Annotated in this window: 105 protein-coding genes and 1 riboswitch (2 of these 106 running past the window's edge); of the genes, 52 read left to right on the forward strand and 53 right to left on the reverse strand. The window is 64.3% G+C overall.

The annotated features are described in order from the left end of the window. The 4 genes in view from cobJ to cobG are tightly spaced (each overlapping or abutting the next) and all read right to left on the reverse strand, a layout consistent with a single transcriptional unit that may run on beyond the window. On the reverse strand, positions 1 to 1,470 hold the 5' portion of the coding sequence (cobJ, locus tag FQ705_RS14175; RefSeq protein ID WP_144141937.1) for a precorrin-3B C(17)-methyltransferase. It extends 243 nt beyond the left edge of the window; only the first 1,470 of its 1,713 coding nucleotides appear in the window; the start codon lies at positions 1,468 to 1,470; the stop codon falls past the left edge of the window. Then, complete coding sequence (locus tag FQ705_RS14180; protein ID WP_144141939.1) at positions 1,458 to 2,189, reverse strand: precorrin-2 C(20)-methyltransferase; 732 nt, start codon at positions 2,187 to 2,189, stop codon at positions 1,458 to 1,460. The genes cobJ and FQ705_RS14180 overlap by 13 nt, the downstream gene beginning before the upstream one ends. Beyond that, positions 2,190 to 2,816, reverse strand: coding sequence for a precorrin-8X methylmutase (locus FQ705_RS14185; RefSeq protein ID WP_144141942.1), 627 nt, complete (start codon positions 2,814 to 2,816; stop codon positions 2,190 to 2,192). It abuts the gene before it with no gap. Further along, positions 2,809 to 4,176, reverse strand: a complete 1,368-nt coding sequence (gene cobG / locus FQ705_RS14190) for a precorrin-3B synthase (RefSeq protein ID WP_313955672.1) — start codon at positions 4,174 to 4,176, stop codon at positions 2,809 to 2,811. The genes FQ705_RS14185 and cobG overlap by 8 nt, the downstream gene beginning before the upstream one ends. Before the next feature lie 82 nt (positions 4,177 to 4,258). Beyond that, a riboswitch (cobalamin riboswitch) is annotated at positions 4,259 to 4,438 on the reverse strand. An 84-nt stretch (positions 4,439 to 4,522) separates the two neighbouring features. Between cobG and cbiE the strand changes: the two genes are divergently transcribed. The 3 genes from cbiE to cobM are packed head-to-tail and all read left to right on the forward strand — an operon-like array spanning position 4,523 to position 7,273. Then, on the forward strand, positions 4,523 to 5,755 hold the full coding sequence (cbiE, locus tag FQ705_RS14195) for a precorrin-6y C5,15-methyltransferase (decarboxylating) subunit CbiE (RefSeq protein WP_144141946.1): 1,233 nt from the start codon (positions 4,523 to 4,525) through the stop codon (positions 5,753 to 5,755). A 13-nt stretch (positions 5,756 to 5,768) separates the two neighbouring features. Beyond that, positions 5,769 to 6,503, forward strand: a complete 735-nt coding sequence (locus tag FQ705_RS14200; RefSeq protein WP_144141948.1) for a cobalt-precorrin-6A reductase — start codon at positions 5,769 to 5,771, stop codon at positions 6,501 to 6,503. A 44-nt stretch (positions 6,504 to 6,547) separates the two neighbouring features. Further along, positions 6,548 to 7,273 carry a precorrin-4 C(11)-methyltransferase gene (gene cobM / locus FQ705_RS14205; RefSeq protein ID WP_144141949.1) on the forward strand — a complete coding sequence of 242 codons (726 nt, stop codon included), beginning with the start codon at positions 6,548 to 6,550 and terminating at the stop codon, positions 7,271 to 7,273. A 55-nt stretch (positions 7,274 to 7,328) separates the two neighbouring features. Here cobM and FQ705_RS14210 read toward each other — a convergent pair whose 3' ends face one another. Together FQ705_RS14210 and FQ705_RS14215 are read right to left on the reverse strand one after the other, a co-directional pair. Further along, positions 7,329 to 8,915, reverse strand: coding sequence for a phospholipase D family protein (locus tag FQ705_RS14210; protein WP_144142414.1), 1,587 nt, complete (start codon positions 8,913 to 8,915; stop codon positions 7,329 to 7,331). Between the two features lie 69 nt (positions 8,916 to 8,984). Then, the gene (locus FQ705_RS14215; protein ID WP_144141951.1) at positions 8,985 to 10,478 is read right to left on the reverse strand and encodes an MDR family MFS transporter; all 1,494 of its coding nucleotides are present in this window, start codon (positions 10,476 to 10,478) and stop codon (positions 8,985 to 8,987) included. A 216-nt stretch (positions 10,479 to 10,694) separates the two neighbouring features. Between FQ705_RS14215 and FQ705_RS14220 the strand changes: the two genes are divergently transcribed. The 4 genes from FQ705_RS14220 to FQ705_RS14235 all read left to right on the forward strand — a co-directional run bounded on the left by FQ705_RS14220 (position 10,695) and on the right by FQ705_RS14235 (position 14,025). Beyond that, on the forward strand, positions 10,695 to 10,955 hold the full coding sequence (locus FQ705_RS14220) for a DUF1488 domain-containing protein (protein ID WP_144141953.1): 261 nt from the start codon (positions 10,695 to 10,697) through the stop codon (positions 10,953 to 10,955). A 287-nt stretch (positions 10,956 to 11,242) separates the two neighbouring features. Next, on the forward strand, positions 11,243 to 11,878 hold the full coding sequence (locus FQ705_RS14225) for a carbonic anhydrase (RefSeq protein WP_144141955.1): 636 nt from the start codon (positions 11,243 to 11,245) through the stop codon (positions 11,876 to 11,878). 209 nt (positions 11,879 to 12,087) lie between these two features. Next, a complete protein-coding gene (locus FQ705_RS14230) occupies positions 12,088 to 12,807 on the forward strand; it encodes a carbonic anhydrase (protein ID WP_144141956.1) in 720 nt (239 codons plus the stop codon). 102 nt (positions 12,808 to 12,909) lie between these two features. Continuing rightward, positions 12,910 to 14,025 carry an alkene reductase gene (locus FQ705_RS14235; RefSeq protein WP_144141958.1) on the forward strand — a complete coding sequence of 372 codons (1,116 nt, stop codon included), beginning with the start codon at positions 12,910 to 12,912 and terminating at the stop codon, positions 14,023 to 14,025. 37 nt (positions 14,026 to 14,062) lie between these two features. Here FQ705_RS14235 and FQ705_RS14240 read toward each other — a convergent pair whose 3' ends face one another. Next, complete coding sequence (locus FQ705_RS14240) at positions 14,063 to 14,644, reverse strand: alpha-ketoglutarate-dependent dioxygenase AlkB family protein (RefSeq protein ID WP_144142415.1); 582 nt, start codon at positions 14,642 to 14,644, stop codon at positions 14,063 to 14,065. Positions 14,645 to 14,953: 309 nt separating this feature from the next. On the opposite strand from FQ705_RS14240, the gene FQ705_RS14245 reads away from it, so the two are divergent. Beyond that, a complete protein-coding gene (locus tag FQ705_RS14245) occupies positions 14,954 to 15,670 on the forward strand; it encodes a transposase (protein ID WP_144141960.1) in 717 nt (238 codons plus the stop codon). 42 nt (positions 15,671 to 15,712) lie between these two features. On the opposite strand, the gene FQ705_RS14250 is transcribed toward FQ705_RS14245, so the two are convergent. Beyond that, positions 15,713 to 16,234: a hypothetical protein gene (locus FQ705_RS14250; protein ID WP_144141962.1), complete on the reverse strand. Its 522-nt coding sequence runs from the start codon at positions 16,232 to 16,234 to the stop codon at positions 15,713 to 15,715. Positions 16,235 to 16,472: 238 nt separating this feature from the next. Between FQ705_RS14250 and FQ705_RS14255 the strand changes: the two genes are divergently transcribed. Both FQ705_RS14255 and FQ705_RS14260 read left to right on the forward strand, forming a co-directional pair. Further along, complete coding sequence (locus FQ705_RS14255) at positions 16,473 to 17,411, forward strand: LysR family transcriptional regulator (RefSeq protein ID WP_144141964.1); 939 nt, start codon at positions 16,473 to 16,475, stop codon at positions 17,409 to 17,411. Positions 17,412 to 17,461: 50 nt separating this feature from the next. Further along, the gene (locus FQ705_RS14260) at positions 17,462 to 17,875 is read left to right on the forward strand and encodes a hypothetical protein (protein WP_144141966.1); all 414 of its coding nucleotides are present in this window, start codon (positions 17,462 to 17,464) and stop codon (positions 17,873 to 17,875) included. 69 nt (positions 17,876 to 17,944) lie between these two features. Here FQ705_RS14260 and FQ705_RS14265 read toward each other — a convergent pair whose 3' ends face one another. Then, complete coding sequence (locus tag FQ705_RS14265; protein WP_260854484.1) at positions 17,945 to 20,260, reverse strand: PA14 domain-containing protein; 2,316 nt, start codon at positions 20,258 to 20,260, stop codon at positions 17,945 to 17,947. 247 nt (positions 20,261 to 20,507) lie between these two features. Between FQ705_RS14265 and FQ705_RS14270 the strand changes: the two genes are divergently transcribed. Together FQ705_RS14270 and FQ705_RS14275 are read left to right on the forward strand one after the other, a co-directional pair. After that, entirely contained in the window at positions 20,508 to 20,885 is a 378-nt protein-coding gene (locus FQ705_RS14270; RefSeq protein ID WP_186307851.1) for a hypothetical protein, read from the forward strand. Between the two features lie 106 nt (positions 20,886 to 20,991). Continuing rightward, the gene (locus FQ705_RS14275; RefSeq protein ID WP_186307852.1) at positions 20,992 to 21,912 is read left to right on the forward strand and encodes a hypothetical protein; all 921 of its coding nucleotides are present in this window, start codon (positions 20,992 to 20,994) and stop codon (positions 21,910 to 21,912) included. A 24-nt stretch (positions 21,913 to 21,936) separates the two neighbouring features. On the opposite strand, the gene surE is transcribed toward FQ705_RS14275, so the two are convergent. The 3 genes from surE to FQ705_RS14290 all read right to left on the reverse strand — a co-directional run bounded on the left by surE (position 21,937) and on the right by FQ705_RS14290 (position 23,898). Further along, entirely contained in the window at positions 21,937 to 22,716 is a 780-nt protein-coding gene (gene surE / locus FQ705_RS14280) for a 5'/3'-nucleotidase SurE (protein WP_144141971.1), read from the reverse strand. A gap of 73 nt (positions 22,717 to 22,789) precedes the next feature. Next, entirely contained in the window at positions 22,790 to 23,530 is a 741-nt protein-coding gene (locus FQ705_RS14285) for an LrgB family protein (protein WP_144141973.1), read from the reverse strand. Continuing rightward, a complete protein-coding gene (locus FQ705_RS14290) occupies positions 23,527 to 23,898 on the reverse strand; it encodes a CidA/LrgA family protein (protein WP_144141974.1) in 372 nt (123 codons plus the stop codon). Before FQ705_RS14290 ends, FQ705_RS14285 begins: the two co-directional genes overlap by 4 nt. A gap of 130 nt (positions 23,899 to 24,028) precedes the next feature. Between FQ705_RS14290 and FQ705_RS14295 the strand changes: the two genes are divergently transcribed. Beyond that, positions 24,029 to 25,192 (forward strand): epoxide hydrolase family protein, encoded by a 1,164-nt coding sequence (locus tag FQ705_RS14295; protein ID WP_144141976.1) that lies wholly within the window; start codon positions 24,029 to 24,031, stop codon positions 25,190 to 25,192. 352 nt (positions 25,193 to 25,544) lie between these two features. Then, positions 25,545 to 26,519: a hypothetical protein gene (locus FQ705_RS14300; RefSeq protein ID WP_144141978.1), complete on the forward strand. Its 975-nt coding sequence runs from the start codon at positions 25,545 to 25,547 to the stop codon at positions 26,517 to 26,519. Positions 26,520 to 26,539: 20 nt separating this feature from the next. Here FQ705_RS14300 and FQ705_RS14305 read toward each other — a convergent pair whose 3' ends face one another. Further along, positions 26,540 to 27,622: a TIGR03118 family protein gene (locus FQ705_RS14305; RefSeq protein WP_144141980.1), complete on the reverse strand. Its 1,083-nt coding sequence runs from the start codon at positions 27,620 to 27,622 to the stop codon at positions 26,540 to 26,542. Positions 27,623 to 27,708: 86 nt separating this feature from the next. After that, a complete protein-coding gene (locus tag FQ705_RS14310) occupies positions 27,709 to 28,482 on the reverse strand; it encodes a YkgJ family cysteine cluster protein (protein WP_144141982.1) in 774 nt (257 codons plus the stop codon). Between the two features lie 309 nt (positions 28,483 to 28,791). Between FQ705_RS14310 and FQ705_RS14315 the strand changes: the two genes are divergently transcribed. Continuing rightward, positions 28,792 to 29,784 (forward strand): aldo/keto reductase, encoded by a 993-nt coding sequence (locus tag FQ705_RS14315; protein WP_144141984.1) that lies wholly within the window; start codon positions 28,792 to 28,794, stop codon positions 29,782 to 29,784. A 46-nt stretch (positions 29,785 to 29,830) separates the two neighbouring features. On the opposite strand, the gene FQ705_RS14320 is transcribed toward FQ705_RS14315, so the two are convergent. The 3 genes from FQ705_RS14320 to FQ705_RS14330 all read right to left on the reverse strand — a co-directional run bounded on the left by FQ705_RS14320 (position 29,831) and on the right by FQ705_RS14330 (position 32,458). Continuing rightward, positions 29,831 to 30,478 (reverse strand): glutathione S-transferase family protein, encoded by a 648-nt coding sequence (locus FQ705_RS14320; RefSeq protein ID WP_144141985.1) that lies wholly within the window; start codon positions 30,476 to 30,478, stop codon positions 29,831 to 29,833. Positions 30,479 to 30,511: 33 nt separating this feature from the next. Continuing rightward, positions 30,512 to 31,630 (reverse strand): alkene reductase, encoded by a 1,119-nt coding sequence (locus tag FQ705_RS14325; RefSeq protein ID WP_144141988.1) that lies wholly within the window; start codon positions 31,628 to 31,630, stop codon positions 30,512 to 30,514. An 81-nt stretch (positions 31,631 to 31,711) separates the two neighbouring features. Further along, positions 31,712 to 32,458 carry an SDR family NAD(P)-dependent oxidoreductase gene (locus FQ705_RS14330; RefSeq protein WP_144141990.1) on the reverse strand — a complete coding sequence of 249 codons (747 nt, stop codon included), beginning with the start codon at positions 32,456 to 32,458 and terminating at the stop codon, positions 31,712 to 31,714. 324 nt (positions 32,459 to 32,782) lie between these two features. On the opposite strand from FQ705_RS14330, the gene FQ705_RS14335 reads away from it, so the two are divergent. The 4 genes from FQ705_RS14335 to FQ705_RS14350 all read left to right on the forward strand — a co-directional run bounded on the left by FQ705_RS14335 (position 32,783) and on the right by FQ705_RS14350 (position 36,503). After that, positions 32,783 to 33,724 (forward strand): metallophosphoesterase family protein, encoded by a 942-nt coding sequence (locus FQ705_RS14335; protein WP_144141992.1) that lies wholly within the window; start codon positions 32,783 to 32,785, stop codon positions 33,722 to 33,724. A 35-nt stretch (positions 33,725 to 33,759) separates the two neighbouring features. After that, positions 33,760 to 34,104 (forward strand): cupredoxin family copper-binding protein, encoded by a 345-nt coding sequence (locus FQ705_RS14340; protein WP_144141994.1) that lies wholly within the window; start codon positions 33,760 to 33,762, stop codon positions 34,102 to 34,104. Positions 34,105 to 34,546: 442 nt separating this feature from the next. Then, positions 34,547 to 35,368: a hypothetical protein gene (locus FQ705_RS14345; protein ID WP_144141996.1), complete on the forward strand. Its 822-nt coding sequence runs from the start codon at positions 34,547 to 34,549 to the stop codon at positions 35,366 to 35,368. Positions 35,369 to 35,396: 28 nt separating this feature from the next. Then, positions 35,397 to 36,503 carry a GGDEF domain-containing protein gene (locus FQ705_RS14350; RefSeq protein ID WP_260854487.1) on the forward strand — a complete coding sequence of 369 codons (1,107 nt, stop codon included), beginning with the start codon at positions 35,397 to 35,399 and terminating at the stop codon, positions 36,501 to 36,503. Here FQ705_RS14350 and FQ705_RS14355 read toward each other — a convergent pair. Continuing rightward, on the reverse strand, positions 36,498 to 36,695 hold the full coding sequence (locus tag FQ705_RS14355) for a DUF1289 domain-containing protein (protein WP_144142000.1): 198 nt from the start codon (positions 36,693 to 36,695) through the stop codon (positions 36,498 to 36,500). The genes FQ705_RS14350 and FQ705_RS14355 overlap by 6 nt on opposite strands. A 114-nt stretch (positions 36,696 to 36,809) precedes the next feature. On the opposite strand from FQ705_RS14355, the gene FQ705_RS14360 reads away from it, so the two are divergent. Further along, on the forward strand, positions 36,810 to 37,724 hold the full coding sequence (locus tag FQ705_RS14360; RefSeq protein ID WP_260854488.1) for a phytochelatin synthase family protein: 915 nt from the start codon (positions 36,810 to 36,812) through the stop codon (positions 37,722 to 37,724). Positions 37,725 to 37,733: 9 nt separating this feature from the next. On the opposite strand, the gene FQ705_RS14365 is transcribed toward FQ705_RS14360, so the two are convergent. From FQ705_RS14365 to FQ705_RS14380, 4 genes are all read right to left on the reverse strand, one after another. Further along, positions 37,734 to 38,405 carry a glutathione S-transferase family protein gene (locus tag FQ705_RS14365; protein WP_144142002.1) on the reverse strand — a complete coding sequence of 224 codons (672 nt, stop codon included), beginning with the start codon at positions 38,403 to 38,405 and terminating at the stop codon, positions 37,734 to 37,736. Between the two features lie 100 nt (positions 38,406 to 38,505). Next, on the reverse strand, positions 38,506 to 40,119 hold the full coding sequence (gene glgA, locus FQ705_RS14370) for a glycogen synthase GlgA (protein WP_144142004.1): 1,614 nt from the start codon (positions 40,117 to 40,119) through the stop codon (positions 38,506 to 38,508). 282 nt (positions 40,120 to 40,401) lie between these two features. Continuing rightward, positions 40,402 to 41,871 (reverse strand): sodium:solute symporter, encoded by a 1,470-nt coding sequence (locus tag FQ705_RS14375; RefSeq protein ID WP_144142006.1) that lies wholly within the window; start codon positions 41,869 to 41,871, stop codon positions 40,402 to 40,404. Then, positions 41,868 to 42,083 carry a DUF3311 domain-containing protein gene (locus FQ705_RS14380; RefSeq protein ID WP_144142008.1) on the reverse strand — a complete coding sequence of 72 codons (216 nt, stop codon included), beginning with the start codon at positions 42,081 to 42,083 and terminating at the stop codon, positions 41,868 to 41,870. Before FQ705_RS14380 ends, FQ705_RS14375 begins: the two co-directional genes overlap by 4 nt. Positions 42,084 to 42,380: 297 nt before the next feature. Between FQ705_RS14380 and FQ705_RS14385 the strand changes: the two genes are divergently transcribed. Continuing rightward, positions 42,381 to 43,055, forward strand: coding sequence for a MarC family protein (locus FQ705_RS14385; RefSeq protein ID WP_144142010.1), 675 nt, complete (start codon positions 42,381 to 42,383; stop codon positions 43,053 to 43,055). A gap of 40 nt (positions 43,056 to 43,095) precedes the next feature. Beyond that, positions 43,096 to 43,929, forward strand: a complete 834-nt coding sequence (locus tag FQ705_RS14390; RefSeq protein ID WP_144142012.1) for a class II glutamine amidotransferase — start codon at positions 43,096 to 43,098, stop codon at positions 43,927 to 43,929. A 34-nt stretch (positions 43,930 to 43,963) separates the two neighbouring features. Here the strand turns inward: FQ705_RS14390 and FQ705_RS14395 are convergent, their stop codons facing one another. Both FQ705_RS14395 and FQ705_RS14400 read right to left on the reverse strand, forming a co-directional pair. Further along, positions 43,964 to 45,709, reverse strand: coding sequence for a cobaltochelatase CobT-related protein (locus FQ705_RS14395; RefSeq protein WP_144142419.1), 1,746 nt, complete (start codon positions 45,707 to 45,709; stop codon positions 43,964 to 43,966). An 11-nt stretch (positions 45,710 to 45,720) separates the two neighbouring features. After that, a complete protein-coding gene (locus tag FQ705_RS14400) occupies positions 45,721 to 46,944 on the reverse strand; it encodes an AAA family ATPase (protein ID WP_144142014.1) in 1,224 nt (407 codons plus the stop codon). Positions 46,945 to 47,387: 443 nt separating this feature from the next. Between FQ705_RS14400 and FQ705_RS14405 the strand changes: the two genes are divergently transcribed. From FQ705_RS14405 to FQ705_RS14420, 4 genes are all read left to right on the forward strand, one after another. Continuing rightward, the gene (locus FQ705_RS14405; RefSeq protein ID WP_144142421.1) at positions 47,388 to 48,473 is read left to right on the forward strand and encodes a porin; all 1,086 of its coding nucleotides are present in this window, start codon (positions 47,388 to 47,390) and stop codon (positions 48,471 to 48,473) included. Between the two features lie 176 nt (positions 48,474 to 48,649). Then, positions 48,650 to 49,099, forward strand: coding sequence for a sugar dehydrogenase complex small subunit (locus FQ705_RS14410; protein ID WP_144142423.1), 450 nt, complete (start codon positions 48,650 to 48,652; stop codon positions 49,097 to 49,099). Positions 49,100 to 49,101: 2 nt separating this feature from the next. Continuing rightward, the gene (locus FQ705_RS14415) at positions 49,102 to 50,724 is read left to right on the forward strand and encodes a GMC family oxidoreductase (protein WP_144142016.1); all 1,623 of its coding nucleotides are present in this window, start codon (positions 49,102 to 49,104) and stop codon (positions 50,722 to 50,724) included. 26 nt (positions 50,725 to 50,750) lie between these two features. Next, positions 50,751 to 52,007: a c-type cytochrome gene (locus FQ705_RS14420; protein ID WP_409934716.1), complete on the forward strand. Its 1,257-nt coding sequence runs from the start codon at positions 50,751 to 50,753 to the stop codon at positions 52,005 to 52,007. 21 nt (positions 52,008 to 52,028) lie between these two features. Here the strand turns inward: FQ705_RS14420 and FQ705_RS14425 are convergent, their stop codons facing one another. Continuing rightward, complete coding sequence (locus tag FQ705_RS14425; protein WP_144142020.1) at positions 52,029 to 54,386, reverse strand: FdhF/YdeP family oxidoreductase; 2,358 nt, start codon at positions 54,384 to 54,386, stop codon at positions 52,029 to 52,031. Next, positions 54,383 to 54,628 (reverse strand): hypothetical protein, encoded by a 246-nt coding sequence (locus tag FQ705_RS14430; protein ID WP_144142022.1) that lies wholly within the window; start codon positions 54,626 to 54,628, stop codon positions 54,383 to 54,385. The genes FQ705_RS14425 and FQ705_RS14430 overlap by 4 nt, the downstream gene beginning before the upstream one ends. A 229-nt stretch (positions 54,629 to 54,857) precedes the next feature. Here FQ705_RS14430 and FQ705_RS14435 point away from each other — a divergent pair, with 229 nt between their 5' ends. Next, positions 54,858 to 55,103, forward strand: a complete 246-nt coding sequence (locus FQ705_RS14435) for a DUF6723 family protein (RefSeq protein WP_144142024.1) — start codon at positions 54,858 to 54,860, stop codon at positions 55,101 to 55,103. A gap of 37 nt (positions 55,104 to 55,140) precedes the next feature. On the opposite strand, the gene FQ705_RS14440 is transcribed toward FQ705_RS14435, so the two are convergent. After that, positions 55,141 to 55,377, reverse strand: a complete 237-nt coding sequence (locus FQ705_RS14440) for a hypothetical protein (protein WP_144142025.1) — start codon at positions 55,375 to 55,377, stop codon at positions 55,141 to 55,143. 154 nt (positions 55,378 to 55,531) lie between these two features. Between FQ705_RS14440 and FQ705_RS14445 the strand changes: the two genes are divergently transcribed. The 3 genes from FQ705_RS14445 to tkt all read left to right on the forward strand — a co-directional run bounded on the left by FQ705_RS14445 (position 55,532) and on the right by tkt (position 58,975). Next, entirely contained in the window at positions 55,532 to 55,825 is a 294-nt protein-coding gene (locus tag FQ705_RS14445; RefSeq protein ID WP_144142027.1) for a hypothetical protein, read from the forward strand. A 242-nt stretch (positions 55,826 to 56,067) separates the two neighbouring features. After that, positions 56,068 to 56,616: a cupin gene (locus FQ705_RS14450; protein ID WP_144142029.1), complete on the forward strand. Its 549-nt coding sequence runs from the start codon at positions 56,068 to 56,070 to the stop codon at positions 56,614 to 56,616. 277 nt (positions 56,617 to 56,893) lie between these two features. Continuing rightward, positions 56,894 to 58,975 (forward strand): transketolase, encoded by a 2,082-nt coding sequence (tkt, locus tag FQ705_RS14455; protein WP_144142031.1) that lies wholly within the window; start codon positions 56,894 to 56,896, stop codon positions 58,973 to 58,975. A gap of 96 nt (positions 58,976 to 59,071) precedes the next feature. On the opposite strand, the gene FQ705_RS14460 is transcribed toward tkt, so the two are convergent. From FQ705_RS14460 to FQ705_RS14475, 4 genes are all read right to left on the reverse strand, one after another. Next, positions 59,072 to 60,157, reverse strand: a complete 1,086-nt coding sequence (locus tag FQ705_RS14460; RefSeq protein WP_144142032.1) for a hypothetical protein — start codon at positions 60,155 to 60,157, stop codon at positions 59,072 to 59,074. 330 nt (positions 60,158 to 60,487) lie between these two features. Further along, positions 60,488 to 62,818, reverse strand: a complete 2,331-nt coding sequence (locus FQ705_RS14465; protein WP_144142034.1) for a PAS domain S-box protein — start codon at positions 62,816 to 62,818, stop codon at positions 60,488 to 60,490. Positions 62,819 to 62,822: 4 nt separating this feature from the next. Next, the gene (locus tag FQ705_RS14470) at positions 62,823 to 63,629 is read right to left on the reverse strand and encodes an alpha/beta fold hydrolase (protein ID WP_144142036.1); all 807 of its coding nucleotides are present in this window, start codon (positions 63,627 to 63,629) and stop codon (positions 62,823 to 62,825) included. 288 nt (positions 63,630 to 63,917) lie between these two features. Then, positions 63,918 to 64,820: a YihY/virulence factor BrkB family protein gene (locus tag FQ705_RS14475; RefSeq protein WP_144142038.1), complete on the reverse strand. Its 903-nt coding sequence runs from the start codon at positions 64,818 to 64,820 to the stop codon at positions 63,918 to 63,920. Between the two features lie 154 nt (positions 64,821 to 64,974). Here FQ705_RS14475 and FQ705_RS14480 point away from each other — a divergent pair, with 154 nt between their 5' ends. From FQ705_RS14480 to FQ705_RS14505, 6 genes are all read left to right on the forward strand, one after another. Next, positions 64,975 to 66,165, forward strand: coding sequence for a ligase-associated DNA damage response exonuclease (locus tag FQ705_RS14480; RefSeq protein ID WP_144142039.1), 1,191 nt, complete (start codon positions 64,975 to 64,977; stop codon positions 66,163 to 66,165). Further along, positions 66,162 to 67,847 carry an ATP-dependent DNA ligase gene (locus FQ705_RS14485; RefSeq protein WP_144142041.1) on the forward strand — a complete coding sequence of 562 codons (1,686 nt, stop codon included), beginning with the start codon at positions 66,162 to 66,164 and terminating at the stop codon, positions 67,845 to 67,847. The genes FQ705_RS14480 and FQ705_RS14485 overlap by 4 nt, the downstream gene beginning before the upstream one ends. Positions 67,848 to 68,252: 405 nt before the next feature. Beyond that, positions 68,253 to 68,711: a response regulator gene (locus tag FQ705_RS14490; RefSeq protein WP_144142043.1), complete on the forward strand. Its 459-nt coding sequence runs from the start codon at positions 68,253 to 68,255 to the stop codon at positions 68,709 to 68,711. 283 nt (positions 68,712 to 68,994) lie between these two features. Beyond that, complete coding sequence (gene glgX, locus FQ705_RS14495) at positions 68,995 to 71,208, forward strand: glycogen debranching protein GlgX (RefSeq protein WP_144142045.1); 2,214 nt, start codon at positions 68,995 to 68,997, stop codon at positions 71,206 to 71,208. A 114-nt stretch (positions 71,209 to 71,322) separates the two neighbouring features. Continuing rightward, positions 71,323 to 71,502, forward strand: a complete 180-nt coding sequence (locus tag FQ705_RS14500) for a DUF2934 domain-containing protein (protein WP_144142047.1) — start codon at positions 71,323 to 71,325, stop codon at positions 71,500 to 71,502. Between the two features lie 44 nt (positions 71,503 to 71,546). Then, a complete protein-coding gene (locus FQ705_RS14505; RefSeq protein ID WP_144142049.1) occupies positions 71,547 to 73,583 on the forward strand; it encodes an AI-2E family transporter in 2,037 nt (678 codons plus the stop codon). Here the strand turns inward: FQ705_RS14505 and FQ705_RS14510 are convergent. From FQ705_RS14510 to FQ705_RS14535, 6 genes are all read right to left on the reverse strand, one after another. Next, positions 73,580 to 75,193, reverse strand: a complete 1,614-nt coding sequence (locus tag FQ705_RS14510) for an efflux transporter outer membrane subunit (RefSeq protein ID WP_144142051.1) — start codon at positions 75,191 to 75,193, stop codon at positions 73,580 to 73,582. The two genes, FQ705_RS14505 and FQ705_RS14510, sit on opposite strands and share 4 nt — an antisense overlap. A 1-nt stretch (position 75,194) precedes the next feature. Then, the gene (locus FQ705_RS14515; protein ID WP_144142053.1) at positions 75,195 to 76,784 is read right to left on the reverse strand and encodes a DHA2 family efflux MFS transporter permease subunit; all 1,590 of its coding nucleotides are present in this window, start codon (positions 76,782 to 76,784) and stop codon (positions 75,195 to 75,197) included. A 73-nt stretch (positions 76,785 to 76,857) separates the two neighbouring features. Next, the gene (locus tag FQ705_RS14520; protein ID WP_260854491.1) at positions 76,858 to 77,151 is read right to left on the reverse strand and encodes a DUF4148 domain-containing protein; all 294 of its coding nucleotides are present in this window, start codon (positions 77,149 to 77,151) and stop codon (positions 76,858 to 76,860) included. 99 nt (positions 77,152 to 77,250) lie between these two features. Next, the gene (locus FQ705_RS14525) at positions 77,251 to 78,489 is read right to left on the reverse strand and encodes an HlyD family secretion protein (RefSeq protein WP_144142057.1); all 1,239 of its coding nucleotides are present in this window, start codon (positions 78,487 to 78,489) and stop codon (positions 77,251 to 77,253) included. 125 nt (positions 78,490 to 78,614) lie between these two features. Next, positions 78,615 to 78,797, reverse strand: a complete 183-nt coding sequence (locus FQ705_RS14530; protein ID WP_144142059.1) for a hypothetical protein — start codon at positions 78,795 to 78,797, stop codon at positions 78,615 to 78,617. Between the two features lie 57 nt (positions 78,798 to 78,854). After that, positions 78,855 to 80,405 carry an FAD-dependent oxidoreductase gene (locus tag FQ705_RS14535; protein ID WP_144142061.1) on the reverse strand — a complete coding sequence of 517 codons (1,551 nt, stop codon included), beginning with the start codon at positions 80,403 to 80,405 and terminating at the stop codon, positions 78,855 to 78,857. A 279-nt stretch (positions 80,406 to 80,684) separates the two neighbouring features. Here FQ705_RS14535 and FQ705_RS14540 point away from each other — a divergent pair, with 279 nt between their 5' ends. From FQ705_RS14540 to FQ705_RS14555, 4 genes are all read left to right on the forward strand, one after another. Further along, positions 80,685 to 82,853 carry a hybrid sensor histidine kinase/response regulator gene (locus FQ705_RS14540; RefSeq protein ID WP_144142063.1) on the forward strand — a complete coding sequence of 723 codons (2,169 nt, stop codon included), beginning with the start codon at positions 80,685 to 80,687 and terminating at the stop codon, positions 82,851 to 82,853. Positions 82,854 to 82,978: 125 nt separating this feature from the next. Continuing rightward, positions 82,979 to 83,263 (forward strand): hypothetical protein, encoded by a 285-nt coding sequence (locus tag FQ705_RS14545; protein WP_144142065.1) that lies wholly within the window; start codon positions 82,979 to 82,981, stop codon positions 83,261 to 83,263. A gap of 200 nt (positions 83,264 to 83,463) precedes the next feature. After that, entirely contained in the window at positions 83,464 to 87,702 is a 4,239-nt protein-coding gene (locus FQ705_RS14550) for a CheR family methyltransferase (protein WP_260854493.1), read from the forward strand. A gap of 151 nt (positions 87,703 to 87,853) precedes the next feature. Beyond that, the gene (locus tag FQ705_RS14555) at positions 87,854 to 88,876 is read left to right on the forward strand and encodes an alpha/beta hydrolase (protein WP_144142067.1); all 1,023 of its coding nucleotides are present in this window, start codon (positions 87,854 to 87,856) and stop codon (positions 88,874 to 88,876) included. A 16-nt stretch (positions 88,877 to 88,892) separates the two neighbouring features. On the opposite strand, the gene FQ705_RS14560 is transcribed toward FQ705_RS14555, so the two are convergent. Further along, a complete protein-coding gene (locus FQ705_RS14560) occupies positions 88,893 to 89,312 on the reverse strand; it encodes a secondary thiamine-phosphate synthase enzyme YjbQ (RefSeq protein WP_144142069.1) in 420 nt (139 codons plus the stop codon). 28 nt (positions 89,313 to 89,340) lie between these two features. Further along, a complete protein-coding gene (locus tag FQ705_RS14565; RefSeq protein WP_144142071.1) occupies positions 89,341 to 89,670 on the reverse strand; it encodes a thioredoxin family protein in 330 nt (109 codons plus the stop codon). A 260-nt stretch (positions 89,671 to 89,930) separates the two neighbouring features. Between FQ705_RS14565 and FQ705_RS14570 the strand changes: the two genes are divergently transcribed. The 5 genes from FQ705_RS14570 to FQ705_RS14590 all read left to right on the forward strand — a co-directional run bounded on the left by FQ705_RS14570 (position 89,931) and on the right by FQ705_RS14590 (position 94,278). Next, positions 89,931 to 90,182: a DUF2628 domain-containing protein gene (locus FQ705_RS14570; RefSeq protein ID WP_260854495.1), complete on the forward strand. Its 252-nt coding sequence runs from the start codon at positions 89,931 to 89,933 to the stop codon at positions 90,180 to 90,182. 94 nt (positions 90,183 to 90,276) lie between these two features. Next, positions 90,277 to 90,786, forward strand: a complete 510-nt coding sequence (locus tag FQ705_RS14575; protein ID WP_409934707.1) for a hypothetical protein — start codon at positions 90,277 to 90,279, stop codon at positions 90,784 to 90,786. A 203-nt stretch (positions 90,787 to 90,989) separates the two neighbouring features. Continuing rightward, positions 90,990 to 92,312, forward strand: a complete 1,323-nt coding sequence (locus FQ705_RS14580) for a sugar efflux transporter (RefSeq protein WP_144142074.1) — start codon at positions 90,990 to 90,992, stop codon at positions 92,310 to 92,312. A 126-nt stretch (positions 92,313 to 92,438) separates the two neighbouring features. Then, on the forward strand, positions 92,439 to 93,557 hold the full coding sequence (gnd, locus tag FQ705_RS14585) for a phosphogluconate dehydrogenase (NAD(+)-dependent, decarboxylating) (RefSeq protein WP_144142076.1): 1,119 nt from the start codon (positions 92,439 to 92,441) through the stop codon (positions 93,555 to 93,557). A 16-nt stretch (positions 93,558 to 93,573) separates the two neighbouring features. Then, a complete protein-coding gene (locus FQ705_RS14590) occupies positions 93,574 to 94,278 on the forward strand; it encodes an HAD family hydrolase (protein ID WP_144142078.1) in 705 nt (234 codons plus the stop codon). Between the two features lie 87 nt (positions 94,279 to 94,365). Here FQ705_RS14590 and FQ705_RS14595 read toward each other — a convergent pair whose 3' ends face one another. Then, positions 94,366 to 94,908 (reverse strand): ankyrin repeat domain-containing protein, encoded by a 543-nt coding sequence (locus FQ705_RS14595; RefSeq protein WP_144142080.1) that lies wholly within the window; start codon positions 94,906 to 94,908, stop codon positions 94,366 to 94,368. A gap of 93 nt (positions 94,909 to 95,001) precedes the next feature. After that, entirely contained in the window at positions 95,002 to 95,127 is a 126-nt protein-coding gene (locus tag FQ705_RS34535) for a hypothetical protein (protein ID WP_260854496.1), read from the reverse strand. Positions 95,128 to 95,528: 401 nt separating this feature from the next. Between FQ705_RS34535 and FQ705_RS14600 the strand changes: the two genes are divergently transcribed. Next, positions 95,529 to 97,922, forward strand: coding sequence for a phosphoketolase (locus FQ705_RS14600; protein WP_144142082.1), 2,394 nt, complete (start codon positions 95,529 to 95,531; stop codon positions 97,920 to 97,922). A 12-nt stretch (positions 97,923 to 97,934) separates the two neighbouring features. Continuing rightward, the gene (locus tag FQ705_RS14605) at positions 97,935 to 99,092 is read left to right on the forward strand and encodes an acetate/propionate family kinase (protein WP_144142083.1); all 1,158 of its coding nucleotides are present in this window, start codon (positions 97,935 to 97,937) and stop codon (positions 99,090 to 99,092) included. Here FQ705_RS14605 and FQ705_RS14610 read toward each other — a convergent pair. Continuing rightward, complete coding sequence (locus FQ705_RS14610) at positions 99,089 to 99,367, reverse strand: BON domain-containing protein (RefSeq protein ID WP_144142085.1); 279 nt, start codon at positions 99,365 to 99,367, stop codon at positions 99,089 to 99,091. The two genes, FQ705_RS14605 and FQ705_RS14610, sit on opposite strands and share 4 nt — an antisense overlap. Before the next feature lie 188 nt (positions 99,368 to 99,555). On the opposite strand from FQ705_RS14610, the gene FQ705_RS14615 reads away from it, so the two are divergent. Both FQ705_RS14615 and FQ705_RS14620 read left to right on the forward strand, forming a co-directional pair. Then, positions 99,556 to 100,188 carry a LysE family translocator gene (locus FQ705_RS14615; protein ID WP_144142087.1) on the forward strand — a complete coding sequence of 211 codons (633 nt, stop codon included), beginning with the start codon at positions 99,556 to 99,558 and terminating at the stop codon, positions 100,186 to 100,188. Positions 100,189 to 100,209: 21 nt separating this feature from the next. Then, a complete protein-coding gene (locus FQ705_RS14620) occupies positions 100,210 to 100,605 on the forward strand; it encodes a PaaI family thioesterase (RefSeq protein WP_144142089.1) in 396 nt (131 codons plus the stop codon). A 63-nt stretch (positions 100,606 to 100,668) separates the two neighbouring features. Here the strand turns inward: FQ705_RS14620 and FQ705_RS14625 are convergent, their stop codons facing one another. The 3 genes from FQ705_RS14625 to FQ705_RS14635 are packed head-to-tail and all read right to left on the reverse strand — an operon-like array spanning position 100,669 to position 102,426. After that, positions 100,669 to 101,214 (reverse strand): GNAT family N-acetyltransferase, encoded by a 546-nt coding sequence (locus FQ705_RS14625; protein WP_144142091.1) that lies wholly within the window; start codon positions 101,212 to 101,214, stop codon positions 100,669 to 100,671. A gap of 6 nt (positions 101,215 to 101,220) precedes the next feature. Further along, positions 101,221 to 101,793 (reverse strand): helix-turn-helix domain-containing protein, encoded by a 573-nt coding sequence (locus FQ705_RS14630; RefSeq protein WP_144142093.1) that lies wholly within the window; start codon positions 101,791 to 101,793, stop codon positions 101,221 to 101,223. Positions 101,794 to 101,853: 60 nt separating this feature from the next. Then, the gene (locus FQ705_RS14635; RefSeq protein ID WP_144142095.1) at positions 101,854 to 102,426 is read right to left on the reverse strand and encodes a lipocalin family protein; all 573 of its coding nucleotides are present in this window, start codon (positions 102,424 to 102,426) and stop codon (positions 101,854 to 101,856) included. Between the two features lie 238 nt (positions 102,427 to 102,664). On the opposite strand from FQ705_RS14635, the gene FQ705_RS14640 reads away from it, so the two are divergent. Continuing rightward, positions 102,665 to 103,372 (forward strand): YceH family protein, encoded by a 708-nt coding sequence (locus tag FQ705_RS14640; RefSeq protein WP_144142097.1) that lies wholly within the window; start codon positions 102,665 to 102,667, stop codon positions 103,370 to 103,372. A 16-nt stretch (positions 103,373 to 103,388) separates the two neighbouring features. Here the strand turns inward: FQ705_RS14640 and FQ705_RS14645 are convergent, their stop codons facing one another. The 8 genes from FQ705_RS14645 to FQ705_RS14680 form a co-directional block, all read right to left on the reverse strand. Then, the gene (locus tag FQ705_RS14645) at positions 103,389 to 104,249 is read right to left on the reverse strand and encodes a MipA/OmpV family protein (RefSeq protein WP_144142099.1); all 861 of its coding nucleotides are present in this window, start codon (positions 104,247 to 104,249) and stop codon (positions 103,389 to 103,391) included. After that, positions 104,246 to 105,082, reverse strand: coding sequence for an alpha/beta hydrolase (locus FQ705_RS14650; RefSeq protein WP_144142427.1), 837 nt, complete (start codon positions 105,080 to 105,082; stop codon positions 104,246 to 104,248). The genes FQ705_RS14645 and FQ705_RS14650 overlap by 4 nt, the downstream gene beginning before the upstream one ends. A 54-nt stretch (positions 105,083 to 105,136) precedes the next feature. Next, positions 105,137 to 105,907 (reverse strand): DUF4118 domain-containing protein, encoded by a 771-nt coding sequence (locus FQ705_RS14655; RefSeq protein ID WP_144142101.1) that lies wholly within the window; start codon positions 105,905 to 105,907, stop codon positions 105,137 to 105,139. A gap of 224 nt (positions 105,908 to 106,131) precedes the next feature. After that, a complete protein-coding gene (locus FQ705_RS14660; protein ID WP_144142103.1) occupies positions 106,132 to 106,635 on the reverse strand; it encodes an SLATT domain-containing protein in 504 nt (167 codons plus the stop codon). Positions 106,636 to 106,824: 189 nt separating this feature from the next. Further along, positions 106,825 to 107,730: an ABC transporter permease gene (locus FQ705_RS14665; RefSeq protein WP_144142105.1), complete on the reverse strand. Its 906-nt coding sequence runs from the start codon at positions 107,728 to 107,730 to the stop codon at positions 106,825 to 106,827. A gap of 2 nt (positions 107,731 to 107,732) precedes the next feature. Then, complete coding sequence (locus FQ705_RS14670; protein ID WP_144142107.1) at positions 107,733 to 108,647, reverse strand: ABC transporter permease; 915 nt, start codon at positions 108,645 to 108,647, stop codon at positions 107,733 to 107,735. A 98-nt stretch (positions 108,648 to 108,745) separates the two neighbouring features. After that, the gene (locus FQ705_RS14675; protein WP_144142109.1) at positions 108,746 to 110,041 is read right to left on the reverse strand and encodes a PotD/PotF family extracellular solute-binding protein; all 1,296 of its coding nucleotides are present in this window, start codon (positions 110,039 to 110,041) and stop codon (positions 108,746 to 108,748) included. 45 nt (positions 110,042 to 110,086) lie between these two features. Then, complete coding sequence (locus FQ705_RS14680) at positions 110,087 to 111,145, reverse strand: ABC transporter ATP-binding protein (protein WP_144142111.1); 1,059 nt, start codon at positions 111,143 to 111,145, stop codon at positions 110,087 to 110,089. A 329-nt stretch (positions 111,146 to 111,474) separates the two neighbouring features. Between FQ705_RS14680 and FQ705_RS14685 the strand changes: the two genes are divergently transcribed. Next, positions 111,475 to 112,440 (forward strand): polysaccharide deacetylase family protein, encoded by a 966-nt coding sequence (locus FQ705_RS14685; protein WP_144142112.1) that lies wholly within the window; start codon positions 111,475 to 111,477, stop codon positions 112,438 to 112,440. Continuing rightward, a protein-coding gene (locus FQ705_RS14690; protein WP_144142114.1) for a GntR family transcriptional regulator crosses the window boundary here: on the forward strand, positions 112,437 to 113,159 show its 5' portion. It continues 12 nt past the right edge of the window; the window shows 723 of its 735 coding nt (coding positions 1–723); the start codon lies at positions 112,437 to 112,439; its stop codon lies off the right edge, out of view. The genes FQ705_RS14685 and FQ705_RS14690 overlap by 4 nt, the downstream gene beginning before the upstream one ends.

Here is a 113,159-nt window from a genome sequence, read left to right on the forward strand (position 1 = left end):
CGAAATCGGGTTGTAGAAAGCCATCACCAGGTCTGCTTCCGCGGCATGGCGCAGGCGTTTTTCGATGATCGTCCACGGCTTCAGGTTGTCGGATAGCGACAGCATGCAGAAGTCGTGGCCCAGCGGCGCGCCGGCTTGCGCAGCGGTGGCCATGGCCGCCGAGACGCCCGGTACGATCACCAGTTCCACGGCGGCCCACGCGGGGTCTTGCGCGTCTTCCAGCGCCTCGAGCACGGCGGCGGCCATCGCGAACACGCCAGGATCGCCGGACGACACCATCACCACCGAGCGTCCCGTACTCGCCAGTTCGAACGCATGCCGTGCGCGTTGCAGTTCCTCGCGATTGTCCGTGCCGTGCACGCGCTGATCCGCGCGCAATGGGCCGGCCATTTTCACGTAGGTTTCGTAGCCGAGAATGTCGGTGGCGTCGGTCAGCGCCTTGCGCGCTGCGGGCACCATCAACTCGGCGCTGCCGGGGCCCAGCCCGATCACGGTCAGGCGCCCGCGCGCACGGCCGATCGTGTCCGCATCCACGGCGAGCGGTGTCAAGGCGAGGGCGACGCCCGCGTGGGCGTCGTCGTGCAGCGTCTCGTACGGGATGCGCAGTGCGGCATGTAGCAAACCGGCTGGCGGAGCACCATCTTCTGCAACGGTCTGTGCAAAGCGCAGCGGTACGTTCAGGCTCGCAGCGGCTTGCGCGAGCGCCGCGTCCGCCATTCGTCCGGACGAAGCAAGCAAGGCCGCCAACGAAAGCGTGGCGAGACCGTGTCGATCCAATGCGGCCTGCACGTGGGCGGCGATCGTAGCGCCGTCGTCTGTATCCGTCACCGCGGCCACCACGCTACGGGGATGAATCACCAACTCATCTTCACGGCCATTCCATGCGCGCGGCGTCACGCGAATCGCCAGACGCGCGGATGCCGAGCGCGGCAACTGTGCGTCGTCGAGCCAGGGCGCTTGACCTTCGACGCGCGTGCTCTCGCCGCTCAGCAGATCGGACACGAAGCGCTTGCCCTGGCCGATATCCGCGAGCGCATAGCCCTCGGGCGGATTCAGCACGCAAGTGCCGAAGCGCAACTCGCCGCTGGTGGTGATCGCGGGCGATACGCCGAGCGCCGCCGCCATCTCGCGCGCCATCACGTTGACACCGGCCAGTCCGCCGAGTAACGGCACGACTGCGCTGCCGTCTTCGGCGACCGCCAGCACGGGCGGCTCGACGCCTTTGTTGGCCAACAGCGGCGCGAGGCAACGGATCACGATACCGGCCGCGCACAAGGCGACGATCGGCGTGCCGCTCGCATACAGTTCGCGCAGATGCGTGCTCAGGTCGGTGTACGCAACGTCGGCCTCCACGCGTCCACGCAGCGCATGCACCTGACTCGCCGCGTAGAGCAGCTGGATGCGCCGCGCGGTGTCCAGCGCGCCCGCACCGAGAATCACGATGGCGGGCGTCGTCGTCATCCTTGCCATTTTTCCCCCGGCACGACCAGCAGCGAGAAATAGGGCGACGCCATCGGATCGACGTCGGCGAGCGGCACGATGCGTTGATTGCCCATCGTCGCGCGCTCGACGTACAACGCGCGATCCGCGAGACCGAGTTCGCCGAGCACGCGCCGCACCTTGTCGAAGTTGCGGCCGAGTTTCATCACGACGGCGGCGTCGGCATCCGCGAGACGGCGGCGCAAATCTTCTTCCGGCAGCACGCCGGAGAGCACCGACAGACTCTGATTGCGATACACCAGCGGCGAGCCGAGCACGGCCGCGCCACCCAGCATGGAGCACACGCCGGGCACGACTTCGCTCTCGTAGCGAGCCGCGAGCCGGTCGTGCAGATACATGTACGAGCCGTAGAAGAACGGATCGCCTTCGCAGATCACGGCGACGTCGCGGCCTTCTTCGAGATGGGCAGCCACGACTTCCGCCGCCGTGTCGTAAAAGTCGGCGATGATCGCTTCATACGACAACGGCGGTTCCAGCGCCTCCGTGGTCACGGGATACACGAGCGGCAAGTGCCGCTGCGCGTCGTGCAGATGCGCTTCGATAATACTGAACGCGTTGCCTTTCTTACCCTTCGCGACGAAGTACGCGACCACGTGTGCCGCCTTCAGCAGACGCAACGCTTTCAGCGTGATGAGTTCCGGATCGCCGGGGCCGACGCCAAGCCCGAACAACCGTCCTTGCTGCGCCATTTATTCGATCTCCGTTGCGAGCGCATTGACGGCGGCGGCCGCCATCGCGCTGCCGCCGCGACGGCCGTTCACCACCACGTAAGGCACGCCGCGGCTATTGTCTGCGAGCATCGCTTTCGATTCGGCCGCGCCGACAAAGCCCACTGGAAAGCCGAGTATCAAGGCGGGCTTCGGCGCGCCGGCGTCGAGCATATCGAGCAGATGGAAGAGGGCCGTCGGTGCATTGCCGATCACGACGACGCTGCCCGCCAGTTGCGCACGCCACAATTCAAGTGCCGCAGCCGAGCGCGTATTGCCGAGTTCGCGAGCCAGCGTCGGCACGTCGGGATGGGTGAGCGTGCAGATCACTTCGTTGGCGGCGGGCAGCCGCGCGCGCGTGATGCCTTGCGCGACCATGCCGGCGTCGCACAGAATCGGCGCGCCTTGCGCGAGTGCCGTGCGTCCTGCCGCGCCCGCAGCGGCGGAAAACTGCAGATCGTCGACCACGTCGACCATGCCGCACGCGTGGATCACGCGCACCGCGAGTTTTTCGAGGTCGGCGGGGATGCGCGACAAGTCGGCCTCCGCACGGATCGTCGCGAAGGATTGGCGGTAGATCTCTTGACCGTCGCGAATGTAATCAAGCATCGTTGTTACTCCGGGGCAGGCGCGCGAGCATTTCGGCAGCCTGACCGATCGTCAGTTGGTGCGCGACGCATTGGCCGAAACCGGGCTGGCCATCGCGTCGATAAAGGTCGTAGGTGCCGGGCGCCGAGGCCAGTAGCGTATAGGGCGCGCAATGGGCGGCGGCGCACGAGCGTGAGCAGCCGCTCAGATGAACGTCGACATCGGCGGGCAGGCGGGTCGCCAGTTCGAGCGCGTCGGCCTTGGTGTCGGCGAGGCCCTTGGCGCAGCCTTGCGAACCGGTGCAGGCGATCAGGCGGGTGATGGCCTCAGCGGGATCGCAGGCGAGGCCTGCCGTGTTCAATCCTTCGAGCACGGCGGGCACGGCCTCGTCGGGGATGTCGGGGAGCAGTACGCTTTGCCACGGTGTCAAATGCAGGGTGCCGTTGCCGGATCGCCGCGCAAGCGTGGCGAGGTCGCGCAAGGTAGTGGCGTCGAGGCGGCCGAGGGGCGGCTGGCCACCCACGTACTGCGTGCCGGCGATATGCTGCGCGTGTGCGCCGAGTCGAAGGCGGGCGTCGGCGTGCGTGCCGCGCTGCCAGTCGGCCAGCGATGCGTCTCGCGCGAGCGGGAAATCGACGTAGGTTTGGGCGTGCTGCAGCAGCGCGTCGGCGGAATAGTCGGCCAACAGGTGGCGCATGCGTGTGGCGTCGGCGGCGGCGAGATCGAGGAACGTGTACAGGATCGCGCGCACGAGTGCAGTGACCTGCGCGGGCAGCACGGCAGCCAGCGCGCCCGTCGACGGACCTCCCGCCAATCCGGACACGAACCGCATGCCGTCACGATCCGATGACGCCGCCAGCCAGACATCATGCGGATGATCGAGCCGCGCGAGACGTTCGCCGCCGTCCAGCAACAACGCGAATTTCGGCGACAGCGCAGCGAAACGCGCATCGCTTTGCAATAACGTCAGCAACTCCGCACACAGGGGCCGTGTATCGAACAGCGCGGACGAGTCGCGACCGGCCACGGGACTGATCATGACGTTGCGCACGTCGTCTGCTGCGAGCGTTGGCGTTTCCGGTCCAAGCCCCACATCGACCAGGGCCTGGATCAGCGCCGTCTCATGCCCGGCGCGAATGCCGCGTAGCTGCAGATTGGCGCGGTTGGTCAACTCGATCACCCCTGCCGCGTATCGCTCGCTCGCGTAGGCGACCGTCGAAGCTTGCGCCGCGCTCAGTTCGCCGCCCGCCAGCTTGATCCGGCAGATGCCGCCGTCGCGCGCGGCGACGATGCGCAGCAGCCCCGGACATGCCGAGGGCCGCGGCGCCGCGGCCGCATGGGGCAAAACGATGGAAGGTAAAGCTTGAGTCAAGACGGACACCGGTTGAGCGTCGCGCGACGGCCCGAGCAAGCCGCAAGGCGGCCTTTGCTGCGGCATCGGTACACCCCGCCCGATGTTGGCTGGCACGAACAGTCTTGCCGGCAGGTCTCCTGGCTGGCAGGTCATGGTCCGTCGCGGCCTTCCCGGTCGAACCAGTGGCGCGCAGCGCGGGCGGACTCGCTGCATACAGTTGCGGGGGCAGCCACAGTCGCACTGTGTTCCCTCTTCGGCCCCGAAGGGCACCGGCGGCTGTATTATGCCTTTTTTCGAACAGCACAACGAGGCTGGACGCTTTGACCGGCGTGGCACAGCGCATGATTTGAAGACACAAAATAAGGATGGATGCATGCCGGCGTGGTTGACCGTGGTGGGCATAGGCGACGATGGCTTCGCCGGTTTGGGACGGCCCGCGCGACGTGCCTTGCTGGAGGCGTCGGTGATCTACGGCGGCGAGCGTCATCTGGCGAGGCTGCCCCCGCGTCTCGCCGCGCGCCGTGCGGCCTGGCCACGGCCGTTCGATCTCGCGCCTCTGCTGACCGAACGCGGCAGCAAGGTGTGCGTGCTTGCAAGCGGCGACCCGATGCTGTTCGGCGTCGGCGCGACGCTTGCGCGGCAGTTGCCGGCCGGCGAGATGCTGGTGCTGCCGGCGCCGTCGTCGGTGTCGCTGGCTGCCGCGCGGCTGGGCTGGCCGGTGCAGGATATCGCCACGGTGTCGCTGGTCGGCCGGCCGTTGCCGACGCTCAACGCGCATTTGCACGACGGCGCGCGTCTGTTCGTGCTGAGCGCGGACGGGCGTACGCCCGCGGCGCTCGCGGAGTTGCTGAACGCGCGCGGTTTCGGCGCGACCCGCATGACCGTGCTGGAGCATCTCGGCGGCGAACGGGAGCGGCGCATCGACGGCCGCGCGGATCAATGGGCGGCAGGCGAGGTGGCGGCCCTGAATCTGATCGCGCTGGCGTGCCGCGCAACGGCGGGCGCGCCACGTTTGCCGCTCACCTGCGGCCTGCCCGACGACGCCTTCCGCCACGACGGCCAGTTGACCAAGCGCGACGTGCGCGCCATCACACTCGCGCGCCTTGCGCCGACACCCGGCGAGTTGTTGTGGGACGTGGGCGCGGGCAGCGGGTCGATCGGCATCGAATGGATGCGCGCGCATCCGACTTGCCGCGCGATTGCGATCGAAGGGCACGGCGAGCGGCAACGTTTCATCGAACACAATCGCGATGCGTTGGGCGTGCCGGGTCTGCAACTGGTGGCCGGTCGCGCGCCGGACGCGCTCGACGGATTGCCGACGCCGGATGCCGTCTTCATCGGCGGCGGCGTGACGGTGCCGGGTGTCCTGCAGGCTTGCTGGGCGAGTCTGCGCGAAGGCGGACGGCTGGTCGCCAACGCGGTCACTTTGCAAGGCGAAACGGCGCTGACCGCCTGGCGCGCCGAGCATGGCGGCACGCTGACCCGTATCGCGCTCGCCGATGCGCAACCGCTCGGCGCTTTCGATACGTGGCGCCAGGCGTTGCCGATCACGATGCTGGAGGCGACGAAAGCGACGCCTGCAATTTCGCGCATCGACGCAATTTGAACGGAGCGACACGATGACCCGTCTCCTGCTGCTAGGCGGTACCGGCGACGCCTTGCAGATCGCACGCCACCTCGGTCCGCGCGACGTGTACAGTCTCGCGGGCCTCGGCAAGCTGCCGGACGATCTGCCGTGCTCGGTGCGCGTGGGTGGCTTCGGCGGCAGCGAAGGCCTGGCGCGTTTCATCGCGGATGAAAAAATCAGCCTCGTGGTCGACGCGACCCACCCGTACGCCGCGCGGATCAGCGCAAACGCGGCGGCGGCCTGCCGCCTCGCGCACGTGCCCTGCTGGGCACTGCGCCGTCCGGCCTGGCAGGCGCAAGCCGGCGATGACTGGCGCACGGTCGGCGACTGGCACGCACTCGTCGCGGCACTCGCGCCATTCAGAAAACCGCTTTTCACGCTCGGGCGCGAACCGCTCGACCATCTCGACGAGATTCCGCCGCATCAGTTCTGGACCGTGCGCTGTCTCGACGCGCAAGCGGACACGGCGCGCGCGCGCATTCTCGCGGCGCGCGGTCCGTTCACGCCCGACGGCGAGCGCGCGCTGTTCGCGTTGCAAGCCTTCGATGTCGTGGTCAGCAAGAACAGCGGCGGCGGCGCGACCGAAGCCAAACTCGAGGTGGCGCGTGAGCGGGGTTTGCCGGTCGTCATGTTGCGTCGGCCGGTGCTGGCGGCGGTGGATCGTGAATTCGAACGCGTCGCCGGGTTGCTCGACGCGTTGCGAGCATCGGGCGACGTGTCGGCGTGAAGCGCGCACACCCGGTGCCGTGCAAGTGAATCATGGAGTAATGGATGACGGTGTATTTTATCGGCGCGGGTCCTGGCGACCCGGAACTTATCACGGTGAAAGGGCAGCGCCTCGTGCGAACCTGCCCGGTGATTCTGTACGCGGGCTCGCTCGTGCCGGCCGCGGTACTGGAAGGTCACGCAGCGCAACAGGTGGTCAATACGGCGGAGCTCGATCTCGACCGGATCGTCGCCTTATTGAAGGCCGCGCATGACAAGGGTCAGCACGTCGCGCGCGTGCATTCCGGCGACCCCTCCTTGTACGGCGCGATCGGCGAACAGATTCGCCGCTTGCGCGAGCTGGAGATTCCCTACGAGATCGTGCCGGGCGTGACGGCCACGGCTGCCTGCGCGGCGGCACTCGGCTGCGAACTCACGCTGCCTGATATCTCGCAGACGCTGATCCTCACGCGCTATGCGACCAAAACCACCATGCCCGCCGGCGAGCAACTCGCCGATCTGGCGCGGCATCGCGCGACCATGGCGATTCACCTCGGCGTGCGGCATCTGGCGCGGATCGTCGATGAATTGCGTCCGCATTACGGCGGCGACTGCCCGATCGCGGTGATCTATCGCGCGAGCTGGCCGGACGAGGAGAAGATCACCGGGACCCTGGACGATATCGTCGACAAGGTGCAGTCGACTGCAATCGAACGCACCGCATTGATCCTGGTGGGCCAGGTGCTGGCCGCCGAAGGTTTCGCGGACTCGACGCTCTACGCGAAAGACTGACGCCGATTCAACGAGTCGGTGTTGCCGCATGATGAGCGCGGCGGTCGCCTTCTTTCTAGAGAAACGACTCGATCGGCAGGATCGACATGAACCAGACGCCTAGTCTTCCTAACCAGCTCGAGTTGGGTTCGGTGTCGTAGCGGGTTTGCTTGCCGTCGTCATCTTCGAGCCAGTACACCTTGCCCTGGTCGTCGAGACGCACTGTGTAGGCCACTTGCGGCACCACCGTATGGAAGATCGTGGTGATCTTGCCGGCAAGCACGGGACTGTCGATCACGAAGCCCAGTTCGGTGTTCAGATTGGCCGAACGCGGATCGAAATTGAACGAGCCGACGAACACGCGCTGCGCATCGACCGCGAAGGTCTTCGCATGCAGGCTCGAGCCCGAACTGCCGAACGAGCCCTTGGACTCGTCCTTTTTACCCGGCGCGCCGGGCAGGCGTCGCAACTCGTAGAGCTGCACGCCGCCCTTGAGCAAGGCGACGCGGCGCCTGGCATAACCGGAGTGGACGGCGGCGACATCGGTGGATTCGAGTGCGTTCGTCAGCACCCGCACCGCGACGCCCTTTGACGCCAGCTGCGTGAAATACTGCACCCCCGCCTGGGTCGGCACGAAATACGGTGAGACCAGATCGAGTTCTTCGGCCGGTTCGCCGAGAATGTCGTGCATCTGCTGCAGGACGCGGGTTTTGCTGGCCGCCTGGTTCAGGCCTTTCGCGGGATCGTCGCTGATCATGCGCGCCTTCGCCCATTCCAGCGGCAGTGTGCCGGTCTGCAGTTGTTCGGCGATGGGCAACTCGCGCACGGCATCGATATAGGCGATGCCCGCCGGTTCCAGCTCCAGCTGCTGAGCCCGGCTTGCAAGCGCCTGCAAACGGTCGGCATTCGCGCTCGGCAGGATCCGGTCGACGGGGTACGCCGAGTCGCTCGACCAGTAGCGGTCGAAGTCGCGCGCGACGTCGCTCGCCGCCGGGCCGACGGCCAGCACGTCGAGGTCGGAGAAAACCACGCCGTCGGTTGCGCCGAAGTACTCGTCGCCGATATTGCGGCCGCCGACGATCGTCGCGCTGCTATCGGCGGTGATGGATTTGTTGTGCATGCGCCGGTTGGCGCGGGAGAAGTCCGTCAGAAAGCCGAGCGACTTCGGCTTGCGTACCACGAACGGGTTGAACAGACGCACCTCGAAGTTCGGATGCGCACCGAGCGCCGCGAGCGTGGCGTCGAGCGACGGGGCGACACCGTTGTCGTCGAGCAGCAGACGCACGCGCACGCCACGGTCGGCGGCCTCGCGCAGCTGTTCGAGCAGCAGCGTGCCGGTCAGGTCGTCGTGCCAGATGTAGTATTGAACGTCGAGGGTGCGCTGCGCCGCGCGCGCGAGGATCATGCGCGAAGCAAACGCGGACTGCGGATTCGCCAGCGGATAGATGCCGGAGAGTCCCGGATGCGCGGCGACTTCGGGAGCGATCGCATGGCCGATCTGGGTGCTTTGCGCCTCGGTGGTGTCGAGCGCCGACGATTGCGTGCGACCGGCGAGCGAAGGCAGGGCGCAGCCGGCCAGCGCGTTCGCGCAGATCAGCAGGCAGGCGGTGGTGCGCAGCCAGCGGCGCGGCAGGCGGAGCGTGAGGCCGGCGAGCAGTTGCATCATGTGGTCGGGCTTCCATGGCGGGTACGGTGGACCCATTGCCGGCGGCGCGTTAGCCGCCGGCCGCGTTCAGTCTTCGAGCGGCGCGAGCGCTTCGAGCGGCATCTTCTTGTCCGCGCCGATGTGAATCGCCGGCACGAACGTCAGCAACGCGACGACGAAGATCGCGATCACGAAGATCGCGACGAACGTGAGGTGCAACGATTGATGCAGCACCATGCGGATCATGTCACTGTTGCCGAGACTCGCCGTCTGATTCTGCAGGAGCGCTCTCAGCTGATCCGACGTGACGACGGCCACGCCTTTGGCATGACTCAGCCCGAAGTTGAGCACCGCGCCGAACAGCGTCGCGCCGAGCGTGCTGCCGAGATTGCGCGAAAACAGGTTCGACGCGGTGGCGCTGCCGCGCTCGTCCATTTTGACGATCTCCTGGATCAGCACGAGGCAACTCACGCTCGAGGTGCCCATGCCGAAGCCCATGATGAGCGAGCCGAAGGCGGCCACCAGCGGCGAGCCGCCCGGCGACAGAAACAGCAACAGCACCGCGCCCAGTGGAATGAACGCGCTGCCGCCGATCAGAATGCGCCGCAAGCCGATGCGATGAAACGATTTGGCCGCGAGCGTGGCGCCCGCCGGCCAGCCGACCATCATCATCGTCAGTGCGAGACCGGCGACCACCGGTGAGCGATTCAGCACGCCTTGCACATACATCGGCAAGAAGGTGGTGGCGCCCATCAGGATCATGCCGGACAGCAGGGTCGAACCGTTCGACGCCGCGATCGGGCGACGGCTCCACAGCGCGAAGGAGATCATCGGCTCGGCGGCGCGGCGCTCCTGCATCACGAACAACACGACGCACAGCAGGAAAGCGGCGCCCGCCATCGCGGCGCGCGCGAGTTCGTCGTCGCCGGCGTAGGTCAGCGCCATCATCAGCGCGGCAATGGCGGCCATGAAGAGCGCCGCGCCCGCGAAGTCGATCGACGGACGCGCATGCCGCTCCGATTCGCGCAGAAACGCGATGAAGCCCGCCGCCGACGCGAGGCCGATCGGCACGTTCATCCAGAAGATCCACGCCCACGAGAGGTTGTGAATGATGAAGCCGCCGACCATCGGACCCACCACCGCCGAAATCGCCCACACGCTGGCCAGATAACCCTGCACCTTGCCGCGTTCGCGCGCGGGATAGAGATCGGCGACGATGGTCAGCGTGACCGGCTGGATCGCGCCCGCGCCGACGCCCTGGATCAGCCGGAACACGATCATCGCGGGCATCGACCAGGCGAAACCGGCGAGCACCGAACCGATCAGGAAGATGGCGATGCCGGCCAGCATGATCGGCTTGCGGCCATACAGATCGGCGAGCTTGCCGAACACCACGGTCATGGCGGTCTGAGTGAGCAGAAACGACGAGAATACCCAGCTATACAGATGCAGATCGCCGAGTTGGGCGACGATCTGCGGCATGGCGGTCGATACGATGGTGGCTTCGATGGCGACCATCGCCATGGACGCCATCACGGCGGCAATGACAAGAGGACGCGACGATTGAGGGCTGCGGGACATGGGGCGGGCGTTAGGATTAGGATGTAAGGCACGTCGGGCGGCGAGCCACGAAACCTGCGCGCCGCGACGTATCAGAACGGCCGTACGAGGGCGGCCGGGGTCGAGTATGCACCTTCGCGCCAATCCGCGCTGGCGCGCGCTCGCGGGCTCAGGCCGCATTTTCCTGGCACAGTGTTTGCGCGCTCCACGCTTTCTTTCGACAAATGGAGGGTCATTATGAGGATCGAATTCACCGGACGCCGTGAAGTGGTGGCAGCGGCGCGCGTCGCCTTCGAAGCCAATGTCGATGGAGCCGACGTCTGGTGCAGCGTGTCGCTGGATGCGCTCAACGACCATTTCGGCAACGACGGTCCCTCTGCTCGCAATCTGGTGGGCACCTTCGAAGCAAATCGTACGCGGATTGAAAATGCTACCCGGCGCGTGCTCGAGAAAAACGGCGGCAAGTCGGTGGAACTCGAGACCGGCGATTTCAACTGAGGCCCGAGCGGTCTTTCGGGCAAGCCGGCGGAAGTTCGGCGCGGCGCATGGAGCGGTTGCTGCCGGCCTCTCGACATCGAAGCCCGCATTCCACGGAATGCGGGCTTTTTTGCGCGGCGATGGCATGGCCGTTCCAGCGGCCGCGCGAGCCGGCCCGGCAGCCGAACGTGACGCACGGGTCGATTCCAGACGCTTGCGGTATAGTCCCGGCAATCGACAGCAGGGCCGCCGCAGCTTGGCGCCGCAGGCACTGCCAACGCATTTTTCGAGTTCGCTGGAGAACAATCGTGCAAGAAATCATCGAAGGGTTGATCCGCTTTCAACGTGACGTCTTTCCGCAGCAAAGTGCGTTGTTCAAGCGTCTTTCCGTTGCGCAAAGTCCCAACACGCTGTTCGTGACCTGCTCGGACAGTCGCGTCGTGCCCGAATTGCTGACGCAAACGGAGCCGGGTGCGCTATTCGTGATCCGCAATGCGGGCAACATCGTGCCGTCTTATGGCCCGGCGCCGGGCGGGGTGTCGGCCACGGTCGAATACGCGGTGGCGGTGCTGGGAATCCGCGATATCGTGATTTGCGGCCACTCGAATTGCGGCGCGATGACGGCGATCTCGACGTGCATGAACCTCGATCATCTGCCGGCGGTGGCGGGTTGGCTGCGTCACGCGGATGCGGCCAAGGCGATCAATGCCTCGCGCACTTACGAGTCGGATGCGCACCGTCTGGACGCGCTCGTCAGAGACAACGTGATCGCGCAGCTTGCCAATATCCGCACGCATCCTTCGGTAGCGGTGGGGCTCGCGAACAAGACCCTGCAGTTGCACGGCTGGATCTTCGAGATCGAAAGCGGCGAGATGCTCGCGCTCGACGGCCGCACTGGCGAGTTCTTGCCGCTCGTGGACAATCCGAATATCTACGCCGTGTAGTGTCGTCTACCGGTTTCGGGCGCGGACATAAAACCCCGTCGGCCCGACTTGACGCCACCTATACTGCGTTAGCGCCTCGCGTCGGCGGCGCAGGCCTTCCTCGCAAAACGCGGTGTGGCTCGATGTGAGGCAATGAATTCGTGGCGGCGCGGTGACCTGCTGCGCCACGAGTCGCGTCCGACGCCGTAGCAGCACGTTGGAGACCTGCCATGTGCGAGCGTCATGTGTCTTCCCCCACGCGGCGCAGTTGGCTGCTGGCCGGTGCTTCGTCGATAACGCTCGCAGCTTTGGCGCGGCGCGATGCCGTGGCGGCCGAGCCGCCGAGCGGCAACGCGCCAAACTCGATCCCTCCACAACAAGCGCTCGAGCGGCTGATGCAGGGCAATGCGCGTTACGCCGCGAACGCTCCTTCCAACAAAGATTTTTCCGCCGGTCGCGCGGCCCGCGTCGACGCGCAATATCCCTTCGCGGCGATCGTCGGCTGTGCGGATTCGCGGGTCGCGCCGGAGCTCGCTTTCGATCAGGGGCCGGGCGATCTGTTCGTGGTGCGCGTGGCCGGCAATTTCGTCAACGAGGACATGCTCGCGAGCCTCGAATACGGCGTCGAATTTCTCGGCGTGCCACTCATCATGGTGCTCGGGCACACGCATTGTGGGGCGGTCACCGCGACCGTCAAGGTGATTCAGGACGGCGCGCAGTTGCCGGGCCATCTGCCCGAGCTGGTCCGTTCGCTCAAACCCGCCGTGCAAATGGCGAAACTCAATCCCGGTGCGGATCTCGTTGAGCAGGCAACGATAGAAAACGTGAAGATGAACACTCACCGCTTGCTGGTCTCCAAACCGCTCATCGGGCAATACGTGAAACGCGGCAAGGTGAACGTGGTCGGCGGCCTCTACGACCTGGCGACGGGCAAGGTCACGCTCGTCTGACGAAAGCCCCTCGCCGACGGCGCAGCAGGGCCCGTATCTTGCTGCGCTGCATCGACGTGCCCCGATTTCGCCAGCGCGTCAAACCATCTCCGAAGGGAAGCCATGTCAATAGAATCCGCACACGTCGATCCTTATCTGTTCGAACCCGTTCAGCTCGGGCCGCTGACCTTGCCCAATCGCGTCGTGATGGCGCCGCTCACCCGCAGCCGCGCGAAAGAGGCCGACGTGCCGAGCGAACTGGCCATCGAGTACTACGCGCAGCGCGCCTCGGCCGGCCTCATCATTGCCGAGGCTACGCAGATTTCGCCGCAAGGCAAGGGTTACGTCTTCACGCCGGGGATTTACGATGCGGCGCAGGTGCAGGCCTGGCAACCGATCACCGCCGCCGTGCACAAGAAGGGCGGTCACCTGTTCCTGCAACTGTGGCATGTGGGCCGGATCTCGCATCCTTCCTTGCAACCGGGTCATGCGCTGCCGGTCGCGCCGTCGGCGATCAAGCCCGAGGGACAGGCCTACACCGACGAAGGCTTCGTGCCGCTCGTCACACCGCGCGCGCTCGAAACGGCGGAAATGGCCGGCATCGTCGAGCAATATCGGGTGGCGGCGCAGAACGCGCAAGCCGCCGGCTTCGACGGCGTGGAAATTCATGCGGCCAACGGCTATCTGCTCGATCAGTTCTTGCGCGATAAAACCAACCGTCGCACCGACCAGTATGGCGGCTCGATCGAGAATCGCGCGCGTCTGCTGCTGGAAGTGGCCGATGCCGTGACGGACGTGTGGGGCGGCGAGCGGGTCGGCGTGCGCATCTCGCCACTCAGCAGCTTCGGCGACATCGCCGACAGTAACCCTGAGCCGCTTTTCACGCACGTGGTCAAGCAGCTCAATCGACGCAAGCTCGTGTACCTGCATGTAATCGAAGGCGACACCGGCGGCCCGCGCGAAGTGCCGGGTGGTTTCGATCTGCAGGTGCTGCGCCAGGCGTTCGACGGGCTCTTCATGGCCAACAACGGCTACGACATGCCGCTTGCGCAGAGCACGCTGAAGGCGAAACGCGCGGACCTGATCGCGTTCGGCCGGCCGTTCATCTCCAATCCGGATCTGGTCGAGCGGCTCAGAATCGGTGCGCCGCTCAACGAGCCCGACAAGAACACGATGTACGGCGGTGGCGCGCAGGGGTATATCGACTACCCGACGTTGGAGCAGGAAGACAAGCGCTGAATCCCTCGCTGACCGGGTTGTTCAACGCGCCGTCAGATCAGTCGCTGAAGCAGCGGAATGCGAGGCTAATACGCGGCCCGCTCACCTCGGACGATTTCGGTATGCCGTGCTCGTGGGTGAATTGCGAGGCGTAGCTCATCACGAGACAACTGCCCGGCTCCAGTTCGACATGCACGATCCGGCCGGCGCCGCTTTTCGGCCGGATCGACATGCGACGGCTGGCGCCGAGCGAGACGATGGCGATCGGTTGGGCGGGCAGTAGCCGTTCGGTTTTGTCGCTGTGCAGGGCGACGCTGTCACTGCCGTCGCGATAGAGATTGAGGCCGACACGATTGAACGGCGCGCCGACCAGCGCGCGCACCGCCTCGAACGCCGCGCCCAGCGGCGCGGGCAAATCGGTGGCCTCGCGCGCGAAGGTGGCCAGCAATCTCGGCACCGCGACTTCGCGGTCGTACATCATGCGCTGCTGGCTAAGCCAGCCGGTGTCGCGCAGAGTGGCTTCGAACCATAGCTGCGCCTTTTCAGCCGGGATCGACTCGGGCAGATAACGAATTCCGCCTTCCCGGTCATGGACCAGAGAGGCGGGTTCAGGCGCGAACAGAGCTTGCTGGACTGACATGGTGCTGAGACGAAGTAAATCGGGCAGATCGGGAGGATCATTATACTGTGTTTTTATACAGTATTTTGACTGGCCCGACCGTTTCGATCCGGCCCCCAACACCGACGATCCGGATCGCTTGAGCCAGTCATAAAAAAGAGGTGGCTGCGCGCGGCAAATCACCGAAAAGAGGCCATAAAAAAGGCCTGTTCGCGATGCGACCGCGCGCACGCGCCCGATAGAATTTCTTCCCATACCCGCGTTACGCAGCGTCACGCGCCCGACCTTGGTCGGATCGCTCTCTCCCATAGCATTTCCGGTTAATTCAGCATGACACGGCTTGCACGGCATTACGTTCCAGAACAACCGCAGCACGTTATCTTGCAAGGGCTCACGGGGCCCGCATTCCTGGATGAAGGGGACTACCTTTACTTCCTCGCCTGTCTGGCGGACGCCGCGCGCGTCGCCGATCTGGCCGTCCACGCCTGGGTGCTCATGCCGGACGCGATACAGTTTCTCGTCACGCCTTCCTACGAGTCGAGCGTGGCCATGGCGATGCAGGGAGTCGGCCGTCGCTATATCGAGACCTTCAACCGGCGCCATGGACGCCGCGGCACGATGTGGCGCGGCGGCTATTGCGCAACGGTGATCGAGCCCGAACGGTATTTCCTGCTCGCGAGCCAGGTCATCGATCACGCGCCGGTTCGCGGGCGCCTCGTCGCCGAGCCGGGAAGCTATCCCTGGTCGAGCTATACGCACCATATCGGGCGGCGCGTCGACAGCTTCATCAAGGACCATCCCCTGTATGGGGCGCTGGGTAACACGCCGCTCGAGCGCCAGCAGGCTTATCGCGATCTGGGCGAACAGCTCCTTGACGAAAGGGAGGTCGACAACCTGATGCAGTCGACGCTCAAGGGCTGGGTGTTAGGCAGCGCCGCGTATTGCGAGTGGGCGGCCCGGACAGCCAACCGGCGGTTGATGCCGCTGCTGTTGCGCGACCGCCCATCCAGCGTTCGCACGACACCCGCGCTCGCACACGTGGGTTGACCAAAAGATAAACCGGCAAGCAAACGCTCTGTTTCGATCCTCTCAAGGCTCACGCAAAGGTCCATAGGTGCGCGCCACACCGGGTTGGGCGCGCAGCAGCAGATAGAAAGCCGCGACATGGGTAATCATCAACAGGGGCACATAGAGGATCGGAATCGCGTAAGCAGCACCCAACTCTCCCGCGCGCGCCGGTAGACCGGCCTCGATAGCGCGGTAGTAGTCGAGGACGAGGTCGGTCGCGCCCACCACATTGAAGGCTACGACGAATAGCCTGAAGAGCGATGGTGTCCGTGCCGTGATCAGTGCCAGCATCGCCAGAATTCCCGTGGCGAAGTCGCCGTAGGCGGCGGGTACGGCGAAGCTGGCAGGCAGATGAGGCCCGACGACGCCCGGCAGAATGAAGACCAGCCCGAAGAAACGGAAGCTGTGCAAGGTGGCGATGGCGCGTTGCGCATCGAACGGGGCCATCGATTTGAGTTTGGGCCAGAGGTAGGCTCGCAGGCAAAGCAGCCAGGCAACATATCCCAGGCTGAGGTGCAGGAGGAAGATGAGTTCCGGTGGCATGTTGCCTCCTGTCAGCGGTTGTCTTCAGCGTTGAAAGTGAGGCTGGCGATTAGCCGGCGGATCATCGCGCGATCGTGCTTCCGCACGTCATCGGGTGCATGGTTCATCAGAGGCTGGCTCCATGGTTTCGGCTGCCTGCTCACGGCTTGCGAGCTGACATCGGCGCGACGCTTCGTGCGCAGATGCAGGTGTACCATGGCCTCTCGCGATCGACTATTCACCACAATGTTGACGGGCTATGAAGCAGAACTTCACAGTCAGACAGGGCGCGCTCGATGGCGTGGAGGTATTCCTGAGCGTGGCCCGGCATCGCAGCTTTCGTCGTGCTGCAGCAGAACTCGGGGTGACGCCGTCGGCCGTCAGCCAGACGGTGCGTGTGCTCGAAGCGCGCATCGGCACGGCGCTCTTCATCCGCACCACGCGCAGTGTCGGCCTGACCGAAGCCGGCGAGCGGTTTCTTTCGCACGCGAAACCAGCCTTCGATGAGCTGGTCGCCGCCAGCGAAGTTGCACGCGGATTCGGTCAGCGGCCTACCGGCTTGTTGCGTCTCTCGGTGCCGCGTGCGGTGGTGCCAATCCTGCTGGAACCCCTGATCGCATCATTCTGCGAGGCGTATCCCGAGGTCGAAGTCGAGATCGCCGCGAGCAAGGAACTGGTCGATCTCGCCAAGGAAGGGTTCGATGCCGGTATCCGGCTCGGTCAGTTCGTCGACGTCGACATGGTCGCCATACCGTTGACGCCGCCGCTGCGTCTCGTCGTCGTCGGCAGCCCTGGGTACTTCGCCGTGCGCAGCCGGCCTGGACACACGGACGATCTGCGCCAGCACGCATGCCTGAGATGGCGGCGATCCAGCGGCGCGCTCGCGCTATGGTCGTTCAACGACGGCGGCCAGGCGATCGAGATCGCCGTGTCCGGCCCGCTCATCGCCAACGATTTTCCCACCATGCTCGGCGCGGCAATCGAAGGCATGGGCCTCGCCCAGCTACCTGAGCCAATGACCGCTGAAGGCGTGAGAGCGAAACGGCTGGTGCAGGTACTGGAACCGTTCGCGCCGGTGATACCCGGCGTGTTTCTCTACTATCCTGGCCGCCGGCAGATCATGCCGAAGTTGCGCGCCTTCATCGATCACGTGAAGAGCCGCACGGCGGGTCACGGCAAAGTCCCGGGTACGGGATGAATTGGCGAGCGCCGCTGTACAACCTCTTGACACTCAGTCGCGACTGACCAATGAAATCACCCTACAGTTTGCCTCGCCCAACTCCGGCAAGACGCCTCGCATTGGGGTTCGTGTTCCTGTGGTTTTCAATCGGCGGGGTTTGCCATTTCGTCTATACGGCCTCGTTTGTCGGCATCGTGCCGCCCTCGATTCCGCAGGCTCTCGCCGCGGTCTATATCAGCGGTTTCTTCGAACTGCTCGGCGCGCTGGGACTCATCCCACGACATACCCGGCGCTACGCGGGCTGGGGGCTCGCCGCGCTCACGGTCGCGGTCACGCCGGCAAATGTCTTCATGTGGCAGCATCCCGAGCGGTTTCCTTCGATTCCACTATGGCTGCTGTTCGTGCGTCTGCCGTTTCAGGCCGTGTTGATCCTGTGCATTCTCTGGAGCACGCATGGCAGGGGGCGAAGCATGCGGTCGTGACGGCACCGATGCGTCCCGACCGCGCCCGTCCTCGCGTTATCAACGCAAGGACGGGCCAGATCGATCCGCCTAGTTCGAACTCACGAGCGAATCGGAAGGCACGATCCGCAGCGCCCCCGGATTGCTCGCAGCCGGGCTCGACCACAGCAGATGCATGCTGGCCGGGCCCGTACCGTGCACATACTCGACCTTGATTTTGGCGCGTTGCTTCGCGGTGAGCCAGGTCTTGCCGGTCACGGTGGATTGCGCCGAAGTCTTCTTGTCGATCACCTTCACGCCGTCGATCCACAGGCGCGCCACGTTGTCGCTGTCGATCGAGAACGTGTAGAGGCCCGTTTGCGTTGCCTCCACCGCGCCGGTCCAGCGCACGCCGTAGCCGGTCGCGTTGATGCCCGCGGAGGCATCAGGCGAATCGGTGCCTTGCTCGGTGTTCAGATCGAAGTCGATCAGCGGCGTGACCGAGGTCTTGACGGGCGCGCTCCTGAAAGTCGGATCGTTGTAGTAACCGACTTGCAGCACCGGCAGCTTCACGTTGAACCCGCCGGTCAGCGCTTGAGTCTCCGAGGTCTGCCACGGATGGCCGTCCGGATAGATCGTCCCCTGGAAGGGCGTGGCCGGTTCGACGGTGGCAGGTGCGCCCGGCACCTGTCCCCAGTGGAAGCGCGTATTGGTGCGCCCGATCATCAACTCCCACACGATGAAGCCCGTGCTCCCGCCATAGTTCGACACGATGCCGGGCATGGTTTGTCCCGTGGTGCCGGGGAAACCGCGCTGCAGCGTTTCGGAATTCAAGGCGCTGACGCTGCTGCCGTTTACCGGACCCGTGTACGGATTGCCATACGGGTGGAGCGCGTAGAAGTCCGAGAAGTACGTGCCTTCATCCTCCTGCACTTGCGGTGCGTTGATCGGCTGCGTCGCGCCCGCGTCGAGGATCGCGATACGCGCGTCGTTCATGAGCACGGCGCGGGTTTCCTGCAGGGCGCCGTTGCCGCTGCAACCGGGCTCGTTCATCGTCTCCCAGAAAATGATGCGCGGGTCGTTGCGATGCGGTGCGACGAAGTCCGTGATGTAGCTCGCCAGGCTCGTCTTGTACGTGATGCTCGCATTGGACGACGTCGGCTGGAAATACGCTTGCTCGACCGGCGTGCCCGGCGACTGCACCCAGCGGCTGTTATGCACGCCCCAGATCGGCGCGCCTTGCGGGCCGTATTGCGGCGTCGGGTTCCAGCAGTCGTCGTAGAAGATCGGCGAGACCTTGATGCCGTGACGCGCGGCGATCTTCAGCAGGTTCTCGAACTTGCTGAGGAAGGCGACGCGATCGTTGGCCCACACGAGGTAATGCAGATACACGGCGATGGTATTCATGCCGTAGGTCTGCGCGTAGGTCAGTTCGCGGTTGACGATCTCGGGGTCGTAGTTCTCCCAGAAGTCGATCGCGTTCACCGCGTTGGAAGGCGTATAGACCGCGCCGACCACCTTGGAGAAATCGTAGCTCGGCGACGTCACCTTCGGATAGGTGTGAATCGTGATGTTGCTGAAACTTGCCCCGACTCCAAAACGCCGCAGCCCGAAGCTGCCCGACTGGAACACGGCGGGCAGGGCGTTGGTGGCGTCGTTCACGCTGATGACGCGCTGCTGGTCGAGGTCGACGGTGATCGCGGTGCCGCTCGTGGTCACTTTCAGATGGTGCGTGCTGCCGCCGACCACCGTGCTGACCGGATACGAAATGAAATTGGTCCAGTTGTTGTTCTCACGACCCACCACCACCGAATGCGTACCGGTATCGAGGCCGATGAAATAACCCGTCAGGCTGTCGGGGCCGCCGGCGGTCGGGTTCGTGGTGCGCACCACGAAGCCCGCATTGGCGGCGCCGTTGCCGACCGGCGCGCTGACCGTCACGTCCGCTTCGTACGACGCCGTGGCATAGGTGCTGGCGAGCGCCACGGTTTTGTCACCGGCACCGGTGCCGTTGGTGGCCGGCGCGGGAATCGTGATGGTCGAGGGTGAAGTGCCGGGTTGCCAGCCTTGCGTGGAACCGGGAGCAAGGTAGTTCGTGAAATCGCCAAAAGCGAGCGACGTGGTGGAGACCGGTGCGGGTGGTGGCGGTGGCGTGTAGGGCGGCAGATTGAGTGTGGGGTCCGCGATCACCAGGGGCGGGGTGGTCGTCTTCATCCCCACGGGGATGGTTTTCGCCGCCTTGAACTCGCTCTCGACGTCGGCCGCGTCGGCCTGCGCCGCGGCGGAAGCGGCGGATGCCGCCGAAGCCGCGGAAGAATCGGCGGCGGCGACCTGCTTGTCCGCCGACGCACTCAGATTGGGTGAACCGTCATTGCCGCCGCAAGCGCCCAGCATGGCGAGCGCCGCCAGCACATAGTAATTGCGCACACATATCTCCTGATGTCCCCGCTTAGTAGATGGTCATAATTATTATTAACTCTGCATAAGGCGCATATACAAAGAGCATTGACCTTATGAATGCGGAAATCGATATGAATAATATTATTAGTTTGGCGACGTAGTATCGGGACTTACCCGCAAATCGTCAGAGGAGAAATACGGCGATGGTTTCACCCGGCGGCGGCTATGACCCGGCGTCCGATTGGCTGCGACACGCGCAACGCTAGTCGGCTACATGGCGTGGGATGAAGCGATCGGCGCGTTGTCGCTGTTCGGCGTCGCGTTGATCGTCGCCGGTTCCATTGCGGTTGCGATGCTCGGCAAGCAGGGCGAAGGGCCGCAAGCGAAACGACGTGACGGAGCGGAAGAAATGATCCGATGTCGCGACATCATTGTTTCGGATGCCAAACAATTGTCGGATGATATGAAGGAGGCCGCCAGGCGTTTTCGGACAACATCGCGTGCAGTATCGGACGATTCGGCGCCTGAGGACAGTAGGGGTGGAATGGAACGCATCCACATCGCTCACACTTTCGTAGGTGATTGGATCGGGCGGGAGTTCTCGCCTGTTAACCCTCCGATGAATTTTGGCAGGGAGACACGTTTTGCATAGCGAACCCAGAAAGATTGTTCTCACGGGCCTCGTTGTCAGCGCCGTTGCGATTGGGGCCTATGTTTCGCAGACCGGCAGACCCTGGTTATCCGCCGACGACACCGGCTTGACGCGCGATGACGATACCTCCGGCCACGCGCGCGGCGACACCATCACCGGGGCCGTGACCGTCGGCCCGGTCGTCACTCGACATGCGTCGGCCGGCCCGGTTTCGGGCACTTCGCAGGCCGTGCGCGATGGCTCGCAGCGCAACGATCTCGCGGCGGCTCAGGTACAACTGGAGGCTGCCCGGGCCTCACGTCAGAACGACGAACGCGCTCTCGCGTTGCGCCGGGACGCTCAGGCGCGAGCGGATCGCGCACAGCAGACGGCGGACCGTGAACAAGCGGCGTCGACCGAGATGCGTGCGCCGGAAACGGCTTCGATCCCGAACCCGAACCCGACGTCGACGAAGGGCGGCCGATATGGCGAACGGCGCGGTGCTCGCCATGAACGTTCGGGCCGGGCGTCCAGCTACGCGCACGACCAGCGCACATTCGACACCTGGGTGGCGGGATTCGCCGGCAACGACGCCGTGAGCAGCGGTACGGCGCGCGGCGGCGCGCCGATCGCGGCCCTGACCGCTGTGCCGCCATCAGCGCCGAAGGTGGGTCGGACCAAGGCCGGTGGGCCGGGTTTGCCGCCGCTACTGCCGGACCCGGCGCGCGCGGTGCAGGCGGCTCAATCAGCCCAAGCGACGCCACCGATGCAAGCCGCGCCGCTGACTTCGTCGGCCGCACCGACCCACAGCGCGCCATCGAGTCAGCAGGCCGAGTTGACTGCGCAAACCACGACGCCAGTCACGGTGATGCAGGCCGCACCTTCCGACGTTCCGCAGACCAGGGTCGACGGCGGCCCGAAGACCCGTGCTCAGGTTCAGGCGGAAATCATCCGCGCGCGCGGCGACGGCAGCCTCCCTGCGTTCGGCAATCCGAACCCCGCCGGACCGGGCGGTGCGCCCAGCCTTACCATCGTCCCCGGTCCGTAACGCGGCGAAAGCGGGCCCGCGTGGCTATTTCAGCGATTCAGCGAGCCGCGCGAAAGTCGGCTCGTCCGTGCGATCGAATGCAAGTGGCGTGACCGAGACACGGCCGGAGGCCACCACCGCGGTTTCACTATCAGGATCGTCGACGCGCGCACCACGCTGAAAACGCAGCCAGTGATAAGCAATGCCGCGCGGATCGACCTGTGGCAAAACGTCGATATCTTCGACGAGTCCAACGCCTTGGCGAGTCGCAGTGAGCGGACCGGCCAGCGCCGCATCCACGTCGGGAAAATTGATGTTCAGGCAAGTCGGCGCGCTGTGCGCGATCGCCAGCAACTGTCGGATCACGCCGGGCGCGAGCGCGCGCGCGGTGTCCCAGCGCACGTTGTCGCGGTCGCTGAAGGTCTGGCTCAGCGCGAAGGAAGGCAAGCCGAGCAGGAGGCCTGTCATCGCGGCGCCGACCGTGCCGGAAAACATCGTTTCCACGCCGAGATTGCCGCCGCGGTTGATGCCCGACAGAATCAGCGTGGGCGGCACTTCGCGCATCAGATGACGTACACCCATCACGACGCAATCGCCGGGCGTGCCCGCCACGCCGAACCGCCGCTCGCCCTGACGACTGAGGCGCAATGGCGAATGCAGGCTGATCGAATGCGACGTGCCGCTCTGATCGTGTTCGGGCGCGACCACCCAGACTTCATGCGCGAGCTCGGCGGCGACCGCTTCGAGCACGGCCAGACCGGGTGCATCGATACCGTCGTCGTTGGTCAGCAAAACTCGCGGCACTTTGGATTCATCGGCAGACATCGCAATACGCTCCTCTTGGTGGGTTGGGGAAAACCGATCGGGTCGGCGTGAGCCCGGCAGCCGTCACGCGACATCAGCCGCCCAGCCAGCGAGCCGCGAGCGGCATCAGAACGGGCACGACGAAGGCCGTGAACACGCCGTTCAAGCCCATGCCGAGTCCGGCGAAGGCGCCCATTTCCTCGCTGACCTGAAACGCGCGGGCCGTGCCGATGCCGTGCGAGGCGACCCCGAGCGCGAACCCGCGCACCTCCGGCTCGACGATGCGCAAGGCGTTGAGAATGGCACGTGCGAACACCGCGCCGAACACGCCGGTGGAAATCACCAGCACAGCGGTCAACGACGGAATGCCGCCGATCTCCGAGGCGACCGCCATCGCGATCGGCGTGGTAGCGGATTTGGGGGCGAGCGAAGCCAGCGTCTGATGCGAGGCGCCGAACAGCGCCGCCACGCCGACGGCGGAGACGATCGCCGTCAATGACCCGGCCACCAGTCCGCCGATCAGCGGCAAGGCAGAACGGCGCAATTTCGGCCATTGCCGGTAAAGCGGCAGCGCCAGCGCCACGGTCGCGGGACCGAGCAGAAAGTGGACGAATTGCGCGCCTTCGAAATACGTCGCGTAAGGGGTGCCGGTAAGTTCGAGCAGCGTCACGAGCAGCGCGACGGCGATCAGCACCGGATTGACGAGCGGATTGAAGCGCGCCTTCGCATAGAGCGTCTGCGCAATCAGATAGGCGACCAGCGTGATGGTCAGTCCGAGCAGGGGGCTCGCGGCAAGATAGACCCAGATCGCGCCGAGCCGCGGCATGGCGGTCATGGCGTGGCCCCGGTCGCGGCCGGATCGTGCCGCTGGCGGCGCAGCAAAGCACGCGTGACCAGCGCGGCCACCGCGATGGCCAGCGTCGTGCTCACCGCGATCGACACGATCACGGCTACGGCGTCGCCGCGAATCCGGCTCGCCGACACCATGATTCCGACGCCGGCCGGCACGAACAGCAAGGACAGATGGCGCAGCAATTCGAGCGCGGTTGGCTCGATCGCGTCGGCGGTCTGTGGACGTAGCATGAGGAAGCCGAACAACAGCAGCATGCCGATCACGGGTCCTGGCACCGGCAAGTGGAAGACGTACGAGACGCCTTCCCCGAGACATTGGAAAACGAGCAGGGTAGCGAGTGCGCCGAGCATGACGGTCTCCGGAACGTGAAACGGAAAATGCGTCATTGTGTACCATGCGCATAGCTTCGTGCTCTCACGCTGACAGCGCCGGCGGCGCGCCCCTCGCCCCTCATCTCTCATCCCGGAAGAACGAGTCGCCATGCACATCGAACCGTTTCAGATTGCCGTCGCCGACCACGAGATCGACGATCTGCGCCGACGCGTCCGGGCAACGCGATGGGCGCCCGCCACCGCCGCGCCACCCTGGCAGCAGGGTGCCGACACCGGCTGGCTGCGCGAGCTGGCGGATTATTGGGCCACGCATTTCGATTGGCGCGAAGCCGAACGCCGCCTGAACCGGATGCCCCAGTTCATGACGGACGTGCAGGGCCAACGCGTGCATTTCGTGCATCGGCGTGGCGTGGGTCTTGCACCGTATCCGCTGGTGATCACGCATGGCTGGCCGGGGTCGTTCTTCGAGTTTCATACTTTGCTCGACCACCTCTGCGACCCGGTTGCATTCGGCGCCGATCCCGCTGACGCGTTCGACGTCGTCGTGCCCTCGCTGCCGGGTTTCGGGTTTTCGCCGGCGGCCGCGCAGGGCGGCACGTCGGCGTTTCAGGTGGCGGATCTGTGGGTGTCGCTCATGCAGGGACTCGGCTACGAGCGTTTCGGGGCGCAGGGCGGCGATCTGGGGGCGGGTGTGTCGGTGGCGCTGGCCGCGCGGCATGCCAGGGTGGTCGACGGCATTCATCTCAACTTCTTGCCGGGATCGTATGAGCCCGCGCTCGGCGCGGCGCAGAAGCCGCTTACGGCCGCCGAGGAAAACTTCCTGCGCGAGAAGAACGAGTGGGCCGCGCTCGAAGGCGGCTACGCCCACATGCATAGCACCAAACCGCAAACGCTCGCGGCGTCGCTCAACGATTCACCGGTGGGACTGGCTGCGTGGATCGGTGAAAAATTCCGTGCGTGGAGCGATTGCGATGGCGACGTCGAGCGGGTGTTTTCCAAAGACGAGTTGCTAACCAATATCTCGCTCTACTGGTACACGCAGAGCATGGGGTCGGCAATTCAGATGTATTGGGAAAACCGCTTGCAGCCGATGCGCTTTGCGCGTGAACCGCGGGTCATGCCGCCGGTGGGCTACGCGCATTTTCCGAAGGAACTGAGTCATCCGCCGCGCAGTTGGCTCGAACGAAGCTTCGATGTCGTGCAGTGGACCGACATGCCGAGCGGCGGACATTTCGCGGCCATGGAGAAGCCTGAATTGCTGGCTACGGAAATTCGCAAGTTCTTCCGGCCTCTGCGCAAAACGGGGCGGTAACTTGTTCGCGCGCCATCACTCAGGCATCTGCAATTATTGCGCAAAGCCCGCGGGCCTTTCGAACTTCCACTTCGTTCGCGTTACGTCTCGCTGAGTTTTGGCGGAAAGGCAATGCTCGGACGTGAAACGATAGGTGATCGCTGATATCCGCGCCCCGGTTCATCCGACTCCATCGTCGCAGATCAGCTCACCCGGCTCGGGCGTGACGCCATGAGGGCGCGAGCCGCGGACCGACTGCGCATTCTCGCGCGGGCTTGTGGTTTGTCCCACGAAATCTCTGTGGATCGACCTCCGGACAGTAACGGCAGCGCTAGTCAAAGCGAACCGTCGCTCACGCGTGGTGAGGAGCAATGTGAATCTCTTTCCTTGCACTCTTGTTTATGTCGATGTCGATGCGAAGCCGGGGCCCAATGCGACCAGTCGCGACCCGCTTTCGTACGTGAGCCAGGCGATCTGCCTGAATAACAGCTTGCGACGCGTGGGTATGCCGACCTTGACCATCATGACCAACGCGCCGGCCGTCGTGGCCCAGCGGCTCGCCGGCATACGGCCGGAACACCGGCCCGCCGTGAGGACGCTCACGGCGACCATCGAATTGCCGAAGAACACGCCGTTCTATGCGGCGCATTTCAAACTGGACCTGATGGACCAGGTTGCCGAAAGCTTGCCCGCCGACACCATGCTGTTGCTGCTCGACGCGGATATGGTGGCGTTCCTTCCGCTGGAGCGCGATCTGATCGAGCGATGCGCGCAGGCGGGCCTTGGCGCCTTCGATATTTCGGATCAGGTTTTTCCGGCATACGGCAGCGAACGGGTGGTGGCGGATCTCGAGATCGTCGCGGACCAGCGGCTCAGAAATCCGCGCTGGTATGGGGGTGAATTTCTGCTCGCGACACCGGCTTCGTTGCGCCGCCTCGTGCCGCGCGCGCGCGCCAGTTACGCCCGCTATCTGAGCGAAAGCGCGCATCTCAAACATCACGGCGACGAAGCGTTCATCTCCGCCGCGCTCAACGCGCTGGTCGACGACGGGCAGACGCTGATCGAAGTCGGCGCGTATCAGGCCGTCGGCCGTCATTGGGTCGGCAACAATTATCGGGACCTGCGGTGGTTCCGCTGTTGCTCGTTCGTCCATCTGCCGGGCAGCAAGGCCTTGCTCGAAAAAGAAGCGCGTTTCTCCGACTTCGTGCCGGACCGTTTCTGGCGCCGCATGCGCGTAGCGCATCTGCGCGGGCGGGTGCGGCACGCCGTCAAGCGGATCGCCCGCATGCTCAGCGTGGAAAGACTCGCGACACTCTCCGCGTGTGCGCTACGCAGTGTGAAGAGCTAGCGGCGCGCCGGCGGCATCGGTCACATTTTTACGTCGACGCGTCCATAGACGCCGTCTGTTTCCTGATTCGGCCCAGCGGCAAAAAACAGCGTGTTGACCGGCTGGTTGCTGAGCCCGTTGCCGAACGCGATGCCCCACAAGCCACGCTGCACGAACGTGTTGCCCGCCGGCAGATTGATCGCGCCGAGCGGCTGGCCGCTCACCGAATCGAACGCGTTGATCGTGCCGTCGCCGAAGTTGCCGATCAGCACGTCGCCGCTGAAGCGGCCGAAATTGGCCGGTGCCTGGGTGATGCCCCACGGCGCATTCAGCACCCCCGCCGAAGCGAAGCGCTGCAACAGATTGCCCGCCGTATCGAAGACGTCGACGAAACCGAGCCCGGCGCCGTCGACATTGTCGTGCGCGGCCGCGTCCTGTTTGGCGTAGGTGACGAAGAGTTTCGTGCCGATCGCCTGGATGCCGAACGGCGCGAATCCCGCTGGAATCGACGCGTCCTGGAATGTTCCTGCCGCGGACATTTTCGCAAAATTTTTGTCGAACACGTCGATGCGGTTGTTATGAAAGTCGGTGGCGTAGAGAAAATTGGCACCGCCGTTGCTGGCGAGTGCCAGGCCTTTATAGACCGCACCCGCGCTACCGTTGTCGACCATGACGAAGGCGTTGGTGGGCCCGACCGTGGGCGCCCACGCGGTGATCGTGCCGCCTTCGCCGGCGAAGACGAACGCGCCGACGCCGGACTTTGGACCTTGTGTCACGACGAAATCGGTCGTGCCGTTGAACACGATGCCGGTCGGATTCGCGGGTCCGTTGATTCCGTTCGGAATGCTGACAACCAGTGATTGCGGTACACCGTTGCCGTCGTAGAGCGTCGCCACCGAGGTGGCGTTATCCGCGACCCAGACGAATCCCTTCGGATTGAACGCCACACCCCACGCATTTTTCAGGTTAGGGTCCGTATGCGGCGCCGGGACCGCGCCGTCGGACACCAGGGTGGTCGAGGTGAACGAGGGCAGGCTGATCGTATTCGAGCCACCGCACGCGACGAGACTCACCAGGGCCGGGACGCCCACGATGGCGCCCAATACCGTAAGCAGAGACTTCATGACCGCACCTCACTGACATGACAAAAGGCCATTGCGGTGATTGAACGTGCGGTGTGGCGGCTTTATTCCTTCGCTTGAGAAGTTTTTCAGGCGGCGGCCGGAAAAAAGCCGAGATAGCGGAAGCTGCCGGTCGTCTCAGGCTGATCGGGTTCGCTGCTTGCCTCGACCGAGCGCAGGGCGTCCAGCGTCGTCGCGCGATTCGATACGAAGGTCCATTGCGCTGCGCCGCTCCCGACTGTCCGCGGGTTCGCTCGCACCTGCTGAATGGCCGCGAGAAGGGCGCCGCTGTCGGGCGTGTGCATGACGAAACCCTCGTTTGCGAGCGCGGCCCGGTTCAAGCCGAGTGCCTCGCAAAGTTGCATGCGCAGCACAGCCTCGTCCTGATTCGCGCGACGTGATTCGCCGATCAGGCGGCGCGTCGTGTCATCGACCAGCACGCCCTGTCTTTGCAGCGGTTTGCCCTGCCATGCTTCCGGCGGGCATTCCTTGTTGGCCGTGGCCAGCGTAACGAAAGGATTGATCTCGGCGGGATAAATCCGGCATACCCGCGGCCTGTCTTCATAAATGCCGCATCGCATATCGGCGCCCAGATTCGGGCAGGGCCCCGTGAATGCGCCGGCGAGCGTGATCGAAATGCGCACGGGCAAGGTGCCGCTCATGGCGGGCGACGAGCGCACTTTTCTGTATTCGGCAAGTTCGTCGCCGGGCGCGGGGTCGACCGGCCAGGGAATCGCCTCGCACAGCAGTTCCATCTTCGCGCCGCGGGCAAGCCAGTCGCTCGCTTCGGCCAGCGTGAGCGGCAGGCGCAAATCGTGGCAACACTTGCCACAGGCGGTGCATTCGAAATCGATGTCGTTCACCCAAACTCCCTCAAAAGAATCAGCGTGGCGCTTAGTCGGGAGAAGGGCCAGAGTCTGACAACCAATCTGAAAAAATAATCGTCCGGGTGCTACTGACCCGCACAAACAGTCGACATGTCCGGGCGCTTACGTCACCGTGCAAGCGTATGTTCGGCGTGGCGCGAAGAATTCGTCGGCGCACAATATAAACCAGGAATCGCACTACGTCATCGAGGTATCGCGATGCCTTCGTTCATGAAAGCTTTCGTTTGGATAACGACAGGATGAACCGGCGGTCGCCGTGACCTTGCCGATATTCAAGGACAATCAATGGCATTTTCATCGAACGACGATACACCACGCGATAACAGGCGTCGCTTTCTGCGCACGACAGGGCGTGCGGCGATCGGCCTGCCGCTGTCATTCGTGTTGCCGCGCCTGACTGCCGCTCAGGTGCAAAGCCACGCTCCGGCGCAGATCGAGTCGACGCCCTTGCCGAAAATGGCCCGGCGCGCGATTCCCTCCACCGGCGAACGGCTGCCCGTGGTTGGCTGCGGCACCTGGCGTACCTTCGATGTCGGCGACGATCCCGCCGGCCGCGCCCAACTCGCAGAGGTGTTGCGCATCCTGTTCGAAGCGGGCGGCGCCGTGATCGATTCATCGCCGATGTACGGCTCGTCGGAAGCGGTGGCCGGGGCCTTGCTCACGCAACTCGATGCACACGGCAAGGCTTTCGTCGCTACCAAGGTGTGGACCGAAGGGCGCGAGGCCGGCATCGCACAAATGGAGGAATCGATGCGGCGCTTCCAGCAATCGCGCGTCGATCTGATGCAGGTGCATAACCTGCTCGACTGGCGCACGCAACTTGCCACGCTGCGCGACTGGAAAGCGCGCGGGCGGATTCGCTATACCGGCATTACGCACTACACGTCGAGCGCATTCGGTGAGGTCGCTTCGGTGATGCGCAGTGAAAAACCCGATTTCGTCCAGATCAACTACGCCGCCGACGACCGCACGGCCGAAAAGCATATCTTGCCGCTCGCCGCAGAGTTGGAGATAGGCGTCGTGATCAATCAGCCGTTTGGCGGCGGCGGTCTGCTCGCGCGCGTGACCAACACGCCGTTGCCAGCGTGGGCCGCGGAAATCGACTGCACGAGCTGGGCGCAGGTTCTCCTCAAATTCGTCCTCGCGCAACCGGCGGTAACGGTCGTGATTCCCGGTACGGGACGTCCGCAATACATGGCGGACAATGTTCGCGCGGGCTCAGGGCCGTTGCCCGATAAAGCCATGCGCGCGCGAATCGTCGCAGCGGTAAGCGGCTGACGATTCGCGCGCGGCGGAGTGCCGTGCCACCTCGGCGATGCCTCGGTTACGCAGTCGCGCTTGCCCGCGTCGACACGGCGTCATACCAGCGCTTGAGCGATTGCAACTCGACGGGTACTTGCAGATCGATCGCTTTCGCGGCGAAGTCGATCGTTACCAGCGCGGTGATGTCGGCCACCGAGAAACGATCGCCCGCGACAAACGCAGCCTCCTTCAGGCGCTCGTCCAGATCGGCCATGAAGTTGACGGCACGTTCCCGACTGCGTTCGACCAGCGCGGGAATCTGCGCGTAATCGTGCGGCCCGGCGATTGCGCGATCCTTCAAACCCGGCGCGCGATTGCGGATTGCTTCCATCACCGCAGCGAAACCTTCCTGTTCCATGCGCCGGTCCCACATCGCGATCAGCGCCTTGTCTTTTGGCGTGACACCGAGCAGCGGCGTGTCCGGAAAGCGCTCTTCGACATAACGCTGGATCGCCGGCACTTCGCCGATCGAGGTGCCGTCTTCGATCACGAGCGTCGGTACGACGCGGCGGGGATTGATCGCGCGATAGGCTTCGCCATGCTGCTCGCCCTTGCCGAGATCGACGGCGACGAGCGGAACCGCCACGCCTTTTTCAGCGAGAAAAATCCGTACGCGTCGTGAATTCGGCGACGAAGCGCCGTGGTACAGCTTCAATGTGTCGGCAGTCATGTCCTGATTCCTTTGAATGATATTGAGGGCGCGTCAAGCGACGGCACGTTCAGCTAAAGACGGAAAGTCGATATAGCCGCGCTCGTCACCGCCCCAGAAAGCGTCGCGGTTGTAATGGGCCAGCGCTTGTCCGAGCCGGAAGCGTTCGGGCAAGTCGGGATTCGACGAAAACCAGCGGCCGAAGGCCACGAGGTCCGCATCGCCACGCTGCAGGATCTGCTCGGCACCGTCGCGATCGAAACCACCCGCGGCGATGATCGGCCCGGTAAAGACCTTGCGCAAAAACGCGGATGCAACCGGTGCCTGACCTTCCGCCAGCGTTTCCGTACCCATCACACGAGGTTCGATCACGTGCAGATAGGCGAGGCCATACTCGTTCAGACAATGCGCGAAATAACCGAAAGTGGCTTCGGGATCGCTGTCCGAAATAGCGCCCCAGCGCCCGCTCGGCGAAACCCGCACGCCGACACGCTCGGCGCCCCACACGGAGGCGAACGCCTCGACTGCTTCCAAAGAGAAACGCGCGCGCTTTTCGCGCGTGCCGCCGTAGGCATCCGTGCGCTTGTTGGTGCCGTCCTGAAGAAAAGTGTCGGCGAGATAGCCGTTGGCGTTATGCAGTTCCACACCGTCGAAACCGGCATCCTTGGCGCGCGCCGCCGCTTCGTGCAGCGAGCGGATCAACGCGGGAATCTCGTCGAGTTCGAGCGCGCGATGCGGTGAGTTCGGCACCCAGCCATTCTGCGTGAACACCGTGGTTTCATACGGCACCACCGACGGTGCGACCGGCGCGTTACCCCAACTCAGATCGACATGCGACTGGCGGCCGTCGTGGGCGATCTGCATGAAGATGTGCGCACCGCGCGCGTGGACTGCATCGGTGATCTTGCGCCATGCCGCGACGTGCTCGTCCGTATAGATGCCGGGCGCGCCGAGATAGCCGCGGCTGTCGTAAGACGGATGCGCGCTTTCGGTAATCAGCAGTCCGCCGTTCGAAGCCCGCTGACGGTAGTACTCGACCATCATCGCGCTGGGACTGTCGTCGGCTTCGGAGCGCAGCCGCGTCATGGGGGCGAGTACGACCCGATGGTCGAGGGTCAGCGGACCCAGGCGAGCCGGCGACAGCAGTTTCAAGGATTCGTTAGATGCGTTCATGATCGACAGTGCCTTTTCCTGTTTTCAGATGTCCAGGGCGACGCCCAGGCGAATGCGATCGCCTGGGCGTCGAACCGCCGGTTAACCCGCGGTCTTGCCGCCGTCGACGGTCCAGATCTGGCCCGTCACGAACGACGCCGCGTCCGATGCGATGAACACGATGGCGCGCGCCACTTCGTCAGGTTTGCCGACACGGCCGAGCGGCACGCCGGCTGCCAGCGCGGCCTTGTTCTCCGGCGTGCCGGTAAAGCGGTCGAGCATGCCGGTGTCGGTCGGGCCGGGCGCCACGGCGTTCACGCGCACGCCGCTCGACGCGACTTCGAGTGCCGCCGACCTGGTCATGCCTTCCACGGCATGCTTGCTGCCGGCGTACACGGAGGCGTAGGCCGCGCCTTCATGGCCGTAGGTCGACGACACGTTCACCACGCTGCCGCTCTTCTGCGCGGTCATCACACGCAGTTCGTGCTTCATGCTCAGCAACGTGCCGAGTACGTTGGTGTCGAACGTCGCGCTGTAGCTTTCGACGGTCTGGCTGGTGATCGGGCCGGGCTGGCCTTCGGTGCCGGCGTTGTTCACCGCGATGTCGACGCGGCCAAAGCGCGCCACGGTCTGATCGACCAGATTGGCCACTTCTTCGTCGCGGCGTACGTCGGCCTGGATGAAGTGAGCGTCCGCGCCGAGTTCGCGCAGTTGCTTTTCGAGGGCCCGGCCTTCGGCTTCGCGGCGTCCCGAGACGACGAGACGGGCGCCGGTTTCAGCGAAGGCGAAAGCCGTTGCGCGGCCGATGCCGGTCAGTGCGCCGGTGATCAGAATAACGGGATGGCTCATTTTCAACTCCTGCTCGGATATGTGTTTGCGGTATGGGGCCAAGCCGCTCGCGGCGTCTTCAGTATCTTGCGAGTTGCTTCAAATCGCTGCCTTGAATGCAATTTAGTGGCTTATCGAGCAGAGTAAAAAGACTTAATAAGCTGGTGGGCATGCTTCATGGGCATGGAGGAAGGGCGTGAGCGAGGCGCAAATGGCATGGCAGGAAGGGATTTGCGCCGGCGCAGGAATAAAACGGGCCAAGCGCCGGTTATGCCTCGTGAACGGAGTCGCCAAACCGCCGGATGACCCTGCGGTCCAGGTGCGACTCCTCATCGTGAGGTCAACATGTCATCCGCTCATTCATTCGACGCGTCGCGGCGCGGCGCACTCAAATGTCTTGCGTTCGGTGGCGTCGGTACGGTGTTCATGCTGGCGGGAGGCATTCTCACGCCGATGGAACTCGCGCTCGCCGCCGATGCAAAGTCGGTTCCGGTAAAAGGCACGCCGCTCTTTCTGCAGATCAGCGACTCGCACATCGGCTTCAACAAGGAAGCCAATCCGGACGTGGCGGGCACGCTGAAACAGACGATCGACTTCGTCAATGCGATGCCGGTCAAGCCTGCGCTCACCCTCCACACGGGCGACATCACGCATCTGTCGAAAGCCTCGGAGTTCGACCTCGCGGCCCAGTTGTTGGCCGGACTCGACATCACGGAACTGCATACCGTGCCCGGCGAACACGACGTGACGGACGGCCCGGGCACGGAGTACTTCAGCCGCTTCGGCAAAGCATCGGATAACAAGGGCTATTACAGCTTCGATCACCAGGGCGTGCATTTCGTCGCGCTCGTCAACGTCATGCATTTCAAGCCGAACGGTCTGGGCGGCCTGGGCGACGAGCAACTCGCCTGGCTGGACAACGACCTGAAAGGCCGCTCCTCGAGCACGCCGATCGTGGTGTTCGCGCACATGCCGATGTGGACGATCTACGAACCGTGGGGCTGGGGCACCGGCGACGCCGGCCAGGCCATGAGCTATCTGCAGCGCTTCGGCTCCGTGACGGTGCTCAACGGCCACATCCATCAGATCGTCTCGAAGGTGGAAGGCAACATCACCTTTCACACCGCGCGCTCGACGGCCTACCCCCAGCCGACGGCAGGCAATGGCAGCGGCCCCGGGCCCTTGAAGGTCGCAAGCGACGAGCTGCCCAGGATGCTCGGCGTGACGAGCATCAAGATCGCGCAGCATCCACTCAGGGCGACGCTGGCCGATACCACGCTGGTTTGAACGTCGTCATTTTTTATTTTCGCAGGAGATCAGTTATGCAAAGCAATCGCATTCGCCGCGTGGTGTTCTTCGTGCTCGGCAGGTCGGTGTTGTTCGCGGCCTCGGCTGGGCTGAACCTGACGCATGCCGAGACGTCCGGTGCCGTGATCATCAAGGATTTCATGTTCTCGCCGATGGCGCTCACCATCCGCGCGGGCTCGACGGTTACCTGGAAGAACATGGATGGCGAGCCGCATACGGTGGTCAACGACGCCGGCATGTTCCGCTCGGCCGCACTCGATCAGAACGACACCTATCAGTACAAGTTCGACAAGCCGGGTGTTTACAAGGTCTTTTGCGGCATTCATCCGAACATGAAGGAGACCATCACGGTGCAGTAGGCGAATCGGGCGGGGGTTCTGTCGCCGGCGCAACTTCTCCATGTGCGGCGGCGGCGGTTGCGCCATTTCATGAAGGGCGTTTCAAGCGCTGCCGCACGACGCAGCAGTGCCTCATCAATAGGCCTGTTTGTTGCGTACTGGAAGACTGCTGTTTCGTCGCCTTGCGCACGTCATCGTCTCCTGTGCCTGTCGTGGCGGGGCGAGCCGTCCCGCCGTCGCGCTGGCGCGGCTGGTTCGGGCTTGAATCTTTTACCTGTCGGCGCGGGCACGGAAACGCGCGATGCGGGCATCGTTTAAAGCATTTAAAGCAAAGCATCCTGATGTTGTCGTCCGCCGGATGACGGGGTTACATTGTGCGAGTAACGCTTGCATCGATCGGGTCGAAATCGTGTGATCAAAGTCCGGCGTGGCGTCGGACAGAAGGATTCCGGAGCGTGTTGCGATGTTCAACGATACCGATGTGCCTCATTCCATAGCAGAGAGCCCAGGCAGCGGCTTCGGGACAGGTTTCGAAGCAGGGCTCGACGACCAGGCGCCGCAGGCGGTTGCCGCACCGCCGCGCTTCGGACGTCTCGCGCTGTGCGTAGCGGCGGCGAGCGCGCTAGCGCTCGGTGTGGTGGGCACGGTGGCGTACGGCATCTGGTTCAATCACGATCAGCAGGCTTACGCCGAGGCCATGACGGGCGCCCGGCAAGCGCTGGGCGTGGCGGGTGCATCGGCAGCGGTGACTGCGGTCGCGGCTGTCGCAACCGTCCCGGCGAAGGTGGCCGTGCCGGTCGCGGTGGTCGCGCCGCAGGCCGTTAGCCCTGGCTTCACCGCCTCCTCGCCGCGTGCTGCCGCGTTCTCGCAATCCTCTCCATCCTCCCGGTCCTCGGCAATCCTGACGGCCGCGCCCGCAACGCTGACGTCGTCCGGTGAGGAAGGCGCGAAGCAGGCCGTCTGGGCCGGCGAGGTCAAACGTGCTGCGCCGGATGCAGCGTCGGCTGGCAACCCGCCATCCAGTGTCGCCGATGCAGCACCGGCCGCGCCCGCGGGCGCTACGCTCCCGGCCCATTCGACCCGCCAGCAACAACTCGCCGCGAACCGCCAGAGCAAGGACTGGCGAAGCGCGCAACAGGAGCGTCGCGCGAGCGCCGCCAACGCACGCCATAAGGGCAGCCTGTTTGCCCGCATGAGCCAGTTCTTCCGACGCGTCAACTACCGGCAACACGACGGCGGCAGTGGCAATGGGAGCCAGCAGCAAGACGTCTACTCCCATCCTTGAGCGGCGGCCCGCACGGCGCGCTCCACGCATGCGTGCGAAAACTCCACGCTTTACTGCCGGCCCGGCGACGGTGGCCGTCGCCTCACTCGTCTGCCTTCTGATCAGCCTGCTGTACCTCGCCTTGCAGGTCCGCACGGTATTTTCCGATCAGTTGAAGCAGGAATACACGGGGCTCGTGCTCGAAGCCATCGAACGCGCCGCGAGCGCGCGCGATCAGGTCGACGTCTGGCAGCACACGGCAAGCGACGCCGGAACACGCGACACCGCAACGCGCAACGCCGGCTACCAGCAGGCGCGCGTCGAACTCGCGCAACGGATCGCTTCGTTGACGGCATTGGTCAATGCCAGTCCGTTTGCCGCGCCGCGCATCGCGCCGTCTGCCTCGAATAGCGACGCCGATCTGAATCAGACCGACAGGTTGCTCGGCAGCGCCTCACGCTATTGGCGCGCGCAACGCGACGCCGCCAGCGCCGACGTGCGCGTGCGCATCACGCATGTCGCGCGCACGCTGATCGCGATCGCGGCGCTGCTTTTCTGCATGCTGTTCACCGCGCTGGGCATGTACGCCAGGCGCAATCGCCTGCTCGCGGGGCAGTCGCACGAGTTCGAGCGCGCGGCCCTGCACGATCCGATGACCGGTCTGGCAAACCGTCGCAAGCTATTCGCCAGTCTCGAAGACGCGGCGCGTCAAAGGCACGACGCCGCTGCGGCGCACAAGCTCGCCGTGCTGTACGTCGATCTGGATGGGTTCAAGCAGGTGAACGACTCGCTCGGGCACCGTGTCGGTGACGAGTTTCTGGTCTCGGTGTCGCGGCGCTTTCGCGAATCGGTGCGCAAGGGCGATCTCGTCGCACGGATCGGTGGCGACGAATTCGCGGTGCTGGTGCGCGAGTTTGCCAATGCCGAGGAGTTGGCCGAGATCGCTCGCCGTCTGATTGCGTGCGTGGTTCATGTCGACGAGCAGATGAGCCTCGGCCTGGTGCGTGCGAGCATCGGCATCGCGAGCTTTCCGGATCTCGTCGACGATTGCCGCCGTCTGGTCGCCGCAGCCGACGACGCGATGTATCAGGTCAAACGCAGCGGCAAGAACGGCTATGCCTTCGTGACCGGGTCACGCCGACCGGCCGCGCTATGACGCGGCCGTGTCGGCCACGCTGGCAGGCAGCGTCGCGCTGCGTTGCGCAAGTCCGTCGATGATCTGTTGACGACGCTCGTCGCTCGCGGCTTTCCATTCGCGAATCTCGTCGCGGGTGCGCAAACAGCCGACGCAGAAGCCTGAATTGCCGTCGATGCGGCAGATGTCGATGCAGGGGGATTGAATAGGCATGCCGGGATTGTAGCGTGCCGGTGTGCTGTGTCACGCGCAAGGCGGCGTCGCGACGCCGCGCACGCGCCGCTTTGATTCGTGTTAAAAATTCCACGCGCGCCACGGCAAGAGTTTGTGTCGGCGAGCGCCATCGTCCGGGCCCATTCGCAGCGGAAGGTTTCAATGTCCAATTATTCGTCGATGCACGTCGTCGCTGTCCCGAGCCGTTCACGGTGGGCCGTTGCGCTTTGCTCGGTTCTGCTGGCTGGGCTGGCTGCCTGTGCGCCGGTGGCCCCGGCGGTGAACCCGGCCGCCGCTCAGCCGGCCAGCGCCGGCCTGGCGAGCACCGCCGCGCCGCAGCTTGCCGCGCCCGGTCCCGCCGCGCGCGCCGCCGACGGGCCGTTGGCGGTGCCCCCCAATCTTCTGCCGCTGACGCGGCCTGCCGGCCAGAAGCGTCTGACGATGGCGGCCTCCAGCCAGTCGTACTGGCCGCTTTCGCAATATTTCGAAACTCAGCGCAATCAGGCGTATTGCTCGGTAGCGACCTCGGTGATGGCGCTCAACGCGCTGGGCATCCGCCGGCCCGAGTCGAGTCTGTATCCCGACTTCCCGTTTTACTCGCAGGAGGATTTTTTCCGCTCGATCGATCCGCAGGTGGCGAATGCCGCGCAGGTTTCGCGCGAAGGCATGACGCTCGACCAGCTTGACGCTGCGCTGAAGGCCTTTCCCATCGACGTGCGGAAGTACCATGCCGCCGACCTGACGCTCGGCCAGTTCCGCGATCTGATCCGCCAGACCACGGCGCACGGCGACCGCTTCGCGCTGTTGAATTTCCGGCGCGTCGAGATTGGCGAGGAGGGCGGCGGTCACTGGTCGCCGCTGGCAGCCTATGACAGCGCCAGCGACAGCGCCTTGCTGATGGACGTGGCGCGCTACAAATATCCGGCCGTCTGGGTGCCGGTTGCGCAGCTCTACGCGGCCGCGCTGGCGGTCGATAACGTGAGCGGACTGTCGCGCGGCGTCGTGATTATCAGCAGGCGGTCGAACTGACGCGGGCGCTCAATCGTCGGCGTTGCGCCATTCGGTGAGTCCTTCACGCGCATTCAATTCGATGAACGACGGGCGGGCCCGCAAGCGGCGCACGTAATCCGCGAGATGCGGCCAGTCCCTCATCACGGGGCGCGGCATGTTGCGGCTCCAGCGCATCGTCACCACCGCGAGCAGGTCGACGGTGCTGAGCTTGCCGCCGATCAGATAGTCGCTGCCCGCGTGCGCGAGCCGTGCGTCGAGCAGGTCCCACGCCGCTTCGAGGCGGCGTCTTGCGAGCGCACGTACCCATTCGGCGCCGATGGGATCACCGTCCACATCCGCGTAAAACCAGTCGCGCATGGCGGGCAACACCGTGTTGGCGAGGTAGACCATCATCTCGAACCAGGCGGCGCGTTCCGGCGAACCTGCTTCGGGCGCGAGCGCGAGCTCGGGATGGCGTTCGGCCAGCAGCATCATCAGTGCGGTCGATTCGTGGCGCGGCGTGCCGTCGACGATCAGTGTCGGCACGCGGCCCGATGGATTGAGGCGCAAATACTCGGGATCGTGTTGCGCACCGGCGTCGATATCGATGAGCCGTGCCTCGAATGCCACGTCCATTTCGAGCAGCATCCAGTGCACGGCCATGCTGGCCGCGCCCGGCGAGTAGTAGAGAAGGTAGGGCTGTGAATCGCTCGGCGTCATCGCTGAAAGGCCTGAGTGGAAAGACCCCGGGGGAGTCGGGCGCTCAGTCTAACCCTGAACGCGGCGCCCACTCCACTCCTTCAGCAGCGCTTCGTTACGGCTAGGCGCTGCGCGCCATCTCGCCGGTCCCCGTGTTGAAGCCGTCCTCTGTCCGAGTCCTGCGCGCCGTGCCGGTGGCCGTTGCCGCTGCGCGGGCCCGCACCGTCGTCTTGCGAATACGCGTGTCGGGAAGTGCCGGACGCGCGTCGACGAGATCCGCATACAGCGCGAGATAGTTCGCGGTGGACGCGTCCCAGCCGAAGTCGCGGCTCATCGCATTGCGCTGCAAGGCGTGCCATGACGATGGCTGCACGAAGGCGTCGAGCGCACGGCCGAGCGCGAGCAGCACGTCGTCGTGGGTTTCGCCGTCGAACAGGAAGCCCGTGGCGTTGTCGTTGTCTTCGCCACGCGGATCGAGCGGCGCGTAATCGACGATCGTGTCGGCGAGGCCGCCCACGCGCGAGGCTACCGGAATCGTGCCGTAGCGCATCGCGTAGAGCTGGGTCAGTCCGCAGGGTTCGAAGCGGCTGCCGTGCAACAGCATGTCCGCGCCCGCGTGCAGCATGTGCGCGCGACGTTCGTCGTAGCCGATCTGCACGCCGACGCGGCCCGGCCAGCGAGCGGCGAGGTCCTGCAACGCCAGTTCGAGATCGCGCTCGCCCTGGCCGAGAATCGCGAACTGCAGACGCGGATGCTGTTCCAGCAGCGCCGGCAAGGCGCTCACCACGACGTCGGCCAGTTTCTGCCCGGTAAGACGGCTACCGATCGCCACCAGCGGTGCGAACGGATCGCGCGTCAGGCCGAAAGCCTGTTGCAGTTCACGCTTGCAGGCCTGCTTGCCGGCCGTGTCGTCGATGGAAAACGGGCGGGCGATATGCTTGTCGGTGGCCGGATTCCAGGCCTCGGTATCGATACCGTTGACGATGCCGGACAGCTTGCCGGCCTGCGCCTGCAACACGCCTTCCATGCCGTGGCCGAAATGCGGCGTGAGAATTTCGCGCGCGTAGCGCTGGCTCACGGTCGTCACGCGGTCCGAATGGACGATGCCGGCTTTCATCATGCTGATCGAGCCGTAAAACTCGACGCTGCGTTCATCGGACAGCGCGGGCGTCAGCAACTCCGGCGGCACGCCGATCCAGCCGCCCATGGCGAGCGGATGATTGCCCTGGAAGGCGAGGTTGTGAATCGTGAAGACGCTCTTCGCCGCGACGCCCGCCAGACGCATGTACAGCGGCGTCAGACCTGCATGCCAATCGTGCGCGTGCACGATGTCGGGGCGCCGCACATTGCGAACGCCGCGCGCGATGCGGGCCGCCGCCGCGGCGAGCGAGGCGAAGCGCGTGAGGTTGTCGAGGTAGTCGCGTCCCTGCGGATCGCGGTACAGGCCCTCGCGGGCAAACAGGTGATCCATCTGCAGCAGCAGCACCGGCACGCCCGTATCGGGCATCTGCGCGCGCAGCAGTCTGGCGTCGCCGCCGGGCAAGCCGGTCATGCGCGCCACGGCTGTGACGTCGACGGCGCGTTCGAGCGCCTCGGGGTAAGCGGGCATCAGGATCGAGACATCGACGCCGGCATCGCGCAAGGCGGCGGCGTAGGCACTGACCATGTCGCCGAGGCCGCCGGATTTGGCGAGCGGCAAGGCTTCGGAAGCGACAAGAAGAACGTTGAGCGACAAAGTGGCCCCCAGGGACGGGTTTTTTGCACTTGCACAGTGCGGTGAGGTTCGCTAGCGCGTAGATTGAGCAAGGGGTGTGCCCGAGGCTGGGCGACCGATCGATGTCGTGGCGGAAGGTTTGTGCTGCAGTGCGGGCGGAGAGTTCTCCCGCGCGCCTGGCCCGCTGGCAGGAGCGCGTTTTTTCATTCGTGTGTAGATTTGACGCTGCCCGTGCGGCACGACAGCAATGAAAAAGGGCTGGCGCTTGCGCGGCCAGCCCTTGGGTCCAACGGGATGCAATGCCTAGTGCACGGCTTGCGTCTGTTCAACCGGGTGCGGCTGCGTCACCGCACTGACGGCGACGAACACGATCACGTTCACCGCCAGCGCGAGGAAGCCGATGTTGACGTCCTTCAGCGCGTCGGGCAGGAACGGCATCAACTGGCCGATGCTCAGCTTCAGGGTGGTCGTGATCGTCACGACGGCCACGCCGGCCAGAATCCCGCAAAACGCGCCCTGTTTGGTCGCGCGATTATGCGCGAACAGGCTGCAGATCACCGCCGGGAACAACTGGGTCACGAAGCTATAACCCATCAGCAGCAGGGCCACGATGGTCTCGCCGCCATGCAGCGTGAAACCGACCGCCACCAGCGCCACCACCGGCACCAGCAGGCGCGCAAGGTTCTTCACCGTAGTGTCCGAGGCGTTGCGGTTCACCACGCCGCGATACACGTCGTTGGCGAGCAGCGTCGAGGCGGAGGTGAGGATCATCGAACCCGGCACCAGCGCGGTCAGAATGCCGGCCGCGCCGATCACGCCGACGAACCACGGGTCGAAGGTCTGCAGCGACAGGCGGAACAAGGACAGGTCGATGTCGCCGCCCTTCAGGCCCGGCACCTTCAGCGTCGCCGCGAAGCCGACGAAGAACACGAACAGCAGAATCAGCTGGTAAAGCGGCAGCACCATCGCATTGCGGCGGAAAATGCGCTCGTCCCTGGCCGTGAAAATCGAGCCGAAGGTGTGCGGCCACATGAAGAAGCCGAGCGCGGTGAGCAGTACGGTCGACTGGAACCAGGTGACGCTCGAGCCCTTGGCCGCGAAGGTCAGGAAGCCGGGGCGTGCCGCGTCGATCGCGCGGAACATGTCGCTGAAGCCGCCGTAATAGTGCAGCGGCAGATAGATGCCGAGGAACAGCACGATCGCGAGGATCAGCATGTCCTTCACCACCGAATTCCACGCCGAGCCGCGCACGCCGGAGACGATCACGTAGGCGGTGACCACCGCGGCGCCGATCCAGACAGCCGCCGTCGACGAAATCGCGCCGTAAGACGCGGTCGCGACGATGATGCCGAGCCCCTTGAGTTGCAGCACGAGGTACGGAATCAGCGCGGCCACGCCGACCAGCGCGACCAGGGTGCCGAGCGCCGGGCTCTCGTACTTGCGCGAGAAGAAGTGCGGTTGCGACACCAGCCGGTGAGCTTTCGCATAACGCCAGATGGGTGGCAGCATCCAGTACGACAGGATGTAGGCGAGCGTGCCGTACGCCAGGATGTAATAGACGGGCGCGCCTTTGCCATACGCGAAGCCGCTGCCGCCGAGGAAGGTGAAGGTCGTGTAGATTTCACCGGCCATCAGCAGGAACACGAAGGCGGTGCCGAAGCTGCGGCCGCCCACAGTCCATTGCTCGAGGCTCATGTCGTGGCCGCGCCGCGCGCGTACCCCGAGATACAGCGCGAATAGCGTGATGGCCGCAATGATGACGAGTGCGCTCATGGGCGGGCCTCCTCGCCGTCGAAGGCGACCTGACGATTGGTTGGGTCGAGCCGGTAGACGATCGCCATGATGATCGCGCTGAGCACCACCCACATGACGATCCAGGCCAGCACGAACGGCATGCCGAGCACCAGCGGCTCGACGCGATTGACAAACGGAACACCGAGCAGAATGCCGATGAACGGCAACGCGGCGAGTACACGAAGCAACATGGGGCAACTCCTCGAACCGGTAGTACGTCTCGTTGAAAGTGCGGCTTCGCTGAGGACTGTATGCCTGATGCTTCGGTTACGTAAAGTAAGTCAAAAAAGTGTAGGCTTTTCGAAAGTTGCGCGCGCATCGTTCTGTCCAGACTTGTTGCGCTGCAATGGATGAGGCATGCGGGGCGCACCCGCATGCCTGATGGATGAACTGTTTGGCGGCCCGCTTTTTTGCGGTTTTGCGTGGCGCGCCGCGATATGATCTGGCCACGCTGTCTCTTCACACTTATTGCTCGACACGGAAACGTTATGGTCGAAAGTCTGATCTCGGACATTCTGTTTGGCTTTACCGGGCTGATCAGCATCATCAACCCGATCGGCATTGCTTTCGTGTTCCTCGACCGGACTGCTTCGCTGACCACGGAGGAGCGCACGGCGCTCGCCAGAAAGATCGCCATCAACGTGATGTGCGTGCTGCTGGTGGCTTTCTTCATCGGCACGCCGATCCTGCATTTCTTCGGCATCTCCATGCAGGCGCTGCGCATCGGCGGGGGGCTGGCGGTGGCGGTGGGCGGCTGGCAAATGCTCAATGCGCCGGATACGCAGCCGGCCGAGCCCGCCGTCAAGCGCGTTGATGCGGACAACGCCATGTCCAAGGCCTTCTTCCCGCTCACGATTCCGCTGACCACCGGGCCGGGGTCGATCGCAACCGCCGTCGCACTGACCGCGAACCGCACCCACAAGCTCTCCGCCTTCGTGTTGTCGAGCGTGGCCTCGGTGGTCATCTCGATCGCGGTGGCGGCCACCGTCTATCTGATCTACAGCCGCGCGGTGATTTTCGCCAAGTATCTCGGCGTGGAAGGAACCAAGGTCGCGATGCGTGTATCTTCCTTTCTGCTGCTGTGCATCGGCGTGCAGATCATGTTGACCGGCTTCTCCGAGTTTCTGATTCCGATCGCGACGATGCAGCCAGTGGTCAAATAGCGCCGAACGCGGCGCCGCGTTTTCCACGGGAGAGAGCCTCATGTGCCGCTGGCTTGCGTATACAGGTAACCCGATTCAGCTCGAAACGGTGCTCTTCAATGCCAAACATTCCCTGATCGACCAGAGTCTCCATTCGACGCTCGGCCACACCACCACCAACGGCGACGGCTTCGGCATTGGCTGGTATGGGCATCCGACCGACATTCCGTTTCGCTACCGCTGCATTCAACCCGCCTGGAGCGACCGCAATCTGCGCGAGGCGGCGCGCGCGATCCGCGCGCCGCTGTTCGTCGCGCACATTCGCGCGGCGACCGGTACGCCATCGCAGGAAACCAACTGCCATCCGTTTCGCTATGGCCGCTGGCTCTTCATGCACAACGGTCTGGTGCGCGACTTTCCGCTGGTGCGCCGCGATCTGATGCTGGCGATCGACCCGGATCTGTTCCCGTCGATCGAAGGCTCGACCGACTCCGAGGTGCTGTTTTATCTGGCGCTGACGTTCGGCCTCGCGCTCGCGCCGGTGACGGCACTACAGCGCATGGTGGCCTTCGTGGAGGAGACCGGCCGCAAGCACGGCATCGAACAGCCGCTGAACATGACGGTGTGCGCAACCGACGGCGAGCAGATCGTCGCGGTGCGGTATTCGAGCGAAGGGCAGTCGCGCTCGCTCTTTCACAGCACCTCGTTTCGTCATTTGCACGAGTTGTATCCCGACGACCCGCGCATCGTGACGGCCGGCGAGGACGCGTTCCTGGTGTTGTCGGAGCCGCTCGCGGATTTGCCGGGCTGGTGGGAGGAAATTCCCGAGAGCACGGTGGTGGTGGCGCGCGGCGGCGAGATCGAGCAGTTTCCGTTCAAGCCGCAAACGGCCTGACGGGCCTCGACGGCGCTAACCGCCGGGCGTCGTTCTAGCGCTTGAGCAACATAGCGCTCAGGACCGAAAACACCGTCTGCGGCAATTCGGCGAGCCGGCTGATCACCACGTTATGCGGATAGAAGTCTTCCACCGCATCGGTCAGCACGCCGATGCCGACCAGCTCGATGCCGCGCTGACCGATGGCCGCCACTTTCTCGCGCAGATCGCTGCGCAGCACTTGCGGGTCGCCGTCGCCGGTGGAGGGATAGCCGTCGGAGAACACCATCAGGATGCGTCGTTGCGCCGGGTGATCGGCGAGACGCGTGGCGGCCCACGCCAGCGCTTCGCCGTCCGGGTTTTCGTGGCCGCAGTCGATCATCGCGATGCCGCTTTGATCGGTCGCACCGAAGCGTTTGTACACTTTCAGGTCGAGTCGCTCGACAAAGCGGTTATAGCGCCGCATATCCACTTTGGCCGCTTTTTGCCGCTCGTATAGCTGTTTCATCGGCGCGGATTCGAGCGAGCAGTAACCGAGCACCTCGCAATCGAACGATAGCTGCGTGAGCGCGTCGCACAGGGCGGCCGCGCATTGGCGCGCGAGTTCGATCTTGCGTCCGGCCATCGAGCCGCTGCGGTCGATCAGCAGCGTGACCGCGACATCACGGCCCTTGTGCGCCCGCTGAGTGCGAAACGGCGTGCGATAGCCCGGTGAGGTGGCGAGTCTGGCCAGCGCGGTGCGGTCGATCTCGCCGCGCTCCTGCTCGCGGCGCCAGCGCGTGCGCTCGTCCGCGCTCAGCGCGCGTTCGAGCTTCTCCTTGAGCGGCGCGGTGTCCGCGCGGGCTTGCAGACGCAGTTCGCGCCACGTCGTGCTGTCGCCGTGGCCGGTCAGGTCGGTGATCTCGTCGAATTCGGTGGCGAGCGGAAGCGACAGGCTCGGGCGCCGCGAGCCACCGGCCGCCCGGCCGGCTTCGCCTTCCGTGGCCGTGGAGGGCTGCTCCGGATCGGCCAGCGATTGCCCCATGCCCACCGCGTTCTCCGCCTGCGCGCCACCGCTGCGATCCGAGGGCGGCGAGTTCGCGCTGTCGTGATCGGGGCGCACCGTGTCGTCGTCGTTGGCTGGGGCGTCCGGACTCTCGGCCGTATCCGTATCGATGTCCTCGATGGGATCGGCGGTAAAGGCCATGCTGTTCACGTCGCCCGCCGACAAAGCCCGCACGCGCGCCACCAGCGCTCGAGCCGCCGCGATGCTGTGCGCGGTCGAACCGCTCGCGCGCGCCAGTTGCAACAGATCTTCCGAAGCATGCAGCGCGGCGAGCAGCGAATGGCTCGCTTCGGTGCGGGTCGGCGTTTCGTCCCACAGCGCGCGCTCGACCAGCCAGACCAGCCGGTCGCGCCAATGCAGTTGCGGCCAGCGTTGCCGGATGCGCTCTGCAGCATGCTCGCGCAGCTTGCCGATGAACCACTGCGCGCCCGGATATTCGTCGAGCAACTGTGCGCATACGCGACGGTCTTCGATCACCTGCGCGAGATTCGCGGCGACGCCGGCAGGCAGCGCGTCGAGTTGCGCGAGCGATGCATGCTTGGCGCGCGCGACCAGCAGGTCCAGATAGCCGATCAGCACGTCGCGTTCGACGCCGCCGTCGAGCTCATAGTCGGGAATCACGATGCGGCCGGGTTCGACGCGCGGTCCATCCGGACTGAACACGACACTCACGCCATATTGCCCGGTCAGCACGCGGGCCACCTTGCCGAGCGTGGACTCGAACGCAAAGCCCCGCGAGTCGCGTGTGCCGTGCATCGCGTTCACGCTCAGGCCGCCGGCGCGATGTGGTGGCGGATGATGCCGCGAATCAGGGCGGCGTCTTCCGGACTGACCTTCGCATAGATGGCCGGGCCGGCGGCACGCTCGGGGTCGCCGGTGCGCAGCATCAGCTCCGCCCAGTCGAGCAGTCGACGGGTCGAGAAGGCGCTGGAGAGATCCTCGCGGGCGAACGCCGCGCGGCAGTCGGCGGCAATCGCGGCGAGGGTCGTGGCCAGCGCTCGCGTCATGTGTGGCGCGAGGGTGCGGATCAGCACATCGGCTTCTTCGAGCGGCGTCAGATAGTCGAGCAGATAGACGCGCCAGCGGTCGAGAAACGCCTCGTTCATCAGATTCGAACCCTGATAGAGATGGCGAAACTGGCTCATCGCGCCGACTGCATTCGCCGTGGCGAAGAGCCGGAACGCCGGATGGGGCGCCACGATTTCGTTGCCTTTCTCTTTCAGCACGAGGCGGCCATGCGGTTCGAGCACGGCGGTCAGCGCGGCCAGAATGGACGGTTCGGCGAAATCGATTTCATCGACGATCAGCCACAAACCTTCCCGCATCGCCGTGGGCAGCACGCCGTCGACCCACAGCGTCTCACCCCCTTTGACCGTCCAGAAACCGACAAAATCGCCGACGGTGGTCTGTCCATTCATGTTCGAGCGCAGCACGCCGTGAAGCGAGCGCGCCGCCACCTGTTCGATCAGGCTGGTCTTGCCGGCACCCGTATGACCGATCAGCATCACGCGGCGGTTCTCGACGATGTCTTCGACGATGTCGTTGAAGCGCGTCGAGAACAGATAGGCCGGGTTGATGCGCGGCACGAGCGGGTTGTCGATGCCGCGTGGAACGTCGAGCTGGCCGATGCGCACGGTCTCACCACCGCCTTCCGCCGGCTTGCGTCGCGAGGCCGTGGCGAGGGCCGCGACGCGCTGCAACTCCGGCATGAAGGCGATCCGTTCGGCCGTGCCGGGCTCGCTTCCGTCGTTGCCGGTGTCGATGGCAAAACCTTCGCGGCGCCATTTCTTCAGTTTCGCGCGCAGATTTTCTGCATCGACCACGAGATCGATATCGACGGCACCGGCGCCCGTGGCATCGTCGACACCGTGTTCGAGGCGGTAGTTTTCCGCACGGTCAGCCACGCTCACGCGCCACCATTCCGCGCCTTTTTCCGTGGCACGTTGGTAGAGGCCAAGATTTTCGTCTTCGGTCAGTTCGGGCGCGGTCATGGAGAAATGAATAGGTCGATTGTCGGCTAGTGTGTTTCAGGCGCATTTCAATGCACCAGGCTTGCGCGTCAGGCGCGTTTCGATTTGGCGCAGGCGCAATGAGCGCCTATCTTATCTTGGGTGGCTTTCAATACTCGAATCTCGAACAACGGCTATTCTCTGGGCGCTCTGAATTCATTTTCAATTGCGGCTGTCGAGCGTGCAGTCCGCAAAAGCTTATTGCGTTAAACGGTTAGGCTATCAAGCAAGCTTGCCCTATAGTTCGACCGCCAGGTATGTAGTTTGACAACATTGCTTTTCGCCAATGGCCTGCGCGCGCATTAAACCGGCTTTGCCCGTCAAGTCGTTCCGAGTCAATCCGGCTCGACAATTCGCAGTCCGCTTTGCCTCAACCCGCGACAGAAAAAACTCACGGCAAAACAATGAGACTACACACAAAATTGATGGCGGCTCTCGCGGTCGCGAGTCCGCTGGCTTACGGTCAAACCAGCGTGGAACTGTATGGCCGACTCGACGCCGGCCTCGAATACCTGAATCACATCAACAATAGCGCGGGCGGCAGTTCGACGCGCTGGAGCGCGGAAGGCGGCGACTGGGGCACCAGCATGCTCGGCCTCAAGGGCAACGAAGATCTGGGCGGCGGCCTGAATGCGATCTTCAACCTCGAAACCGGTCTGCAGGTGATGAACGGCACGACGAGCGGCGGGCGGCTCTGGTCGCGGCGCGCGTTCGTGGGCCTGAAGAGCGAAGAGTGGGGCACGCTGCAGGCCGGGCGCAATCTGTTTATCGACAGCGACGGCGTCTGGGAATTCGACCCGTTCGTGCAGCAGGCATTTTCGTCGGCCTCGCTCGTGCGCGGGCGCAACTGGCAGCAGACCAGCAACAACATCGAATATCACAGCCCGGTATTCTGGGGCTTCGACGTGCAGGGGCAATACTCGTTCGGCAATCAGCCGGGCGCGTTCAACAGCGGCGCGACGGGCGAATACGGCCGCTCGGACGGCATCATGCTGACCTATCATTCCACGCTGTTCGACGTGCGCGGTATCTACGACGAACTGCGCGACAGCAACGGCCGTTTCACCAATATCTTCCAGGCATCGCGCGAATATTTCGTGGGCGCGAACGTGCATTTCGACGCCGTGAAGATCCAGGGCGCCTATACGCACTACGCCGCGCCGGACTCGCCGATCGGCGTGGCCGACAGTGCCGATCACTACTGGCTCGGCGCGACCTACAACTTCCAGCCGCGCTGGGCCGTGACCGCGGGCGGCTTCTACATCAAGGTCGGCGACGGTTCGGGCGACGTCTCTCACGACCCGTCCGGTCACGCGATGATGTACGTGCTCGGCACCACCTACAACCTGTCCAAGCGCACCTTCCTGTACGGCACGGTGGGCTACGTGAACAACGGCAAGAACTCGGACTTCTCGCTCGAGGCGTCGCCGCGCGATGCGTCGAACAACACGAGTCCGCTGGTCGGGCAATCGCAGACCGGCGCATATGTCGGGATGCTGCATCAGTTCTAGACCTGCATGGGCGGCATGAAACGTGCTGTGTGCTGCGACGCTCGCGGCACGGATCGCGTTGCGTCGCGACTGCGCCGAACTGAATAAGTATTGAAGAACGCCTCACAAGGGAAAAACAACCATTGACTCCACAAGACTCTCACGGCGAATTCGCCGCGAGCGGTGAAGCGTCGAGCATGACGCGCCGCCGCTGGCTGCAAGGCGCCCTCGCGTTGACCGTGGCGGGCCTGACCGGTTCGCTTACGCTCACGGCACTCGCCGACGACACCTCCGCCGTGCCGCTCGACGCCTTCATGACCCTGTCGCAGTCGCTGACCGGGCGGCCTACGCTGGATCGCGACGTGGGCACGCGCCTGCTGGCCGCGTTGCAGAAAGCCGCGCCCGATCTCGCGCAGCAGTTGCCGAAGCTGGCGGGCGCACTGGCCGCCGGTTCCGCCGACGCGACTCAACAGGCGCTCGCACTGAAAATCATAGAAGCCTGGTATCTCGGCACGGTCGACAACGCCGTGATCACCTACGAACAGGCGCTGATGTACGACGTGGTTTCCGACACGCTGATCGTCCGGTCGTACTGCCCCAACAAGCCCGGCTTCTGGGCCGCGAAACCCATCGAAAGGCAAAGCTAAGCATGGCGGATGCACAACAGAAAAACGACCAGGCCGATGTCGTCGTGGTCGGCTCGGGCGTGGCGGGCGCGATCGTCGCGCATCAGATGGCGCTCGCGGGCAAGTCCGTGATTCTCCTCGAAGCCGGTCCGCGCATGCCGCGCTGGGAAATCGTCGAACGCTTTCGCAACCAGTTCGACAAATCGGATAACTCCGCACCGTATCCGTCGAGCGCGTGGGCGCCGCATCCGGAATACGGTCCGCCGAACAATTATCTGATTCTGAAGGGCGAGCACAAATTCAACTCGCAGTACATTCGCGCGGTGGGCGGCACGACGTGGCACTGGGCGGCGTCCGCGTGGCGCTTCATGCCGAACGACTTCAGGATGAAGACCGTGTACGGCGTGGGCCGCGACTGGCCGATGCAATACGAGGAGCTGGAAACGTACTATCAGCGCGCCGAAGAAGAACTCGGCGTATGGGGTCCGACGGACGAAGAACTCGGCTCGCCGCGCAGCCAGCCGTATCCGATGGCGCCGCTGCCGCTCTCGTATAACGAGCAGACCATCAAGGGCAAGCTCAACGCGTTCGACTCGCACTATCACGTGGTGACCGAACCGGTGGCGCGCAACAGCCGTCCGTACGACGGCCGCCCGACCTGCTGCGGCAATAACAACTGCATGCCGATCTGTCCGATCGGCGCGATGTACAACGGCATCGTGCACGTCGAGAAAGCGGAGCAGGCCGGCGCGAAGCTGATCGACAACGCCGTGGTCTACAAACTCGAAGTTGGCCCGGATAAGCGCATCACCGCCGCGCTCTACAAAGACCCGCAAGGCGCCGAGCATCGCGTGGAAGGCAAGTACTTCGTGCTGGCCGCGAACGGCATCGAAACGCCGAAGATCATGCTGATGTCCACCAGCCACGATTTCCCGAACGGTGTGGGCAATAGCTCCGACATGGTGGGCCGCAACCTGATGGATCACCCCGGCACCGGCGTGACCTTCTACGCGGACGAAAAACTGTGGCCCGGCCGTGGTCCGCAGGAAATGACCTCGCTGATCGGTTTCCGCGACGGCGCATTCCGCTCGACCGAAGCGGCCAAGAAGATCCATTTGTCGAACCTGTCGCGTATCGATCAGGAAACGCAGAAGATTTTCAAGCAGGGCAAGCTGATCAAACCGGCTGACCTGGACGCACAGATTCGCGACCGTTCGGCGCGCTTCGTCGAATTCGACTGCTTCCACGAAATCTTGCCGGCGCCCGAGAATCGCATCGTGCCGAGCAAGACGGAAGCGGACGCGATCGGCATTCCACGCCCCGAGATCACCTACCGCATCGACGATTACGTGAAGCGCGGTGCCGCGCACACCCGCGAGGTCTACGCGAACGCGGCGAAAGTGCTGGGCGGCACCGAGATCGAGTATCAGGACGAATTCGCGCCGAACAACCACATTACCGGCGCGACCATCATGGGCAGCGATCCGCGCGATTCGGTGGTCGACAAGCATTGCCGCACGTTCGATCACCCGAACCTGTTTATCTCCAGCAGCGCGACGATGCCGACCGTGGGCACCGTCAATGTGACGCTGACGATTGCCGCGCTCGCATTGCGCATGGCCGACCAGTTGAAGAAGGAAGTTTGAACGTGCTGAAAAAGACCTTTTTCTGGCTGCTCGCCGGTGCGGTCGCGCTGCCCGCGTTGGCGCAGGCCGATACGAGTAGCAACGATGCAGCGCTCATCAAACGCGGCGAATATCTGGCGACCGCCGGCGATTGCATGGCCTGCCACAGCACCGTGAAGGGCAAGCCGTTTGCCGGCGGCCTGCCGCTCAAAGTGCCGATGCTCGGCACGATCTATTCGAGCAACATCACGCCCGACATGCAGACGGGTATCGGTTCGTGGACGCTGCGGGACTTCGATCGCGCGGTGCGCCAGGGCGTATCGAAAGACGGCCATAACCTTTATCCGGCGATGCCGTACGTGTCCTACGCAAAGGTCAGCGACGACGACGTAAAAGCGCTCTACGCGTATTTCCGCTACGGCGTCGCGCCGGTCAATGCAACGACGCACGCAAGCGACATTCCGTGGCCGCTCGACATGCGCTGGCCGCTGACCCTATGGAACTGGGCGTTCCTGAAGAGCGGTCCCTACCAGGCCAGATCGAATCAGAGCGTGGAATGGAATCGTGGTGCGTACCTCGTTCAAGGGCTCGCCCATTGCAGCACGTGTCACACGCCACGCGGTTTCGCGATGCAGGAGCAGGCGCTCGATGAAACCGGCAGCGGTTTCCTGAGCGGCTCGGTGCTGGCCGGATGGGAGGGTTACAACATCACCTCCGCTACCGACAGCGGCATCGGCAACTGGACGCATGCGCAACTCGTGCAGTATCTGCAAACCGGCAGCGTGCCGGGTGTCGCGCAGGCGGCGGGGCCGATGGGCGAGGCGGTCGAGCACAGCTTCTCGAAGATGAGCGACGCCGATATCGCCGCGATTGCCACCTACGTCCACACGGTTCCGGCCGTGAGCAACGGCAGCACGCAAGCGCGAAGCGCGTGGGGCAAACCGTCCACGGATGTCACGCGTTTGCGCGGCGTGGCACTTGCAGACGGCACCCTCGACCCGGCCCGCCTGTACCTGGGCAACTGCGCGACCTGCCACCAGGCGCAAGGCAAGGGCACGCCGGACGGCTACTATCCGCCGCTGCTGCATAACTCCACGGTGGGTGCGTCGAACCCGGGCAATCTGGTGCAGGTGATCCTGCATGGCGTGCACCGCAAGACCGCGGGCAACGACGTCGGCATGCCGGCCTTCGCCACGGAGTTGAACGACGCGCAGATTGCCGCGCTGACCAACTACGTGACGAAACAGTTCGGCAATCCGGCGGCAACGCAGGTGAGCGATAAGGACGTCGCGAAGCTGCGGTGAGCGCAGCGTCCACCTGCCGTATCAGGCGGCGACTTGCCGGGTCGCCGCCGACTTGCGCAGTCTGACCGGAATCGACTTCGAGGCCGGCACCAGACTCGACTTTGCATGATGCGAGAGCGGAATCAGCCGGTTGCATTCCGGGTAGTAGCCCATGATGCAGCCCACTGGAATATCGAATGCGTGGACATGCATGCCGTCGATCTCGCGCGCCACGCCGTCGTCCGACACCGTGGAAATGCAGACCGCGTCGCCCTCGGCGAAGCCGAGTCGGGTCAGGTCTTCGCCATTCATCAACAATACCTCGCGTGTGCCGTGCACGCCGCGAAAGCGGTCGTCCAGACCATAGACGCTGGTGTTGAACTGGTTGTCCCCGCGCGTCGTCATCAGGCGTAATACGTCGGGGTCGCTGGAGGGCATATCGGCGTCCTCATCGAGCGTGTCGGGCAGGATGAAATTCGCCTTGCCAGTCTGCGTTTTCCACTCGCGTTTGCAGGCCGCGAGCGGACGGTGGAAACCGCCTGGTTGCCTGAAGCGCTGGTTGAAGTCCTTGAACTGGTCGGGATAGGTGCGTTCGATCGCCTCGCGCACCAGACCGTAATCGTCGACCCACGCTTGCCAGTCCACTTTGGGATTGGGCGGCAGTAACGCCTGGGCAATCCCGGCGACGATCGCCGGCTCCGACAGCAGTGTCTCGCTCGCCGGTTCGGTGAGCCCGTGCGAGCCGTGCACGCAGGCCGTGCTGTCTTCCACGCTGACCCATTGCTCGCCGCTCGCCTGGCGGTCGATTTCGATGCGCCCGAGACAGGGCAGCAGATAAGCCACTTCGCCATGCAGCAGGTGACTGCGGTTGAGTTTGGTGGCGATCTGCACGCTCAGCCGCAGGCGCGACCATGCTGGGTCCATCACGTGATGATCGGGAATCGCCACCTGAAAATTGCCGCCCAAACCGATGAAGGCCTTGACGGTGCCGTCGAGCACGCCCTGGCAGGCTTCGACCGTGCTCAGGCCTTTGTCGCGCGGCGGCTCGAAACCGTAGAGTTCCTGGAGTTTGTCGAGCGGCGCCAGTTCGGGCTTTTCCGTGATGCCGACCGTGCGTTGGCCTTGCACGTTCGAATGTCCACGAATCGGACAGATACCCGCGCCAGGCCGGCCAATGTTGCCGCGTAACAGCAGCAGATTCATCAGCATCTGCACGTTATGCACGCCGCTGCGGTGCTGGGTGATGCCCATGCCATACAACACCATGGCGGCGTTCGCCTGCGCGTAGACGTGCGCGGCGTCGGCAAGCGCCGCGCGGCTCAGTTGCGAGCGCGCTTCGATCTCGTCCCAGGTCATCGCACGCATCGCGTCGGCGAACGTCTCGAAGCCGTGCGTGTGCTCGGCGATAAATGCGGCGTCGAGAATGCGCGGCGCGTGCTGACGCTGGGCCTCGTCGTCCCATTCGATCAGATATTTGCAAAGCCCGGCGATGGCCGCCGCGTCGCCGCCGATTTTCAACTGGTGGTACTGCGTGCTGATCTGCGTCTGCGCGGGCGAAAGCATTTCCAGCGGCGATTGCGGATTGGCGAAACTGACCAGCCCGCGCTCCTTGATCGGATTGAAAGTGATGATCTCGACGCCGCGTTTGCGGGCGTCCTGCAATTGATGCAGCATGCGCGGCGCGTTGGTCCCGGTGTTGTGGCCGAAGAACAGCATGCAGTCGGTATGCGCGAAGTCCTCGAGTTGTACGGTGCCGACCGGAACGCCGATGCTCTTCGGCAAGCCGACCGAGGTGCTTTCGTGACACATGTTCGAACTGTCGGGCAGATTGTTGGTGCCGTAGAGACGCGCCAGCAACGCATACATGTAAGAGGTTTCGAGCGATGCCCGCCCCGATGCATAGAACACCGCCTCGTTGGGATCGAGCGCCTGCAGTTCTTTCGCGATCTCCGCGAAGGCGTGTTGCCAGGTCGTGGGGACGTAGCGATCGGTGGCGGCGTCCCAGCGCATCGGCGCGGTGAGCCGGCCACGCGACTCCAGTTCGAGGCCGGTCCACGTGCGCAATTCGCTCAACGTATGGTCGGCGAAGAAATCCGCGCCGACGCGTTTGGTGGTGATTTCCCAAGCCGTCGCTTTCGCGCCGTTTTCGCAGAACTCGAACAGATGCGGATCGGCGGGTTTGGCCCACGAGCAGCTGACGCAGGCAAAGCCATCGGGCTTGTTCTGATGGGCGAGCACCCGGCTGCCGTTGACGGCCACGTGTTGCTGCACGAGGATCGTCGCGACTGCCTTGAGCGACCCCCAGCCGCCCGCCGGATTCCGGTACGCCCTGATCGGCGTGCCGTCGGGCTCGTTTGCCGGAACGACTTGCGGGCCTCGCTCTTCGGTACTCGTGCTCATGCTGACTCCTGCCGGATGAATGCGGCTGCAACGATTGCGGCGCTGAGGGGCGGCGCCTCGGCGGGCGGGTCGCCCTCGGGTGTTTGAGCTGGATCGCTGACCGGGTCGTCGTCGGGTTGGCGCTCGGGGTCGGAGGCGGGCAGAGGTGCGTCCGGGTCGCCCTCAGGCGGCATCGGCGTGTGTAGCCGCAGGTGAAGCTGGTGGCGTGTGTACCGGTTGCTCGTGCTCGTCGATAGTTTCATGGCCGTCTCCATGGGTCTCCTGAAGCCCTGCGCAACAGCCATGCCACGGATGCTTCTTCGGCTGTCAACCGGCGCGCCAGCCCCGGCGCACGGCGTGTGGAACGGGCCTTGCTCGATCAGCTGGCGGCAGGTATGCGATACGGCGCCGACACGCGTGCGATCGCTCCGATCGCAGCGATGGAACTGACATGACGCACTGATAGCAGGTGCAGGGATAAGGGAAAGAAAAATGGCGCGACATAAGGCCGATGTTGCTGACGATAACTTCGAGATTTACGCCAGCTATCACGGAACAGGCGACGGCCGTTACGTAGGTGGACTGAAGGTTGTCAGAAAAGCAGACCGGAGGATTCTGTTCCCGTTCGACGGTGCGCCCGAGATCGGGCCCTACGCCACGGCCGACGAAGCGCGCCGCGCCGCGATCGACTATGGTCGCGAGATCGTGGCGGCGGATCGCGCCGCGCCGGAGAATTGAGCGAACTCCGCCGGCGCGCCTGACCGCCGCCCGGACTTCAAGGCATGCCGCCGAGCGACGGCGAAATCGTACTGCCACGGGCTGGGTCGTCGGGATGCTCATCGGGCACCGTGGGCCGCGCCGACAAGGGGGGATGGCTGCGGTAGCAACTGTCGATCGAGGTATCGGCTAGGCAACGCTGAAATGCGTCGGCGTCGTCCTTCCTGGCAAATGTGCACAGCGTGCGTTCAACCTGCACTTCGGTATCGGACACGCGAATCGTGGTGATCGTCATGGGGTTCTCCTTTTTACAAAAATGATCCAGACCTCCACCCATGGCGCCGCAACGGCTGTGCCCATCGGCAGGTGCGTCGCACTACAATTGTTTTACCGGGCGGGGACCGGATGTTGCTGCACATGACTTAGTCCCCCAGATCGAGGAGATCGACATGCAAGAGCAAAACAGTCAATCGTCTACGCAGGCGGACCCGAACCCGGCGGCATCGCGCGACCCGTTCGAGGTGAGCGAAGAGGTGAAGGCACGCAACAAGCCGAGCGGCACGCACTACATCGAGCCCAGCCCGCTTGGCATCGAGCCGGTCGAGCAAACCGGCGTGGACAAGGCCACGAATCCGCCGCGCTCCAGCGAGCGCCCGACGCAATCGCCGGAAGTGCCGCTCGGCACGGGTAACCATGGCGAGCCTGCGGGCGGCGGCGGGCGCGAATCGCAGCGCAAGGTCTGACGCCACTCACCGCGCGCGAGCGCTTGCTGCCAATCAAGTGCGGTAGACGGCCCCCATACCTTCATATGTTTGCAAAATTCGTCCATCGACCTGGCGCGGCACGTCGTGTGGCGCTCGCACGCGCACGCGCCGAGGCGGGCGCGCTTTATGCGGCATCGGATGACTCGCCCGATGCTTTCACCGCCCTCGCGCACGGCGACCCGCGGCTGCAAGCCGGGCATCCGGACGCACAGGAGCAAACCATGTTCAACGATTCAAAGCACGGCTTCGACGCGGCGCAGACCGAGTACGAAGCGTTCATGCTGCCGCCCCACGACTGGGTACCGAACAATCGCCGGTTGCCGGTCGTGATTTACCGGCATGTGCTGACGCCCGACAGCGGCGACCTCGCCGCTGCCTTCGAAATCCTGTTCGAGCGCAACGAGTGGCCGCCGCAATGGCGAGACGGCATTTTCGACTATCACCATTTCCACGCGACGGCACACGAAATTCTCGGTGTGACCGGCGGTTCGGCGCAGGTAATCATCGGCGGCCCCGGCGGCAGAGTCATCACGATCGCCGCCGGCGACGCGCTGCTTTTGCCGGCCGGCACCGGCCATTGCCTGCAATCGTTCGCACGGCATTTTCGGGTGGTGGCGGGTTACCCGGAGGGCCAGCAATGGGATATCCGTCGCGAAGCCCTCACACCGGACGAGCAAACGGCCATGGAGGCCTTGCCGTTTCCGCTACTGGACCCCATCGACGGCCGGCAGGGGCCGCTCGTCGAACATTGGCTGGGCGGCGCGGTCTGATCGCTGCTGGCCATGTGCAAGTCGCGTACACGTCGCGCAGGTATGTCGAGGATGTGTCGAGCGACTTCGCAAGCCCCTTGAAAGATCCGGGCTTCCTCGTCGAACGGCGGCATGTGTGCCGGATGTAACGCGCCGTGCAGAGTTGCGCGCATCGGCGCATCATCGGTGAGCCTGGCAGCGGTACCTCATGCATTCTTCCTCACGAACAACGGTTGGCCGGTGCGCGGAAAGCCTCGCGTTGCGGTCACATTTTTAACCGCCGAACAAGGAGTGTCCCATGCAAAACGATCCCGCCCTCGATCAGCTGTGCATCAACACGATTCGCACGCTATCGATGGACGCCGTGCAGAAGGCCAATTCCGGCCACCCCGGCACACCGATGGCGCTGGCGCCGGTTGCCTATCACTTGTGGCAAAACCATCTGCGCTACGACCCGGACGAGCCGCTCTGGCCGAACCGCGACCGCTTCGTGCTGTCGGTCGGACACGCTTCGATGCTGCTGTATTCGCTCCTGCATCTGGCCGGCGTCAAGGCCGTGGACCACGCCGGCAAGCCGACCGGTTCGCCCGCCGTGTCGCTCGACGACATCGAACATTTTCGCCAGCTGGACAGCAATACGCCGGGCCACCCCGAGTACCGCATGACCACGGGCGTGGAAACCACGACCGGCCCGCTGGGCCAGGGTCTGGGCAATAGCGTGGGCATGGCGATGGCCGCGCGCTGGTACGAGAGCCACTTCAACAAGCCGGATGCGCCGCTGTTCGATTACCGCGTGTACGCGTTGTGCGGCGACGGCGACATGATGGAAGGCATCTCGCACGAAGCGGCTTCGCTGGCGGGTCACCTGCAATTGTCCAATCTGATCTGGATCTACGACAGCAATCGCGTCACGATCGAAGGCCACACCGATCTCGCTTACAGCGACGATGTGGAAACGCGCTTTCGCGGCTACAACTGGCACACGCTGCATGTGAACGATGCGAACGACGCGGCCGCGCTGGAAGCCGCCTTCGTCGAAGCGAAGAGCATCACCGACCGGCCGACGCTGATCGTGGTCCACAGCATCATCGGCTGGGGCTCGCCGCATAAGCAGGACACCTCGGCTGCGCACGGCGAGGCGCTCGGCGTCGAAGAAGTGGCGCTGACCAAGAAGGCCTACGGCTGGCCCGAGGACAAATTTTTCTACGTGCCGGACGGCGTGCGCGAGCGTTTCGCGCAGGGCATCGGCGCGCGCGGCAAGGCGGCTCGCGCCGAATGGCTCGCGAAACACGACGCCTACAACAAGCAGTATCCGGAACTTGCGCGCGAATTCGCGCAGATCGAGGCGCACGAATTGCCGGCTGGTTGGGACAGCGACATTCCGACCTTCGACACGGACCCGAAGGGCCTTGCTTCACGCGATTCGTCGGGCAAGGTGCTCAACGCGATTGCCGCGCGTGTGCCATGGATGATCGGCGGCGCGGCGGATCTGTCGCCGTCCACCAAGACCAATCTGAAATTCGAAGGTGCGGGCAGTTTCGAGCACGATAACTATGGCGGCTGCAATCTGCACTTCGGGATTCGCGAGCATGCGATGGGCGCCGCGGTCAACGGGCTCGCGCTGTCGAACCTGCGGCCGTTCGGCTCGACCTTCCTGATTTTCAGCGACTACATGAAGCCGCCGATCCGCCTCTCGGCGATCATGGAAGTGCCGTCGATCTTCGTGTTCACGCACGATTCGATCGGCGTCGGCGAAGATGGTCCGACCCATCAGCCGATCGAGCAGATGGCTTCCTTGCGCGGCGTGCCGGGGCTGACCGTGCTGCGTCCGGGCGACGCCAATGAAGTTGCCGAGGCGTGGCGCGTGGCGCTGGCGGACCCGCTGCGGCCCGCGTGCATCGTCGTGTCGCGCCAGGCGCTGCCGACACTCGACCGCAGCCGCTATGCCGCGGCGAGCGGCGTGAGCAAGGGCGCCTATGTGCTCGCCGATGCGCCTGATGGCAAGAAGCCGGAAGTGATCCTGATGGCGACCGGCAGCGAGTTGTCGGTGTGCGTCGACACGTACGAAAAGCTCGCGAGCGAAGGCATCGCGGCGCGCGTGGTGTCGATGCCGTCGTGGGATCTTTTCGAGCGACAGGACGAGGCGTATCAGGACTCGGTGCTGCCCTCGGATGTCGATGCGCGCGTTTGTGTCGAACAGGCCGCGTCACTCGGTTGGGATCGTTATGTGGGACGACACGGCGCCCAGGTGGTGATGCATACGTTCGGCGCGTCTGCGCCGTTGTCCGATCTGAAGAAGAAGTTCGGCTTCACGCCGGAGCATGTGTACGACGCAGCAAAGCAGCAGATTGCACGCGTCAGGAAGAGTGCTCAGAAGTAGCCGGCGAGGCCCTGTTGAAAAAAGCAGGGCGTCCTGAAGTAAAAAAACCAGCGGTGCTTCCTCGCACCGCTGGTTTTTTATTGGCGCCTGCGTCGGTCAATTCGCCGGGATCGTCACCACCGGCGCCTTGCTGCTCGTATCCGCCTCGGCCAGTGCCATCAGATTCTGCACCACCGTGAAGGCGTACTTCGAGTCGAAGTCGTTGCGATCGACCCAGTAAGTCGACGGCCCATAGTCGATCATCACGTAGGCCGTTCTGGGCGGCTTATCGGCCGAATGCACGATGATGGTCGGGCGTGTTTCGCCGCCGATCAGACCCACGGTGGGCTTGGTCGAGCCATCGTCGATGCGTGCTACCGGCACCTGCACCTGTGCGCCGAGGTCGGTGAGAATGCCCAGCACCGAGCGCGTGACCATTGGAATCCGGTCGCCCTTTTTCGAGGCCGACGACGGCCCGTAAACGATCTCGTAGGTCCGGGTCGTCGACGACAGATGCAGCAGCTTGCGCACCTGCGCGAGATCGGCGGCGGTTTGCGGCGAGTCGCCGCTGGTGGTCGCGCCCATCACCAGAAACACGCCCATCGCGCCGCTTTTGGCTTCGGCCTGACGGGATTCGACGTTCAACTCGCCTGCCAGTTGCAGGCGCCGCAAAGCCTGCAACAATTCGAAAAAGCCCGGCGCCCCCGCGCTGTTTTCACCGCCGAGTGCGTTGCCGTTCTGCAGGCCGCCCACCGATTGTGCGGTGATGCGCAACAGCAGATCGATCGGTATGCCGCCTTCCGCCAGCGGCAGGACCAGCGAGGGCGCAAGCGGCCTGATGTAGGCCGACGCGAACGCTTCGCCGGTGGTCGGCGAGAAAGTGAAGGTCGGATGATTCGAGTAGGACACGCTGCCGGTCGCGAGCGCGTAGCTCGGCTGACTGCCCGAACCGGCGTTCGCGGTGGCGCCCGCCGTGGTGTCGAACGTATAGGCGGCGATGATGCTGCTGACCGTCAGGAACGCCGGGGCGTCGCCATAACGCAGACCGACGACCGCGGCGAGAATCTCGCGTTTCTTCGCGTCGCCGAGTGCTCTCGCGTAGTCGACCTGGTCGGCTTTGAGGCGGGAAGGACCGATATGCACGCAGGCTGAGGTCAGGCAGGCCGCGCACAAGGCTGCGGCGACAGAAGCGGTTCTGATCATAACGACGAGACGAGCGGACGGTAATCCGCTGAAGAATGGGCCCGCAACGGCGATAGCAGATCACATTCCTGCTGCGCGTTCAAACGCGCTTTCTCCCTACCAATGCCGCTTCAGGCGTCGGTGGCGGCCGACGCCACCGCGTGGAAGAATTGCCGCAACGTTGCAAGATTTGCAGAAGCCCACACTTTATTGCCCGCTGCTACACGCTTGGTCAAGCATGAAGCCGCGCCTGGGCGGCGGCACGAACGAGGGCGGCAGATGCGATAGCGAGGTGCATGAAAGGAGCGGCTGATGAATGGCGGGCCAGTGCATCGAGCGCGCCCGCGCGCTTCAAACCCGGTGGCGACTCAACACGCGCTGCAACTCCCGCGGATCGACCGGCTTGGTGAAATGATGATCGAAGCCGGCTGCAATGGCGGTCTGCTTGTCCTGCTGCTGCCCCCAGCCCGTCACCGCAATCAGCAGAATGCCGGTGTCGTGGCCGCCTCGGCGAATCCGCCGCGCCACTTCATAGCCGTTCAGCAACGGCAGGCCGATGTCGAGAATCACCGCTTGCGGCGCGAATGAGGCGATCAGTTCGAGACCGGCCAGACCGTCGCCGGCAGTGCGCACCTCATGGCCTTCGAGTTCGAGCACCATGGCGAGGCTGTCGGCGGCGTCCGCGTTGTCATCCACGACCACGATGCGCAAGCCGCGTGCGTGCGGCACCTCGGGTAAGGCGCGATCTGCTGGCGCGGCGCTGTGCTTCGACAGCGGCAGGCGAATCACGAACTCGCTGCCGGTGCCCGGTCCGCCGCTGAATGCCGCGACACTGCCGCCGTGCAGTTCCGCGAGCCCACGCACGAGCGCGAGCCCGATGCCGAGACCGCCTTGCGAGCGATCCAGCGCCGGCGCCAGTTGCGAGAACATCTCGAAGACGCTGTTCAGGTGTTCGCGCGGAATGCCGATGCCCGAATCGCGCACCACGATCACCGCCTCGCCGTTTTCGCGCTCCGCCGTGAGCGAAATGTTGCCGCCCGGCGGCGTGTACTTGGCGGCGTTGTTGAGCAGATTCAAAATCATCTGCGACAGACGGGTGGGATCGGCATCGAGATACAGCGCCTCGCGCGGCAGCGTCACGCTCAGGTGATGCGAGGAAGCCTGCACGGTCGAGCGTGCCGCTTCCATGGCCGACTGCATGGCTCGCGCGAGTTCGAGCCGCTGCTTGCGCAGTTCGAGCTTGCCCTGGGTGATGCGCGACACTTCCAGCAGATCGTCCACCAGATGCGTCATGTGCTGCAATTGCCGGTCGAAGACATCGCGCGACCAGCTCAGCTGTGGATCGGAGAACTCTTTCATGCGCAGAATTTCAAGCACGTTGCGCATCGGCGCCAACGGATTGCGCAGCTCGTGCGCGAGCGTGGCGAGGAATTCGTCCTTGCGGCGATCGGCTTTCGAGAGTTCGAGATTGAGCCGCTTCAACTGCTGCTCGGCACGCTTGCGCTCGGTGATGTCGCGGTTGATGCTGACCGCGCCGTAAATATCGCCGCGCGCGTTGGCAAGCGGCTTGACGACGGTCTCGCAGACGCCACGCGAACCGTCGCGACGCACGAAGGGCAACTCGCTGCGCCAGGTGCCGTCGGCGGCCAGCGCGGCGAGTGCTTCGCGGCGAATACGCAGCGCGTCTTCGGGCGGCAGGAAGGTCGCGACCGGGCTGCCCAGAATTTCGCGCATGCGATAGCCCAGCATGCGTTCGCCGCCACCGTTGAAGTCGGTGACATTGCCGCGCAGATCGGTGATGACGATGGCATCGCTCAAGTGCTCGAAGATCGCCGCCTGACGCAACAGCACGGTCTGCGCTTCCTTGCGCTCGGTGATGTCGAGGCCGAGCCCGTAGATCGTCGTCGGTTCGCCGTGACGGTCGTAGGTGGCGCGCCCGCGTCCTTCCATCCAGCACCAGTCGCCGCTTGCATGCATGAAGCGGAATTCCGCTACGTAGTCGTCGCCGCTTTGCACGGCATGATCGACCGCTTCGTTGAGCGCGAGCAGGTCGCCGGGGTGAATCAGTTCGAAAAAGCCACGCGGCGTATTGGCGAAGCGTCCTTCCGCGTAACCGGCCAGCGCTTCGAGTTCGCGGCTCCACCAGAACTTGCCCGACTTCGGCTCGTGCGACCACGCGCCCATACGCGCGCCGCGCATCGCGAGGCTCAGCACGTCGCGGCTTTCCTGCAACTCGCGCTGCGCGAGCTGATGTGCGGCCACCGAGGCCTCCGCGTTGCGGCGCGCGAGCAGCAACTCCTGTTCGTATTTGTGACGATCCGCGACGATCAGCACCGCCACTTCGAGATAACTGGTGTCGCCGTGACGCCGGCGCACCGCGTTGAGCAGCATCGGCACCATATGGCCGTCGCGATGCATCATGTTCAGCTTGACCTCGGCCACCGACCCCTGCATCTGCAGAAGCGGCGCCCAATGCGTCTGATAGAACACCTTGCCGCCGGTGCTCAGCAAGTCCTGGAGGCGGCGGGTGCCGGCGAGTTCGGCGCTCGCATAGCCGAGCCAGCCGCAGAAAGTGGCGTTCACGCGCAGAATGCGGCCGTCCGTATCGGCGACCAGCAGGCCGCAGGCGGCGTGCTCGAAAAGCGCATCGGCGCAAGGGAGCGAGCGGTCCGTGCTTTGCATTGCGTTACAGCCCGAGCGGAGCGAGAAAGCCGCTCATGGCCGCTGCGCTCGCGCCGGGAGAACTCAGGTGCGGACAATGACCGACGTTGTCGATCACATGCAGCGTGCTGCCCGGGATGGTCCGCTGCATGTACTCGCCGACCGCGCGCGGCGCGATGATGTCGTCGCTGCATTGCAGGATCAGCGTGGGCGCGGCGAGCCGTGGCAACAGAGCGCGATGATCGGACAGAAAGGTGACGCGCGCGAATTGTCCGGCGATCTCGGGATCGGTGCGGCAGAAGCTGTTGGTGAGTTCCACCCCGAGTTCGGGCTGTTCCGGCGCGCCCATGATGACCGGCGCCATGCTGCTGGACCAGCCCAGGTAGTTGCCCTCGAGCGTGTGCAGCAGGTCTTCCAGGTCTTCGCGCTCGAAGCCGCCGACGTAGTCGCCGTCGTTCACGTAGCACGGCGAGGGACCCACCATGATGTGCGCGGCAAACAGATGCGGCGCGCGCAGACTGGCGATCAATCCGATCATCGCACTCACCGAGTGGCCGACAAACACCACCGGCTCCGGCGGTGCGACGTGGTTGATGATCTCGATCAGGTCGTCCGCGTAACCGCGCAGCGAATCGTACTTGTGGAAGTCGTAGGCCGCCAGCTCGGACGCGCCGCTGCCGACGTGATCGAACAGCACGGTCCGGTAGTCGTCGTGAAACGAAGGGGCCAGCAGGCGCCACATGCTCTGATCGCAACCGAAACCGTGTGCCAGCACCATGGTTCGCTTGCCGCTGCCGGAAATCCGTACGTTGTTGCGCTGGGTGATGCTCATTGTCGAGTCCTGAGGCCGGCGGGAAATCACGTGACGATGGCGCCGGGCGGTCGTCTCCCGGCATTGTCGGGAATGTTACCGCAGTCTTGGCGCAAAGCTGTGCCGGCATGCGCCGGTTATCGGCTTGCGATAGTGACACACCACGCGGACTGCGTTCGACGGTGTGCGGGGCGTCGAGTTCCATGCGCGGCGGCACCTCCAGGGCTCATGACGCTCGCCATGCTGATTGCATGGACGACCCACTTGCGCTGAGCGTGCGTTGAATCGGTTGCTGGATCGGCCTCCGGTTCAACCCGTCTGTATCTTCGCCTGCGGCGCCGCGCTGGATTCGAGGCCGAAGCGTTCGTATTGGGAAATCACCTGGGCGCCGAACAACAGCAAGGTAGCCAGCCATTCGAGACTGAAGAGGATCACGATCGCCATGGTGAGCGAGCCGTACACCACGCTGACCTGGGACAACGTCGCGAAATACCAGACCAGCACATGGCGAGTGATCTCCCACAACACGGCGGCGACCATGCCGCCGAACAGCGCGTGCTTGAGGGAGGGCCGTCCGACCGGCATCACCATATAGATCGACGTCAACACGAACACTTCGCCGGCCAGGCCCAGCAGATACAACACGACGCGCGACAAGCCTTCGAGCGAAACATGCAGGCCGAATAAATCGATGCCTGCTGCGCCGATCGCCTCCAGCCCGCTCGACACGAAGGTTACGATCAGCAAGCCAACGCCGAGCAGCAGAATGTAGCAATAGGGCAGCAGGGCCGAGAGCAGATAGTGGCGTCGCCGCACCACCACGCGGTGCACGAAGATCAACGACATGGCGTTTTCGAGCACGGTGAAGGCGAGCGAGCTGAAGAAGATCATGGTCAACAGCAGGACCCAGCCGATCACGGCGCGGTGCGCGAGAAAATTGGCGAGTTCGCGCACGAGCGCATTGGACTGGCCCGGCACCAGCCATTGCAGGAGATGCCCGAGCGCGCCCAGCAGCACGGACTGCGGCACCAGATGCGACAAGGCGATGACGATCAGGATCATCAGCGGCACGATGGAGAGCAGCGCGTAATACGCCACCGCACCCGCGAGCAGCAAGCCCTGGTTGGCGCGAAACGCCTTCAGGGTCTGTAGCACGAAGGTGCCGGGATGTTTCGCCACATATAACGCGTGGTCGTCGATGATGGTTTGCATGAGCCCTCGCAGCGTAGACTGGCTTCGTCAGCTTAGGTGAAGCAAGAATGCAGCCACATCGGCTCGCGCCACGAGTACCGCGCCGGGAGCCGGGAATGCACTTTGCTTTGCAGGTTCCGATAGACCTTTACCAGCAGGCTCGCCGGAATTTCAATTGGATAACGCATCTGACAAGCCTAATCACACCGATCCTGCGGATCTGGTTATCGCGCGGCCGGAAGGTCTGTATTGCGCAGCAGGCGATTTCTACATCGATCCATGGCGGCCGGTGGAACGCGCGGTCATCACCCATGCGCACTCCGATCATGCGCGATTCGGCCATCGGCACTATCTGGCGGCGCGGCCGGGGGCGAACGTGCTGCTGTCGCGTCTGCCCGGCATCACGCTGCAAACACTGACGTATGGCGAGCGGCTGGTCATCGGTGACACGGTCGTGTCGTTGCATCCCGCCGGGCATGTGCTGGGTTCGTCGCAAGTGCGAATCGAGTCGGCCGGTCGCGTATGGGTCGCATCGGGCGACTACAAGCTCGACCCCGATCCGACTTGCGATGCGTTCGAACCCGTGCGTTGCGACACCTTCATCACCGAATCGACCTTTGGCTTGCCGATCTACCGGTGGGACACGTCCGAAACCGTATTCGACGGCATCGATTCCTGGTGGCGTCATAACGCCGCCGAAGGACGCGCGTCGGTATTGTTCTGCTATTCGTTCGGCAAGGCGCAACGCGTGCTGGCGAGCGTCGATGCAGGCATCGGCCCGATCTTCTGTCACGGCGCAGTCGAACCGCTCAATCGCGCATATCGTGAAGCGGGCGTGCGCCTGCCGCCGGTGGGGCTGGTGGGCGAGGTGCCCGCGAAAGACAAGGCGGTGTTCAGGCAGGCCCTGATCGTGGCGCCGCCGTCCGCGCAGGGTAGCGCGTGGCTCAAACGTTTCGGCGACTACAGCGATGCCTTCGCCTCGGGATGGATGCGCTTGCGGGGCGCGCGGCGCAGGCGCGGCGTCGATCGCGGTTTCGTGCTGTCCGATCACGCGGACTGGCCGAGCCTGCAAACGGCGATTCAGGCGACCGGCGCCGGGCGCGTGATCGTCACGCATGGTTCAGTCGAACCTATGGTGCGCTGGTTGCGCGAGCAGGGACTGGAGGCGGGCGCGTTCGACACGCAATACGGCGACGACAGCGTCGAGGCCGATGCCGTCGGAGCGGCCGGGTCGACTGGTTCAGTCGAGCAAAGGGAGCCACCTGAATCAGTCGTGCCGTCGGGCCAGGCGGGGCCAGCCGACCACGCCGGAAACACCGACCCCGCCGCTCCGACCGATGCTGACAGAACGGCGAGCGCCCCATGAAACGCTTCGCCGCGCTCTATACCGCGCTTGACGCGACCACGTCTACCCACGACAAACTGGCAGCGCTGACCAGCTATTTTGCCGTCGCCGAACCCGAAGACGCCGCGTGGGCTTCCTACTTTCTCGCCGGCGGCAAACCGCGCCAGTCGGTGCCGACCCGTCTGCTGAGCGAGATCGCCCGTGAGCGCGCCGGCTTGCCGGCCTGGCTTTTCGAAGAGTCGTATCACGCGGTCGGCGATCTTGCCGAAACCATCGCCCACATTCTGCCGCCCGCGCAACGCAACTCCGAGCTGGGCCTCACGCAATGGATCGAGCAACGCGTGCTGACCTTGCGCGGCGTCGCTCCGGAGGAACTGCGCACGCGCTTGATCAGCTATTGGGACGAACTCGACTGGAGCGGCCGCTTTCTGCTGACCAAACTGATCGGCGGCGGCTTCCGGGTGGGCGTGGCGAGACAACTAGTGGTGCGCGCGCTCGCGGAAGTTGCCGGCGTCGATCACAAACGCATTGCCCAGCGCATGGTCGGCTGGACCGATTCGCAACAGAAGCCCGACGCCGCCCGCTATCTGCGCCTGATTGCTCCCGAGCTGCAAGGCGCGCAAGGTGAGGAGGCGCAGCACGGCGACATGCGGCACGACAGCGATCTCGGTTTGCCGTATCCGTTCTTTCTCGCGCATCCTCTGCAGGCCGACCCTGCGACACTCGGCGAGCCGTCGGCCTGGCAGATCGAATGGAAGTGGGACGGCATTCGCGCGCAACTCGTGAAGCGCGCCGGTCGCGTGTGGCTGTGGTCGCGCGGCGAGGATCTGATCACCGACCGTTTTCCGGAAGTTGCCGCCCTAGGCGCGGCGCTGCCGGACGGTCATGTGATCGACGGTGAAATCCTCGCGTGGGAACCCGGCGCGAGCGCGCCCTTGCCGTTTGCGCGCTTGCAACCGCGCATCGCCCGCAAAACATTGACGAAGAAAATTCTCGCCGATTCGCCCGCCACCTTGCTGGCTTACGATTTACTCGAAGCACGAGGCGAAGACTTGCGCATGACGCCGCTAGCGCAGCGGCGTGCCCAACTCGACGCGTTGGCCTCGCAACTCGACGGCACGCTGGCGCGCGATCTCCTGCGCGTCTCGCCGCTGGTGCAGGCAGCGGATTGGCAAACGCTTGCAGCATTGCGCGACGAGAGCCGCGCGCGCGGGGTTGAAGGCCTCATGCTCAAGCAGCGCCAATCGCTGTACGGCGTGGGCCGCACCAAGGCTTCCGGAACGTGGTGGAAGTGGAAGGTCGATCCGTACGCAGTGGACGCCGTGCTGGTTTATGCGCAGCGTGGCCACGGGCGCCGCGCCAGCCTCTACACGGACTTCACCTTCGCGGTGTGGGACGAAGCGAATGGCATGCGCACGCTGGTGCCCTTCGCCAAAGCCTATTCCGGTCTCACTGATGAAGAAATGCGTCAGGTAGACGCGATCGTACGTAAAACCACCGTGGAAAAATTCGGCCCGGTGCGTAGCGTGACGCCGTCGCTGGTGTTCGAAATCGGCTTCGAAGGAATTCAGTCGAGCCCGCGGCACAAGTCGGGTGTGGCCGTGCGCTTTCCGCGCATGTTGCGCTGGCGCACCGATAAACAGATCGACGACGCCGACACCCTGGCGATGCTCAAGGGCTTCATCGACGATCGTGCGGGATAACCCGCGCAGCACGACGCGAAAGCGTTAGTGTTTTCCCGACATAGCGTCTCGTCACGCCCAACACTTTTCCCCCATAGCCTGCTAATCCGGCAGTTTCGCGATGCACGCGCCACGGGCGTGGTGCACGGTGCAAGTGCGTTTTCGCCGCGCGGCACGGTCGACTCGGGCGCCGTCCTACGAGCAAACCAGCAGGCGCGATGGCGCGGCGTGAGCTATGGTGATGAGACGAGGTGCTAAGACAAGGTAATGAGGCAGGGCGATGCGACGGTGCTGTGAAGCCGGCTGGACACAATAGAAGTCAACGCCTGGCAAGCGATGAGTGTTGTGCGCGCGACGGGAGCGAATCTTGCGCGCCTGTTCCGAGGTGCCCGGAAGTGGCGCGCGGAATGAGCCAAGGAGAATAGGGTGACGTTCGACGACCGGATGGATGAGAACGATGACGTCGTGGTGTGGCGGCCGATCCAGTATGCGATGGCGTCGCATCGTCGCGTGTTGGTGGTGGACGACTATCGCGAGGCAGCCGAAGCGCTGCAGATGCTGCTCGACGCCGACGGTTTCGAGTGCCGCTCGCTCGAAGATCCGCATGCGGTGTGCGACATGGCCCGCGAATGGCAGCCATTTGCGGTGGTGCTGGACATCAAGATGCCTGGCCTCGACGGACTGGAACTGGCGCGCCGCCTACGCGCACATCCGCTCACCGCCCATATGCTGCTGGTTGCCTGCACGGCATTCGCCTCGCGCGACGACCGCGCGCGTGCCAGAGCGGTCGGCTTCGACGCGCACTGCGCCAAGCCTTTGACGCCCGAGCGTTTGCTGAGAGTACTCGAGTCGGCTGCCGCACTGCATGTCGCCGGCCCCCCGTAAAGGCGGCGGCTGATTTGAAAAAAATGCTTATCACGCCGCGGGCCGGCGGCGCCCGCGATGAAGGAGAGCCCGCTCCTTGCTGAAGCGTGCGTCGGGAGTCCTGACGTCAATCCCCATCAGAACGCCGCTCGGTCCTGTGCCGCCGTCGCGCATCGCTACATAATCGCTCTCCCAGGTCTGGAATTTGCTAATTCAGCGAGCCTGCTGCCAGATGGCCGAACCGGCCGCCTCGTGACACGGGCCTATCGCGCGCGTAAGCGCCTCTTGCTTCCACAGGAATACTATGTCCCAAGCCCCTTATTCGACGCGCATTTCGGAAGGCACGCCTTTCCCGCTCGGCGCGACGTGGAACGGAAGCGGTGTGAATTTCGCGCTTTTTTCAGCGCATGCCACCAAGGTCGAACTCTGCCTGTTCGACGAAACCGGTGAGAACGAGATCGAGCGAATCGAACTGCCGGAATATACCGACGAGGTTTGGCACGTGTTCGTGCCGAGCCTCAAACCCGGCGCAGTGTACGGCTATCGTGTGCATGGTCCGTACGAACCCGAGCAAGGCCACCGCTTCAATCCGAACAAATTGCTGCTCGATCCGTATGCGAAGGCGCATATCGGCGAACTCAAATGGGCACCTGAAATCTTCGGCTATACGCTCGATTCGGAAGAAGGCGACCTCTCGTTCGACGAACGCGATAGCGCGCCCTTCGTGCCGAAGTGCAAAGTCGTCGATGCGAATTTCTCGTGGACACACCCCGAGCGCAATGCGCTGCCGTGGGAACGCGTCATCTTCTACGAAACCCATGTGCGCGGTTTTACGCAGCGTCATCCGGAAGTGCCGGAGAAACTGCGTGGCACGTTCGCTGGGCTCGGTCAGCAAGTCGTGCTCGACTACATCAGAAACCTCGGCGTGACCTCGGTGGAGTTGATGCCGATCCAGACTTTCGTCAACGATAGTTATCTGCTCGACAAAGGCCTGACCAACTACTGGGGCTACAACACGATCGGCTTTTTCGCGGCCGATCCGCGTTTCTTCGCGTCCTCGAACGATTCGGTGGCCGAGTTCAAGGAGATGGTGGACCGCTTTCACAACAACAATCTCGAAGTGATCCTCGACGTGGTCTACAACCACACCGCGGAAGGCAATGAACGTGGCCCGACGATTTCGTTCAAGGGCATCGACAACGCGTCCTACTATCGCCTGATGCCCGACGAGCCGCGCTATTACATCAACGATACCGGCACCGGCAATACGCTGAACCTGTCGCACCCGCGCGTGCTGCAGATGGTGACCGACAGCCTGCGTTACTGGGTGACGGAAATGAAGGTGGACGGTTTCCGCTTCGACCTCGCGACGATTCTCGGCCGCGAAACCCATGGCTTCGACGAGGGCGGCGGTTTCCTCGACAGTTGCCGCCAGGACCCGGTGCTTTCCAGCGTGCGGCTGATTGCGGAGCCGTGGGACTGCGGTCCGGGCGGCTATCAGGTGGGCGGCTTTCCGCCCGGCTGGGCCGAATGGAACGACCGCTTTCGCGACACCGTGCGCGAATACTGGAAGGGCGACGAAGGCAAGGTCGCCGATCTCGCCACCCGCCTGACCGGTTCCGGCGACAAGTTCAATCATCGCGGACGGCGTCCGTGGGCGAGCGTGAACTTCATCGCCGCGCACGATGGCTTCACGCTGAACGATCTGGTCTCGTACAACGACAAGCACAACGAGGCCAACGGCGAGGACAACAAGGACGGCCATTCCGACAACAAGTCATGGAACATGGGCGCGGAAGGCCCCACCGACGACGCCGAGATCCGCCAGCAACGCGAGCGCCAGAAACGCAACCTGCTGGCTACGCTGCTGCTCTCGCAAGGCACGCCGATGATCCTTGCGGGCGACGAATTCGGACGAACGCAAAAAGGCAATAACAACGCGTACTGCCAGGATAACGAAATCAGCTGGGTCGACTGGGAGGGCATCGACGACGACGGTCGCGCGCTCACCGAGTTCGTCAAGAATCTGACCACACTGCGCCACCGTCTGCCGGTGCTGCGGCGCGGGCGTTTTCTGATCGGAGAATACAACGAGGCGCTGGACGTGACCGACGCCCGCTGGCTATCGCCGGACGGCGGCGACCTCTCGCCCGAACAATGGGACGACGCCTCCATGCGCTGCTTCGGCCTCGTGATCGACGGACGCGCGCAGGCGAGCGGCATTCGGCGGCCGGCCTCGGATGCCACCTTGCTGCTGGTGCTGAACGCGCATCACGACGTCGTCAACTTCACGCTGCCCGACATTCCGGAGGGCGAGCAGTGGACTTGCCTGCTGGACACCAACATGCCGGTGCGCGCGGAGTTGCCGCAATTCAGCGCGGGCGACGCCTATCAGGTGACCGCCCGTTCGCTGCTGCTGTTCGCGCTGGATGCGCCAACCCGCGCGACCCAGCGCGTGTTCGATCGCCTCGAGGAACAACTCACCACCGACGAAAGCGAGACGCCTCCCGCCGCCTGATCGCGCGGCGGCGCGGGCTTTGACGAGCTCGCGCCGCCGGGTATAACGCTTGCTCGACCACCTTCAGTTGCGCAGCCGATCTCGGTCTTCGCCAAACTTATCGAAGGTGATCAAATGGAACTGGAACAAGGCTCTCTCGAAGAGCAGATTCGCACGCGCGCCTACTACTTGTGGGAGCAGGCCGGCGAAACCAAAGGCACCCCGGACGAATACTGGGAACAGGCCCGCGCTGAAATAGAAAAAGAAGCGCCGCCGATCGAGAGCGGCCCCGTGACCGAAGTCTCCGGGAAGTAAGCGCCCATGCCTTGCTTCGCTATTCGCAGAGCGCGCCGCGGCTCATGAAAGACTTTCCCGAACCGCGAAGCTCACGGCCGGCCACTCGCATCCAAGCGCCGCCGGCCGCTTTTCGCATCGACAGTCTGATCTCGCTTGCAGTGGGCGTAACAGCAGTGGCCTGCCTGTACTTCGCGAGCGCCGTGCTGATTCCGATCACGCTCGCCATCCTGTTGAGCTTTCTGGTCGCGCCGCTGGTCGACGCGCTCGGCCGTCTGCGACTCGGGCATGTGGCTTCCGTGTTCGCCGCGGTGTTGATGTCGGTGGCGGTGATCGTGATGCTGGGCGCGGTGATCGCCACGCAATTGACCGACCTCGCCGCCGGCATGCCGCGCTATCAGGCGACCATCGAGCACAAGATGGAAACCGCCCATAACCTGACCATCGGCAAGCTCGACCGGTTCGCGAACGCGGCCGGTCAGGCTTTGCAACGCGCGACGAGCGAGCCTCCGCCTTCGGCACCGGCGCGCGACACGGTGTCGTCCGTCAATGCACCGGCTTCCGCTGCCGTGCCCGTTGAAGTCCGCGAGCCGGTGCCCACGCCTTTCGAACTCGCGCGACGTGTGTTGTCGCCGGCCATCAGTCCGATCGAAACCGCGTTCATCGTGTTCGTCGTGATGGTGGTGATCCTGCTGCAACGCGACGATCTGCGCGACCGCGCGATCCGTCTGTTCGGCTCGCGCGATCTGCATCGCACAACCACGGTGATGGACGAAGCTGCGCGGCGGCTGAGCCGCTATTTCGTTTCGCAACTCGGTTTGAATGCGGGCGTCGGCGTGGTGATCGGTGCGGGACTGTTCCTGATCGGCGTGCCGAGTCCGATTCTGTGGGGCATTCTGGCGGCTTTGTTGCGCCTCGTGCCTTATGTCGGCATCTGGATTTCCGCGACGCTTGCCACTGCGCTCGCCGCCGCCGTCAGTCCCGGCTGGGCGATGGCGATCGGCTCGCTGGCGCTGTTCGTGACCGTGGAGATGCTGGTGGGACAGATCGTCGAGCCGCTGCTGTATGGACGCAGCACCGGGCTTTCACCTTTCTCGGTAGTGGTGGCGGCGATTTTCTGGAGCTGGATCTGGGGGCCGATCGGACTGATTCTCTCGACACCGCTCACCCTGTGCCTGCTGGTGCTCGGGCGGCACATCCGGCGCCTGGAGTTTCTCGATGTACTGCTTGGCGATCAGCCCGCGCTGACACCGATCGAGAACTTCTACCAGCGTGCCCTCGCAGGCGACCCGGACGAAGCGATCGAACAGGCGGAAGTTCTGTTGCGCGAGCGCTCGCTGTCGGCGTACTACGACGAGGTGGCGATCATGGGTCTGCAACTCGCGGCCAACGACGTCGTGCGCGGTAGCGTCACCGCTGCCCAGCTCGCGCGAATCGAGTCGACCACCAACGATCTGGTGGACGGCCTGGATGGTTACGAAGACCGCGTGCCCGCGCCGCCCGCATCGGCCGACGAGGTGAGCACGATCGCTCCGCTCGCGCCGGCGGGCGACTCCCACGCCGCTTCGCCGTCCTCGCAGGCGCCCGCACCGGTCATCAGGAACCAGGCGAACCATGCGACAGCGACAGCGGATAAACCGCTGGACCCGAACCCGTCGAACGACCCGCGCCGCCCGGCGAGGAACCGCGTGCTCTGCATTCCCGGACGCGGTCCGCTCGATCCGCTCGCGACCACCATCCTGCTGCAACTGCTCGGCAAGCACGGCTTCGGCGCGCGCACCTTGCCGCACGAAGCCGCGTCGCGCGCCGCGATCGATACGCTGGAGGCAGACGATGTAGACATCGTCTGCCTGCTCTATCTGCGTATCGACGGTATTCCTTCGCATTTGCGCTATCTCGTCCGGCGGATTCATGCGCGCTTGCCGAACGTGTCGATCGTGGTCGGCTTGTGGGCCGCGCAGGACACCGAGAAGTGGAGCGCCGATCTGCAAAGCGCCATGGGCGCGGAATGCTACGCCAGCACCTTGCAGGAGATGCTGGCGGCGTGCAGGCGGATCGAAACCACGCGAGCGGACGAGGGCCTCGCGGTGGTGAACGGCTAGCGCGCTGCCGTATCGGACGCGTCCTGCCAGCCACCGCCGAGCGCCTTGTACAGCGCCACCAGATCGGTGCTGACCTGCATGGTCCCCTGAGCGTACTGCTCGCGCGCTTGCGCCAGTTGCCGCTCGGCATCGAGCACGTTGATGAAGCTCGTAATACCTTTGCGATAGCTGTCGCGCGCCAGTTCGAACGAGGCCTGCTGGGCCGCCACACTGTCGCCGAGCGAATCGCGCCGCGCCTGATCGGTGCGATAGACGGCCAGCGCGTTGTCCACGTCGCGCAGAGCCATCAGCACGGTTTTCCGGTAGTCGAGCGCCGCTTCCGCCTCCTGCGCTTTCGACATGCGCAGATTGGACACGAGTGCGCCGCCCTGGAAAATCGGCAATGACACGCTGGGCCCGAACGAATAAAACAGATGCGACCAGCGCGACAGATCGCCGGCGTTCGTCGCACGTGTGCCCACTTCGCCGGTCAGTGAAATGTCGGGATAGAACTGCGCGACGGCCACGCCGACATTGGCCGTCGCGGCATGCAGATTCGCCTCCGCGCGTCGAATGTCCGGCCGGCGGCGCGCCAGCGTCGACGGCAAGCCCACCGGCACGGATGGCGGCACCGGCGGCACGGCGGCCGGCGTCGCAAGTTCGGCCTCCAGCGCGCCCGGCGCTTCGCCGACCAGATAGGCCAGCGCGTTCAGGGCCTGCGCGATCTGTTGCTCGTATTGCGGCAACTGCGCCTGGGTCTGCGCGAGTTGCGCGACCGCGCTCTTCACATCGAGTTCGCTGGCTAGGCCGACCTTCGCCTGGCTCTGCGTCAGGGTGACGATTTCGCGTTGCTGATCGACCAGACTCACCGCGATATCGTGCTGGACCTGTGCACCGCGTAGCTGCATATAGGTCTGCGCGACCTCGGCTTCGAGCGACAGCAGGGCGTCGTTGCGGCTCTCTTCCGCGGCGGTGGTTTGTGCATTCGCGGCTTCGACGGAACGGCGCACACGGCCGAACAGATCGAGCTCCCACGAGGCGTCGAAACCGGCCTGCCAGAGATTGACCGGCGCGGTCAGCTGATTGAGCAGATTGTTCGCGCCGTTTTGCAGCGTGGCGCCCGCGCCAGGCGCGAGTGCGTTGACCGGCGAGTTCGGCGCGCCGAGCTGGTTGACCTTGTCGTAGACGCCGTCGGATTCCAGAAAGCCCTTTACGCCGAGCTGTTCGCGCTCGTAACTGCCGGTGGCACGCACGTTCGGCAGGCCCTGGGCGGCGGCGCTCTGCACCTGGGTACGCGCTTCGACGATGCGCAGCACCGCCTCCTGCAGATCCAGGTTGCCGCGCGCGGCGCGGTCGATCAGCGCGTCGAGCGTCGGGTCGTTGAAGGTGCGCCACCAGCGTGGGTCGGGATCGGTGTCGAGCGTGGGCACCGAGGCCACCTCGGGCGCGGAAGCGGGCGACACGGCTGTACTGGCGGCTGCGCTGGCGGCATTGGCGCCGCGCTCGGGATCATGCCAGTGCGCGGGTACTTCGCTCGACGGGGCGTGGAAATCCGGGCCGACCGAGCAGGCGGCAAGCAGCATCGCGAGAGACAGCGTCGACAATCGAAAAACGGGAAACGGGCGTCGCATGTCAATGTCCTCCTGCGCCGCCGGCCGCCTTGGCCGGAGAAAAGAACAGCGTCATCGGAATGCAGAGCACGCAAAACACGGCCAGAATCGCGAAGACGTCGACGTAGGCGAGGATGGTCGACTGCGAAATGAACTCGGTGTACATGCGTCCGGTTGCCGTTTGCATGGCCTGGGCAAACGGCACGCCGGTCATCTCCGCGATGGTTTGCGCGCTGCGCTGGATGGCGTCGTTGTAGTTTTGCGAAAGCGTGGACATGTGTTCTGATAGATGAGCCATGCGAGCCTGGGTGCGCTCGCGGATCAGCGCGGTCGACAGCGAAATGCCGATCGACCCCGCCACGTTGCGGAACATGGTGAAGAGCGCGGAGGCGTCGTCGTTCAAACGCGGCGGCACGGTGAGATAGGCGAGGGTGGTGATCGGCACGAACAGGAACCCGATCGCGAGCGATTGCGCGCTGCGCATCTTCACGAGCGTTGCATAGTCGATATCCGGCACCAGCAGATGCGAGTAGGCGAGGGCGCAGGCCAGTAACGCAAAGCCGATGGCCACCAGAAAGCGCGTCTGTACATAAGGCATCATTTTGCTGATGATCGGAATTTCCAGCACGATGAGCACCGCGCCCGGCGATAGCACGAGCCCCGCGAGCATCGCGGTATAGCCGAGTTGCTGCTGGGCGAGCTGTGGCACCAGCACCGCACTGCCATACAGGATCATGGCGAATGCCCCGATCGTCAGGCAACCCAACGCGAAATTGCGGTCTTTCAGGCAGCGCAGATCGACCACGGGCTTCTTCGTGTACAGCAGCCAGAAGGTCGCACCCACGATGCCCGCCACCGCCAATACCGCGAACAGGCAGATGAAGCCCGAGGAGAACCAGTCGTCGTCCTCGCCGCGATCGAGCATCACCTGCAGGCAGCCGAGGCCGATTGCGATCAGCGTAATGCCGATATAGTCGACCGATACCTTGCTGGTGCCTTTCTCCTTGCCGGGCGGGTCCTCCACCAGTTGCATCACGGCCAGCGTGGTCAACACGCCGACCGGCACGTTGAGCAGAAACACCCAGCGCCACGAGAAGTTGTCGGTGATCCAGCCGCCGAGCGTCGGACCCAGCACCGGCGCGACGACGATCGCGATCGCCGAAATCGAGAACGCGCGGCCGCGTTGTTCCGGAGGAAAGGTGTCGAGAATGATCGATTGCTGGTTCGGTTGCAGGCCGCCGCCGAAGAAGCCTTGCAAGATGCGGAAGATGATCAGCTGCAACAGGTTGGTCGCGATCCCGCAGAGAAACGAGCAGATCGTAAACGCGATGATGCACACGACGAAATAGCGCTTGCGGCCCATCAGCCGTGCCAGAAAACCGGAAATCGGCAGCACGATGCCGTTGGCCACCAGATAGGACGTGAGCGTCCAGGTGGCTTCGTCGTAACTCGCCGACATGGTGCCGGCGATATGCGGCAGCGCGACGTTGACGATGGTCGTGTCGAGCACTTCCATGAACGCGGCCAGCGTCACCACGATCGCGATCAGCCACGGATTGGCCGACGGTTTCCAGTTCGATTGATTGCCGTTGGCGGCGTCGGCTGTACTCATCGCCGCCCCGCGCCGCGGAAGATGTCGCGCGGCGCGACGCGGCCGTCAAACGGCCTGGCAGTGTCGCCTGGGCTTAGTTCGGGCTTTGCCCCACGGCATTCGGCGCACCCGGCGCGGCCGTGCCGTTGGTTTTCTTCTCCGCGTTCTGGATGTCCTGCGGATAGTGCGGGTCGTTGGCGGTCGGCTGATAGCCGTTCTGTTCGAGCTTCTTCAACTCCGCTTTCTTCGCGGCGCGCGTGGTGGTGCTGTCCTGCGTGGCGGCGGGCTGCTGCGCCTGCACCAGATGCGCGCCGGCGAGCGCGAGCACCGAGGCGGTGACAAGCCGCGCGAAAACGAGTTGGGCCGACTGGTTGCGGTGGGGTTTCATGAGGGGCTCCCTGTACGTTGCCTTCATGACCAGATTCACAGCATGGCGCGTGCCTTGCACGCGCGAATGGCCGAAAACGGAAAGTGGTGGAGAGCGCACTCATTTCAGATACACCTTCGGCGTGACGGACAGCCCTAGCCCCAGCGGCTGATCGCGCGGCAGACCGTCGTCGATGATGATTTTCACCGGCACGCGTTGCACGATCTTCACGAAGTTGCCGGTAGCGTTTTCTGCCGGGAACGCCGAAAAGCGTGAACCGCTGCCCAACTGCACGCTATCGACGTGGCCGTGCAGGTCGAGTTTCGGATAGGCGTCCACCTCGACTTTCACCTTGTCGCCGGGCCGCATACGTTCGAGTTGCGATTCCTTGAAATTCGCCGTGACCCACACTTGCGGCGTGACGATCGCAAAGAGCGAGACGCCGGCTTGCAGGAACGTGCCGAGTTGCACGTTGCGCCGGGTGATCCAGCCATCCGACGGCGAGCGCACCTCGCAGTAAGAGAGATTGAGCTGCGCCTGTTCGAGTTGCGCCTCGGCCTGCTGCACCTGCTGGCGACGTTCCTCGACGGTTGCTTCGGTCTGACGGATCTGCTGCGGCACGAGGCTCGCGGTCTGTTGCTGCGCGCGCGCCTGTTCGACGCTGGCGTTGGCCGATTGCCGCTGGGCGTCGGCGGTATCGATGTTCTGTTGCGAAGTGGCGCGCTGATCGACGGCATGCTGGCGAACGTATGCAGCCTGCGCCTGGCGGAAGTTGGCCTCGGCCGACGAGGTCTGCGCCTGCGCCTGGCGATACTGCGCCGGATACTGAACCCGCGCGATATCGAGTTGCACGAAGGCCGCATTCAACTGCGCCTTGGCAAGTCCGACCTGCGCCTGCGCCTGATCGACCTGGGCCTGATAGTCGCGCTTGTCGATCACGACCAGCAGGTCGCCCTTGTGGACGTACACGTTATCGTTCACCGCGAGCTGCACCACGTAGCCGGACACTTTCGGCGCCATCGTGATGGCGTTGCCGTCGGTGTAGGCGTCGTCCGTGGTGATTTCGTTGCGGGTCGCGAACCACCAGATAAACGCGACGATCCCCAGTACGATCACCACCACGGCAAGGATGATCAGCGGTTTCTTGCCGGGCTTCTTGCGGCTTTTGCCGTCGTCCTTATCATTTCCATTGCCGTCATCGTCGCCTTTCTTCTCGCCGTTGCCTTTGTCGCCGTTAGCCTTGTTGTTGTTGTTGTTGTTGTTGTTGTTGTTGTTGTTGTCCTCGGTGTTGTCGTCCTTAGTTTCTTTGCGTGTGTCCTGATCTTGCTCGTCCTGAGCGGAGCCGGTCTTGTCTGACATGGCGATAGGTTCCCGTCGTCCAGAGGGGTAGCGGATGCGTCAGTGAAGACAAACCGCCCGGCGGCAGGCGTGTGCGCGGGCGGTCCTGATGCGGTGAAAGAAGCGCGACTGCGGTAGCGGCGAAACTAGCGTTTAGCGGGCTTGTCGGCCGACGCCTTGTCGTGCGGCCCGGCGTCCTTGTCGGGCACGATTCTGGTGGTGCCGCCGGTGGACGGCGGGTCGCTTGCCGGGAAACTGTCCTCGACCTGCTTGTCGATCTGCTTTTCGCTCTTGTCGGCGTGCGGGTGTTTTTCCTTGTGTTCTGTCATGGTTGTTCTCCTTCGGTTGTGTTTTTTACACGCGCGCGTAGTGGTGCGCGCCGCAATTCATACGCGGCCGATCAGTTCGAGCGCAACCGCTCGCGACAGACCGTGCCGCATTGCGTCGATCAGACGCGCCGTATCCGTTTCGCGCTGGCAGGCGAGCACGGCGACCACCTGCCCGTCCTTCACGTAAAGCGCGACGAAGCTTTGCTTGTCGAGGTCGCCGTCGACCACCATCTCGTCCCACTCGCTGGCGTGCCCGAGATATTCGAAGTTCATGCCGTAGTGATACGTCCAGAAAAACGGCACGCCGGCATACCGGTGCCGCGCGCCGCACATGTTTTGCGCGGCGATGCGCGCCTGTTGCTGGGCCACACGCCAATGCTCGATACGTAAGGGCGGTTCGTTTTCACGCAGACAGAAGGCCGCGACATCGCCGGCCGCATAAAGACCCGGTGCGGCCTGCATGCCGGCGTTGACGATCACGCCGCCGTCTTTCTGCAGCGGCAGTCCCTCGACAAACCCGGTAGCCGGCGCAACGCCCGTGCCCAGCAGCACGAGATCGGCGTCGACGTGATCGCCGCCTTCGAGCATCACGGCATGCACGTTGCCTTCCTCGCCTTCGAGCGCGGCCACCTTCGACTCGAAGTGAAAGCGCACGCCATTGCGCTCGTGCAGCGCACGGAACATTGCAGCGACGCGCTCACCGAACAGCTTCGCGAACGGCAATGTGTCGGGTGTGACGACGGTGACAGGCGTGCCGCGCTTGCGCAGCGCGGAGGCCGTTTCGAGGCCGATAAAACTGCTGCCGAGAATCGCCACGCTGGTTTGCTGGGCCTCGTCGCCGAGTGCGTCGACGAGCGCGGTGGCGTCGTCGAGCGTGCGTAGCACATGCACGCCGCCGAGCTCGCAGCCAGGAATCGGCGGTAGTTTCGGCGTGCTGCCGGTGGCGAGTAGAGCGGTGTCGTAGCGCAGTTCGCCGCCCGTCGAGAGATGGAGGGTGCGTGCGGGCACGTCGAGGCGCGCCACATCGGCGACGATCCGCTCGATGCCGTGCTGCCCTAACCAGTCCGGCGGCAGAAGCGGCGGGACATCGGCGGGCGCCATCTCGCCGGACGGCACGAACTTGCTGAGTGAAGTCCGATCGTAAGGTGCGTGCGGCTCCTGGCCAAGCAACGTGATGCGCCCTTCAAAGCCGCTTTCGCGCAACGCCGCACAAGCGGCCGCGCCCGCCGCACCCGCGCCGATCACGACGAAATGCGGTGTTTGCCCGCTCGCGCTGCGCACCGGCTGCGGGACTTTTTCCGGCGTCACCATGACGTCGTCGCCCTGGATGGCGACGGGATAACGATCGAGCGCGAACAACGCGGGTGGTTCGAGCAGGTTGCCGGTCGAGACGTCGAACGTAGCCTTGTGCCAAGGACAGATCAGCCGACCATCGCAGATGGCGCCTTGTTCGAGCGGCGCGCCGGCATGCGGGCAATCGGCTGCGTAGGCGCGCACCGCATCGCCGTCGCGGATCAGCAGGATAGCCTGACCCTCCACCTCGACGCGCTCGGCGCGGTCCGCTCGCAAGCGCGATAGCTGGGCGGCGCAGTGGGCAGTCGTGGGCATGGCCGGTTCCTCAGGGGCGGGACGTGGTGTCGCGCGCGGCTCGCCGAAAGCGGCCACCGACGCAGTGCAGCACGTCATGACAGAGACGTGGGGTATCGCTGATGAGCCTGCGGCAGCAAACCATGTGCCTGGCGCGCCGCGGCGCATAAGCGCTGTTTGAAGGTACGGCCGGGCTATGGAGAACGGCGGAAGTGCGGTAAATTCGGTAAAAATGGAAATAGCGCGCGAACAGCGCGGGCGGCACGACGTGCTGCGCCCCTTTGACCGTCTTACCTTTTCATGGAGATCGTGACCGTGCAGCGTGCGGAGCGAGTCGCAGTCGATTTCCCCATGCCGTCGCGCAACTTCGCCGCGACGCGACGCATGCTGCTGATCGTGCTCGCAGTGTCGATCCTGTTTCCGCTGGCCTGCCTCGCAGGCTACGGCTATTTCGATTACCAACGCCGGATTGCCGATTCGAACGACATGATCGACCGGCTCGCGCGCGTGGCGGAGGAACAGGCCGTCAAGGTGCTCGACCTGAATCAGCAGATGGCCTCACGCATCGTCGAACTGCTCGGCAACGCGGACGACGCGCAAATCCGTTCACGCGAAGCGATGTTGCACGAACGCCTGCGCGACATTGGCGGCGACTTCCCGCAGGTGTCGTCGATCTATCTGCTGGGGGCGAAGGGCGACCTGCTGGTGTCGAGTCGCGCGTATCCGGCCCCGGCCATGTCGATCGGTCAGCGTGACGATTTCACGTCGGCGCGCGCGATGCGTCCGCAACCGTATTTCTCCCTGCCGATCTTCGGGCCGCTCTCGCAAACGAATGTGTTCTCCACCGCGACCGGCCGCTCGGGCGCCGACGGCCAGTTTCTCGGCGTGGTGTCGGTGGCCCTGCGAAACGAGTATTTCTCGCGCTTCTATCGTGAACTGACGAACGGCGATCCCTCGCTCGCGTTGGGCTTTTACCGGCAGGACGGCAATCTGCTGGTGCGATATCCGGCGCGGCCGGCGGGCAGGCATCCGAGCCCGCAGAGCGCCTTCACCGAGGCCTTACGCGACCGTCAGGTGTCCGGCCACGTGCGTCTGCACTCGACCGTCGACGGAGTCGAGCGGCTGCTTGCGTTTCGCCGCGTCGGCGACTACCCGCTCTACGTCATGAGCGCGTATGAAACGTCGTCGATCGGCGCGGCCTGGCGTCAGCACTTTCTGATGATCGCGGCGCTCACGGCGGTGCCCTGCATCGCGATCTGGCTGCTGGTGTTCTATTCGTTGCGGCAACTGGAAGGCGAGCGCCGCGCCTGGGAGCGCTGGCAAGGCGAGGTGGCGATGCGGCTTTCCGCCGAAGCCTCGAGCCGGCAGTTGCAGCGCATGGGCGCGCTGGGCAATCTGGTTGCCAACGTGGCGCACGACTTCAACAACCTGCTGATGGTGGTCTCGGCCAACATTGAACTCGCGCGGCTCAAGCGCTTCAACGACGTCGAGAAGGAAGTGCTCGCGGTGGAACGCGCCACCGGCACTGCCGAATCGCTGACGCGGCGGCTGCTGAGCGTGGCGCGCAAGCAGCCGCTCAAGCAGGAGCCCGTCGAACTGGCGCGCTGGCTGCCGGCCGCCGCCCCGCTGATCGACGCGGCGCTGGGCGACCAGGTCGAACTCGCGCTGAATCTGGTGGACAACCTCTGGCAGGTACTGGCCGATCCGACCGACCTCGAATTCGCGATCATGAACCTGGCGGTCAACGCGCGCGATGCCATGCCGCGCGGCGGCCGCTTCGTGATCCGCTGCCAGAACAACCGGCTGGTGAGCAGCGACACGCTTTTGCCGGACGGCGAGTATGTACTGATCGCCTGTTCCGACGACGGAGAAGGCATGCCCGAGGCCGTCGCACGTCGCGCCTTCGAGCCGCTTTTCACCACCAAGCTGCGCGGCTCGGGCACCGGCCTCGGTCTCGCCCAGGTGCTGTCGATGTGCGAGCAGGCCGGCGGCACCGCGAAAATCGAAAGCGTGCCGGGCAGCGGCACGACGGTGCGGCTCTACCTGCCGCGCTATCGCGAGCGTCAGAAGACCTCGCCGGCCGGCAGCGAAACGGTGCAGCAGCCGGTGCCCGCAACGGCGGGCGTGGTCCTGCTGGTGGAGGACAACGAGGACGTGGCGGCGGGTGTCGCCGCCGTGCTGGAGACTTTCGGCTGCGAGGTGCGGCACGAGCCGACCGCCGATCAGGCGCTCGACGTGCTGACGAGCGGCGCACGCTTCGAGCTCGTGCTGTCCGACATCCAGATGCCGGGCAAGCTCAACGGCATCGATCTGGCGGAAAAGGTTCGCAGCGCGTGGCCGTCGCAGAAGATCGCTCTCATGACGGGCTACGCCGACGAGCTCGAACGCGCCCGGCGCCTCGGCGTCGCGATCCTCGCCAAGCCGTTCAATATCGACGAACTGCACGCGCTGGTAGTGTGCGAGCCGTAAGAAAGGCGCATGTTCGAAGCGTTTCATGATTCGCGGCACACCCCTTGCTGTAAAGATCACGAGGCATGCGTACGCGGCTGGAGCAGCCGGCGCGCAGCCCGCTTCTTTCGGACAGGAGAACGGCCATGAAGATCAGGAACGCTTTGCTCATTTCGACCCTGCTGGCGGCGTCTTCGCTGGCGATGGCCCAAGGCAGCGGCGGTGGAGGCGGGGGTGGCGGCCCGGCCGGCAACGATCCGAACGGCGGCACCAACGGCGGCGCAACGCGTGAGGGCGGCGACATGCAGGCCTCGGGCGCCATGGCTCACTCGAAGTCGAAGACGCATCACACGAAGAAGACGACGAAGCCCATGACCGATTCCACCAACATGCCGGGCGCCGACGCCAGCAGCGACACCAAGGGGCACTGAGACCGAACGCTTTGCCCGATCTGCCGGAAGTACGCGGGAGCGCCGTGAGCCGACGCTCCCGCGTACTTCCGGCAAGGTCATACCGGCCTTTGCAATGCGGCGCAACACACGCGACAATGCTGGCTGATAGAGCCGTGCCCTCTGAGCCCGACAGGTGCGAGCAGGCAGGCCAAGATGCAGCGCAGCGCACAAGGATAGGTATGGCTGGCAGTGAAGCAGGGGCGTCTCAAACCGGGTCTCAGGCCGCGTCTTCGACCGGTACCCAGTCCACCGCGCAAACGGGCGCGCAGACCGACACCCAAACGAACTCCGCGAAATCTGCCAGCACGGCGGACGGCCGTGCCATGTCCGGCGCCGGCGCACTGGATTTCCCCGTGGTCGGCATCGGTGCATCGGCGGGCGGCGTGCAGGCGCTGCTGCGTTTCTTTGAAAATGCGCCGAGCGATATGGGCATGGCCTTCGTGGTCGTGCTGCATCTGTCGCCCGATCATGCGAGCAGCGCCGATCAGGTATTGCAGCACGCCACCCGCATGCCGGTGAGTCAGGTGCAACATCCGGTGCAAGTGGAAAAGAACCACGTCTATGTGATTTCGCCGTCGAACGACCTGGCGCTCGACGACGGCCATTTGACGCCCACTGAAATGGACCGGCCGCGCGGCCGGCCGATCGCCATCGACCTGTTCTTCCGCAGCCTCGCCGACACGCATCGCGAGCGAGCCATCGCGATCGTGCTCTCGGGCACCGGCGCGGACGGTGCGACCGGCATTGGGCGGATCAAGGAGCAGGGCGGCGTGACGATCGCCCAGGCGCCGTCGGATGCGGAATACCCGGAAATGCCGCAGAACGCGCTCGCCACCGGCATGATCGATATCGCTCTGCCTGCCGCGGACATGCCGCGCAAATTGCGCGAACTGGCCGACAACGCGCGCTCGATCCGCCTGCCGGACGCGGACGACGAACCCGACACCCACGCCGTGAAGCGTCCCGACCCGGCTTCGGTTGCCGAGCGGGCGCTGCTGGGCGTGCTCGCCACCTTGCGCGCGCGTACCGGTCACGATTTTCGCCATTACAAGCGCGCCACCATCTTGCGGCGCATCGAACGGCGTCTGCAGGTCAACGGCATTCCCGACCTGCAGGCGTATCAGGACTACGTCCTCACGCATCCCGACGAAACGCCGGCGCTGCTCAAGGATATGCTGATCGGCGTGACGAATTTCTTCCGCGATCGCGAGACCTTCGAAGTGGTCGAGCGCGAGATCGTGCCCAAGCTGTTCCATAAAAAGTCCGAGGACGATCCGGTGCGCGCCTGGGTGGCCGGCTGCGCGACCGGTGAGGAAGCGTATTCGCTCGCCATGCTGCTGGCCGACCACCCGGATCGCCACGAAGGCATTCCGGTGCAGCTGTTCGCAACCGACATCGACGAACGCGCGATTGCTTTCGCGCGCGCCGGGCTTTATCCCGAGTCGATTGCCGCGGACGTGGGCAGTCAGCGTCTACGCCAGTTCTTCACGTCGGAGCGCTCGCACTTTCGCGTCACCAAGGCGATTCGCGAAAAGGTGTTGTTCGCCGTGCATAACGTGCTGCGCGATCCGCCGTTTTCGCGCGTCGATCTGGTGTCGTGCCGCAATCTGCTGATCTATCTGGACCGCAGCGTCCAGACCCAGGTGCTGCAGATGTTCCACTTTGCGCTGCAGCCTGGCGGTTACCTGTTGCTTGGCAGCTCCGAATCGGCGGAGGCGGCCGGCGATCTGTTCACGGCGGTCGACAAGAAGCATCGCATCTATCGCGCGAACGTGGTGGCGAGCACCGTGAGGCCGCCGATCAGCCTGCCCGCGGTCCAGCACGGCAACGTGATGACGGTCGCAAACGTCGGCGTCGCACCGGCGTTGCCACAGACGCTGCCGTTCTCGGCCCTGCATCACCGGATTCTGGAGTTGTACGCGCCGCCGAGCGTGGTGGTCGATACGGATGCCAACATCCTGCACATGTCGGAGCACGCCGGACGTTATCTGCGCTTCGTGCGCGGCGAGCCGTCGTACAACCTGATCATGCTGGTACATCCGGCCTTGCGTCTGCAGCTGCGCGCCACCCTTTTCCAGGCGTTGCGCAACGGTGCGGAAGCCGCCACGGCGCCCATCGAGTTCACGGCCGAAGCGAGCGTGCGGATCGTCGTGCGTCCTTACCGGCGCACTGAAGACGCACCCGAGTTCGCGCTGGTGCTTTTCGAGGAGGTCGATGCGCATAGCGCCGCGTCGACGCGTGGCCAGCCGGGCACCCCCGTCGCGCAAGATTCCCTGCTGGTCCATCTCGAGGACGAACTGCATCGGACCAAACAGGAGTTGCGCTCCACGGTCGAGCAGTCGGAGGCCTCGACGGAAGAGCTGAAAGCGTCGAATGAAGAATTGCAGGCGATCAACGAGGAGTTGCGTGCTGCCACCGAAGAACTCGAAACCAGCAAGGAAGAACTGCAGTCGTTGAACGAGGAGTTGTTCACCGTCAACGCCGAGTTGCAGGCCAAGATCGAGGAAACCGGCAAGGCCAAGGACGACCTGCAGAACCTGATCGCCTCGACCGGAATCGCGACGCTATTCGTCGACCGGGAGATGCGCATCAAGCGCTATACGCCGGCCGCGACCGAACTCTTCAACGTGATTCCGTCCGATGTGGGCCGTCCGCTGCACGACATCACGCATCGGCTCCAGTGGCCGCAACTCGGCGAAGACACGGTGGCGGTATTCGAATCGCTGCAACTGATCGAACGCGAGGTTCGCGGCACCGATGGCCGCTGGTTCCTCACGCGGCTCTCGCCCTACCGCACCAACGACGATCATATCGACGGCGCGGTGCTGACCATCGTCGATGTGTCGGCGTTGCGGCGTGCCGAACAACTGGTGCGAGCCGGCGAGGAGAGCTTGCGTCTGGCTGCGCAAAGCACGAATGATTTTGCGATCATCGTGCAGGACATCGACGGTCGGGTGGTAACCTGGAACAAAGGTGCGGAACGTATTTTCGGCTACAGCGAGAGCGAGGTGACCGGCCAGCCGCTCGACCGGATTTATCTGCCGGAGGAGCGTGAAGCGAACGAGCCCGCCATCGAGCGCCGTCGTGCGCAGCATGATGGCCGCGCCGAAGACGAGCGCTGGTATGTGCACAAGAGCGGCGCGCGACTCTATTGCAGCGGCGTGATTACGCCCGTGGCGTCGGAGAGTTTCAGCGGTTTCGCGAAGATCGTGCGCGATCTGACGCAGCGCAAGGGCACCGAGGAACTCGAACAGCGTAAGATTTCGCTGGAGCGTTCGGTGCGTCAGAAGCTGGAGGCGGCCAGCCGTCTGAAAGACGAGTTTCTCGCCGTGCTGTCGCACGAGTTGAAGAACCCGCTCAACCTGATTCACGTGAAAGCGGACATGCTCGAACGCGCGCCGTCCGCGCAGGGGCTGCCGGTGGTGCGCGACGCGGCCGATGCGATTCGCCGCTCGGTGATCAGCCTCGCCAAGATCATCGACGACCTGCTGGATCTGTCGCGCGTGCGCACCGGCAAACTGACGCTGGAGCGCAGGCGGGTGGACATCGCGGCGATCGTCGCGTCGGTAGCGGGTTCGATGGAAGCCGATGCGCTTGCGCATCAGGTCAGCGTGAGCCTGGAGGGCGTGTCCGAGCCACTGGTTATCGACGCCGACGCCGTGCGCTTCGAGCAGATTCTGTGGAATCTGCTCAGCAACGCGGTCAAGTTCACCCCGCCGGGCGGCCGGATTACGCTAAAGCTCTCGCGCGAAGACCGCTACGCCTGCATCGAAGTGCGCGATACGGGGCGCGGCATCGAACCGGTGTTCTTGCCGAACGTCTTCGATATGTTCAGCCAGGCCGAAGGTTCGCATCGACGTCATAGCGGTGGCCTGGGAATCGGGCTCGCGCTCGTCAAGCAACTCGCGGAGATGCATGGCGGGCGTGTGGAGGCGGAATCCCAAGGGGTCGGCAAGGGAGCGCGTTTCCGGGTCTGGTTGCCGGCCGAAAGCACGGCCGTGCGCAGCGAAAGCAGCGAAACGCCGGGCGACGTCACTCTGCTCAAAGGCATGCGGATTCTGCTGGTGGATGACGCGGTGGAAAGTCTCCAGGCGTTTCAGACCCTGCTCGAAATGGAAGGTGCGCAGGTCTGGCCGCAAACCAATGGCGCGGACGCGCTGTCCGTCGCCGCACAACAGCCGTTCGACCTGATCCTGTCCGACATCGGCATGCCGGGCATGGATGGCTACGAACTGATCGCGGCGCTGCGCAAGCTGCCCGCCACGGCGGCGGTGCCGGCGCTCGCGCTGACCGGCTTCGGCCGGCCGCAGGACGCCACGCGTGCGATACGCGCGGGCTACGACGGTCATCTCGGCAAGCCGGTTTCCCTGCAGGCGCTGCTCGATAAGATTGCGCGCACGACCACCACCAACCGTTGACGGTTTAGTCTGATTTTTTGCGACCGGCGCGTTTGCTGCGCGCCGTTTCGATGGGTATAGCGCTTGCTGAATCCGACGGCATACACGGTCGTCGGGCGCCGCCATGAACGCTGCTGATGGTTCCGTGCTTCCACCATCAGGAGCGTTTCCCATGACACTCGGCGACACTATCAAAGGCATGGTCGGCATGGACCCCACCGGTCATGCCGATTCCGACATGAAGGCCGTGCTCGACGCACTCAAAAGCCTGAACCCGAAACCGATCGAAGACTGCACGGTGGCCGAGGCGAGGTTGCAACCCACGCCCGCCGACGCAGTCAGGGCACTGATGAATCAGCCCGCCTTCAGCGCGCGGCCTTCGCTCGAACTCGAAGCTGTGCGCGCCGAAGACATCACGATCGCGGGCGCGACGGGCAGCCTTCCGGCGCGCGTCTACACACCGCAGGGCGAGGGGCCGTTTCCGCTGATCCTGTACTTTCACGGCGGCGGCTGGGTGATCGCCGACCTCGACACATACGATGCCACGCCGCGTGCGATGGCGGCGCAGAGCCGCGCCGTCGTGGTGTCCGTGCACTACCGGCAGGCGCCGGAACACAGGTTGCCGGCCGCGCATGAAGACGCCTTCGCCGCGTGGCGCTGGCTGATCGATCACGCGGTCAGCCTCGGCGGCGATCCGGAAAAAATCGCCGTGATGGGTGAAAGCGCCGGCGGCAATCTGGCGCTCAACGTATCGATCCACGCACGCGACGCGGGCTTGCCGATGCCGATTCACCAGGCACTGATCTACCCGGTGGCGAGCAACAATATCGTGTCGGTCTCGTACGAAGAAAATCGCAACGCCAAGCCGCTGAACAAGCCGATGATGCTGTGGTTCATTCAGAACGTGATCGACGCAAAGGCCGACCTGTCGAGTCCCTTGATCGATGTGTTGAGCGTGAATCTGTCGCGCCTGCCGCCGACGGTCGTGGTGACTGCCGGGATCGATCCGCTACGCTCCGAGGGCGAAAAGCTTGCCGAGAAGTTGCATTCGTCCGGCGTGCGGGTCGAGCACCGCAACTATCGCGGCGCGACGCACGAATTTTTCGGCATGGCGGCGGTGGTGGAGGCGGCGCGCGACGCGCAGGCGTTCGTCTCGTTGGCGCAGCGTCAGGCGTTCGGAGCGGTGCCGCTTTGATCCTGAAGCCGTGTCGTCATTCGCCGATCAGATGCAGCACGATGTCGCGCTGCTGCGTGTGACGGCGATGTTCGAACAGATAAAGGCCTTGCCAGGTGCCGAGCACCATGCGGCCGTGTTCGACCGGTACCGACAGTTGCACCTGGGTGAGCGCCGTGCGTAGATGAGCGGGCATGTCGTCGGGGCCTTCGGCGTCGTGCTCGTAGCGTTCGGCGTCTTCGGGTGCGAGGCTCGCGAAGTAGCGTTCCAGATCGCGCTGCACGGAGGAGTCGGCATTTTCCTGGATCAGTAACGAGGCGGACGTGTGGCGGCAAAATAGCGTCAGCAGACCGAGATCGATACCTTGCCCGGCGACGAAGCGGCGTGCTTCGTCGGTGAATTCGACGAGGCCTCGGCTGCGGGCTTTGATGCTGAGATGATGGATGGCTTGTCGCATGATGGGGCCGTGTGGTGCACCCGGCTCGTTAGCGGGAGGTCAAAGACGTGAAGCCTTCCGCGATCTGCGCCGCGCTGGTGGGGCGAACGATGCGCGCCACTTCGACGCCCTCGCGCATGAAAATCAGCGTGGGCCAGAGCTTGACTTTGAACGAGCGGCCGAGCGGCCGGCCAGGACCGTCTTCGATTTTCAGATGCCGGATCTCCGCATGCGGCCCGAAGGCCTGTGCAATCGACGCTTGCGCGCCCTGGCAATAGCCGCACCAGTCCGTACCGAACTCGACGACAGTCGCGCCGGGCAGCACGTCGAGTTCGGCTCGGGACGGCGCTTGCGGGGAATAGGCTGTCTGGGTTGCCATGCGGGCTCCACGGTTGTTTGTCTGGTACGCGAATCGATGCGAACCCGATAAGAGTAGCAGTTAAGGCGGGTATCGTCAGCGAGCGTCTATTTCATCGGAACCGGCATGTTTGCCTGCGCGGCGTGTTAAACATCGTGTGCGCCGTCAGCGGACGGCGAGCTATCGACTATCGACTATCGGTCACCAGTCATCGGCAACTGCGATCAGGAAAGCAAATGCGAGAACGGATTTATCTGCAGTCCCCGGGGAAAGGAGAAGCCGTGGCGGTTGCCATCGGTTTCAGTTGGGGCGCATTTTTGCTGGGCTTCGCCTGGGCGCTGTCGAAGAAGATGTGGTTTGCCGCCTTCGTCATGCTGGCGGTCAGCACGATACTGTTTCTCATGGATCTGTGGGGTGATACGGCGGGTCTGATTGGCCTCGTGCTGTCGGTGCTGTTCGGTCTTGGTTGTGGCGTGTATGGCAATCAATGGCATCGTTGGACCCTCGAACAGCGCGGCTATACCGTGGTGTAATGCGCGCAGTGTGCCGGTCGCCGCGCGAGCGGAATGTGTGGAGAGCCCGCTGTTTGCGTCGCCAACGTTGCCCCATTCGCCATGGAGAGGTCTCATGCTTACTGCTTGCGCTGTCGGTCGTCCGCTCTTGTCTTCCAGCATGCTGCGCCGCGGGTGGCATTGCGCGGTCTGGGCCGCGTTGCTCGGCGCCGCGCCACTCGCTTACAGCGCCGAGCCGGCCGTTTCGCCGGCCGTCGTGCCGACTCTCGTGCCGCCGCAAAGCACGCCGCCAGCCGCCGCCGCGACGCCGGCCACGCCCGACGACACCTTCCTGCTCACCATCTTCCTGCGCCACGACGAATCCAGACCGCTACCGAAAATCAACGACCAGTTGCGCGCACAAGGATTCTTCAAAACGTTTCCGCCGCCCGGCATCGAAGTCGTCTCCTGGTACGTGATGATGGGCATCGGCCAGGTGGTGACGCTGCGTGTGCCTGCCAGCCGTCTGCGCGAAGTCAACCGGGCGATCGAGACAACTGCGTGGGGCGGCTATCGCACGGAGTTTTATCCGACCTACGACTACAAGGCGCAAGCGCAGCAAATGCGCGCAACGGACGGCAAGTAAGCGCGTCTGCACGTGAAGTGCGCGGCTATCCGCGCGCTCGCGGGCGATCCGTCAATCTGGGACAGGCGGTCGCGGGTTTACGTGATCGCAAGCCAGGCAGATAATGCCCCGGTCGTTCCGGCCATGAAGTTGCCGAAGCTGCCGAGTTTGCGCGATGCCTCGCATTGCGCTTCGCAGCTTCTTTCCCTGACCCACCGCCACCCGTGTTGAAAACCTCACGCTTTTTCGACCTGCTGCGCATTCCTGGCTTCAAGCCGCTCGCTGCCGCGACGCTCATGCTCGGCGTCGCGATGTCCTTCACTGCACCTTATCTATCCTTGTTCGGCGTCGAGCGCGCCGGCATGACGCCGCTCAGGCTCGGCATCTTCATGACGCTGATCGCCGCGAGCGGCGTGCTCGCCAGCACCTTCGCCGGGCGCTGGGCCGACGCCAGCGGTCGGCATCGGCCTTTGCTGCTGGTCGCACTGGTGCTGGCCGCGCTCGGCTATCTCTGTCTATGCGTGGTGCGTGACTACCGGCTGTTGCTGGTGGTCGGTATCGTCTTCATCGGCGCGGGCGGTTCGGCGATTTCGATGGTGTTCTCCTTCAGCCGCGCGGCGCTGCCGGTGCCGGACCCGGCCAAGCGGGTGTTCGCCAGCGCGACTTTGCGCACGGTTCTGTCGGCGGCGTGGGTGTTCGGACCATCGGTGGGCGCACTGGTGCTCGCCGCCACCAGCTTCTACGGACTGTTCCTGTTCGCCGCGGCCAGTTTCGCGGCGTGCGCGACCATCGTCTGGCGCATGCAGGAGCCGCAAGGCCATCTCGGCGATCACACGGTGGAAGACACGGCCGCCGAGCCGTCGGCGTCGATTACCGTACCACCGCTCACGGCGCCGGGTGAAGACGCGCACGAGAGCCTGCCGGGTGTGGCGTCGGCGAACGACATCGGCCGCGCCGTGGCCGCGCTCTGCCTGCTTGGTCTCGCCGCGAACGCGACCATGATCGTGTTGCCGCTCTACATCGTGCATGGATTGAACGGCACGCATCTGGACGTGTCGGTCATGCTGGGGCTGGGCGCCTTGATGGAAATTCCCATGATGCTGGTGCTCGGCGCGAAGTCGTCGAGCCTGCACAAACCGAATTGGCTCGCGGCCTGCGCGGCGGTGCACGCCGTGTATTTCGTCGGCATGTCGCTGGCCGGTACGGTCCATGTCCTGATTCCGATGCAGATGCTCAACGCCTTCGTGGTGGCGGTCACGTCCTGCCTTGGCATGACCTATGTACAGGACCTCATGCCGCAGTCGCCGGGGCGCGCCACCGCGCTGTTCTTCAATGCGGCGCGGGTGGGCTCGATTCTGTCGGGCGTGTTGTCGGGTTTGCTGGTGCAGGCGTTCAGCTATCGCGGCACGTTCCTGTTTTGCGGCTTACTGGCTTTGTGCGCGCTGATCCTGTTCGCCGTGCCGGGCGATCGCTATCCGCTGATGTGGCGTGCGGTCAAGCGCTTTGCGCGTACCCAGTATGCGAACTTTCAGACGCGTCGGCGGTAGAAACGTAAGAAGACAGTCAGCCGAATCGAAGCCTGCCGCCTTCGCCACAACTATTGCCTCGCATAAACCGCCGGGCAGGAACCTTCTTCCGCGCAAAACCTCTGTAAAGAAGCGTATCGTCTTTCGATGCGTGCGGCACGGCAGCACACAGCCGCAGTACAACGAATCAAATCGAGCCACGCAACGAGACACTTTCCGGAGCGAGATATGCAGCTAGGCATGATTGGACTGGGACGCATGGGCGCCGACATGGTGCGGAGACTGACCAAGGGCGGTCAGCACTGTATCGCTTACGACGTGCAGCCGGCAGCGGTGGAGAAACTGAAACAGGACGGCGTGGCAGGTGCGTCGTCACTGGAAGACCTGGTGGCCAAACTCGAGAAGCCGCGCGCGGTGTGGCTGATGGTGCCCGCCGCCGTGGTCGACGCGACGCTCGAAAAACTCGTGCCCCTGCTCGAGCCGGGCGACATCGTGATCGACGGCGGCAACTCGTATTACCACGACGACATTCGCCGCGGCACCGAGTTGGGCGCGCGCAAGCTTCATTATGTGGACGTCGGCACGAGCGGCGGCGTGGCCGGCCGCGAGCGCGGCTATTGCCTGATGATCGGCGGCGAAGCCGAGGTCGTGAAGCGGCTCGAACCGATTTTCTCGACGCTCGCGCCGGGTTCGGCGGCCGCGCCTGCCACGCCAGGCCGTGCGGCCAGTGACAGCACGGCCGACCAGGGCTTCCTGCATTGCGGTCCGCAAGGCGCGGGGCACTTCGTCAAGATGGTTCACAACGGCATCGAATACGGCATGATGGCCGCGTATGCCGAAGGCCTGAACATTCTGCGTCACGCCGACGCCGGCAAGCATGCGCGTGAAGTGGATGCGGAAACCTCGCCGCTGCGCCGTCCCGAGTTGTATCAATACGATCTGAATCTCGCCGACGTCAGCGAAGTCTGGCGGCGCGGCAGTGTGATCGGCTCGTGGCTGCTCGACCTGATCGCGGGCTCGCTCGCCGGCGACGCCGATCTGGCGAACTACGCCGGACGCGTGTCCGATTCCGGCGAGGGACGCTGGACGGTGGCCGCCGCGATCGACGAAGGGGTGCCTACGCCGGTGTTGAGCGCGGCGCTATTCGCGCGCTTCAGCTCGCGCGGCGAGGCCGATTTCGCCAACCGGGTGTTGTCGGCCATGCGGCACGATTTCGGCGGCCACGTCGAGAAAGCCGCCACGCCGCCCGGCGCACAGAAAAGCTGATTCCAGAGGAGCCGCGATGCAAGCGACCAAACCCGATACTCCGCCGCACGACGTCGTCTTTCTGTTCGATTGCGACAACACCTTGCTGGACAACGATCACGTGCTGTCGGATTTGCGCGCGCATATGATGCGCGAGTTCGGCGCGGAGAATAGCGCGCGATACTGGCAAATTTTCGAGGACCTGCGCACGGAGCTGGGTTACGCCGACTACCTGGGCGCGCTGCAACGCTATCGGCTGGAGCATCCGCGCGACACGAAGTTGTTGTTGATGTCGTCGTTCCTGATCGACTATCCGTTTGCCAACCGGTTGTATCCTGGCGCGCTGGACACACTGCGGCATCTTTCGATGCGTGGGCCCACGGTGATCCTCTCCGATGGCGACGTGGTGTTCCAGCCGCGCAAGCTGGCGCGTTCGGGCCTGTGGGACGAGGTGGAGGGCCGTGTGCTGATTTACATCCACAAGGAACTGATGCTCGATCAGGTGATGGAGTGCTATCCCGCACGCCACTACGTGATGGTGGACGACAAACTGCGCATTCTCACGGCCATGAAAAAGGCGTGGGGCGACAAGCTGACCACGGTCTTTCCGCGTCAGGGGCACTATGCGTTCGACCCCAAAGAGATCGCGAACAATCCGCCCGCCGATGTGACGGCCGAGCGGATTGGTGAACTTGCGACTATCGACGTGGATTGGCTGGTGGGTAAAAGCGAACAGGCTTGAGGGGCGGGCGGGGTGGGTTGCCACGCCCGCTCGCCTGAACGCTCGAGTTCAAAAGCCCGACGCAGACACGCGAGCCTTGTGCTTCGTTCAGGCGCCCCCGCCCAGTTCCTTCAGTTTAGCCTGCGCGGCGCCCGCACCCATCCTGCCGGCTGCATCCGCCGCCGTCACGCCGCCGGCGTCGCGCGCCTGCGGGTTCGCGCCATGCGCGATCAACAGATCCATGATCGCCGTGCGGTTGAACATCGCGGCGATCATCAATGCGGTGCGCCCATCGGGCGAGGCGCCTTCCACGTCCGCGCCGTGCGCGAGCAGCGTCTCGATCACCGCATCGAAGCCCTTGAAGGCGGCGCCGGCAATCGGCGTCTGACCGTTGTCGTTGCGCAGGTTCGGATCGGCGCCGCGCTCGAGCAACGTGCGAACCGCCTCCGCGTGACCGTGGTAGCTGGCCAGCATCACCAGACTGTCGCCTTTGTCGTTACGCAGATTCGGCGGCACGCCTTTCTCGATCACCGCGGCCAGCATGGCGGCGTCGCCGGCTCGTGCGAGATCGAAAACCTGCTGCGCCAGTTCGAGCAACTCGGGATCGATCGGCGAGCCCGAGGGCGGGGAAGGGTGGGCGTGGTCCGTCAATGAAATCTCCTTGCAATAAACCCGCGCCACGCGGCGCCGGGAAGATCGTTCAGGATACACATTTTGCGCCGTCGACGCCCAGCCGGCGCCACGCTACAGGCTGCCAAACAGTTTGATCAGCAAGCCGAACAGGCCGACGAACACGGCAACGCCCACGCACAGCAGCACGAGCGAAAAAACCAGAATCAAGGACGCTTTAAAGGGACTGGGAGTCGGCATGGTGAACGTTCAGGTAAGGCGCGAGCAAGGTGGAATGCGCTGAATGCGCGTCCGCCGTCGCGCATTCGGCACCGACAGCTTAAACGTATTCACTTAATATGCACTTACAGTGTGCTGAAGATGCCGTGGTCTCACGCAACCGCAGTGCGATTTACCGCAGTTGCATCAAGCTTTGGATGATTGTGCCGAACCATGCGGCCCGCTGCCTGTCACACCGCTGACGATCGCCCGGAACATCGCCGGCCGCATGTCTCTCGCCGTACCGTTCGCGCAGTACCCGTTCATGATGTCGTCCGCATGACAGAAGGGCCGGCTGACTCACCTTTTTTCGCCGGCCGCATCGTCTGGCCTCCGTGCCGCATCGCTAACCTGCCTGACAGTTCTTTTCGAGGAATGACGCCATGGCTGAAGCAAGCTCCCGCCCGACCCCGCCGCAGATACTGGACGCCGACACGTTGCACAAAATGGATCGCTACTGGCGGGCCTGCAACTATCTCTCCGCCGGCATGATCTATCTGCGCGACAACCCGCTGTTGCGCGAACCGCTCAAACCCGAGCACATCAAGAACCGCCTGCTCGGCCATTGGGGTTCGGACCCGGGGCAGAGTTTCCTGCTCGTCCATCTGAACCGGTTGATCAAGAAACTCGATCTGAACATGATCTACGTGGCCGGTCCCGGTCACGGCGCGCCGGCCACGCTGGCCAATTGCTATCTGGAAGGCCACTACTCCGAGATCTATCCCGACCGCAGCGCGGACGAAGCCGGCATGCGGCGCTTCTTCCGGCAGTTCTCGTTTCCTGGCGGCATCGGTTCGCATTGCACGCCTGAAACGCCGGGCTCGATTCACGAAGGCGGTGAGCTCGGCTACAGCCTCTCGCACGGCTACGGCGCGGCCTTCGACAACCCCGACCTGATCGTCGCCGTGATGATCGGCGACGGCGAGGCGGAAACCGGCCCGCTCGCCACCTCGTGGCACTCGAACAAATTCCTCAACCCGATCCGCGACGGCGCGGTCTTGCCGGTGCTGCATCTGAACGGCTACAAGATCGCCAATCCGACCATCCTCGCGCGGATTCCCCACGAAGAACTGGAAGCCTTGCTGACCGGCTATGGCCACAAGCCCTATTTCGTCGAAGGCGACGACCCCGCGATCATGCATCAGCAGATGGCGGCCACGCTTGAACAGTGCATCGGCGAAATCCGCGCGATCCAGCAGAATGCGCGCGAAAACAAGGACACGTCCCGGCCGCGCTGGCCGATGATCGTGCTGCGTTCGCCCAAGGGCTGGACCGGCCCGAAGGAAGTGGACGGCCACAAGGTGGAGGGCTCATGGCGCGCGCATCAGGTGCCGGTGCTCGATCCGGTCACCAACAGCAAGAGCCTGAAGCTGGTGGAAAGCTGGCTGCGCAGCTACGAGCCGGAGTCGCTGTTCGACAAAGCGGGTCGTCTGGTGGAGGAATTGCGCGAGTTGGCACCCGAAGGCGCGCGCCGTATCAGCGCCAACCCGCATGCGAACGGCGGCCTGCTGTGCAAGACGCTCGACCTGCCGGCGTTTCGCGATTACGCCGTCGCGGTGAAAAAGCCGGGCGCGTCCTACACGTCGCCGACCGATGTGCTCGGCAAGTTTTTGCGCGACGTGATGCGCAACAACATGACCAACTTCCGCGTGTTCGGCCCGGACGAAACCGCGAGCAACAAACTCACCGCGATCTACGAGGCATCGGAGAAAACCTGGCTCGCGCTCACCGAACCGGGCGACGCCGACGGCGGCGAACTCGCGCCCGACGGCCGCGTGATGGAAATGCTCAGCGAGCACACGCTCGAAGGCTGGTTCGAAGGCTACGTGCTGACTGGCCGCCATGGTCTGTTCGCCACGTACGAAGCGTTCGTCCACGTGATCGATTCGATGTTCAACCAGCACGCGAAGTGGCTGGAGAAAGCCAAGCGCGATCTCGGCTGGCGTCAGCCGGTGCCGTCGATCAATCTGCTCATCACTTCGCTCGTGTGGCGTCAGGATCACAACGGCTTCACGCATCAGGACCCCGGCTTTCTCGACGTGGTCACCAACAAGAGCCCGGACGTGGTGCGCATCTATCTGCCGCCCGACGCGAACTGTCTGTTGAGCGTGGCCGATCACTGCCTGCGTTCGCGCGATTACGTGAACGTGATCGTCGCCGACAAGCAGCCGCATTTGCAGTACCTCGATATGGACGCGGCCGTCACGCACTGCACCAAGGGGATCGGCATCTGGGACTGGGCATCGACCGATCAGGGCGTGGAGCCGGACGTGGTGATGGCCTGCGCGGGCGACATTCCGACCATGGAGTCGCTGGCCGCCGTGCAGATCCTGAAGGAGCACTTTCCGGATCTGAAGATCCGCTTTGTCAACGTGGTCGATCTGTTCCGTTTGATGCCCGAGCACGCGCATCCGCATGGCTTGTCGAACCGCGATTTCGATTCGCTCTTCACCGCCACCAAGCCGGTGATCTTCAATTTTCATTCGTATGCGTCGCTGGTGCACAAGCTCACCTACAACCGTACCAATCATGCCAACCTGCATGTGCACGGCTATCACGAGAAAGGCAATATCAACACGCCGCTCGAACTGGCGATCATCAATCAGGTCGACCGCTTTTCGCTTGCGATCGACGTGATCGATCGCGTGCCGAAGCTGCGCGGGGTCGGCGATCACGCGAAGGAATGGCTGCGTGGGCAGATCATCGAGCATCTGGCGTATGCGTACGCGGAAGGAATCGATAAGGAAGAAATCCGCAACTGGACGTGGAAAGGCTGAGCGAGGGCGCCCATGCACACTCAAGACGCGGCTCAGGAGCCCACTATCCTGGTGCTGAACAGCGGTTCGTCGTCGCTCAAGTTCGGCTTGTTCCGGCACTCGGAGGGCGACGAGACCTTGCTGCTGGAAGGCAGCGCCGAAGGTATCGGCCGCAGTGACGGCACGCTGCAGATCAGGACGCCCGATGGACGCGTGCTCGAGCAGCAGGAGCACGTGCTCGAATCGCAGACCGAGGCGCTGCAGAAGCTCGCTGAGGTGCTGGCGCGGCAGCATCATGCACGACCAGCGGCGGTGGGCCATCGGGTGGTGCATGGCGGGCCGCATCTGCGCAAGCATCAGCGCCTGACGCCCGCGGTTCGGCAACGCCTGCAGGACGCCGTGCACTTTGCGCCGTTGCATATTCCACCTGCGCTCGCCCTGATCGACGAGGCCGCGAAGATCTTCCACGAGGCGCCGCACTTCGCCTGCTTCGACACGGCCTTTCACGCGACCTTACCGCCGCGTGCCGCACAACTGCCGTTGCCGCGCCGTTATCTGCGATCCGGCGTGATCCGCTATGGGTTTCACGGTCTGTCGTACGAGTCGCTAGTCAGGCGGCTCGGCGCGGATTTGCCGCCGCGCGCGGTGTTTGCGCATCTCGGCAACGGGTCGAGTGTGTGCGCGTTGCGCGACGGCAAATCGGTCGATACCTCGATGGGTCTCACGCCCACCGGCGGTGTGCCGATGGGCACGCGCAGTGGCGATCTCGACCCGGGCGTGCTGCTCTATCTGATGCGGGTGGAAAAGCTCGATGCCGGCGCGCTGGAGACGATGCTCAATCGTCATAGCGGCCTTGCCGGTTACTCGGACGGCGAGAGCGACATGCAGGCGCTCGAAAAGCGCGCTGCGGCGGGCGATGCGAATGCGTCGCTGGCGCTGGACGCGTTCGCCACTGCGGTGCGCAAGACGGTCGGCGGCTACGCGGCCTTACTGGGCGGAATCGATCTGCTGGTGTTCACCGGCGGCATCGGCGAACACAGCGAGGAGATGCGCAAGCGCGTGTGCGAGGGCCTCGCGTTCATGGGGCTCGTGGAAGGCGATCCGGCGGGCAAGGTGAAGGCGATTCACACCGAGGAGGAAAAGCAGATTGCGCGGCATTGCCGGGCGCTGCTGAAGGAGGCCGCGGGCTAGGGACGTTTGTTGCTGCGCTGTTGTGCAACCCGCTTGATCGTCGTGTGGTCGCGCACGCCGGTCACACCGAACAGCCGCGTGATGTCTTCCAGCGCGGCGGTTCTCTGCCGATCCTCCGCCAGTTCGCCCAGCAGTGTAATGCGTCCGTGCGCGACTTCAACCGTCAGGGTGTGGGCGGGCACGGCGTCATCCCAGGCGAGTCGGCGGGTGGCTTCGGCGGCGATGTGCGCATCGCTCAGGCGCGGGCTTGCGGTCTTGCGTGGGGCGGTTTTCATCGAGCGGGTACGTGACATGGGTTCTTCACGGAAAGAAGGCGGATGAGAGAACAGTAGTCGGGTCAGCCGATCACGTCCAGCCTTAAGACTCGCCGACCGCTTTCGCGAGCCCGATTCGAAGACCCGTCAGGTTGAACTCGGCTATATTGGGCAGCACTGCCCCCGCTCAACCCAACGTGGAGAATGCCGTGCCCGCCCTCACAACGCTCATCGCCTTCGGTCTGGTCTCGCTCGGCATGGTGCTCACGCCCGGTCCGAACATGATCTATCTGATCTCGCGCTCGCTATGCCAGGGCCGGCGCGCGGGTCTGGTCTCGCTCGGCGGCGTGGCGCTCGGCTATGTGTTCTATATGTTCTGCGCCGCGTTCGGCATCACTGCGCTATTGCTGACGGTGCCGTATGCGTACGACGCGCTGCGTTTCGGTGGCGCACTCTATCTGCTGTACCTGGCATGGCAAGCAGTCAAACCCGGTGGACGTTCGCCGTTCCAGGTGCGCGATCTGCCGCACGACAGCCGTCGTAAATTGTTCACCATGGGGCTCGTCACCAATCTCGCGAATCCAAAGATCGCGGTGATGTATTTGTCGCTGTTGCCGCAATTCATTTCGCCGGGACATGGCAGTGTGCTGTCGCAATCGATCGCCTTGGGTTGCGTGCAGATCGTCATCAGCGTCACGGTCAATGCCTTGATTGCCAGCATGGCGGGCTCGATCGCCGTGTTTCTCGCAGGACGGCCGGTGTGGCTGCTGGCGCAGCGCTGGCTCATGGGTACGGTGCTGGCCGGACTGGCGGTGCGCATCGCACTCGATCCCCGCCGCTGATCGTGACACCGGAGTTCGCGCATGACTGAGTTTCCCATCGACAATCCGTTTCTCGAATCGCTCGGCGTACGCCTGACGCAATGGCGCGATGGCTACGCCGAACTATTCATGCCGATCGACGCCAGCAAGCTCAATCGGCAAGGCGTTCTGCAAGGCGGCGCGATCGCCACCCTGCTCGACGCGGCAGCGGGCTATGCCGGGCTGTTCGCGCCAGCGGGGCAGGCCGCGCGGCATGCGTTCACGTTGTCGTTGACCACCAATTATCTCGACAAGGGCCTCGGCGAATCAGTGACGGCGAAAGGTTTTCTGGAGCGCCAGGGTCGTTCGATTTTCTTTTCGCGTGGTGAGGCCTGGGTGGACGGCACACTGCTGATCGCGAGCGCGCAGGGCACGTTCAAGTATTCGAAACCGGCTTGAGGTTTTGGTGGCCGCTTTCGGCAAGCTCGCTGCGCTCGTTGTCTCGCCGGTAACCGCAATCCGCTACTGGCCCGATAACGCTTTGTACATGATGGTGGTCGCGTCGAAGCGATCCTGCTCATGGTCGCGCGTGCCGCGTGCATAGCCCGGGATCACGCCGGCGGTCTGGTAACCCAAGGCGGTGTAAAGCGGCTCGGCTTTGTCGCCGGTGCGGGTGTCGAGCGTGAGCAGGCTGCGTTGCAAGCGGTGTGCGTGGGCTTCGAGCGCCATCATCAACATGCGGGCGACGCCTTGGCGGCGAAACGCGGGGTGCACCAGCAGCTTGCGCACTTCGGCGCGATGCCGCTGATTCGGCATGGTGTCGTAATCCAGTTGCACGGTGCCGGCGATCGCGTTGCCCTGGCGCGCCACGAACAGCATCAATCCGCCCGCTCGCAGCGAGGTGAGGACTTTGTCGCGCCAGAACGCCTCGCTTTCCTCCACGCCATACGGCGTGACAAAACCCACGCTCGCACCGTCGTCTACGCAGGCGCGCAGCAACGCGCCGAGCTCCGGCAAGTGGCGTGTGAGGTCGTCCGCAGAGACGCTGCTGATGGTCGTTTCATTCATGCTGGCTCACACGATAAACAGGATGTATCGGGCCGCGCTGTGCGCGGGTGTCGCGAAGGCGCTGGGGCCGAATAGTTGATAGCGCAGGCAGTCGCCGGCTTGCAGCGCGTGCTGCTGACCATCGACGGTGATCTGCAGTTCGCCTTCGAGCAGAATCAGATGGTGTTCGAGTCCGGGGCGAGGCGAAGCGTCGTAGGTGATGTGAGCGCCGGCGCCGAGTTCGCACTCCAGCGCTTCGCCGCTCAGCGCTTGCGCGGGCGGCGACACCGAGCGTCGCCGGAAACCAGCACTCGCGTCGGTCCACAACGGCTGGTCGGCGCGCGGGACGAGCGGCGCGAAGTCCTCCTCGACCATGTGCATGAGACGCGACATCGGCAATCCGTAAGCCACGCAGAGCTTGCCCAGCACGCTCGCGGTCGGACTGACGGCGGCGTTTTCCAGACGCGACAAGGTGGCGCGGCTGACGTTGCTGCGGGTCGCGAGATCGTCGAGCGACCAATTTCGCTCGGCACGCAGGGCGCGCAGGCGCTGGGCGATGCGGCGGTCGATGAGGTTGTCGGTGGAGGGAGAGTTTTCCATATCCGGAAAATTATCTCGAATATGGAAATCGGTCAAGCCGCCAAAAATCCGGCGCCGAGGCTACTCGTGGCGCGTCATGCGCAGCATCGACGTGTCGTAGCCCAGCGCGCGAACCCGTTCTATCAGTTCTGCTTTTTCCGCTGAAGGCGGCGCGGCCTCGCGCGTCAGAATCCACAGATAGCGGCCACCCGGTTCGCCGACGATCGACCAGCGATAGTCGTCCGCGTGATCCAGAACCCAGTAGTCGCCGAAGAAAAACGGCCCGAAAAACGACACCTTCAATTTGGCGTTGTCCGAACCCGCAACCACTTTCGCGCGGCCTTTGGCGACGTCCAGTGGGCCGCTCACGCCGCCCTTATGGCAACTGTTCGTCACGTCGATCAGGCCGTCGTCGCGCGCGGCGTAGTCCGCGGTGACGGCTTCGCAATCGCGTTCGAAGCCGTTTTCATAGCGTGCCAGTTCGTACCAGCGGCCCACGTAGCGGGCCAGGTCCACCGGCTTGGCGGGCTGCGGCACGTGGGCGTTGCCGCGTTTGCCGGCGGGATTGAGCGCGCAGGCGCCGAGCAGGCATACCGCACCGAGCGCGAGCGAGATGGCGCTCACACGCAATACGGGCTGAGGACGAACGGCCATGAGGTGACTCCGGAGCAGGGGACGTTTTGAGTCAGCACGTGATGTGCCAGAGGTCACGCGATGTCACATGGCTCGCGCGAAACACCGGGTCAGTCCGGAGATTCACGCACCCTGCGGGTCCGCGCGCGTTTATCATAGTGCCCAATCACCAGACAGCGAATTCCATATCGCCGCCTTGCTGTGCAGCGTTCACGCACATCATCCACGAGACACGGCGACTCATGCCGCAACAGGCTTTATGAACACCACACCCGACGCTCTTTCCCGCCCCTCGATCCGCGCCTTGACCTTACTCGAAGGGCGCGTACTTAGTGTGCTCGTCGAAAAACAGCACACCGTGCCGGACAGTTATCCGCTCTCGCTGAATGCGCTCACCCTGGGCTGCAACCAGAAGACCGGCCGCGCACCGGTGATGAACGCAACCGAAGCCGAAGTGTTGACCGCCGTCGACGGCCTGAAGCGTCTGAGCCTCGTGATGGAAGGCAGCAGTAGCCGCGTGCCGCGTTTCGAGCAGAACATGAACCGCGTGCTGGGCTTGCCGAGTCAGTCGGGGGCGTTGTTGACTACCTTGCTGCTGCGCGGTCCGCAAACCGCTGCGGAGTTGCGTCTGAATAGCGCGCGTCTGCATGGCTTCGCCGATATCTCGTCGGTCGAAGCCTTTCTCGACGAACTGGCGGTCAACGACCCGCCACGCGTGGTCAAGCTGGCACGCACGCCAGGCGAGCGCGAGAACCGCTGGATGCATCTGCTGTGCGGTGAAGTGAGCGCCAGTGAGCTTGCCCAGCCCGGCGCGGCGGAGGACGAGAGCGTGCCGCTGTCCGCGTTCGAGGCGGTGAAGGCGGAGCAGAAACGCCTCGCGGACGAAGTGAGCCGCCTGCAAACGGTGGTGCGCCGCATGGCCGCCGAGTTGGGCATCGACGCCGGCGATCTCACCGGCGGCGAGTGACTGTCCAGGCCAACGCCTAGAACCTGTAATTCACCGAGGCAAGCGTGTTCAGTTCGAAGCGCTTCTGGGTGATCGGGCTGTTGGCCGCATTGTGCTCGAGACGGCCGAACGTGGCCGAGATCGAGCCATTCCAGTGCCGCGAAAAATCGTAGGTTACCTGCGCGTTCATGTGGATATCGCGCACGCCCGCGCTGGTGTTGTACGTGGGTAGTCCCGACGCCGCGCTCTGCTGATCCGAGACGCCGAAGAAAGTCCGCGTGTAGGTGCCGTTCGCCCAGGTGAAGCCAGGCCCCACCGAAAACAGCCAGCCGCCGACCGGCGCCGACGCGACGAGGTCGGTGGTAACCGTCGTGCCTTGATGGTGACCGGCGATATCCTGGTACAGCGCCACCGCGCCGGTGAACGCCCAGATGGTGTAGTCGGCAAACAGCTTGAGCTTGGGGCCGCCGTTCACATCGCCGAGGCCGCGCAGACGCGGATCGTCCGATTCCTTGCGCGACTGGAAATCGAAACTCAGGGCCGCGCCCAGGTGATAAGCGGGTCCACGCAGCACGTTCACACCCAGCACGTCCGGACCTTGCGAGAAGAACCGGTCGTCATAGGAGATGTCGAGCGCGGGGAACGGAATGTAGCTGAGTTGCCGTGAGCCCGGGTACCTGGGCGTGATCACGAGGCCGGGGCCGACACCGATTTTCCATTTGCTGTCGGTGGCGGCGGTAGCGCCCGTGTCGGTGCTCATGTCGGTGCTCGTGCCGGTGTCGGCATCGTTCGCGTGGGCGGATTGCGCCGCGGTGCCCGACGCCAGCGCGGCGCCGAGCAGCAGCGCCACCCGCGCCGGTTTGTTCGCCCGCCGCCATACCGCGGCCAGCGCCGTCATGCGCGCTCCTTGCCGAGTGCGGCAAGCTGCCTCAAGCGCCGCGCCAGCGCCTTCGATACCACGGGTTGCCGCGCGCCGTCATCGCCGCTGTGCGCGGCCTCGCTCTCGCGCAGAAACAGCGCGGTTTCGCGCGCGACGATTTCGCGCTCGTTGTCCGACGTAATCATGTGATACGAATCATCCAGCCAGATTGTGCGTAAAAAAGCCGTGCCGATCGCGCCCGCGACGAAGCGTGCGTTGCGCGGACTCGACGTTTCGTCGTCGATGGCATGGACGATCAGGCAATCCGTCTTGATGTCGCGCACCAGCGTGCGCACGTGCGCCGCCAGCCGGCTCGCCTGATGCAATGCCGGCAACGAGATCGTGGACGGCCCGACTTCACTGAAGTCGCTGCGCTGCATCGCGCGGGCGATCTTCGCCCGCAGCGCTTCGTTGCGCAGCCCGAACGGCGCCGCTTCACGGTAGCGCCAGCGGTGGCGCATCGGCGTGTAGTAGGCAGCGTTCAGCAGGAAACGATACCAGGGGATGGCCCAGCCATCGTAAGAAAGTGTCAAGGACAGCAGCACCAGCGACTGCGCCTGCGGCCGCTTATGCGCGAGGGCCAGCGCGAGTGCCGCGCCGATCGACAGACCGCAGATCGAGACGCGCGCAAACCGCGCGGCGAGGGCGTCGTACTCGCGCGCGGCGGCGTCGAGCCACAGTTCCATGGCAGCTTCTTTCGAGCCGGCGCTATAACCGGGTAGCAACGGCGCGCAGGTGGTGAAGCCTTCGGCGTTCAGAAAGCGCGCGAGATAGCGCAATTCGAGCGGCGAGCTGGACAGGCCGTGCAGCATCAGCACGGCGTGGTTGTCGCCGGGGAAGAACAGACGGGTCGGTTCACTCACGGCTCAGGCTCCGATCCGCAAGACGAGGAAGTCGCCGGCATGCGTCGTGAAGCGCTCGCACACGCACTCGGTCAGCCTCGACAGGCCGTCGCCGCTTCTCAGGCGCACACGGTGGCTGCCCGGCAACAGCGCCTTGCTGAGCCGCTGGACGTCCTCGGGATCGACATCGGCAAAGCGCGGGCCGGGCGCGATTTCGTTGGGCAGGCGCGGCAGGGTGCCGGCCGGCTTGACGTCGTCGAGGGGCCGCAAGGCGTTGCGCTCGAGCGCCTGAATGAACACGAAGGTGCGGTGATGATGCGAAAGATGCCGCAGCAGGCGGTGCGTTTCGTCGACTGCCCGGCGCGCCAGCATGCGCTCGTTGTCGTGCCGCAGCAGCATTTCATAACGCGATTGCGCGACCGAGGCGATCAGCTCCGCGCGACACTGCGAGCGCCGCAAACGTTCGATCAGGACGATCACCAGCAGCGTCACCAGCGGATACGAAAACAGCAGCACCACGTCCGCCTGATTGAACACGGTAATGGTGGCGTAAGGCGGGACGAACAGATAATCGGCGATGCCCAGGCCAAGGAGCATCACGGCCAATGCGGGCGCGAGTCCGAGAAAATATTCGACCAGCGAGGCCGCAATGCAAAACGCCGTGCCCGGCAGGAACGGGCCGATAAGAGGGTGCAGCAACATACGCACACCGCTTGCAACCGCCAATGCGGCAGCAGCGGCAAGCCAGGTGCGGGCTCCGCGAGGTGCCCAGCGTCGGGCATTCTGAACATCCATAATATTTTTTCTAGGGAGCCGTTACGCTGCCCGATTGAGTGTGTCTGCGCTTTTCGCGCAGGCCGGACAATAGCATAAGAAAAGGGATGGTAAGCGGGGCTGAACGGAAATGCCGCAGGCGTGTGCGAGCCTCGAGTATTTCGAGTGCCTGACGAAAAAATGACGAGCTAATGGGCAGGTTTCCGGGCATCGCGCATGATGCCCGGCGCGACCTTAAGCCATGCTTAAGCGGACTGGCGAGCGAGGCGTTGCTGGGTACGGTAGAAGATGCGCGGCGGCACGTTGGGCGAGTCTTCGGCGAGGCGGTCGAGCTCGTCGCGGATTGCGCTGAGATAGTGGCCGTCGCGGGCGTCGGCATCGCCCGCGAAGATCGCTTCGAGACGGCGGCGCACCGCGCCGTAACGTGCGCCGGCCGAGCGGTGTTTTTCGGCGCGTTCCGCATAGCGCAGGAAGGTCTGCAGCGCGGCGGAAACTGCCGCCGCGACGCTCACGAGGCCGACGAAAATCCGCAATGCCGCCGAGACCGCCTGCTCGTTCAACGACGCGAACACCGCCGTGCCGACGAACGCGGTCAGCGCGGTGACGAGCCAGCCGAGCTGGCGATCGCGCGCCGAGAGCAGGTCGGCCATGTCGTAATGGCTCATCTGCGATTCACGAGCGCGCCGGATCCATTTCAGCAACAGTTCGTTTTCGTCGACGGGGGGCTCGTAGGCTGGCAGATTCTTCATGTTGCTCGTCAAGGCAGGGCCGTTCGGTTTCGCGAGCGTGATGCCCGCGCCTGACGATACTGTGCCACATGAAGCGAGCGAACCCATGAAACGATGGCTGCGCCGGTGCGGCCTGGCTTGCCACGCTGAAGCGTTCGTCGTGCGCGCGGCCGCTGAGAGAGAAGTCACCGGTCGCGGCCGCGCAACCGCTTATTTCATTGCCACCACCGCGCGCCTGCGCGCCAGCAGTCTCACGCCGATCAGGCACACGGCCATCACGGTCAGCGAGAGAACCGTCGTCATCGTACCCAGCGCGTAAATCACCGGCGTGGTCACCGAGGTCGTGAGCCCTTGCAGTTCCAGCGGCAACGTATTCTGATCGCCGATCGCCTGGGATGTGCGGGCAATCTCGTCCCATGACAGCGTGAAGCCGAACATGGCGACGCCCACTACCGAGGGGCCGATGATCGGCAGCACGACATGGCGAAAACTCTGCCACGGTGTTGCACCGAGATCACGCGACGCTTCCTCATAAGCCGGGTTGAAGCGATTGAACACCGCGAACATCACCAGCAAACCGAACGGCAAGGTCCATGTCAGATGCGCGCCGAGCGCGGACGTGAAGAGCCCCATCGAGGTCGTGTAACTGTCAGTAAACGACTGATAACCCCAGCTCGTGGCAAGGTACTTCACGCCGTTGTCCAGCAGGCGGAACGTCAAACCGATACCGAGCGAAACGATGATCGACGGCATGATCAAACTCGCGACGGACACGTAGAACACCGCCGTATCGCCGCGAAAGCGCCGGCGAAACGCAAGACCTGCCGCCACCGAAAACAGCACGGTGAGCACCGTCACCGCCAGCGCGAGTCGCACCGAGCGGCCGAACGCGCCCCAGATGTCGACGTCGCCCACGCCGTCGCGCAACACCGCGAACCAGTGCAGCGACACGCCGCGCATCGGAAACGTAAGGCCGCCCTCGGGGCCTTGAAACGAAAGAATGAAAATCGTGATCACCGGGCCGTACAGGAACAGCACGAACAGGCCGAACAGCAGCGCGAGCCAGTAAAAGCTCGCCGGGCGCCGTTCGCGATGAGGGTGACGGATAGCCTGCATGCTCACAGCTCCTTGCGAATGTCGACGACGCGCGTCAGGCCCCACACGATCATCAGCACGACCGCCAGCAGAATGATCGCGTTGGCCGCCGCCGCGGGAAATTGCAGGTAGCCGGTCTGCACCTGAATGATCTTGCCGACCGAGGCGATCTGCTGGCCGCCCATCACGCCGACCGTCAGGAAGTCGCCCATCACGATGGTGATCACGAAGATCGAACCGATCACGATGCCGGTCTTCGAGAGCGGCAGCACGACGTCGCGCACCACCTGCCAGCCGCTTGCGCCGGCGTCGCGCGCGGCTTCGAGCAGCGACCGGTCGATGCGCATCATCGCGTTGAAGATCGGCACGATCATGAAGAACGTATAGAGGTGCACGAAGGCGAGCACCACCGAAAAGTTCGAGTACAGGAGCCATTCGAGCGGCTGGTCGATCAGATGCGCACCGATCAGCGCCTGATTCGCGAGGCCGTTGCGGCCGAGCAGCGGCATCCACGAAATCATGCGGATCACGTTCGAGGTCCAGAACGGAATCGTACAGAGCAGGAACAGCACGGTCTGCATGCTGGTGGTGCGCACGTGAAAGGCGAGGAAATACGCGAGCGAAAAACCCAGCAGCAGCGTCACGGCCCACACGATCGCGCAGAACCTGAGCGTCGACCAATAGGTCTTGAAGGTCACGCAGACATCCGTCATCGACGAACAGCCGTCGAAGATCGCCGCGTAGTTCTTCAAGGTGAAGGCCGGGATGATCTGGTATTCGTTGAAGTCCCAGAAACTGACGATCAGCGTGATGACCAGCGGCACGATAAAGAACAGCAGGAAGGTCAACGAAAGCGGCGTCGCCTGCAGCCACGCCGGTGCGCGGCGGTGGCGGACAGGCTCGTCCTGGGCATGCGAGGGAAGGTCGATCGTTGCCATAAGCGAATGTCTTGGGATGGACCGCGCGGTCGGATAGATTGCAACCGCCGGCGCATCAGCTGGTGATGCGTCGGCAGTCCGTTACTGCATCACGCCGTTCAGGCCGCGATGAACTCGTTCCACTTCTGCACCATGTAGATGTTCTCGTCCATCACTGCATTCCAGCAGGCGATCGCGCCCATGCGCTGGGTGTACGAGCCGCCGTCGCGCACGCTGCCGGCTTTCTCGAGCAACTGGCCGTCCGGCGCCTTGATGTCCTGCGCGGCCGCCTTGCCTTCGATCCAGTAGTCCCACTCGTACGGCTGCATATGCGTCTTCGCCGTTTCGAGCACGCCGGAGTAATAGCCCTGGCGCATCAGATAAGCGCCGGCCCAGCCGTCCTGGAACCAGTTGACGAACTCGTAGGCGGCGTCGAGCTTCTTGCCTTGCAACGAGCGCGGAATGCCGAAGCCCGATGCCCACGAGCGATAGCCTTCCTTGAGCGGCTGGAATTTGCAGGGGATGCCCATGGTGCGCACTTTCGTGACGGCGGGCGACCACATCGACTGAATCACCACTTCGCCCGAGGCCATCAGGTTCACGCTCTCGTTGAAGTCTTTCCAGAAGGCGCGGAATTGGCCGGCGCGCTTGGCTTCGATCAGGATCTTGATGGTCTGATCGATCTCGGCCTTGGTCATGTTGCCTTTGTCGCCGTATTTCATGTGACCCATTGCCTCGATCGCCATGGCCGAGTCCATGATGCCGATCGCGGGAATGTTCAGGAGCGCGGCCTTGCCCTTGAATTGCGGATTGAGCAGTTCCGCCCAGCTGTCGATCGGACGCTTGATGAGGTCCGGACGAATGCCGAGCGTGTCCGCGTTGTAGGTGGTGGGAATCAGCGTCATCCATTCGGTCGGCGTCGGCGAGAATTCGGTCGAGCGTGGGCCGGTCAGGAACATCACCTTCTTCGGCGCGGTGCCCTGGTCGCCGATCTTCTTGCCGTTGATTTCACCGCGCGTGAGCACCGGCGTGATCTTGTCGGCAAGCTTGATGCGTTTCGTGTCCATGCCCGCCAGCGTGCCGGCGGGGATCAGCTTCTTGAGCGAGAAATATTCGGTGTCGACGATATCGAACGAGTTGGGCTGCGTGATGATGCGTTTGGCGACGTCGTCGGTGGTCACCGCTACATATTGAATCTCGATGCCGGTGTCTTCCTTGAACTTGCGCGCAATGTCGGCGCTCTGATTGACCGCCGTGCCGAGGTAGCGCAAGGTGATCTTCTCCTGCGCGTGCACGTACGGAAAGCCGGCGATGCCGGCCGCCGCGACGGCGCCCTTGATGAACGTGCGGCGCGACAGGCCTTTGTCCTTCACTTCCGTCGTGGCCGCTGCCGGGCTCTCGTTCGCTTCACTCATTGCTCTCTCCTCAGTTGACGTTCGTTGACGTTCGGTTTTTGCGGCTTATGCTGCCAGCGGATGTGCGTCCTGCTCGTTCCACCACACCACCACGCGCGCGTCGGGGCCGAGCCGAGCCGGGTCGTAGTCGCCGTCGCTCACGAGCGAGACCAGTTCCGGCGAGCCGTCGAGCGGATCGAGCGTCATACGCAGATGCGTGCCTTGATACTCGGCTTCACGCACCTTGCAAGGCACGCCGCCGATGCGCGTGAGGCCGTTGTCGCCGCTCGCGTTCTGCACCGGCGTGACGCCGTGCGGCACCACGCGCAGGTGATCGGCACGCACGGTAAACAACCGGCCATTCGTGTTGAAGACGTTGTGACCGCCGAGAAAGCGCGCGACGAACTCGGTGCGCGGACGGTTGAACACCTCGTGCGGCGTGCCGCTCTGTTCGATGCGGCCGTGACTCATCACGACCACGAGATCGGCGAGCGCCATCGCTTCTTCCTGCGAGTGCGTGACGTGCACGAAGGTGATGCCGAGTTCTTTCTGCCAGCGCTTGAGTTCGGCGCGCATCTGCACGCGCAGGAAGGGGTCGAGGGCGGAGAGCGGTTCGTCGAGCAGCAGGCAGCCCGGCTGATTCAACAACGCGCGCGCGAGCGCCACACGCTGCTGCTGGCCGCCGGATAGCTGCGCGGGTTTGCGTTCGGCGTAAGCGGACATCGCCACGAGTTCGAGCAGTTCGGCGGCGCGCTTGCGCCGCTCTTCCCTGGCGACGCCGCGCATCTTCAGGCTGAACGCGACGTTGTCGAGCGCGCTCAGATGCGGAAAGAGCGCGTAGTTCTGAAACACCATCGCCGTGCCGCGCGCAGCGGGTTCGGCCCGCGTGACGTTGCGCCCTGCGATCAGAACGTCACCTTCGGTGACGGATTCATGCCCGGCGATCATGCGCAAGGTCGAGGTCTTGCCGCATCCCGACGGTCCGAGCAAGCAGCAATACTGGCCGCCCGCAATGCGCAGGTCGATCGCGTCCACGGCCAGCGAATCGCCATATTGCTTCGACACGTGGACCAGTTCGATGTCGGCGGCTTTGGTTTCGAGCACCTTGGAGACAGGCTGAATCATGAAGAAAATGTCCTCGTGAACGGCAAAGAGCGGGATGCACGGTAAGCCAACGCGGCACCCTGTTTGGCAGCGACGCGAAGCAGTGCAAATGCAAGACATGTGCCATGCATGACAACGTGACGCACACCGATTGACGACGTGCCGGTGTGCTTAACGTCTACGAGTTGGCTCACATATTGCAAACGATCTGCCACGTCGATCGTTAGCGGTCCGCTCATGAATTCTTGCGCGATCACGGTGCGTCTTCGGTCCTTCTCGGGGCATGAACCGGCCAATCCGGTTCATGCGGGCCGCTACCGTGCGCCTTTTGTCATCCACGGCTGAGTCAAATGAATCACACACGGAACATGCCCGTTGCAGAAAACCGCGCGCACCAGTTGCTCGCCACGCATGGCCGCTTTGCCTATCGGCCGATCACCGACACCGATCCGTACCGCTGGCCGGGCGACGCCGGCCTTGCGGTCTACCTGGGTTTCAACATCGAGCATTTCGCTTTCGGCGAGGGACTTGGCGCGGCGCTCGGTCCCGTCTCACCGCAACCCGACGTGCTGAACCATAGCTGGCGCGAGTACGGCAACCGCGTCGGCGCGTGGCGCTGCATCGAACTCTTCGATCAACTCGAATTGCCGGTGGGCACGCTGATCAATACCGCGCTCTACGATCACTGTCCGGAACTGATTGCGGCATGTGTGGCGCGCGGCGACGAGCTGATCGGTCACGGGCATACCAATGCGCATCGCCAGAGCGATCTCGACGAAGCCGGCGAGCGCGAACTGCTTCTGCATTGCCGCGAACGCATCGCCGAGGTGTCCGGCATGGCGCCGCAAGGCTGGCTCTCGCCATGGATTTCCGAGTCGCATCTGACGCCCGATCTACTGGCGGAGACGGGCTATCGCTATACGCTGAACTGGTGTCACGATGACCGGCCCGTGCGCATGGCCACGCGCAGCGCGCCGCTCTGGTCGATTCCGTATCCGCAGGAACTCAACGATCTGCCGATGATGGTTGCGCGCCACATGGACGGCCGCACATTCGCGGACATGATCGTCGATCAGTTCGACGAGATGCTCGAACAGTCCAACCGCGGCGCACAGCCCCAGGCGCTCGTGATGGGCATCGCGTTGCACCCGTATCTCGTCGGGCAGCCTTACCGTCTGCGTCATGTGCGCCGCGCGCTTCAGCACATTGCCGCGGCACGCGCGCGCGGCGACGTGTGGATCACCACGCCCGGCGCCATCGCCAGTCATATGGACTTACTGGAGCGGGACGGCGTGCTGGGCCCGGCCCTCGCATGAGCGCGAAAGCCGGCGCGGCCACCGCGAAGAAGACCGCGAAAGACGATGCCGATCTCGACGCGAGAATCTATCAATCGATTTTCGACGGCGTATTGAATCACCGCTTGACGCCGGGCACGAAGCTGCCGGAGCCCGAGCTATGCCAGTTGTTCGGCGTGGGCCGCGCCGTGGTCAGGCGCGTGCTGGAAAAGCTCGCGTACGACGGCATCGTCGTCTTGCGGCCAAACAAAGGCGCGGTGATCGCGGAGCCCACGCCCGAGGAAACCCGCGAGATTTTCGAAGCGCGGCGCTCGGTCGAGCGGATGCTGGTGGAGTTGGCGGTGCAGCGCGTGAGCGCCCAGGATATCAAGGCTTTGCGCGACCAGCTGGCGAGCGAGCATGACGCCATGCATCGTTTCGACCAGCCTTCATGGGCGACGCTCGCCAGCGGCTTTCATATGCGCATCGCCGCGCTGGCCGGCAATTCGATTCTGCAAAACTACCTGAAGGAACTGGTCTCGCGTTGCTCGCTGATCGTCGGCGTGTACGAGCCGCCGGGACATGCGCCTTGCGAGCACGCGGAGCATGCGGCGATCGTGGATTGCATCGAGGCACGCGATGCGGCGGGCGCGATGGCGCATATGGAAGCGCATCTGCGCGACTTGCAGGATCGCATCGAAACATCCCGTATGCGCGGCGAAAAGAGCCTCGGTCAGTTGCTCGGCATCACCGAACACGCC

This window comes from Paraburkholderia sp. BCC1884 (genome assembly GCF_900996225.1).
In the GTDB taxonomy this organism is placed as follows: Bacteria; Pseudomonadota; Gammaproteobacteria; order Burkholderiales; family Burkholderiaceae; genus Paraburkholderia.

Coding starts and splice junctions, on each gene's coding strand:
- FQ705_RS14180 (WP_144141939.1), bottom strand. CDS start 2,189: ATGGCGCAGCAAGGACGGTTGTTCGGGCTTGGCGTCGGCCCCGGCGAT.
- FQ705_RS14185 (WP_144141942.1), bottom strand. CDS start 2,816: ATGCTTGATTACATTCGCGACGGTCAAGAGATCTACCGCCAATCCTTC.
- cbiE (WP_144141946.1), top strand. CDS start 4,523: ATGCCGGCGTGGTTGACCGTGGTGGGCATAGGCGACGATGGCTTCGCC.
- FQ705_RS14200 (WP_144141948.1), top strand. CDS start 5,769: ATGACCCGTCTCCTGCTGCTAGGCGGTACCGGCGACGCCTTGCAGATC.
- cobM (WP_144141949.1), top strand. CDS start 6,548: ATGACGGTGTATTTTATCGGCGCGGGTCCTGGCGACCCGGAACTTATC.
- FQ705_RS14210 (WP_144142414.1), bottom strand. CDS start 8,915: ATGCAACTGCTCGCCGGCCTCACGCTCCGCCTGCCGCGCCGCTGGCTG.
- FQ705_RS14215 (WP_144141951.1), bottom strand. CDS start 10,478: ATGTCCCGCAGCCCTCAATCGTCGCGTCCTCTTGTCATTGCCGCCGTG.
- FQ705_RS14220 (WP_144141953.1), top strand. CDS start 10,695: ATGAGGATCGAATTCACCGGACGCCGTGAAGTGGTGGCAGCGGCGCGC.
- FQ705_RS14230 (WP_144141956.1), top strand. CDS start 12,088: ATGTGCGAGCGTCATGTGTCTTCCCCCACGCGGCGCAGTTGGCTGCTG.
- FQ705_RS14235 (WP_144141958.1), top strand. CDS start 12,910: ATGTCAATAGAATCCGCACACGTCGATCCTTATCTGTTCGAACCCGTT.
- FQ705_RS14240 (WP_144142415.1), bottom strand. CDS start 14,644: ATGTCAGTCCAGCAAGCTCTGTTCGCGCCTGAACCCGCCTCTCTGGTC.
- FQ705_RS14245 (WP_144141960.1), top strand. CDS start 14,954: ATGACACGGCTTGCACGGCATTACGTTCCAGAACAACCGCAGCACGTT.
- FQ705_RS14250 (WP_144141962.1), bottom strand. CDS start 16,234: ATGCCACCGGAACTCATCTTCCTCCTGCACCTCAGCCTGGGATATGTT.
- FQ705_RS14255 (WP_144141964.1), top strand. CDS start 16,473: ATGAAGCAGAACTTCACAGTCAGACAGGGCGCGCTCGATGGCGTGGAG.
- FQ705_RS14260 (WP_144141966.1), top strand. CDS start 17,462: ATGAAATCACCCTACAGTTTGCCTCGCCCAACTCCGGCAAGACGCCTC.
- FQ705_RS14270 (WP_186307851.1), top strand. CDS start 20,508: ATGGCGTGGGATGAAGCGATCGGCGCGTTGTCGCTGTTCGGCGTCGCG.
- surE (WP_144141971.1), bottom strand. CDS start 22,716: ATGTCTGCCGATGAATCCAAAGTGCCGCGAGTTTTGCTGACCAACGAC.
- FQ705_RS14285 (WP_144141973.1), bottom strand. CDS start 23,530: ATGACCGCCATGCCGCGGCTCGGCGCGATCTGGGTCTATCTTGCCGCG.
- FQ705_RS14290 (WP_144141974.1), bottom strand. CDS start 23,898: ATGCTCGGCGCACTCGCTACCCTGCTCGTTTTCCAATGTCTCGGGGAA.
- FQ705_RS14295 (WP_144141976.1), top strand. CDS start 24,029: ATGCACATCGAACCGTTTCAGATTGCCGTCGCCGACCACGAGATCGAC.
- FQ705_RS14305 (WP_144141980.1), bottom strand. CDS start 27,622: ATGAAGTCTCTGCTTACGGTATTGGGCGCCATCGTGGGCGTCCCGGCC.
- FQ705_RS14315 (WP_144141984.1), top strand. CDS start 28,792: ATGGCATTTTCATCGAACGACGATACACCACGCGATAACAGGCGTCGC.
- FQ705_RS14320 (WP_144141985.1), bottom strand. CDS start 30,478: ATGACTGCCGACACATTGAAGCTGTACCACGGCGCTTCGTCGCCGAAT.
- FQ705_RS14325 (WP_144141988.1), bottom strand. CDS start 31,630: ATGAACGCATCTAACGAATCCTTGAAACTGCTGTCGCCGGCTCGCCTG.
- FQ705_RS14330 (WP_144141990.1), bottom strand. CDS start 32,458: ATGAGCCATCCCGTTATTCTGATCACCGGCGCACTGACCGGCATCGGC.
- FQ705_RS14335 (WP_144141992.1), top strand. CDS start 32,783: ATGTCATCCGCTCATTCATTCGACGCGTCGCGGCGCGGCGCACTCAAA.
- FQ705_RS14340 (WP_144141994.1), top strand. CDS start 33,760: ATGCAAAGCAATCGCATTCGCCGCGTGGTGTTCTTCGTGCTCGGCAGG.
- FQ705_RS14345 (WP_144141996.1), top strand. CDS start 34,547: ATGTTCAACGATACCGATGTGCCTCATTCCATAGCAGAGAGCCCAGGC.
- FQ705_RS14350 (WP_260854487.1), top strand. CDS start 35,397: ATGCGTGCGAAAACTCCACGCTTTACTGCCGGCCCGGCGACGGTGGCC.
- FQ705_RS14355 (WP_144142000.1), bottom strand. CDS start 36,695: ATGCCTATTCAATCCCCCTGCATCGACATCTGCCGCATCGACGGCAAT.
- FQ705_RS14365 (WP_144142002.1), bottom strand. CDS start 38,405: ATGACGCCGAGCGATTCACAGCCCTACCTTCTCTACTACTCGCCGGGC.
- FQ705_RS14375 (WP_144142006.1), bottom strand. CDS start 41,871: ATGAGCGCACTCGTCATCATTGCGGCCATCACGCTATTCGCGCTGTAT.
- FQ705_RS14380 (WP_144142008.1), bottom strand. CDS start 42,083: ATGTTGCTTCGTGTACTCGCCGCGTTGCCGTTCATCGGCATTCTGCTC.
- FQ705_RS14385 (WP_144142010.1), top strand. CDS start 42,381: ATGGTCGAAAGTCTGATCTCGGACATTCTGTTTGGCTTTACCGGGCTG.
- FQ705_RS14390 (WP_144142012.1), top strand. CDS start 43,096: ATGTGCCGCTGGCTTGCGTATACAGGTAACCCGATTCAGCTCGAAACG.
- FQ705_RS14395 (WP_144142419.1), bottom strand. CDS start 45,709: ATGCACGGCACACGCGACTCGCGGGGCTTTGCGTTCGAGTCCACGCTC.
- FQ705_RS14400 (WP_144142014.1), bottom strand. CDS start 46,944: ATGACCGCGCCCGAACTGACCGAAGACGAAAATCTTGGCCTCTACCAA.
- FQ705_RS14405 (WP_144142421.1), top strand. CDS start 47,388: ATGGCGGCTCTCGCGGTCGCGAGTCCGCTGGCTTACGGTCAAACCAGC.
- FQ705_RS14410 (WP_144142423.1), top strand. CDS start 48,650: ATGACGCGCCGCCGCTGGCTGCAAGGCGCCCTCGCGTTGACCGTGGCG.
- FQ705_RS14415 (WP_144142016.1), top strand. CDS start 49,102: ATGGCGGATGCACAACAGAAAAACGACCAGGCCGATGTCGTCGTGGTC.
- FQ705_RS14425 (WP_144142020.1), bottom strand. CDS start 54,386: ATGAGCACGAGTACCGAAGAGCGAGGCCCGCAAGTCGTTCCGGCAAAC.
- FQ705_RS14430 (WP_144142022.1), bottom strand. CDS start 54,628: ATGAAACTATCGACGAGCACGAGCAACCGGTACACACGCCACCAGCTT.
- FQ705_RS14435 (WP_144142024.1), top strand. CDS start 54,858: ATGGCGCGACATAAGGCCGATGTTGCTGACGATAACTTCGAGATTTAC.
- FQ705_RS14440 (WP_144142025.1), bottom strand. CDS start 55,377: ATGACGATCACCACGATTCGCGTGTCCGATACCGAAGTGCAGGTTGAA.
- FQ705_RS14445 (WP_144142027.1), top strand. CDS start 55,532: ATGCAAGAGCAAAACAGTCAATCGTCTACGCAGGCGGACCCGAACCCG.
- FQ705_RS14450 (WP_144142029.1), top strand. CDS start 56,068: ATGTTCAACGATTCAAAGCACGGCTTCGACGCGGCGCAGACCGAGTAC.
- tkt (WP_144142031.1), top strand. CDS start 56,894: ATGCAAAACGATCCCGCCCTCGATCAGCTGTGCATCAACACGATTCGC.
- FQ705_RS14460 (WP_144142032.1), bottom strand. CDS start 60,157: ATGATCAGAACCGCTTCTGTCGCCGCAGCCTTGTGCGCGGCCTGCCTG.
- FQ705_RS14465 (WP_144142034.1), bottom strand. CDS start 62,818: ATGCAAAGCACGGACCGCTCGCTCCCTTGCGCCGATGCGCTTTTCGAG.
- FQ705_RS14470 (WP_144142036.1), bottom strand. CDS start 63,629: ATGAGCATCACCCAGCGCAACAACGTACGGATTTCCGGCAGCGGCAAG.
- FQ705_RS14475 (WP_144142038.1), bottom strand. CDS start 64,820: ATGCAAACCATCATCGACGACCACGCGTTATATGTGGCGAAACATCCC.
- FQ705_RS14485 (WP_144142041.1), top strand. CDS start 66,162: ATGAAACGCTTCGCCGCGCTCTATACCGCGCTTGACGCGACCACGTCT.
- glgX (WP_144142045.1), top strand. CDS start 68,995: ATGTCCCAAGCCCCTTATTCGACGCGCATTTCGGAAGGCACGCCTTTC.
- FQ705_RS14500 (WP_144142047.1), top strand. CDS start 71,323: ATGGAACTGGAACAAGGCTCTCTCGAAGAGCAGATTCGCACGCGCGCC.
- FQ705_RS14505 (WP_144142049.1), top strand. CDS start 71,547: ATGAAAGACTTTCCCGAACCGCGAAGCTCACGGCCGGCCACTCGCATC.
- FQ705_RS14510 (WP_144142051.1), bottom strand. CDS start 75,193: ATGCGACGCCCGTTTCCCGTTTTTCGATTGTCGACGCTGTCTCTCGCG.
- FQ705_RS14515 (WP_144142053.1), bottom strand. CDS start 76,784: ATGAGTACAGCCGACGCCGCCAACGGCAATCAATCGAACTGGAAACCG.
- FQ705_RS14520 (WP_260854491.1), bottom strand. CDS start 77,151: ATGAAACCCCACCGCAACCAGTCGGCCCAACTCGTTTTCGCGCGGCTT.
- FQ705_RS14525 (WP_144142057.1), bottom strand. CDS start 78,489: ATGTCAGACAAGACCGGCTCCGCTCAGGACGAGCAAGATCAGGACACA.
- FQ705_RS14530 (WP_144142059.1), bottom strand. CDS start 78,797: ATGACAGAACACAAGGAAAAACACCCGCACGCCGACAAGAGCGAAAAG.
- FQ705_RS14535 (WP_144142061.1), bottom strand. CDS start 80,405: ATGCCCACGACTGCCCACTGCGCCGCCCAGCTATCGCGCTTGCGAGCG.
- FQ705_RS14540 (WP_144142063.1), top strand. CDS start 80,685: ATGGAGATCGTGACCGTGCAGCGTGCGGAGCGAGTCGCAGTCGATTTC.
- FQ705_RS14545 (WP_144142065.1), top strand. CDS start 82,979: ATGAAGATCAGGAACGCTTTGCTCATTTCGACCCTGCTGGCGGCGTCT.
- FQ705_RS14550 (WP_260854493.1), top strand. CDS start 83,464: ATGGCTGGCAGTGAAGCAGGGGCGTCTCAAACCGGGTCTCAGGCCGCG.
- FQ705_RS14555 (WP_144142067.1), top strand. CDS start 87,854: ATGACACTCGGCGACACTATCAAAGGCATGGTCGGCATGGACCCCACC.
- FQ705_RS14560 (WP_144142069.1), bottom strand. CDS start 89,312: ATGCGACAAGCCATCCATCATCTCAGCATCAAAGCCCGCAGCCGAGGC.
- FQ705_RS14565 (WP_144142071.1), bottom strand. CDS start 89,670: ATGGCAACCCAGACAGCCTATTCCCCGCAAGCGCCGTCCCGAGCCGAA.
- FQ705_RS14575 (WP_409934707.1), top strand. CDS start 90,277: ATGCTTACTGCTTGCGCTGTCGGTCGTCCGCTCTTGTCTTCCAGCATG.
- gnd (WP_144142076.1), top strand. CDS start 92,439: ATGCGTGCGGCACGGCAGCACACAGCCGCAGTACAACGAATCAAATCG.
- FQ705_RS14590 (WP_144142078.1), top strand. CDS start 93,574: ATGCAAGCGACCAAACCCGATACTCCGCCGCACGACGTCGTCTTTCTG.
- FQ705_RS34535 (WP_260854496.1), bottom strand. CDS start 95,127: ATGCCGACTCCCAGTCCCTTTAAAGCGTCCTTGATTCTGGTTTTTTCG.
- FQ705_RS14600 (WP_144142082.1), top strand. CDS start 95,529: ATGGCTGAAGCAAGCTCCCGCCCGACCCCGCCGCAGATACTGGACGCC.
- FQ705_RS14605 (WP_144142083.1), top strand. CDS start 97,935: ATGCACACTCAAGACGCGGCTCAGGAGCCCACTATCCTGGTGCTGAAC.
- FQ705_RS14610 (WP_144142085.1), bottom strand. CDS start 99,367: ATGAAAACCGCCCCACGCAAGACCGCAAGCCCGCGCCTGAGCGATGCG.
- FQ705_RS14620 (WP_144142089.1), top strand. CDS start 100,210: ATGACTGAGTTTCCCATCGACAATCCGTTTCTCGAATCGCTCGGCGTA.
- FQ705_RS14625 (WP_144142091.1), bottom strand. CDS start 101,214: ATGAATGAAACGACCATCAGCAGCGTCTCTGCGGACGACCTCACACGC.
- FQ705_RS14630 (WP_144142093.1), bottom strand. CDS start 101,793: ATGGAAAACTCTCCCTCCACCGACAACCTCATCGACCGCCGCATCGCC.
- FQ705_RS14635 (WP_144142095.1), bottom strand. CDS start 102,426: ATGGCCGTTCGTCCTCAGCCCGTATTGCGTGTGAGCGCCATCTCGCTC.
- FQ705_RS14640 (WP_144142097.1), top strand. CDS start 102,665: ATGAACACCACACCCGACGCTCTTTCCCGCCCCTCGATCCGCGCCTTG.
- FQ705_RS14645 (WP_144142099.1), bottom strand. CDS start 104,249: ATGACGGCGCTGGCCGCGGTATGGCGGCGGGCGAACAAACCGGCGCGG.
- FQ705_RS14650 (WP_144142427.1), bottom strand. CDS start 105,082: ATGCTGCACGGCCTGTCCAGCTCGCCGCTCGAATTGCGCTATCTCGCG.
- FQ705_RS14655 (WP_144142101.1), bottom strand. CDS start 105,907: ATGGATGTTCAGAATGCCCGACGCTGGGCACCTCGCGGAGCCCGCACC.
- FQ705_RS14660 (WP_144142103.1), bottom strand. CDS start 106,635: ATGAAGAATCTGCCAGCCTACGAGCCCCCCGTCGACGAAAACGAACTG.
- FQ705_RS14665 (WP_144142105.1), bottom strand. CDS start 107,730: ATGCAGGCTATCCGTCACCCTCATCGCGAACGGCGCCCGGCGAGCTTT.
- FQ705_RS14670 (WP_144142107.1), bottom strand. CDS start 108,647: ATGGCAACGATCGACCTTCCCTCGCATGCCCAGGACGAGCCTGTCCGC.
- FQ705_RS14675 (WP_144142109.1), bottom strand. CDS start 110,041: ATGAGTGAAGCGAACGAGAGCCCGGCAGCGGCCACGACGGAAGTGAAG.
- FQ705_RS14680 (WP_144142111.1), bottom strand. CDS start 111,145: ATGATTCAGCCTGTCTCCAAGGTGCTCGAAACCAAAGCCGCCGACATC.
- FQ705_RS14685 (WP_144142112.1), top strand. CDS start 111,475: ATGAATCACACACGGAACATGCCCGTTGCAGAAAACCGCGCGCACCAG.